Source organism: Corynebacterium sp. AOP12-C2-36 (assembly GCF_052379185.1).
In the GTDB taxonomy this organism is placed as follows: Bacteria; Actinomycetota; Actinomycetes; order Mycobacteriales; family Mycobacteriaceae; genus Corynebacterium.
On sequence record NZ_JBQSYJ010000003.1, the window covers coordinates 172,520 to 281,476 of the forward strand.

Sequence of the window (108,957 nt, forward strand, 5' to 3'; positions counted from 1 at the left end):
GCTGTGCGGAGCCTACGTGGCGGGTTTCCGGTGGGGCCTGGAACGTGACTACCAGGTGCTGTGCGAGATGGACGCCGACGGCTCTCACGCCCCCGAGCAGCTCGACCGTCTGCTGACGCAGGTCGATAAGGGCTCGGACCTGGTGATCGGGTCGCGGTACGTGCCCGGCGGCAAGGTGGTGAACTGGCCGTGGAACCGGTGGTTCCTGTCGAAGGCCGGGAACATCTACATCTCCGTCGCGCTGGGCTGCGGGCTCTCCGACATGACCGCCGGCTACCGTGCGTACCGGCGCGCGCTGGTGGAGTCGCTGGACCTCGACGAACTGTCGAACGCGGGCTACATCTTCCAGGTGGACCTCGCTTTCCGTGCGGTCGAGGGCGGTTTCGCCGTCGACGAGGTGCCGATCACCTTCACCGAGAGGGAGATCGGGGAGTCGAAGTTGGCCGGCAGTTTCGTGAAGGACAGTCTGCTGGCGGTGACGATGTGGGGTCTGCGCCACCGTGCGTCCCAGGCCGCGAAGTTGGGTTCAGCCTTCCTGCGGTTGGGCCGGGAGTCGGTGTCCCAGAAACTGGGGCGCTGAACAGCTAGAACGGCACCTCCTCGGTCGCTTCGGCCCGGGCCGCCTCGAGGGCGGCCTTCACCTCGGCGAGTTCGGCGATACGGCGTTCATTGTGTTCCCGCACGGTGGTGAACCTGCGGGAGGCACGTTCAGCGAAGGACGTCCGGGCGAACGCCGCCAGGGGGCCGGACGGTTCGACGACGTGGACGTGCCCGTCATCCACGCTGGACCACAGCAGCGCGCCGTCGCGGCCCTTGGTGACGTCGACCCAGCCCATCGTCTTGAGCAGGTGGTGCGCCCGGCACAGGGGGTGGAGGTTACGGGTGTCGGTGGGGCCGCCCTGTTCGGCGCTTTTATGGTCGAAGCGGTGCACGTGGTCGATGTCGCAGCGGGCGGCGGTCACCTCGCAGCCCGGGTAGGTGCAGCAGGTGTGCACCCCGGTGACGAACTCGACCATGCGCCGGGTGGGGACGTAGGACTCCGTGGCCTCGTGGCCGGGGATCCTGAGGTGGGTCACCCGGTCCATGAAGGTCGCGGTGGCCATCGCGTCGAGCCAGTGTCCGCCGGCGGTGGCGGCGATGGGGCTGTTGATCTCGCGGTACACGTTGAGCGTGACCGTGACGTCGGCGGTGCCGCGGGAGAGGTGCATGAGCCCGGCGGCCCGGGAGCAGTCCATCTTGCGGCACACGGCGTCCAGGACGGCCATGAACTCCTCCGCCTCCTCGGGAGGCAGGGTGGCGGTGATGACCGTCGCGCAGGGGTCGTAGGTGTCGACGCTGACCCTGCGGGTCATGGTGCCGCAGTCGCTGGCGTCCACCCCGGCCGGGGCCTCGACGGCAGAGTGGTTCAGCGCGTCGTCGATCATGCCCATACTCCCTCGTTTGGGATCCTCGGGGTCGGTGGGGTCGATCGGGCGGGCGAGCGCGTCGACCTCGTGGAGTGCCTTGAGGATCTTCTTCACCATAGCCCGGGGACCGGGGACGAGCTGGCCGTGGCGGCGGGGAGAGAAGACCTCGAGCAGTGCGTCCTGCGCGGCGGCGGTGTCCTCGTGCCGGATGCCGTCGGCGCTGCGGGCGAGGAGCCGCAGGTGGTCGAAGCTCAGGAATCCCCGCTCGAGTCGCTCACGTAGCCGCGGCATGCGCTGGCACAGCAGGCCGATGTCGGTGTAGGTCTCGGCACGGGTGTGCGTGACCCCGAGGCGTGCCTGCACCCGGGAATGGTGCGCGGTGACGTCCGAGCCAGGCAGGGGAGTGCACAGGACAGCGAGCTCGATCATCCCCCGGTTGATGGTGCGCACCGCCACGCTCGCCGGATCGTGGGAGGTCTCGACGGACCAGAACTTGCCGCCGGGACCGAGGGCGGGGAAGTCCCTCCCGTCGATGGCGACCCGACGGACCGGGGCGAAGTCCGCCGTAGAGGGGAGCCGGCCGGGTGGCGTCGGGCCTAGGTACGGTGGTGTCGGTGGTGGTGGAGCCGTGGTGTCAGCCATGTCGAACACGGTATCAAGTGGCACGGACATGGAAATGCGCAAGGACGTTCCCATCGAACATACATTCGATATCATGAAGGAAGATGCCGAGGCATGAAAAAACCGCCCACCGGCGACGGGCACCGGCGGACGGTCAGCGACCTCAGGAGTTCGCGGCCTGCTCCTTCATCAGCTTCATCGCCGTACGGCGACGCTTGCGCAGCAGCTCGATGCGCTCGTCGAGCAGCACGTCCAGCTCCTCCAGGGAGCGACGCTCGCGCAGCATGTCCCAGTGCGTACGGGCCGGCTTCTGCGGCTTGGCGTCCTGGCCGATACCCTCGATGAGCTGGCCGAGCTGACCGTTCTTGCACATCCACTCGCTGGGGATCTCCGCGTCGTTGGCGAAGGCGACCTCGAAGATCTCACCGGAGTCGGTCTGGTACTTGGTCATCTGGCGCGGAGCCAGGTCGTGGTCCCGGTCGGTCTCGTAGGACACCGCTCCCATACGACTGCCGCGCAGTACACGATCTGCCATCGGTGCATCACCCTTCTCATCATGCGGACGTGGTGGACTATTCCTCCCGTACAACGGACGAGGCGCCCGAATAATTCCCGGGCGACACCACAAAGCTCAACCACACAACCCTACCCCAGAAGTGCAATGATGGACGACATGACCGACGACCTGACCATCCAGCACCGGTCCGCACCGCACCGGTGTGAGTGGTGCAGCCGGGAGATCGCCCAGGAGGGCCCCGGCCGACGCCGCCGCTACTGCAGCCAGTCCTGCAGGCAGCGCGCCTACGAACAACGCCAGTCGCTCAAGGACACGGCGATCCCGGCCGACTCCGTCATCCTTCCGCGCGCCGCCGCCGACGAACTCACCGACCGTCTCTTCGAGGTCCGGTGCGCCGCCGAGGACATCCGTGAGGCGGTCACCGACGGGGAGCCGTCCGACAGCATTGCCGCACTGTGCCAGGAACTTGTCGAACTGGCCCGCGCCGCCGAGGGAGTGCGGGGGAGAAGCGAATAGGGGTTCACCCCCGGTGACGACTAGCATGGTCAGTCATGCGGAAAGGTATCGTCACGCTGGTCGTCGTCGCAGTCGTCGCCCTCGCCATCGCCATCGTCGGCCCCCCTGTCTACAAACTCATCACCAGTGAGGGTCTGCAGACGGCGTCGATCGCCGACGGAAGCGGCGAACCTCCGACCGTGGGCATCGACGGCCACTGGGACGTCGTCCCGGGCGTCGGCGCGAACTCCTCGGAGGCGGGGTACACCTTTGACGAGGTGCTTCCCGGCCAGGAGAAGTCGACCTCCGGGCGGACGTCCTCGGTGGACGGCTCCCTCGTCGTCGACGACGGCGTCCTGCAGGAGGGACGGGTCACCGTCGACGTCGCCAGCATCGCGTCCGACATCGAGAAGCGCGACATCCACGTGCGCGACAACATCCTGCACACCGACGACTACCCCGAGGCGACGTTCAGCATCACCAGCCCCGTCGACCTGTCCTCGCTGCCGGAGGACGGTAGTGTCGACACGGTGACCGTCCGCGGCGACCTCACCATGCACGGTGAGACCAACGAGGTGTCCGCGGATCTGAAGGTGCTGCGCTCCGGCGAGAACGTCATCGTTGAAGGCCAGGTGCCGGTGAACCGCGAGGACTTCGGCATCGTCTCCCCGGAGTTCGTCGCCTCGCAGATCGCCGAAGAGGGGACCGTGGACCTCCTCCTGGTCTTCGGACTGAAGAACTAACAGACAGAACTGACGGACGGAGAGGACGGCACCATGGACAGAGACGTCATGGTCTTCACCCGGTGGATCCGGCTCGTGGCCCTGGTCGCGGCGGCCGCCTTCATGCTCTACACCGGCGGCACGGTGGCCTACATCTTCGCCGTTGTGTGCCTGTTCTTCCTCGCCATGACCATATGGCAGTTACTGAAGCTCTACCGAGACGAGCGATACCGCAGCTAGACACGACACTTCAGGAGGCCCCATGGGACACGAGATCACCGACCTTCTGGAGCGGCAGGACGTCGCCGCCCTGCAGGCGCAACTCAAGGACATGACGACGGTCGCGATCGCCGACGAGATGTCGCGTCGCGACACCGACGAACAGGCGGTCATCTTCCGTCTGTTGGACAAGGACCGCGCGATCCAGGTCTTCGAGTACCTGGACGTCGTCCACCAGGCCGACCTGTTGTCCGGCCTGCGCGAGGCGCGGTTCGCCGACCTGCTGCTCAGCCTGCCCGACGACGACCGTGCGCAACTCTTCGGGGAGATGCCGGCGGCCGTCGCCACCCGGATGATGGCCGACCTTCCCACCGACCGTCGCAAGGTCACCGCCCAGCTGCTCGGCTACCCGGACGAGTCCGCCGGCCGTGTGATGACCCCGGTTCCCACGGTCATCGACGTCGACAACACCAGGGAGCAGGCGCTCAAGAAGCTCCGGGGCCGCCAGCTGCGTAACCGGGACATCGCCGTGCTGGCCGTCACGGACTCGACACGGCACCTGGTCGGCGTGGTCAACCTCGCGGCGTTGGTGTCCGCGGCGGACGGGACGCCGGTCTCCGAGCTGATGAACGTGGAGACCCACGCCGTCAACGCCACCGAGGACCAGGAGGTCGCCGCACGTCTCGTGCAGGAGGCCGACCTGCTGGCCCTGCCCGTCGTGGACGGTGAAGGACGTTTCCTCGGCGTGATCACGGTGGACGACGCCATGGAGATCCTCGAGCAGGAGGTCACCGAGGACGTCTACCGTGCCGGCGGTTCCGAGCCCCTCAAGCAGCCGTACCTCTCGGCGACGGTCTTCGACCTGGCGCGCAAGCGTGGCGTCTGGCTGCTGGTGCTGATCCTCACGGCCGTGCTGACGGTCAACGTGATGTCGCATTTCGAGGACACGCTGGCCAAGGTCGTGGTCCTGGCGACGTTCGTGCCGATGGTCACCGGTACCGGCGGCAACGCCGGTTCGCAGGCGGCGTCCTCGGTGGTCCGCGCCCTGGCGGTCGACGAGGTGCGCCCAAAGGACATCTGGAAGGTCATCTGGCGTGAGACCCGCGTGGGCTTCATGCTCGGCGTGTTCCTCGGCGCCTTGATCTTCCCGTTCATCACGTTGTTCTACGAGTGGCGTATCGGCGCGGTGATGGGCCTGACGATCGTGGCGATCTGCACGTGGGCGTGCATCGTCGGCGGTGTGCTGCCGCTGATCGCCCGCAAGATCGGCGTGGACCCGGCGGTGTTCTCCACGCCGGTGGTCTCGACGCTGGTGGACGCCACCGGCCTGGTGATCTACTTCAGCATCGCCCAGGTGGTCCTGTCGAGCATGTTGTGACCCTGGATCACCAGGGCAGAGTGCCCCCTAATAACGTCACAGTGACGTAATTAGGGGGCACTCCTGAACGAGGGGACCGGAGGCACTTCATCGGATTCCGAGCCCCGCTAGGACGCTGCGGCGGCATCGCCGTGTCGCCGTCGGCGTCCGCGTCGGCGTCCAGGATGCCGGAAAGGACGTCGGACGTCGCACAGGACACTGGAACGGCGCACCGGACGCTGCGGGTGCGCGAGGCGAAACTCGACGCCAGCGACGACGCCGACCCGACGTCAAACGAGACGACGAGGCGCCGGCCGCGCCGAACGCAGGCCACACGGAAGCAGGACAGGCGGAAGTAGAACGCACGCGATGCAGACGTCCGGACGCAGCCAACACAGCGACGTCTCCCGCCCCTCCCACCACCCCGTCCTTGTTCGCCGATAATATACATTATGACACTTCGTCGGATTAGAGCTCCCCTCATGACCGCCGACGCTGCTCTCTAGCAGGCATCGGAACGCGGCCGGGACCCACGACGACTTGCCAATCAACTTGTTCCCAATGCCAGTTCACTCGTCGAGCGCCCAGCCTCTACAGCTGCCGCTAGCTTCCGTGCCGCTCCGGGCCACTCCAGGCCTGGCCGCATGCTGACGGACTGTTCCGGCCCACCGAACTGCGGGAGCCACCGGACGAATACTGATGCATCTCGTTGCCATCCAGCCTCGACACACTCGACAACACCATCCGACGAAGAACGTGAGCTCTACATGGACCTGCGAGCCTTTGAGAACTTCCCTACCGCTTCCTACGCGCCCGTATGGAGAACTCTCTCGCGTAAGAACCCGACAAGTCCGGGACAAGCATTTCGAAGACCTCAGCAACGCGGAGTGGCGTGAACTCAACGACAGAACTCTCGATGTGATCGCCGTCGGAATTCTCGGCAGCGAACCTGATCGGCGGAGAGTTATGCCCGTTAACTTCCAGCGGAACACCGCAAGAGGAACGATCTTCAGATTGCGCTGCCGGCGGACCGCATGATTTTTCGAGATACGCCGGGGAGCTGACTGACTTTTTAACCTCTCCTACGCCGAGGCAGTCCATCTCGATTCGAGCAATATCGCCCCGTAACTGCGGAGATATTACAATCGACCATACGGCAAATAGATAACGCAGAGGTATCCTGCCGTTCACCATTCTCACCGAGAACTGAAACGAAGAATGATGTCCATTTTCATCACTCCAGCACCAATAGTCATGCGTCTCCCACAACGCTGCAGACGAGACGGTCATCCCCGTCTCATCGTCACCTGTATTTGCAAAACCGATAAATCTTTCGATATTAGTGAAGTCGAGCAGCGGATCGAATGATTCCGGAACGACGAAGGGCTCGTCAGAGCTCGCTCGAACCACCACCTGCGCCAGCTTAGTACTCATATTCAGATCCTTCCATCGGAATTATGACGTAGCAACACAATTAACATCCCACACGCCGCATTTCAGGCCCATCACGGCTCCTCTTTTCATTTATCGCATAACGGCGAAAAACACCGCATAGTGAAGCTATCAGACTGCAACGGATTCGGCAATGCCATGGGCCCCATGCGCAACTCCTTCGACTACGCCATGGCCGAATCCTCAAACTCACTGCACAAGCTCCGATACGCGGAGTGCAGCACCGCAACTCTGGAAAATATCAGAATTACTGAGAGTGAGAAATGACATCAGAACGGGGTGGGTATGTTGCCTCAGCCCGTATACGTCAGGATCGCTGTGAAAAGTGTCAAATCAGTTCAGAACGGGTTTCGACGACCAGCCACTGGGCACCGCCATCGACCCACCAGACAGCCGACGTCGCATCACTCGGATCCCGCCCCTCCTCGAGCAATGACCCGGGATTGTCCAACGCCGCCCGGTACACGACCTCGGCATCATCACCGGAGAGCTCGCCACTCTCGCCCGACGGAGAATGCGGCGCCAGGAAGTCATCCGGATCCGGCCCGGGCCACAGCGGCACATCGTCCTGTGTGAGATCGTTGTCCAGCATTCCCGGACGATAGACCACGATGTCCTGCGGGAGGTTCGTACTCTCCTCCCCCTCGGCATCGTCCTGCCCACCGCACGCCGCCGTCGAGATCGCCACACCGGCAACGACCGCCAGGATCATCGGACGGGCCTTGATTCCCCTCACGGTCGACACCCCTCGAAGATGCAGTGAATCACAAAGTTAGTCAATGGAACTATGTACATGACCGTACAGCCCGCTCGCCCAGGTGTCCAGCGTTAACCGGCTCTTCGCGATTCACAGTGCGTTGATCCGGTCGCGGAGCTGCCCGGAATGGATCAGCGACCTCAAGATGTAGTGGTCCAGATTTCGGAACCCCAGCGCAATACCGCGCAGGTGGTCCAATCTCCCGTTGACGGCTCCGACGTCGAAATACGCCAAAATATCGGCCCGACGCCGCCACAACATGCGCCCGAACTGCGCCAACTCCTCCAAGCCCTTCGGCAGCGCCCTGCGCAGCGTGTCGTTCAACCCGGCCATCAACTTCTTGCCCCGTGACTTGTCCGGGGCCCCGAACGCGGCGATGACGTCCTGGTCTCACGTTGCAGACGCTGCCGACACGCGGTGAGCTTCTCGGCGGCCAGGTGCACCACATGGAATGGGTCCATCACCTTCGTCGCCGCGGGCAGGGCGTGGTCCACGGCGGTGGCGTAGCCGGCGAAGCCGTCCATCGTCACCACCTGAACCGATTCGCGGAATGCTTCGCTGCGTTGCTGCAACCAGCTTCGTAGCACCTCCGCACTTTCGCCCGGGTCGCATATCGATCAACCGCGCCGGCCCGCGCCCATCGACCAGCGGGGTCAGATCCACCAGCACCGTGACCATCGAGGAGGGCTCGCCCGGCCGGCGGGCGTGTTTCCACACATGCCCATCGACACTGAGTATCCGCACCTCAGCCAGGTGATCGCCGGAGTCGTAGACGAGGTTGCGGACCGCCTGAACCGCGATCTTGTTGACCAGCTGCCACCCGACGCCCAAGGCTTTCGCAGTGGCTGAGACACTCATGCGGTCGATCGCGAGGCGTTGCAGGATCCAGCGAGTCACCCGGTGGGTCAGTTTTCGACCCATCGTCCGCACAACCCAGTGAAGCCTGGAAGATCTTCCGGCTGCAGGCATCGTTGGGGCAGGTGAACCGCGGGACACGGACGTGAAGTCGCGTCGGGAAGCCGACGACCGGCAGGTCCACCAGCTGCCGGGTGACGTGATCTCGCAGCACACCTGCATGTTTGCAGCCAGGACACTGATCGTCGACGGTCACCGGGGCGACGTCCGCGGCGCCAGTGATGGTCAATCCGATTTCAGCGGTGCGGCAGATGGTGTCAGCTACGAGGTTGCCAGTAGTGTGCATTGTAGGGTCCTGGTTCGGTCAGATGAAGGTGTGGTAACTCTCATCTTGTACCGGCCAGGACCTCTATATGTTGTGCCACACCGCATCGGCCCCACCGTCAGCCATGCACTCCGTATCGCGAAGAGCCCGTTAACCCTCGGGAAATCCCGTCGGGACCGCGAGGAAACTCCCCTCTCGTAGATTCACATTTGTCCTACATAACGGACACCGATCAACGAGAAGGAGTGCTCATGCCTGCTGCAGACGTAGCGTGGATCCTCGCCGCATTCTCCCTGGTGCTGCTCATGTTCCCGGGACTGGCGATGCTGTACGGAGGGATGCTCAACGGCCGCAGCGTCCTGAACATGATGATGATGGTGATGTCCTCGCTGGCGGTCACCACGGTGGTCTACATCATCGTCGGTCACGGGCTCGTCGTCGGCGACAGCGTCGCCGGCCTACGACTGATCGGCGACCCCCTCGAGTTCGCCTTCTTCAACGACCTCATGACCGACGACGGAAACGGCACCACCCTGAACACGGCGTTCTTCACCCTCTTCGCCGCCATCAGTGTCGCCCTGGTCTCCTCCGGCGCCGCCGGCCGTATGAAGTTCGATGCCTGGATGATCTTCGCCGCCGTCTGGGTTCTGCTCGTCTACGCCCCCATGGCCCACTGGGTCTTCGCCGCCGACGACGAGGAGGCCGGCACCACCGGCGGATGGATGATCAACGTCCTCGGCCTGCACGACTTCGCCGGTGGCACCGCCGTGCACATGAACGCCGGCGCAGCGGGCCTCGCCCTGGCCGTCTTCCTCGGACGACGCGCCACCAAGGACCACCGGCCCCACAACCTCCCGCTGATGCTCATCGGCGCGGGCATGATCGCCATGGGCTGGATGGGCTTCAACGGCGGCACAGCCGGCGGAGCGAACTTCCTCGCCCAGTACGTGATCCTCACCTCCCTGCTCTCCCTGGCGGGAGGAATGCTGGGCTTCATCATCATGCAGCGGGTCGTCAACGGCCACTACACGCTGATGGGCCTGGGGACCGGCATGATCGCCGGTCTCGTCGGCATCACCCCGGTGGCGGACGCCGTCCACCCCGTCGGAGCGGTGTTCGTGGGCATGGCCGCCTCCGCAGCCGCTTTCGGCGCGATCAAGCTGGCACGACGCTACGGCGTCGACGACTCGGCGGACGTCTTCGCCGTCCACGGCGTCGGCGGGATGGCGGGTGCCATGTTCGTCGTGTTCTTCGGCGCGGCCGCCGCTCCGGCAGGACGTGCCGGGATCTTCTTCGGCGGCTCCCCCGACCTGGTCTGGCGGGAGATCGTGGCGATCGTGGTGACCGTCTCGTTCTCCTTCCTGATGACCTACGCGATCGCCTGGGTGATGGACAAGATCCACCCCATCCGCATCACCGAGGAGGACGAGGGCCGCGGGATCGACGCAGCGATCCACGACGAACAGGCCTACGACAGGACGATGGAGCCGGCCGGCACCGCCGACCGCACCATCAGCTGAGCTGGCATGTTCAGGCCAGTTCCGGCTTCTCCCACAGGTTCAGTACCGTGCCGAGGTTCTTCTCCTCGGCGGTGGCGTAGAGGTCGGTGGCCCAGGCCACGTCCTCGACGGGCATGCCGCCCACGGAGTACACGGTGACGGTCTCCGGGTCCCAGCCCGGGGCCTTGCCCTCGGCGACGTCGGCGATGACCTCGATCTTCGACTTGTCGAGACTTCCCTCACGCACCAGGTCGTACCACTTCGTCCCCGGGATGCCGAGCAGCACGAAGGCCTGGTCGCCGTACTCCTCCTCCCACGCCTCGTAGAGACCGTAGGCGTCGAGGACGAGGCGGGCGTCGCCGGCGAGGAAGTCGTCGTCGAACCGGGCGGCGGCCGGGGCCGCGACGAGACAGCCCGGCTTCAGCCACTCCTCCTTGAAGTACGGGAAGGCCGACGGGCCGGCGAAGTCGGTGGTGGTCGAGGCCATCACGATGTCGGCGTCGGTCACCGCCTCCTCGATCGAGTCACAGCCCACGACCTCGACCCGGGGGTACTCCCCCTGGATGTAGTCGCGGAAGGAGTCCACACCACGCTGGCTGCGGCCCTTCACCTTGATCGTCGTGATGCCCGGGCGCAGCGCGAGGATCGCGTCGGTGTTGGTGCGCGCCATCACGCCTGGGCCGACGACAGCCAGGGTCGTCGAGTCCGGGTTGGAGAGGTACTTCACGCCCACCCCCGGCACCGCACCGGTGCGGACCGCGGAGAGGATGTTCGCGCTCATGATCGCCTTCGGCGCGCCGGTCACCGTGTCATTGAGCACGAAGACGTGGATCGAGCGCGGCAGTCCCTCCTTGCGGTTCTCCGCATTGGACCCGTACCACTTCACGCCGGTGTTGTTGAAGCGTCCTCCCAGGTAGGCGGGCATCGCCATGAACCGACGGTCGGGACCGTCGGCCGGCATGCCGTCGAACTCGGGCTTCTCCGGGAACGAGATCATCGCCCCGTGGGAGTTGTGGTTGAGTCCGGCCATCATGTAGTCGCCCCTGTTCAGGAGGATGAGGGTCTCCTCCATCACGTCCACGCAGCGGGCGATGTCGCGGACCCCTGCCTCGATCATGTCGGGTTCGCTGAGGTAGCGGAAGTTGATGCTCGTGTCGGGTGTGGTGGTGTCGGGCTGCTCGGCCATGTCGGCACTCTCCTTGGTGGTTACCAGTGTTGAACAGAAGTAAATTTTATGGCGGGGGATTTTCCCGTCGGTCTCGCCCTGATTTCGGGCGCATTAAGGTTGCCGCATCAGGAACGCCAGGGACCTGACCAGGGCGCGCAGTCCTGCCAGGACGTCGGCGTCCGCGGCGTCCTCCCGCGGGGAGTGCGAGATCCCGTGCGGTGAGCGGACGAACAACATCGAGGTCGGTACGCGTGTGGCCAGGATCCCGGAGTCGTGACCTGCCTGGGTGGGAAGTTCCGGCAGGTACTCCCCCGCGTCGGCGGCGAGCTTGGCGTGCACGTCGCGCAGGTCGGCGTCGAATTCCACGACGGGCGCGTAGGACACCCGCGTCACCGTGCAGGTCACGCCATGGTCCCCGGACGCCTGCCGGGCGGCCTGCGCCACCCGGTCGACGAGGGACGCCAGGGTGCCGTCGTCGGCGGCGCGCGCGTCGAGCAAGGCGACGACCCGGGCGGGAACCACGTTCGGGCCGGCAGGTTCGACGTGGAAGCGCCCGAAGGTGGCCCGGGCGTCCAGCGCTCCGGCGGCCGCGCGCGCCGCCAGCACCGTCTCGGCGAACGGCAACGCGGCGTCCTTCCTGTCCTCCAGACGCGCGGTCCCCGCATGGTCGGCGACGCCGTCGAAGACGAACTCCCACCGCCCGTGCGGCCAGATCGCCGAGGCCACGCCCACGGCCGCGTCGAGACGTCCGGCGAGGTTCTTCCCCTGTTCAACGTGCACCTCGACCTGTGCACCGATGCGCGCGAGCTCCTGCGGGTCCTCCCCCACGTCCTGCGGGTCGGCGCCCGCGGCGGTCATCGCCTCGGCGAGGCTCACCCCGTCGGCGTCGACGAGTGCGCGGGCGGTGGCGGGGTCGATCGCCCCGCTCATCAGCTTGGACCCCAGGCAGGCGACGCCGAAGCGTGCACCCTCCTCGTCCATGTAGTCCACGACCGCCAGGGACCGCGGTGCGGCGAAGGAGCCCGCCTGTTCCGCGGCCTGCAGTTCATCGACGGCGAGGAAGCCGAGGACCACGCCGAGGGGGCCGTCCCACAGTCCCCCGTCCGGCACGGAATCCAGGTGCGAGCCGGTGACCACGAAGCCCTCGCGCGGCTCGCCCCACCAGGCACGCAGGTTGCCGTTGGCGTCGGTGGCCACGTGCATGCCGCGCTCCCGGGCCTGCGCGGTGAATCACGCCCGCAGCGCCCGGTCCTCTGCGGTCCAGGAGAAACGTCGTACACCGGATTCGGTGACGCCGATCTCGGCGAGCTGCGCCCACATCCGGTGGAAGCGCCCGAGGGCGGCGTCGGGGTCCCGGAGTTCGTTGATCCCGTTCATGCCGGTGGTCCTCTCCTCAGGGTCGCAACGCACTCGTCACGTCCCCGTCACATGTGTAGTGTTTCATGTCAGTATCGTTTGATTCACAAGAAGAATCACCCCCACGATAACCCAGCCACCCGGCCACCACAACAGGGAGCATCCGAAGATGGGCACCACGACCAGCACGAAGAGCAGGGAAAACACCGCGAACTACGACTACGTCATCGTCGGCGGCGGTCTCGAAGGCCTCGCCATCGCCTGGGGGCTGACCTCCCGCGGGGAGAAGAGCGTGCTCGTGCTCGAACGCGGGCAACTCTGCGGCGGCATGACCGGCAAGTCCTCCGGCGTGGTTCGTTCGCATTACGGCACCCCGTCGGTGGCGAAGATGGGGTGGAACGGAACAAAATTCCTCCACCGGGCCGAGGAGATCCTCGGCGACGACTGCGGCTTCCGCAACTGCGGGTACATGGTCGGCGTCGGCGCCGAGAACTCCGACGCGCTGAAGGCCAATGTCGCCATGCAGCAGGGTCTCGGCATCGACGTCTCCTTCATCACCGGTGACGACGCCCGCGAACTGTGGCCCGGCCTGCGTGTCGACGACTTCGACGCCATCGCCTACGAACCGCTCGGTGGACGCGGCGACGCCCCGATGCTCGGCATGGCCTTCTCCGTCGCCGCCCGCCGGCAGGGCGCGACGGTACGCAGCGGCGTGAACGTCACCGGCTTCACCTGCGGCGCGGACGACAGGGTCACCGGTGTGGCCCTCGCCGACGGCTCCACCGTCGGTGCCGGTCAGGTCATCCTCGCCACCGGCGCCTGGGCCCGGCAGCTGGGCTCCACCGTGGGCCTCGACCTGCCGGTGCACGCCCAACGCGCCCAGTTGATGCTCGTCTCCCCCGGCGCCGACCTGGGACGCGTCCCCGTACTTTCCGACCTGGTCAGCCTGCAGTACCTGTGCGGTGAACCCAACGGCGAAATCCTCTGCGGCAATTCCGACCACCGCGATCCCCACTGGGCGGACCCGGACAACTACCGCAACAGGGCCGACGACGACTTCGTCGAGTGAACCATCGGCAAGCTCATGCACCGTCTGCCCGACATGCCGAACCCGGCGCTCAGCTCGTCCTACGCCGGCTGCTACGACACGACCCCCGACTACAACCCGATCATCGGGCCGTCCGGGGTCGACGGACTGTTCCTCGCCGTCGGCTTCGCCGGACACGGCTACAAGATCGCCCCGGCCGTCGCCGACCTCGTCGCCGACCTGCTGCTGGACGGAGCATCGTCGGACGCGGACGTCCCGGCGTCCGACTTCCGACTGGGGCGCTTCGCCGAGAATGACCTGACCCGCAGCCTGCACCCCTACGTAGGTGCCGGCGAGATGCGGTGAGGATAGGATCTGACCCCATGCCGAACCCTGAACAGGACACAGCACAGGACACCGCACAGGACACCGCACAGGACCATGAGATCGACCCGGCGTCCGCCGCGAAATCCCGCGCCGACGACCGGGCGATCGAGGTCAGCCTGGGACGTCGCGTGCGCGCGCTGCGCACCTCGCGCGGTATGTCGCTGACCGGCCTGGCCGAACGTTCGGGACTGTCGCGCGCGATGCTGTCGAAGATCGAGAACGCCCAGACCTCCTGTTCACTGACCTCGGTGGCGCACCTCGCCGAGGCACTCGACGTCCCGGTGCCGACCCTGTTCCGTGACGCACAGGTCGAACGCCCCGCCGCCCACACCCCCGCCGGCACCGGCACCCGCATCAGCGGTCGCGGAACCCGTCACAACCACGTCTACGAACTGCTCGGATCCTTCCGCGGCCACGGTGACACCTCCTCGGGGCCGCACCTTGAGCCGGTGCTCGTGACCCTGCACGACCGTTCGGAGACGCACCCTCGTTTCCAGCACCCGGGCACCGAACTGATCTACATGCTCGACGGCGACATGACCTACCGCCACCAGGACACCGACTACCGGATGCGCCCCGGAGACGCCCTGCTCCTGGACGGTGAGGGAGTCCACGGTCCCGTCGAGCTGACCGAACTGCCCATCAGGTTCCTGGCCGTGACCGCCTACCCGGAGGAACGCACGTGACCCCACCCACCGTGGCCGTCCACCACCCGAGCGACCACCGTCCCCACGACCCCGCCTTTCAGTCGCTGCTCGACCTGCTGAACGACCGCATCGCCGCGGCCGTGCGGAACCTGGGGTGGCGGGTGGAGTTCATCGCAGGTGACAGTACCGACAGCGCCGAGAGTGCTGAGAGTGCTGAGAGTGCCGACATGATAGTCCTGGCAGGTGGGGAGGACGTGGACCCGGCGCTCTACGGTGCCGGGGCGTCCTGCGCCGGTGCCGGACGTCACCTCACCACCGCCGACCAAACCCACATCCGGGTCGTGACCCGGGCGGTGGCCGAGGGAGTGCCGGTGTTGGGCATCTGCCGCGGTATGCAGCTGGTCAACGTCGCGCTCGGCGGCACGTTGGTGCAGGACATGTCCAGCAGCCTGCCCACCTGTGCAGGCGCGCACGGTGCCAACCACCGACGCGAGGACGGCCCGGACCCCGGAGTGTTCACGCGCCTCGCCGGCGGCCCGGCGGGGATCGTCCCCGACGGCCCTGCCGTCTGCATCCACCACCAGGCGGTGGACCGGCTGGCACCGGGGCTGCGGGTCGTCGCCCGGGCCTCCGACGGCACGGTCGAGGCGGTGGTCCACGAGACCGCCCCGGTGACCGGGGTGCAGTGGCACCCGGAACATCCGGCCGCAGCGTCCGGAAACCTGACCGACCTGCTGCTGCGGATGCAGCGGCAGGCGGCAGTGCGTCCGGTGCGTCCGGTTGGTGTCCACATCGGGTGAGTCCCGCTCAGCGCACGGCGTCCTCCAACTCGGTCGCCTGCGCCACGCTCTCCTCCGGCACCGCACGCCAGGCCGCGAGGAGCAGGAGCAGCAGCGCCACGATACCGGCCACGCCCTGGGCGTTGGCCAGGATCCACGGTTGCCCCACCGCGTCCTGTACCCACCCCCAGTCGGCGATCCTGTAGTGCAGAAACACGTTCGCCACCACCAGCAGCGCCGCCGCCGTGGTCGTCGGCCAGTCGCGTGCACCACCCAGGAGCTGGGAGGCAAGCAGTGCCACGGCCACGATCACGCCCGACCAGTGGTGCGTCACCGCGTACGGTGCCGCCACGCTCACCGCCAGGACGAGCAGCAGCAGCGTGGTCACCGGACGTCCAGCGCGCAGCAGGCGCCGGGAGGCCCAGCCCGCGGCCACCGCGACCACGAGCAGGACGGGCAGCATCACCGTCTGCGCCAGGTCGCCGTCCATCCCCGCCCGGGTGAGCAGACCGGTCGCCGCCTGGTTGGCTTCGAAGGACGGCGGGCCGGCGCGTTCGTCGTCGAAGAACTCACTGGTCCAGAAGAACACCGCCTCGCCGGGGCGCATCAGCCAGCCGAGTGCGGCGGTCACGAGGAACGTCCCGGCGGAGCGCGCCAGGTCACCCCACCGACGTGTCACCAGGAACACCAGGGCGAACGCCGCCGGGGTGATCTTGATGCCGGCCGCCAGACCCACCCCGACACCACGCAGCCGACGGGGCGTGAACCCGAGGACGTCGGCCGTGACCAGCAGCACGAGGAAGACGTTGATCTGGCCGAACTCCATGTTCGCCCGCAGCGGCTCCATGCACAGAGCGAGACCGAGCATCGGCAGCGCCACCAGCGGCGCCCACCGCAGTCGCAGCCGGTGGGCAGCCATCGCCAGCACCGCCCAGGACGCCACCACCGAGGCCAGCGTCCAGAGCATCTCCATGGTCTGGTCGTTGAACCAGGTCAGCGGGACGAACAGGGCGGCCGCGAGCGGCGGGTAGATGAAGGGGAAGCCGGTGCGGGAGTCCAGGTCGTCGCCGTAGAGTCCCCCACCGTCGACGATCGCCTGCCCGGTGTCCCGGAACACGCCCAGATCCAGCAGGTAGCTGTCGCGCGCATATCCCAGCACCCATGCGCACTGCCAGACCAGCAACCCGACCCCGATGACGAGCGCACTCACCGCGGCGATGCGTCCAGCCCTGCTCTGCGGCTGGTCACGGGGCTGGTCACGTGGCTGACTCCCGCGAGTCTTGACGGCGGTGTCGTGCGGTGCGGAGATCGTCATGGTGGGGCGGATCACTCCATCAGGTCGGTGACGAGGGACGGTCCATCAGGCTAGGGAACCGCCCTGGCCTGCCCGTCCGTGACGACTGACAGGTTGCTGGCCAGGCCCTGTCACCAGATGAAGCGGCCGTCCTGCCCGAAAGACGCCGGACGCACCTCGGTCACCCAGTCAGGACGCACCGGACCGTAGATGTGCGGGTAGTTCTGCCCGTCACCGGCGTCCTCTTCGAGGACCTCTGTGCCGGCCGCGCGGACGCGGTCGTCGTCGATGACCAGGACGCACAGGGCGGCGTCCTCGTCGCGGTAGAACCTGCGGGCGGTCGGCCCGACCTGCTCCCGAGTCGAAGCGTGGACGAAGCCGACGCTGTCCACGGACAGCCCCACCGTGGACACCCGGTACTCCCCTGTCTCCAGGGCGGCGGTCCAGTCAGGGACCCGTGCAATGTGGAAGATCGTCATGCCACCACTGTGCCGCAGTCCGGCCCCTCCTGCTGAAACTGAGTTCACGATGTGGGAGAATATGACCATGAAGCTCCCACACGATGATATCGATCCCGACGGCCTCCTCGAGTACTCCGTCGTCTTCACCGACCGATCCCTCAACCACATGTCGGCACGGTTCACCACAGTCATGCAGGACATCCGCGACGTTCTGATCAGCGCCTACGACGCCGACACCGTCGCCGTGGTCCCCGGGGGCGGCAGCTACGCGATGGAGGCGGTCGCCCGCCAGCTCGTCACCGACAAGCGCACCCTCATCGTCCGCAACGGGCTGTTCTCCTTCCGCTGGTCGCAGATCATCGACGCCGGACGCATCACCGACGACGTCACCGTGCTCAAGGCACGTCAGACCGGCTACGAGCCGACGTCCACCTGGGTGCCCGCCCCGATCGACGAGGTCACCGCCGCGATCCGCCGTGAGCGTCCCGAGATCGTCATCGCACCGCACGTCGAGACCGCCGCCGGCATCCAGCTCACCGACGCCTACCTCACCGCCATGGCCGACGCCGCCCACGAGGTCGGCGCCCTGGTCGTCCTCGACTGCGTCGCCTCCGGAGCGTCCTGGGTCTCGATGACCGACACCGGGGTGGACGTGCTGGTCAGCGCCCCGCAGAAGGGCTGGAGCGGAACTCCCTGCGCCGGCTACGTGATGCTCAGCCCCGCCGCGCGCAAGGCCGTGAACGCCTCGACGTCCTCCAGCTTCGCCGTGGACCTGAAGAAGTGGCTGTTCATCACCGACGAGTACGGCGAGGGTCGCACCCCGTACCACGCCACCCTGCCGACCGACGGTCTCGCGCACAACGCCGCGCTGATGGTCGAGGCCCGCGAACGTGGCCTGGAGAACCTGCGCGCCGCGCAGATCGAACTGGGCACCAAGGTCCGCGCGCTGCTCGAGGAGCACGGGATCCAGGCCATCGCCACCGGCGAGTTCGCCGCCCCCAGCGTGGTCGTCGCCTACACCGACGACCCTGCCGTGAAGTCCGGCGCGAAGTTCAAGGAGGCCGGCGTGCAGGTCGCCGGCGGTGTCCCGCTGCAGTGCGGTGAGCCGGAGAGCTTCTCCACCTTCCGCCTGGGCCTGTTCGGCCTGGACAAGCTCGCCGACGTGGACGGCGCGGTCGACCGACTGCGCACCGCCCTGGACAAGCTGGGGATGTAGGGCCATGCTCTTCGCATTCTCCATCGCCCCCTCGACCACCCCGGAACCAGACGGTTCGATGGCCCACATCGTGGCCAAGGCCGTGGAGGTCGTCCGGGAGTCCGGGCTGCCCCACGAGACCACGTCGATGTTCACCACGATCGAGGGTGAATGGGACGAGGTGATGCCCGTCGTCAAGCGCGCCTGCGAGGCCGTGGGCGAGTACTCGCCGCGGGTGTCGCTGGTGCTCAAGGCCGACCTGCGGCCCGGGCACGACGGCGAGATCACCGGAAAGGTCGAGCGTCTCAACGCCGCCATCGACGGGGACGGTCAGTGACTGCTACCCGGCAGACCCCGCTCAGCTCACCGACGCGGCGGCGTTGCGCTCGGTGAAGTAGTCCGCCGCACGCACCGGCGCGTAGACCGCCCCACCACCGACGGGAGGCGCGAGGGGCTCGACGACCTGCGTCATGTCCGGCTCCATGAAGGCGATGATGCTGTACAGCTCCTCCGAGGGCGCGTCCTCGCTCGGTGCGAGCACCCTGTGCCGGGTCGAGCGCCACCGGTCCCCCGTCCACCGGGCCAGCAGGTCGGCGATGTTGATCGTCAACGCCCCCTCCACGAACGGGGCGTCCTGCCACCTGCCGTCGGCACCCTGCACCTGCAGTCCGCCGTAGCCGGGCTGACGGTCCAGGATGGTGACCAGCCCCCAGTCGGTGTGCGGGGCGATACGGTACTGCCCCTCCTTCGCCCGCCCCACCACCGACAACGCCGGGTAACGGTTGATGTTGAAGGTGTGCGGCGAATCCCCCGCCCGCTCGACGAAGTAGCCCTCGTCGAGCCCGAGGGCGGTGGCGAGCATCTCCAGCAGGTCGCGGTACAGCGCACGCGCCGCCTCGGCCCAGCGCGACACCAGCGCTTCGAGCGCCGGGACCTCCTGCGGGTACACGTTGGCGCGGAAGTACGTCTCGTCGATGTCGGCGTCCCCCGTGGCGTGCTCACGGCCGAAGGTCAGCGTCTCCTTGAGGTCGGCCTTGTCGACGTCGGGGACGTCGCCGTAGTAGGCGTTCGCCTCGTCGCCCGTGCGGATCCAACCGCGTCCACCGACCACCGTGCGGTAGCGCTCCTTGAGATCGTCCGGCAGGGCGAAGAACTCTGCGGCGGCCGCGCGTAGTTCCGACGACAGTGACGGGTCGATGCCGTGGCCGGAGACCATGAAGAACCCGGAGTCCTTCATCGCCCGGTCGAGGCGGTCCGCCAGGGCCCTACGCCGGTCCGCGGGTGCATCACGCCAGTCCGCGACGTCGAACAAGGGGATATCCAGCATCGTGCCCGTCAAAGGTTTGCCTCTCTTCAGCCAACTGTGTGTGGGTATCGTACACCCACCTCACACAGAGGCAAGGACCTCCTTCAGGACGCTGCGGACGTCCTCGCGCTGCCCCGCGGACGCCATCCCCGTCACCGTGAGCGTGACCACGACACGCCGCGCCGCGGCGTCCTTCGGCGCGACAGCGACCTCGAAGGACGTCCCGTCGTCGAGGGCGCTACGCCAGTAGGACCGTTTCGGTGTGTCGGAGACCCGCGGTTCCCCGACCGGACGCAGCGACGTCCCCTCCCCCGACACCAGCGCGCCGACCACGTCGCGAACAACGCACACACCCGCGTCACCGTCGGTGACCACGGCCGCCACCTCCAGCGTGCGCGACGCCGCGACCTGGAAATCTCCCCCGCTCGACTGGCCCGTGGCCCGTCGTCCGATCTGCTTCTCGTAGGCGACGGTGGCTCCCTGGCCCCACCACCCCGGGTTGTCCAGCCCCTGCCCCACCATCAACGGGTGCACCGCGGCAGCCAGCTCGGCGTGGGACAACCGCGCGCCCCCGGCGTCCTCGAACACCGTCACGATGCGGCGCCACCCGACCCCCGCCCCGCGCTCCACACGACGAATCTCCGCCCGGAGGTCATCCTGGGACGCTGACGGGGCCATGTCCGGTCACCTCACACGTGCCGACTCGATACGCGCCGGTGCGACGTAGGCGGTACCCGCCGTGCACAGGATCGCGCCGAGGGTGAGGAGCGTGTTCCAGTCGCCGTCCAGCAGGCCGCCGAGCAGCACGTAGACCACCCCGGCGGCGATGGCCAGGGCCAGGATCGCCGCACCGAAGAGGTTCTCGTTGCCCGTGCCCACCACCGGGATGTACAGCAGTCCGGCGAGGACGCCGACGATGCCGGCGATCAGCCCGTAGACCACCGCCGCGCCGGGGCCCTGGGCCGCCCACCCGGTGATCGCCGAGACGATGAGGTCGACGACCAGCAGGATCGCGAAGGAGATCACCGCGCACAGCACGCCGAGGATCACCAGGTTGATGACGACCTTCTTCGTGTCGAAGCGTCCGGCCAACAGGTTCTCCGGCTGCTGCCGGGGAGGCTGCTGGGGCTGGTACTGCTGATGGTAGCCCTGCCCCTGCTGCGGCTGCTGGGGCGAGTACTGCCGCGTCGGCTGGTTCTGCTGACCGTAGCCACGGTTCTGGTCAGGACGGTAGGGCTGCTGGTTACTCATGCGCCCAGTCTTCCATCAGGTCACACCCGGATCAACAACTCCCCGTGCGGCATCACGAAGACCGCCGCCTCGTCCGCCGCCCAGGAACGCCAGCCGGCGCAGATCCCCGCGGCGTCCTGCACCTGTGCTGCCTCAGCAGACTCAGCCGCCTGGGTCCGGCGGATCCAGCTGTCCGCCAGCCACGACGCCCCCGCGCCGTGGGTGTAGGTCCACGTCGAGGTGGTGAAACCCAGCTGCCCGGGGCCGAGGCCGGCCTGCCGGGCCCAGGCGGGCAGCAGGCGTCCGGCGTCCGGCTCCCCGCCGTTGGCACGGGCTCGGCGACGGTAGTCGCGCTGCCACCCGACCAGCCCCTCGGGCTGCGGGTGGAAGAACATGCCGGCGTAGTCGGCGTCGCGCACCGCGACGACCCCGCCCGGGGCGGCGACGCGCACGAGTTCGCGCAGCACGGCGACCGGATCGGCCACATGTTGCAGTACCTGGTGGGCGATGACCACGTCGAAGGAACCGTCGGCGACGGGCAACGCATGGGCGTCGCCGAGCGCGAACTGCGCGCCGATGCCGCGCTCCTCGGCCAGCCCACGGGCCGCGCGCAGGGGCTCGTCGGTGTTCTCCACACCGGTGACCTGCGACGCCGACCCGCCGAGTCCGGCGACAATGGCGGCAACGTCGAGGGTGATCGATCCGGGACCGCAGCCCACGTCCAGCACGCGGGAGTCACGGTGCAGGTGCGGCAGGACGAACGCCAACGAATCCTGCGCGGTGCGGGTCAGGTGGTTGGCCAGCACGGCCGGTCCATGTCCGTGGGTGTACTTCATCGCGCAAGCCTCCTTCTCATTCTTAACTGAACCGGATGCCGGCGAACTGGTGGGACTGGGCCACGAGATTGCCGTCGGCGTCCCACACCGTGGCGGACTCGTCGACCCGGTCCCCCTGGACCAGGTTCGCCTTGAGCAGCACGTTCACCGGGCCGGGCACCGGCGTCGCCCGCACGTAGGTGGACAGTTCGATGGTCGGCACCCAGCCGCCCGGGCGCACGTCGAACGTCGCCGGCGGCAGGATGTCCGCGGCCAGCAGCAGCGACTCCGGGGTGAAGTCCTCCCCGTCCGGCAACTCCACCCAGGCCCGCACCTCGCCGAGACCACGGGGTGCGGAGTCGGCGATGACCTCGGTGAACGCGCTCTGCCCCGGGTGCAGGTACAGCCCGGCGTGGTGGAGGATCTCCACCGGGAACTGCTCGCGCGGCGGGACGTACCGCGTGCAGTCGTCGAATCCCGCGCCCGGGTCGGGGAGGTCGTCGGTGGCCCAGTCGACCGCGGCGTCCCCCAACGCCCCGAGGGTGAACAGCGACTCCCCGGTGATCTCGCCCTGCTGGCTCATCCGCACGCGCACCTGCGTGGTCGTGCGTCCGGCGCGCAGCAGCTCGGCGGTCAGCTCCACCGCGCCGGGGCGCGGAGAGCGCAGGAAATGGGAGGACGCCGCGACGACGTGCGGGTGGGCGTCCCGCCCGGACGCCACCGCGACGGCGACGCGGGCCATGACGGTCTGCAGGTACCCGCCGTTCGGGTTGCCGAGGATCGTCCACCCCGCGTCGATGTCGGCGCTCCACTGGTTCTCGCCGGTCCGGGTGACGGCGCTGACGTCTGCGTATTCACTCACGCGGTTCACGATACCCGGCGGCTGCCTCTACCATTGGCGCTATGACGAAGCCTGCCCACCGTCCCACGTCCGTCACGGCGATCCGCACCGTCAGGGCCAGCCTGGGTGCGAGCCTCACCGCCAGCGCCCTGGTCCTGGCCGGGTGTTCGGTGCCGTGGAGCGACTCGCCGACCGACGAGTTCGTCGACCTGGTCAACGCCGGCGACTGGGCCGGCGCCGCCGAGCACACCGACGACCCCGAGGCCGCGGAGCAGTACCTCACCGAACTCGAGGGAAACATCGGCGAGACGACACTCCACCTCGAACTCGACGACAGCGCGACCACCGCGACGTGGACCGTGCCCTCCGGCGACGAGGTCACCTCGCAGGGTTCGCTGGGCACCACCGACGGCGGCAACGACCCGGTGGTGTGGGACCCGAAGATCCTCGACTCCGCGCTGACACCGCAGACCTCCGTGTCCTACTCCGACGACCGCGCCTTCGACCTGCCCGTCCTCGACGCGCGCAATGACGCGCAGATGTCGTGGACCACGGTGACCGTGTTCACTGCCGCGGCCACCGAGGAGATGGAGCCGCAGGAGCAGGCGTCCGCCATTGCCGACGCGGCGCGTCCGGCGATCGACGACCTGGACACCGACTCCGTCGCCACGCAGATCACCGAGGCCGGCGAGGAGGCGACCACGCTGTTCTCGCTGCGTCCGGAGGACGCCGGGGACGTCGCCGACGCCCTCGGCGCGGTCCCCGGGGTCGAGTCCCGGGAGGAGGGCCGGCTGCTGTCGTCCTCCGGGACGTCCTCCCCGGTCGACGGAGACCTGCGCGCCTACTGGGAGCAGCGTCTCGACGACACCGCCGGTTGGACGCTGACCACCACCGCCGACGAGGAGCAGGGGCTCGAGGGCGAGGTGCTGGGCCAGGAAGCGCCCGCGGAGTCCGAGCCGGTGCGCACCACGATGGACATGGGCATCCAGGCCGCCGCACAACGCGCCATGGACGGTGAGGACCGGGCCGCCTCGATCGTGGCGATCGACCCGTCGACCGGCGGGCTGCTGGCCTCCGCGCAGAACAGCGCCGCCGACGGGCAGGGCACCCCGGCGATGACCGGGCAGTTCCCGCCCGGGTCGACGTTCAAGACGGTGACCACCGCCGCCGCGCTGGGCCGGGGCACCGTAGGCCCCGACGACGAGGTGGAGTGCCCCGCCGAGGTCGAGGTCGACGGCCGGGTCATCCCCAACGACCAGGACTTCGACCTGGGCACGGTGCCCATGCACACCGCCTTCGCCGAGTCCTGCAACACCACCCAGGCGTTGATCTCGCGTGACCTGGAGCCCTCCGACATGAAGGACACGGCGATGCAGCTCGGCCTCGGCGTGGACTTCGACGCCCCGGGCATGACCAGCATGACCGGGTCCGTGCCGGTCACCGAGCCCGGTGCGGCACGCGTGGAGGCCGCGATCGGGCAGGGTGAGGTGCTGTCCTCGCCGTTCGGGCTGGCGCTGATGGAGGCCTCGGTCGCCAACGGCGGGTCGATGGTGACCCCCTCGGTGATCCAGGGTGAGGAGACCACCGCGACGACCGCCGACGGGGAGGACGGGGAGACGGGCGCCGAGCCGGAGCCGCTGGACTCCGGGGTCGTCGACTCCCTGCGTTCGATGATGCGCGAGGCGGTGACCTCGGGAACGGCGTCGTCGCTGAGTGACATCGACGGTCTCGGCGGCAAGACCGGCACCGCCGAGGTCGGCGAGGGTGACGCCCACGGCTGGTTCGTGGGCACCGTCGGCGACATCGCCTTCTGCGTGTTCATCGAGGGCGCGGACTCCTCCGGCCCCGCCGTGGAGATGGCCGGCGACTTCCTGCGCGACGACGCCCTCGCTGACGTCACCGGGGCCTCGGGCAGTTAACATGGCCGCCGAGCCGGACGATTGAGTCCGGTAAGAACCTGTACAACTCTGTACATCTCCCCGAGACCCACCGAGGAGTGGATCCCAATGACCCTCACGCGAAAGATCCTGACCGGCGCCATGACCGCCGCGACCACAGCTGCCCTCGTCGGCTTCGCCGGTGCCCCGGCGGCCACCGCCGAGCCGGTGCAGTCCTCTCTCCCCGACGCCCCGTTCTCCGGCACCTGGGTCGACGTCGACCCCACCGGTGCCGCGGAACTCACCTTCGACGACGGCCGGATCTCCGGCACCGACGGGTGCAACGGCGTCGCCTCGTCCTACACCGTCGACGGCAACGTCGCCGAGGTCGAGCCGTTCGCCTCCACGCTGATGGCGTGCCCCGGGCCCACGAGCGACTGGCTGCAGGGCGCCGCCAGCGTCCACCACTACGGTGCGCTGCTCGTCGTCCACGACGAGGACGGCGGGGTCCTCGGCGCCCTGCGCCCGGAGATCTGATGCACCGCCGCCGCAGTTCCGCCCTCGTCGCGACGCTCGGCGCCGCCGTCCTCGCCGTGGGCCTCTCCGCCTGCGGCGGCGACACCGACGGGGGCGGCGCGTCTTCCACCACCACACCGAGCACGGAGGCCACCACAGTGACTGCCCCAGATCCTGACTCGTCCCTGACAGGAACGTGGGTCGACCCCGACGGCAACGGCTACCTCACCTTCGACGGTGAGGGCGGGGTGACCGGCAGCGACGCCTGCAACGGCATCCGCAGCACCTACGAGAGCGATGGCGAGACCGGCGGCGAGACCGGCGGCGCGAGCGTCGCCCCCTTCCCCACCACGATGATGGCCTGCGGGGACGGCTGGTCGCAGTGGCTGCTCGGGGTCAGCACCGTGGAGCTGCACGGTGACTCGCTCACCGTGCTCGACCAGGACGGCGGCGAGCTCGGCACCCTCGTCCCCGGTGAGGCGCCTGAGTGAGCGTCCGGTGATCCGTCTGGTCGCCACCGACCTGGACCACACGCTGCTGCGCGGTGACCGGACGGTCAGCGACCGCACCGTCGCCGCGCTGCGCTCGGCGCGTCGGGCCGGGATCACGGTCGTGCCGGTGACCGCCCGCAACGTCGTCGGCGTGCGCGCGGTGAACGCGCGCACCGGTTTCGACTGGTGGGCCGTGTGCGGCAACGGCGCCTACGCCGTCCACCTGGGCACCTCCGACGACCGGAGCGCAGAACCCCTGTTCGCCACGGCGGCCACGCCGGACGCGCTGCGTCGGGTGGTGGCCACGGTGCGTGCGGGGTTCCCGCGCGCCTGCTTCGCCGCCGTGCGCGAGTGCGGAGCCCGGTTCATCGCCGAGGACGACTACGCAGCCCTCGCCTCTGCCACCGACCACAGCCGCGACCCGGCGTCGATGGAACGCGCCACCGTCGATGACCTGGTGGACGCACCGGCGGTGAAACTCGTCTTCCGCGACCCGGACGTCCCGGTGGACGTCCTGTTCGACAAGGTCAGCGCACTGCTGGCTGTGCGGGCCGAGGACACGGGGGTGGAGCTCACGATGTCCGGCGCCCCGTTCGTGGAACTCATGGCCGCCGGGGTGTCCAAGGCCACCGGCCTGGCCCGGCTGTGCTCGCACCTGGGCGTGGAACCCGGGGAGGTCCTCGCCGTCGGCGACGGCCTCAACGACATCCCCATGCTGCGGTGGGCCGGACGCGGCGTGGCCGTGGCCAACGCCGGGCCGGACGTGCGCGCCGCCGCCGACGAGGTCACCGCCGCCGCGGACGACGACGGCGTCGCCGTCCTGCTGGAAGGGCTCAGCGCGCAATTCAGCGACAGCGCGGCAGCACCTCCGCGATCGTCCTGACCGCCGGGTCGAAGCGTGCCGGGTCGGGCCCGGCGAAGTTGAGCCGCACGAACTGGCCGGCGGGTTCGGCCGGGAACAGTCCGTCACCGGAGGCGACGAGCACCCCGGCTCGTTCGCATTCCACCACGAGACGGTGCAGGTCCGTGCCGTCGGGCAGGCAAACCCACAGGTTCAGCCCACCGGCGGGCACCCGGGTGAGCACCGCCTCCGGCAGGTGGGTTCGCACCGCGTCGACCAGCAGGTCACGCCGCGAGCGCAACCGGGCGCGAAGGGAGCGCTGGTGGGTTCGCCACGCCGGCTGGCCGACCACGTCCAACGCCGCGGCCTGCAGCACCGGGCTGACGTACATGGTGGACGCCGCGACGTTGGCGCGGATACGCCCGCCCACCGGGCCGCGGGCGATCACCGCGCCGACCCGCAGCGTGGGCGAGACACTCTTGGTCAACGAGCGCAGGTAGATCACCCGTCCGGCGTCGTCGAGCGCGGCCAACGGCGGCAGTTCGGGGAGGTCGGTCATGCCGAAGTCGTGGGCCCAGTCGTCCTCGATGAGGAAGGCACCGTGGCGGGCCAGCACCTCGATGACCCCGCGCCGGGTGGCCTGTGACCAGGTCACGCCGGTGGGGTTGGCGTAGCGCGGCTGGGCGTAGAAGGCCCGCGCGCCGGTGCGGGTGAGGATGCGGTCGAGCTCGACGGGGTCCGGGCCGTCCTGCCCGCCGCCGGTGGGCACGAGCCGCACGCCGGACTCCCCGGCGGCGAGGATCGCGCCCCAGTAGGTCGGCGACTCGATGACCACCGGGTCGCCGGGGGCGGCGACGGCGCGGAAGATCGCGGCTAGGCCGCTCTGCGTGCCGGGCAGCACGGTGACGTCCGCCGCGGCGGCCGGGGCGGTGCCCGGTGGGGTGTGACGTCCCAGTTCGTGGGCGAACCAGGCGCGCAGCCCGGGCAGCCCGGAACGCGGGGCGGCGGTGACGGCGTACTCGCCACGGGCGGCGCAGACCAGCGCCTGGCGCACGAGCTTCTCGGGGAGCAGCCGGCGGTCCGGGTAGCCGTTGTGCAGGCTGACGGCGTCGTCCGGGGTGGGACGCAGCGGGCCGTCGCCGGTGGCGGTGGCCGGGTTCGCCGCGCCCAGCGCCCCGGCCTGCCAAGAGTAGTCCGCGGGGCGCAGGCGTCTGACGCCCGCCCCCTCGGTGACGAAGGTGCCGACGCCGGGGCGGGTCTCCACCGTCCCTTCGGCGGCCAGGACGCGCAGGGCGGCCTGCACGGTCCCCGGCCCCACCTCGTGGTCACGGACGAGGGTGCGGGTGGCGGGCAGTCGTGTGCCGGGCGCGCGACCGTCGATCCAGCGGCGTAGTTCCGTCACCAACTGGGCACTGCTACTCTGCGCACTGCTACTCTGGGCCATGACAGTGAATAGTAGCGCTACCGCACAGTACGCACCAGTGATACCGACCGGAACCGGGCACCCACGCCGTAGCGTCCGGCAGTCCTCGAAACTCCGCAACGTCCTCTACGAGATCCGCGGTCCCGTCGCCGCCCGCGCCGCGGAGATGGAACGCGCCGGGGTGGACGTGCTGAAACTCAACATCGGCAATCCGCAGCCCTTCGGTTTCACCGCCCCGCCGCACATCACCGAGGAGATGGCGCGCGCCCTGCCGACCTCCCACGGATACTCCGACTCCCACGGCATGCCTGCCGCGCTCGACGCCGTGACCGGTCACTACGCCGAGATCCCCGGCTTCCCGGAACTGCGCCGCGAAGACGTGTACCTCGGCAACGGGGTCAGCGAACTGATCACCATGACCTGCCAGGCGCTGGTCGACAACGGCGACGAGATCCTCATCCCCGCCCCCGACTACCCGTTGTGGACGGCCATGGTCACCCTCGCCGGCGGCACACCCGTGCACTACCGCTGCGCCGAGGACGACGGGTGGAACCCCGACCTGGCAGACATGGAGGCCCGGATCACCGCGCGCACCACCGCCATCGTGGTCATCAACCCGAACAACCCGACCGGTGCGGTGTACCCGCCGCACATCCTGGAGGGAATCGCCGAGCTCGCCCGGAAGCACTCCCTGACCCTGCTGGTCGACGAGATCTACGACGCCATCACCTACGACGGCACCGCCCACACCCACCTGGCGGCGGTCGCGCCGGACGTGCTGACGTTAAGCTACTCCGGACTGTCGAAGAGCAGCCGGCTGGCCGGGTACCGCGCCGGCTGGATGGTCGTCACCGGGCCGAAGGAGCACGCCGCCGACTTCCTGCACGGCCTGGACCTCATGGCCTCCACCAGACTGTGCGCCAACGTGCCCGGCCAGCACGCCATCGTCGCCGCCCTGACCGGCGAGGGCGACCATTCGATCGGTACGCTCACCGGGCCCGAGGGTCGACTCACCCGGCAACGCGACGTAGTCGAACACGCCCTGAACTCCATGGACGGGGTGAGCTGTGTGACACCGCGCGGTGCGCTGTACGCCTTCCCCCGCCTGGACCCCGACGTCCACGAGATCCGGGACGACGAGAAACTCGTCATGGACCTGCTGGAGCGCGAGCACATCCTGCTCGTCCACGGCACCGGCTTCAACTGGCCGACGCCGGACCACCTGCGCATCGTGCTCCTGCCCGAGGAGCAGGTGCTGGCCACGGCGATGGAACGCATGGGCAACTTCCTGGCGGACTACCGGCAGTAGTCCGGTGGGTGGTGGGTTTGACCGAAACTCTGCCGGTAGGCGGTGGGAGTGACCCCCAACTCACGCAGAATGTGCCGGCGCAGGCTCGTCGCTGTCCCCATTCCGGTCCGGTGTGCGATGGCCCCGATCGTCAGGTCACTGACCTCAAGCAGCCGACGCACCTCCGCAACCCGCTGCCGGGTGAGCCACTCGGCGGGCGGTACCCCGACCTCCGCGGTGAACCGACGCTGGAAGTGCCGCACGGACATTCCCGCGCGTGCCGCACAATCCGAGGTCGACAGTGGTTCGCCGAGGTGTGCGGTCATCCATTGCGCCACGGACGCGATACCGCCCCGCGGTTCCGGCGAGGGACGGTCGATGAATTGTGCCTGGCCGCCGATCCTCTGCGGGGCCACCACCATTCGTCGAGCGATCCGGGTGGCGACCTGCTCCCCCATGTCGCGGCGTACCAAATGCAGGCACAGGTCGATGCCTGCCGCGACCCCTGCGCTGGTGGCGACGTCTCCGTGGTCGATGTAGAGGACCCCAGGGTCTACGTGGACGTCGCTGTACCTGCGCTGGAGTTCGTCCGCCTCCTTCCAGTGGGTCGTCGCCGTGCGGCCGTCCAGGAGCCCCGCCGCAGCCAGCGCGAAAGCGCCGGTGCAGATCGAGACGACCCTCGCACCATGAGCATGTGCCTGACGCAATAGTGAAAGGGCGTTTCGGGTCGGCCGGTCAGCCGGGTTCAGAGACCTGTTGAAGCCCGGGACAACCACGGTGTCCGCATGCAGGATCTCCTCCGGTCGGCTGACCCCACCGATCGTGAACCCGGTAGAGGTAAGAACCTCCGTGGAAGTCGTCCCCACCACGAGTGCTTCGTACTCGTCCTCGCCACGGAAGCCGAATATCTGGGATGCGGTCGCCAGGTCGAAGGCGACGACCTCGGGGAACGCCAGGATCATCACTTTGTGGGGAGCCTCAGCACCTCGATGGCGTGAAATGTTCGACATGTGGCATTTATGCCACTCACGTGCCGGGAAGTCCACGCAATAGCGTCAACCACATGACGAGAGAAACCCCTGGAGCTACTCAACCAAGCCGGCCGCCGCGCCCGCCGTTCACACGACAGACGGCACTCGCGAAGGTTCAGGCGGCCGAAGATGCGTGGAACACCCGAGACCCGGAACGGGTTGCCCGGGCGTACACGACGGACACCGAATGGCGGAACCGTGAGAACCACGTCACCGGACGCGAGGAGGTCATCCGGTTCCTCACCGAGAAATGGGAGCGCGAACTCGACTACCGGCTGAGGAAAAACCTGTGGGCGTTCGACGAGGACAGAATCGCCGTTCGCTTCCAGTACGAGTGGCACGACACCCACGGTCAGTGGTGGCGGTCCTACGGCAATGAACTGTGGGAGTTCGACTCCAACGGACTGATGCGTCGGCGCGAAGCCAGCATCAACGATCTCGCCATAGCCGAATCGGAGCTGCGTGTCACTCCTGGAGTTGGGGTGATCCCGATATGGTGAGCCCGGCCGACACCGCGCAGAAGAGGACCGTGACAGTGATCCTCTACGAGGGCTTCGAGGTGCTGGACGTCTTCGGCCCAATTGAGCTTTTCAGCCACGCCCCGGGCTGGACGGTGGAGTACGCAGGGCCGCGGACCGGGCAACCGGTGGGAAGCGCCCAGGGTGCGGAAGTCACCGCCCAGACCGGGTACACCGACGTCCGGGACCGCCCGGGCGGCCCCGACATCGTCCTGGTTCCCGGTGGGAACGGCAGCCGTCGGCTGGCCGGCGACCGCGAGTTCTTGACCGTCCTCGCAGAGATTTGCCACCGCGCCACGGTCATCACCTCGGTGTGCACCGGTTCCGCCTTGCTTGCTGCTGCCGGGGTACTCGACGGCTGTCGGGCGACATCGAACAAGAAGGCGTGGGACTGGGTCACCTCCCAGAGCGATCAGGTGGCCTGGGTCCCGCAGGCACGGTGGGTCGTCGATGAGGGGAACGGGACACCGATATGGACGTCGTCCGGAGTTGCCGCGGGGATGGACATGGCCCACGCACTGATATCGGAACTGGCAGGCCATGAAGACGCAGATCGGATCGCGGAGAACATCGAGTTGGCCGTCCACCGGGATCCTGGGTGGGATCCCTTCTCCGCTATCCACGGCGTGAAGTAGTCGAGCTGCTCGAATCGCTGAGCCTTATCCATTTTATCCATGTCGGGCTTCTATCCGTTTTATCCACTCTATCCAGCCACTTCCCGTAGACTGTCCGGCATGACCTCCCCGGCGAACCCCTTCCGCCCCGGCTTCGGCGAGTCCCCCACCGTGTGGAGTGGGCGCGGGACCATCCTCGACGCCTACCGCCACGCCATCGAGACCGACGCCGGCAGCCCGGGCCGCATGCTGTTGATCAACGGCGCCCGCGGCATCGGCAAGACCGCGCTGATCAACGAGCTCGAGGACATCGCCCGCACCAACGGGTGGGTGCTGCTGCGCACCTCCAGCAACAAGAACATGCTCGGCGAACTGATCGACACCGCCATCCCCGAGGCGATCAACTCCCTGAACGGCCGCCCGGGCAGGCGCATCAGCGGCGCGTCCATCGCCGGCATCGGGTCCCTGCGCACCGAGCAGGAGGACGCCGAACCCGTCACCCCGTCCCTGGCGTCCCAGCTCCGCCGCCTCGCGGAGTTCACCGGTGCGCACCGCTCCGGGATCCTGATCACCATGGACGAGGTCCAGGCCGCCGACGCCGACGACATCGGCGTCCTCGTCACCGCCGTCCAGGACCTGGTGCGCGACGACATCGCCGTCAGTTTCATCGGAGCCGGGCTCACCGCCGGCATCCAGTCGCTGCTCAACGCCCCGGGCACCACCTTCCTTCGCCGCAGTCAGCGCTACCAGCTCGCCCCGCTGCAGCAGGACGACGCGGTCGACCTGCTGCAGCGCACCGCGGAGCCGACGGACGTCGTCTTCTCCCCCGAGTCCGCCCGCCACGCCGCCCGGTCGGCGTTCGGCTACCCCTACCTGCTGCAGCTCATCGGCTCACTGGCCTGGCGGATCTCCCTCGCCGAGGGGACGGGCACGGTCTCCACCGGCGCCGTGGAGGAGGCCGTCGGCCTGGCGATCCCGGTGCTGGGCAACCAGGTGCACCAACCCGAACTCGCCACACTCCCCCACGCCCAACTGGATTTCCTCCACGCGATGGCCACCGTCATGGACCGTGCCACCGACCCCGAGCACCCAGACCGCGTCAGGATCCACGACCTGGCCGAGGAACTGCGCAAACCGGTGACCTCACTGTCCAGGGTGCGGGCCGCCCTGATCGACAGGGACATCATCCACTCACCGGCCTGGGGCACGGTGGCTTTCCGACTGCCCTACCTCCGAGAGTTCCTCGACAGCCCCGGCGGCCCGCTGGAGGTGTCGTAGCGTTCAGGCGGCCCCCACGCCCCACCGGGATACCGAGGACTCATGCGCACGGGATCCAAACCAGCCCTTACCATTGTGTACATGAACACACCTCCCATCGCATTCGTCATCGCCGGCTCCGAGGCCACCGGCGGTGCAGGCATCCAGGTCGACCTCAAGACCTTCCAGCAGCTCGGCGTCTACGGCGTCGGCGCCCTGAGCTGCATCGTCGCCTTCGACCCGGCGAACAACTGGGGCCACCGTTTCCACCCGGTCGACCCGCAGATCATCGCCGAACAGTTCGAGGCGGCACTGGCCACCCACCCGGTGGAGTCGATGGACACCGCCAAGGTCGGCATGCTCGGCACGCCGCAGACCATCGACACCGTCGCCGGGAAGCTCTCCGAGCGCTCCTGGCGCAACCTCGTCGTCGACCCCGTGCTGATCTGCAAGGGTCAGGAACCCGGCGCGGCACTGGACACCGACAATGCGCTGCGGGAGAAGATCCTGCCGCTGGCCACCGTGGTGACCCCGAACGTCTTCGAGTCCCAGACCCTGTCCGGGATGGACAGCATCACCACCGTCGAGGAGCTCGAGGAGGCCGCCCGGCGCATCGGTGAGCACGTCCCCTACGTCCTGGCCAAGGGCGGCGTCGAGCTGCCCGGCGACGAGGCCGTGGACGTCCTGTGGGACGGCCACGAGATCACCCGGTTCTCCGCCCCGAAGATCGGTGAGCAGCGTGTCTCCGGCGCCGGTTGCACGGTCGCCGCCGCGCTGACCGCGGAGCTGGCCAAGGGCACCGAGATCGTCGAGGCCGTCCAGCGTTCCAAGGATCTCGTCACCCGCGGCATCGAGCACCGCGTCACCGCGAACACGCCCTTCGACACCGTCTGGCAGGGCGCCTGAGCGTCACCACCGGCGAGCGCCTGTCACCGGTGGACCTATGATCGAACAGTGCCTGACATAAACGCAGCTTCCGAGAAACACCGTGGCACCTCCCACCTCCGGGAGGCCGCGCGCAGCATGCTCACCGTCGCGCCGGGCAACAGGGACCTGGCTCCGGCGGTGCGTATCGCCGTGTCACTGGCGGTGCCGCTCGTGCTGCTCCTGCTGGTCGACCGGCTCGAATGGTCGCTGTTCGCCTCCTTCGGCGCGTTCACCTCGATCTACGGTCGCTACATGCCCACCCGCACCCGGGTGCGCCAGCAGTCGGGCATCGGCGCGATGCTCACGGTGTGCGTGGGACTCGGCGCGTTGATCGCCCAGGCCTCGCAGTCGTTGACGGACACCACCCACGCGGTCGTCACCGTCCTGGCGGGCACGCTGGTGGCCGCGGTGACGGCGACGGTGATCATGGTCCTCGACCTCAAACCGTCCGGCGCGGTGTTCACGGTCTTCGCCACCACGGCAGTGGCCTCGGCACCGGTGACCGCACCGGTGTGGGGCGCGCTGCTCATCGCCGGGTCCGCGGCGTCCTGGTGCGTGCTGCTCAGCGCGTTGTCCCGCTGGGCGGGCGAGGCGAATGCGGACGCGGTGGTGCACGCGCCGCCGAGTTACTCGCGCGCCGCGATGGTCCGTCAGTTCTCGAAGTACGGTCTCGCCGCACTGCTCGGCGGGTCGGTGGCCACGGCCACGGGCATCCCCTCCCCGTACTGGGCGCAGGTGGCCGCGGTGGTGCCGTTGTCGACGCCCGGACACCGTCAGCAGGTGGAGCGTGGGCTGCACCGCATCACCGGTACGGTCCTGGGTGTCGGGGTCGCGGCGTTTCTGCTGTCCTTCCCCAGCGAGCCCTGGCAGATCCTCGTGTGGGTGGTGGTGATGCAGTTCCTGGCCGAGATGTTCGTGCTGCGCAACTACTCCCTGGCCTTGGTGTTCATCACCCCGCTGGCCCTGCTGATGGTCTTCCTCGCCCACCCGCAGCCGGTGTCGACGTTGCTGGGCGCGCGGGTCGCCGAGACGGCGATCGGCGCGGTCGTCGGCATCGGTGTCGTCCTGCTGTCCGCGTGGCTGGCCAGACGCCGACCCCGTGCGGTGCGGCGGGCCGAGCAGGTAGATTGACACCCACAAGGAGGATTCCCATGCCGGAACCTGAGCTCGTCGACCTGCCCGCCCGCCATCTCGCCGTCGTCCGCGACACCGTCGCCGTCGAGGAGTTGGCCACGTTCTACGACCGCTCCTTCCCGCCGATCTTCACCGCGTTGGACGCCGCGGGCGTCGTCGTTTCGGACGCCCCGATGGCCGTCACCCACGGCGTCCCCGGGACGCTCCCCGGCGCAAGCGTCGACATCTCCGTCGCCGTCCCGCTCGACGCCGCCTTCCCCGGCGCGCGGGACGCGGCAGTGACGGCAGAGACCCTGCCCGCCACGCGCACGGTCACGTTGCTGGTCCGCGGCAACTACGACCTGCTCGCCGGCGCCTTCGACGAGGTGATCTGCTGGGCACGGTCGCAGGGGCTCACCCCCACCGGCACGTCCTGGGAGCAGTACCTCACCGAACCGACGCCGGACGGCGACCCGGACGCCAACGAGACGCTGATCGGCGTCCTCGTGCGGTGACCGTCCGGAAGAGCTGCACAATGGGCTGACGGGGGCCGATCCCGTAACATGATGCGTCGAACTGACATCTACCCCGTCCGGTAATGCTGACAGTGTCCTCCCGACACGTCCGCAGCCAGGCGGAGAACGGAATGACTCCGTGCCGGATTCCCCGGAACCTACGTCCCCCGCCTCCCCGGAGGCGGGACGCTACCCGGACGACATGCACCCCGGCCTCGTGCCGGGCATCAGCGTCGACGACCAACGTAACCGCTTCGGCCTCGACAAGACGGTCTTCTTCGTCACCGCGGCGCTCATCGTCTCCTTCATCGTCTGGGGTGTGTCGAGCCCGTCGTCGGTCTCCGACGTCTCCTCGACCATGTTCTCCTGGGCCATCAGGAACATGGGCTGGCTGCTCAACGTGGTGATGGTCTCCGCGGTGGTGCTGATGATCTACCTGGCGTTCTCGCGCTTCGGGCAGATCAAGCTCGGCACCGACGACGAGAAGCCGGAGTTCTCCCGCTTCGCCTGGGTGGCCATGATGTTCGGCGCCGGTCTCGGCGTGGGCATCTTCTTCTTCGGCCCCTCCGAGCCGCTGACCTACTACATGGACCCGCCGCCGCACACCGTCGACGCGGAGACCCCCGAGGCCATCCACCGCGGCCTGGCACAGACCCACTTCCACTGGGGCCTGGCCATCTGGGGCCTCTACGCGATGGTCGGCGGCGCGCTGGCCTACAGCTCCTACCGGCGCGGCCGGGTCTCGCTGTTCAGCTCCGCGTTCCGCTCCCTGTTCGGCGAGCGCCAGACGGCCGGCCTGGCCGGACGCCTGGTCGACATGATGGCGATCATCGCCACCCTGTTCGGCACCGCGGCCACCCTGGGCCTGTCTGCGCTGCAGATCAGCCAGGGCGTCCAGATCGTCTCCGGCGCCTCGGAGATCACCAACACGGTGCTGATCATGATCATCGCCTTCCTGACCCTGTGCTTCATCATCAGCGCGGTGTCCGGGGTGAGCCGAGGCATCCGGTACCTGTCGAACCTCAACATCTCCCTGACGCTGGGCCTGGTGCTGTTCGTGTTCCTCCTGGGACCCACGCTGTTCCTGCTGAACCTGGTGCCCTCGGGCATCATGGCCTACGCCGACAACATGCTCGACATGATGGGACGCTCGCTGTCCTGGGGTGAGGACACCCTGGAGTTCCAGTCGATGTGGACCGCCTTCTACTGGGCGTGGTGGATCGCCTGGACCCCCTTCGTCGGCCTGTTCATCGCGCGCATCTCCCGCGGCCGCACCATCCGCGAGTTCGCGCTGGTGACCACCCTGGCCCCGACCTTCATCCTGATCCTGGCCTTCACCATCTTCGGCGGCACGGCAATCACCTTCTTCCAGGAGGGACGCGAGGGCGTGGACGGCGACTCCTCGGCCGAGCAGCTCCTGTTCGCCGTCTTCGACAACCTGCCGTTGAGCTGGCTGACCCCGTTCATCATCATCTTCGTGCTCGCCGTGTTCTTCATCACCTCGGCGGACTCCGCCTCGCTGATCATGGGCACCCTGTCCGAGCGCGGCAACCCCTCGCCGAACAAGCTCGTCGTGGTGTTCTGGGGCCTGTGCATGATGGGTATCGCGGTGGTGATGCTGCTCACCGGTGGGGAGACGGCGCTGACCGGACTGCAGAACCTGACGATCCTCATCGCCATACCGTTCTCCGTGGTGCTGATCGGGCTGGCCGTCGCGTTCGTGAAGGACCTGATGACCGACCCGGCCGCCATCCGGCGCGACTACGCGAAGTCCGCCATCCAGAATGCGGTGTACAAGGGCATGCAGGAGCACGGGGACGACTTCGAATTCTCCGTCGCCCGCACCGAGGACGGCGCCGGTGCCGGCGCCCACTTCGACTCCACCTCCGCGAAGGTCACCAACTGGTACCGACGCACCGACGAGGACGGGAACGACGTCGGCTACGACTACGGTGCCGGCCAGTGGTCGGACGGGTGGACGTCCGACGGTGAGGACGGCCCCACCACCGAGACCGTCGCCGAGCCGCGTAACCGGGACTAGGCTGTCACCTCCGCGGGCTCCACACGATACGATGTGGAGCCATGAGCGACGAACGCGAGATTCTCACCTACGACCTCTTCGGCACCGCGATCAAGGACCTGGCGCAGACGGTCGTGGACGACTACAAGCCCGACCTGATCCTCTCCATCGCCCGCGGCGGGCTGCTCATCGGCGGTGCCCTGGGCTACGCGATGGGGATCAAGAACGTCTCCGTGATCAACGTGGAGTTCTACACCGGGGTCGGTGAGACCCTCGACCAGCCGGTGATGCTCCCGCCGACGCCCGAGGCCGTGGACCTGTCCGGCATGAAGGTGCTCATCGCCGACGACGTCGCCGACTCCGGCAAGACCCTGGAACTGGTCCAGGAGTTCTGTGCCGAGACCGTCGCCGAGGCCCGCACCGCGGTGATCTACGAGAAGTCGCGCTCGATCATCAAGCCGGACTACGTGTGGAAGAAGACCGACCAGTGGATCGACTTCCCCTGGTCCGACTTCCCCGTCATCACCCCGTCCGGCACCCCCACCGGCGGAGAGGCCTCCTAAGCTTCTCGAGCTTCTCGAGCTTCTCGAGCTTCTCGAGCTTCTAGGCCCCCTGGCCCAGCGCCTCACCCACGCGCTTGCCGCTGTGGATGCAGCCGCCCAGGAACGTCCCCTCCAGGGCGTTCTTGCCGTGCATGCCGCCTCCGCCGAACCCGGCGACCTCGCCGGCGGCGTACAGGCCCGGCAGCACCGAGCCGTCGGCACGCAGGCAGCGTCCCGAGAGGTCGGTCTCGATCCCGCCCAACGTCTTGCGCGTCACGATGCGCAGCCGCACCGCGATCAGCGGTCCGTTGTCCGGGTCGAGGATCCGGTGCGGCTTGGCCGCTCGCACGATCTTGTCACCGAGGAACTTCCGTGCCGTGCCGATGTAGTTGACCTGCGCGTCCTTGGAGAACTTGTTGTCGAGCTGACTGTCGCGGTCCTCGATCTGACGGCGCAGGACGTCCGCATCCACGACCGGAGCATCTGCACCGGTGAGCTCGTTCATGCCCTGCACGAGGGTCTCCAGGTCGTCGGCGATGACCCAGTCCTCACCGTGGTCCATGAAGTTGCGCACCGCCACGTGTGTGCCGGGGCCGACCTTGCCGGCCAGCTTCCGCAAGGACTTGTCCGTGAGGTCCGGGTTCTGCTCGGAGCCGGAGAAGATGAACTCCTTGTCCGCGATCGTCTGGTCCAGCACGAACCAGCTGTAGCCGTGGCCGGTGCGTCCGATGTGTTCCAGGGATGCCAGGTTGTCCGAGCCGGGGAAGATGTTGGTCGGAAGGCGCTTCCCGGTCGCGTCGAACCACAGTGAACTCGGCCCCGGGATGATGCGGATGCCGTGGCCGGGCCACACCGGGTCCCAGTTCGCCATGCCCTCGGTGTAGTGCCACATACGGTCGGTGTTCACCGTGGCCGCACCCGCCTGCGTGGAGATGCCGATCATCCGTCCGTCGACGTGCGCGGGCACACCGGTGACCATGTCCTCCGGGCACCCGCCCCACCGTTCGGTGGGCCATGAGCGGCGCACCAGGTCGAGGTTGCCGCCGATACCGCCGGAGGTCACCGCCACGGCCGCACCACGGTGCTCGAAGGTGTCGACCACCTCGCGCGGCGAGGCGACGCCGCGTCCGAGCTCGTCGCAGGGGGCCAGCACGCTGCCGCGCACCCCCACCACCGCGTCGTCCTCCACGATGAGTTCGTCGACCCGGTGACGGAAGGCGAAACGCACCCGCCCGGCGCGCTCGGCCTCCAGCAGCGGTTCGCGGAACACCCGGACGACCTCGGGTCCGGTTCCCCAGGTGAGGTGGAAGCGTGGCACGGAGTTGCCGTGCCCGGAGGCGTCGCCGCTGCCACGTTCGGCCCAGCCGACCGTGGGCAGGACGTTGAGGCCGAGGTCGCGCAGGTAGTCGCGCTTCTGGGTGGCGGCGAAGTGCACGTAGGCGCGTCCCCACTCCCGGGGCCAGCGGTCGTTTTCGGCGGGGTCGTAGTCCGCGGAGTTCTCCCAGTCCCGCCAGGCCAGCTCCTCGGAGTCGTGGACGCCCATGAGCCGTTGCTCGGGGCTGCCGACGTAGAACAGCCCGCCGAGCGACCAGTAGGCCTGCCCGCCGAGGTTCGCCCGGTTCTCCTGGTCCAGGACGAGCACGTCCCGTCCTGCCTTCTGCGCCTCGTAGGCGGCGACGAGTCCGGCGAGCCCGGCGCCGACGATGATCACGGTGTCTGTGCTGCCACGGTTATCTCCCATACGAAAGCAGTCTAGGGGCTCGCCCGTGGAATGGGACGCGGACCGACATATCTCACACAACGGACGCTTGCGTTCGCTGAGTGAGACCTGTAATTTTTCCCCTCGTCCCATAACCGCCGAAAATGACGAAGAGAGAATCGCAGCCGCCCCATGACCACCTCACTCACCGAGCACCCCGCCCCGCCGTCGGCGCGGCCGAACGGCAACAAGAAGAGCCGTGTGATCTTCGCCTCCACCATCGGGACGACGATCGAGTTCTACGACTTCTACGCCTACGCCACCGCGGCGATCATCGTCTTCCCGCACCTCTTCTTCCCGGAGAACGAGAACTCCACCATCGGGCTGCTGGCCTCCCTGGCCACCTTCGGGCTGGCCTTCGTCGCCCGCCCCGTCGGCTCGGTGCTCTTCGGCCACTTCGGTGACCGCATCGGGCGCAAGGCCACGCTCATCGGCGCCCTGCTGACCATGGGCGTCGCCACCTTCATCATCGGCCTGCTGCCCACCTACGAGCAGATCGGCCTGTGGGCCCCGGCCCTGCTGGCGCTCATGCGCTTCTGCCAGGGTCTGGGCCTGGGCGGCGAGTGGTCGGGCGCTGCCCTGCTGGCCACGGAGAACGCCGAGGACGGCAAGCGGGCCCGTGCCGCGATGTGGCCGCAGCTCGGCGCACCGTTCGGCTTCATCCTCGCCAACGGCCTGTTCCTCATCCTCGTCCTGGGCCTGGACCACACCCACGGCGAGCCCGGTGGCGCATTCATGACCTGGGGCTGGCGCGTGCCGTTCCTGCTGTCCTCGGTGATGGTGGCCATCGGCCTGTACGTGCGCTTCAAGCTCGAGGAGACCCCCGTCTTCCAGGACACCCTGGACAAGGGCGAGGACGTCAAGGTCCCCACCGTCGAGGTCTTCCGCACCGCGTGGCGTCCCCTGATCCTCGGCACCTTCGTGATGGTCTCGACCTACACGCTGTTCTACCTGGTGACCACCTGGTTCCTGTCCTTCGGCATCGGCGACCGTGAGGCCGGCGAAGGCCTCGGCATCCCCTACAACCACTTCCTGGTCATCCAGCTGATCACGGTGATGTTCTTCGTCGTCGGCATCCCGCTGGCCGGCTACCTCTCCGACACCGTGGGCCGACGCCGCTACCTCACTGTGGTCTCCGTGCTGGTGCTCTTCTACGCCTGCGCCTTCCAGGCGTTCCTCGACCCGGCGACCTCCGGCGAGGTGAAGGCCGGGATCTTCCTCGGCATCGGCATGTTCCTGATGGGCCTGATCTTCGGCTCCATGTCCGCCGTGCTGCCCGAGATGTTCCCCACCAACGTGCGCTACACCGGCTCCGGGATCGCCTACAACGTCTCCTCGATCCTCGGTGCCGCCGTCGCCCCCTTCATCGCCGTGGCGCTGGCCACCGCGTACGGCCCGTGGGCCGTCGGGATCTACCTGGCCGTGGTCGTGCTGATCAGCCTCGTGGCCATCCGCCTGATGCCAGAGACGAAGGACTCCGACCTCTACTCCGTGTAGCGGACTCAGTTACGGCGGAACACGAACTGTTCGCAGTCCAGGGCACCTGCCCGCGCGAGTGCCTCGTGCAGGGCCAGCTGGTAGTTCCAGAGCCTGCGGTACACCGCGTCGAAACCGGCGGCGGCCGCCGCACGTTCGCGGGCGGTGAACGCCGAGCGCCACAGGGCCAGCGTCGTGGCGTAGTGCGACCCCATCCGGTTGCGCGCCGTGAGACGCAGTCCCGCACGGTTGGCCTGCGCCGTCACGTGCGTGGGCGTGGGGTACTCCAACGCCGGCCACACGTAGGCGCGCATCACGTCCAGGCTCTCGGTCACGCTCGCCTCCGGCGGGCGGAGATCCTGGTCCTCCCCGTCGACGGGGTCCGTCGGACGCACCACCGACTGGACGACGGCGATCCCGTCACCGGCGAGCATGCGTTCCACGGCGCGCAGGAAGTGGATCGTGCCGTCGTTGCCGAGGGTCTCCATGCGCTCCACGCTGAAGACCGCGTCGTAGGTGCCCGACCACTGGCGCGGCGACGGGATCGGCCCACGGATCGTCTGGACGCGCACCGCACCACCCACGCCCGCCTCGTGGGCGAAGGCGCGCACACGCTCCGCGTGGTCCACGTCGGACGTCAGGACGTCGACGTGGGCGCCGCGCCGCGCGGCGGCCACCGGCAGCGCACCGCCGGACGACGGCAGCTCCAGCACCCGGTGCCCCGGGCCGACCTGCGCCTCGTCGAGCATGGCGTCGATGCGGTGCTGCTGGGCGGAATCCAGGTCGGCGCGGTCCACCGCCGCCGGGTCCGTCGGCGCGTCGAGGTAGCTCACCGTCACCGGCGGACGCTGACCGCCCTGCTCCGGGTTGTCGACCTCCGAGGTCCTCGTCCCGGAGGCGAACAACGCCGAGCCGGTGGCACGCGACTGCCCGGCGTAGATGTCGACGAGGGCGTCCGGCAGGTCGCCGGCGCGCACATGACCGGCGACCCGGCGCCGACGGCGCGACAGGCGTCGTCCGAGCCCGCCCTCCAGGGGTTGGGTCAGCAGCGCCCCCAGCACCTCCGGCAGGGGGTCGGCCGTCCACTCCCCGGCCATGTAGCCCTCCGCCAGACCCAGCCAGCCGGCGTCGACGACCCGGTCGAGAACCAGGCCGTCGTCCACCACGAAGCGGGGGGAGGAACCGGGGGTCAGCGAGATTCCGTGGTCCTGGGTCAGGTTCTCCAGCCGCTGCTGCAGGTGCACCGCCCGACGACCGAGGAACGGGGCCTCCGGCGCCCGCGCCACCCCCGGCCACCGGTCTGCGTCGACGTAGTTTTCGCGGTTCTCGCGGGCATCGCGGGGGTCACGTCGGACGCCACGGCGATGGCCGTCGTCGACAGGTCGTGTCACGTCCGCCTCCGTCCTCGCTGGTCTTAGGTATTCTAGGCAAAAGCAATCGGCCACCCCCGGCTGCACCCGAAACAGAAAGGCCCGCCGAGAGGACCCACCGCATCCAGCCCGCGTGATGATCCCGTCGAGGACAGGCACTAGTATGGGCACTCAGGTCCGACGCGACCGGGAGGTCCGTCGGCTGACGACACTACACCGGCGTCCACCGACCCCCTGTAGAACACGCAGCAGTGCTAAAGACACAACGCAGAGAGAACACGTGATGACCACCGGCGCCGACACCGTAGGAACGCCCGCGCGGTCACCGCAGAACGAGGAGTTTCGCTGATATGACAACAACCGCACCCTTCCGGCCCTCCGGCCGTCACCACGTCGTCATTGTCGGCGGAGGTTTCGGTGGACTGTTCGCCGCCAAGAAGTTCGCCGGCGCCGACGTCGACGTCACCATCATCGACCGCACCAACCACCACCTCTTCCAGCCGCTGCTGTACCAGGTGGCCACCGGCGTGCTGTCCTCCGGCGAGATCGCCCCGACGATCCGCCAGATCCTGCGCAAGCAGCGCAACGCCCGCGTCGTCAAGGCCGAGGTCCGCGACGTCAACGTCGACGAGAAGATCATCACCGCCGACCTGGGCGGCAAGGACGTCGTGCTGCAGTACGACTCCCTCATCGTCGCCGCCGGCGCCGGCCAGTCCTACTTCGGCAACGACCACTTCGCCGAGTTCGCCCCCGGCATGAAGAGCATCGACGACGCGCTCGAGCTGCGTGCCCGCATCACGGGCGCCTTCGAGCGCGCGGAGATCACCGACGACCCCGCCGAGAAGGCCCGCCAGCTGACCTTCGTCATCGTCGGCGCCGGCCCCACCGGTGTGGAGCTCGCCGGCCAGCTCGCCGAGATGGCCCACCGCACCCTGCGCAACGAGTTCCGTCGCACCGACACCGAGCAGACCCGCATCCTGCTCGTCGACGGCGGCCCCCAGGTCCTGCCCCCGTTCGGCAAGAAGCTCGGCCGCAAGGCCCAGCAGACCCTGGAGAAGCTCGGCGTCGAGGTCGTCACCGACTCCCTGGTCACCAACGTCGACCGCGACGGCGTGACCTGGAAGAACATGAAGACCGAGGAAGAGACCACGGTCGCCGCGTACTGCAAGATCTGGTCCGCCGGTGTGGCCGCCAGCCCGCTGGGCAAGCACATCGCCGAGCAGATCGACGGCATCGAGGCCGACCGTGCCGGCCGCGTCCCGGTGAACAAGGACCTCTCCGTGGGCGACCACAAGGAGATCTTCATCGTCGGCGACATGATGAGCCTCGACAAGCTCCCGGGCCTGGCCCAGGTCGCCATCCAGGGTGGCGAGCACGCCGCCTCGATCATCCGCGCCGAGGTGGAGCAGGGCGCCACCGAGCGTCCGGACTTCAAGTACTTCGACAAGGGCACGATGGCCATCGTCTCGCGCTTCAACGCCGTGGTGAAGCTGGACAAGGCCGAGATCTCCGGCCCGATCGGCTGGCTGATGTGGCTCGCCGTGCACCTGATGTTCATGGTCGGCTTCCGCAACCGCTTCGTCGCCGCCTTCAGCTGGGGCCTCAACACCCTCTCGGCCAACCGCTGGCACCTGGTGGCCACCCGCCAGCAGCTGCACGCCCGCAACGCGCTGCGCAAGCTGCGCACCCTCGAGGACGAGCAGGACATCCGCTCCATCGAGGTCCGCGACAACCTCAAGTTCGGCGACGGTCGCGACACCCGCGCCGTGGCCGACTAATAGCCGACTAGTTTTCGGCTAGTTCCGGCTAGCACCTCCGGATCAAGCCCGGGGCCGTTCCCTCTCGACGGCCCCGGGCTTTCGCGTGTGCGCACACACGGTAGGCTGGACTGCTGAGACTCGGGGTGCGCGGAACGACCCGCGCTGAGATCACACCCGTAGAACCTGCTCTAGTTCGAACTAGCGAAGGGATGGTCCGTGTCAGACACGCTCGCCACCACCGTTGACATCATCAGTTCCCTGCGTCGGGACCAGCCGTTGGTGCAGTGCATCACCAACCAGGTCGTCCCCCAGGTCACCGCCAACGTCCTCCTCGCCGCGGGTGCCGCCCCGGCGATGGTCGACACACCTGAGGAGGCCGCCGAGTTCGCGGCCCTGGCCTCGGGCCTGCTGGTCAATACCGGCAGCCCCACCGCCGCCCAGTACACCGCGATGCGCGAGGCCGTGCGCGGTGCGAACGCCGCCGGCACCCCCTGGGTCCTCGACCCGGTGGCCTGCGGCGGCCCCGCGGCGCGCACCGAGTTCGCCCGTGAGGTCGTCCTGCGTCGTCCCGCCGCCGTGCGCGGCAACGCCTCCGAGGTCATCGCCCTGGCCGGACGCTCCGGCGGAGGACGCGGCGTCGACGCCACCGACGAGGTCGACACCGCCCTGCAGGCCGCACGCTCTCTGACGGAACGTACCGGCGGGGTCGTGGCGGTCTCCGGCGCGCGCGACCTCATCGTCTCGACCGGACGGGTCACGTGGCTGACCTCCGGCGACCCCATGATGCAACGCGTCATCGGCACGGGCTGCTCCCTCGGCGCGCTCACCGCCGCCTATCTCGGCGCAGCCGCCTCAGCAGGTACTGACGCGCACGACGCCGTCCTCGCCGCCCACGCCCACGTCGGTGCCGCCGGCACGCTCGCCGCGCGGGACGACTCGGGACAGCTGCGCGGCCCGGGCGGCTTCGCCGTCGCCTGGCTCGACGCACTCGACACCGTCTCGCAGGACCCGGGCCTGGTCCCCGGGCTCGTCTCGGCGATGGAGACCGCCGAATGACCCCGGTGAGCGTCCCCGCCCCTTCCCGCGTGGACTGGGGTCTCTACCTGGTCACCGACCCGGAACTCGGCGGTGGCCGCGACGCCGTGGCCGGCGTCGTCGCCCGGGCGGTGCAGGGCGGGGTCAGTGTGGTCCAGCTCAGGGACAAGACCCTCGGCGACGAGGAGTTCACCGCGCGCGCCGCCGAGCTCGCCGAGGTGCTCGCCGGAACTGGCGTGCCCCTGTTCGTCAACGACCGGATCGACACCGCCCGCCGGCTCGGACTGCACCTGCACATCGGGCAGGACGACATCGACTACCCCACCGCCCGGGACCTGTTGCCCGACGACCTGATGATCGGACTGTCCGTCGACGACCACGCCCAGGTCGACCGGATCGCCGCGCTCATGCGTGACGGGGTGCGTCCGCCGGACGTCCTCGGACTGGGCCCGGTGGAGCTCACCGACACCAAGACCGACACCGGTCGCGCGCTCGGGGTCACCGGCCCCGGCAGCGTCGACGACCTGGCCGCCCACGCCCTGGAGCTGGGGATCCCGTCGGTGGCCATCGGCCACGTCAACGCCGCCAACGCCGCCGCGCTGGGTGCGTCCGACGTGGCGGGGATCTGCGTGGTCTCGGCGGTCATGGCCGCCGACGACCCCGCCGCGGCCGCCCGCGACCTGCGCACCCTGTACGAGAACACCGGCACCAGCCCCCAGACGAGTGAGGCCCACACATGATCCCCCGAGTACTCAGCATCGCCGGCACCGACCCCACCGGGGGCGCGGGCGCACAGGCCGACATCAAGTCCATCGGCGAGGCCGGCGGCTTCGCCATGAGCGTGGTCACCGCACTCGTCGCACAGAACACCCACGGCGTGCGGCAGGTCCACGCACCCGACACCGACTTCCTCCTCGCCCAGCTCGACGCCGTCTTCGACGACGTCACCGTGGACGCGGTGAAGATCGGCATGCTCGGCACCGCCGAGATCACCCGCACGGTGACCGGCTACCTGGCCGCACACCCGGTCCCGGTGACCGTGGTCGACCCGGTGATGGTGGCCACCAGCGGCGACCGGCTGCTCACCGAGGACGCCGAGGCAGCCCTGGTCGAGCTGTGCCGGGCCGCCGACGTGATCACCCCGAACCTCGCCGAGCTCGCCGTGCTCGGCGGCACCCAGGTCGCCGCCGACCTGGACGAGGCCCTGTCGCAGGGGCGCCGGCTCTCCGCGGACCTGGACACCACCGTCATCGTCAAGGGTGGGCACCTGTCCGGCCCCACCGCGGACAACGCGGTCGTCGCCCCGGACGGCACCGTGACCACCGTGCCCGTCGCCCGGGTCACCACCCACAACACCCACGGCACCGGCTGCTCGCTGTCCTCGGCCTTGACGACCCGGCTCGCCGCCGGGGAGGACACCGCGACGGCACTGCACTGGTCCAGCCGCTGGCTGTCCGAGGCCATCCGCCACGCCGACGACCTGCACGTCGGCACCGGTAACGGCCCGGTCGACCACACGCACCGTTCCCGGCGTCTCGCCGCGGCCTCGGACACCACCCCCTGGGAGCTCACCGCAGGTGTCCCGGAGCTGCTGGACAGCCCCGGGGAGCTCGCCGCCGTCGGCGCCGCGCACGACGAGGTCACCCCCCACATCCCCGGGGCCGGCCCGTGGACCACGGCCCTGTGGCGCGCCCAGTCCGCACTGGTGAGCCAGATCAACGCCCTGCCGTTCATCACCGACCTGGGGGCAGGCACCCTGCAGAAGGCTGACTTCGACTTCTACCTCGCCCAGGACGCCGTGTACCTGGCGCAGTACTCCCCGGCGCTGGCGGCGCTGGCGGCCTCCGCGCCGGACCAGGCGTCGTCGCTGTTCTGGGTGAAGGGTGCCGCGGAGTGCCTCGAGGAGGAGGCGTCCCTGCACCGCACGTGGCTGGGCGACGCACCCGCCGTCGCCCCCTCCCACGTCACGGCGTCCTACACGGCCCACCTCACGCGCAGCGTGCAGTCGCGCGACCACGTGGTCGGCGCGGCGGCGGTGCTGCCGTGCTACTGGCTCTACGCCGAGGTCGGGATGGATCTCGCCGCGGGGTCCACGCCGGACAACCCCTACGCCGCCTGGCTGGACAGCTACTCCGGTGAGGACTTCACCGCCGGCGTCCGGCAGGCGATCTCACTGGTGGAGGACGCCTTCGCCACCGCTGGTCCGCGTCAGCGCGCCGAGGCCGCCCGCGCCTTCCTCGACGCCTCGCGGTGGGAGCTCGAGTTCTTCGACCAGGCGCACCGCCGCTGAGCGGACGGCTGCCGGGGTCACCGGGGCTGGCCAACGCTACTTGCTGGGCACCACCACGGTCCGCAGTTCCGTGGTGGCGCACAGCTTGCCGGACGCGGCGTTGACGTGCTCGATGCGCCACAGCTGACTGGTCCGGCCGGTGTGCACGGCGCGTGCCGTCGAGCGGATCACGTCGCCGGGGGTGGAGGGGCGCAGGAAGTTCGTGGAGTTGGTGGTGCCCATCACCAGACCGCCGCCGCCGGCGATGTAACCGGCGAAGGACCCGGCCGACTCCCCCATCGTCGCGTAGATCCCGCCGTTGGTGATGCCCCAGGGCTGCACGTGGTCCTCGGTGATCGTGAGCTCCACGACGACCTCCGGGAGGAACTCGACGTAGCGCAGGCCCAGCGTCCGGTCCAGTGACGGGATCGACGTGGCGAAGATCTCCGAGAGCTCGGCGGTCTGTGCCTCGGTGAGCTCCGAGGAGCTCGCCGAGCCCATCAGCTCCAGCATCCGTTCCATGGCTGCACTCTGCCCGGTGGCCGTGTCGTTCTGCGTCACTGTCTGTCTCTCCCTCACGTACGTGTGCTCCGGCTGCTCCGGTGTGTTTCCCGGTGAGTCTAGCGACAGTCGGACCGCCGCGGGCGAAGATGGACGGGTGGGCGCTATCATGGTGCACCATGACAGATTCCTCCGCACAGATCGGTGTCGTCGGCCTCGCGGTGATGGGTTCCAACATCGCCCGGAACTTCGCCAACCACGATCACACCGTCGCCGTCTACAACCGCACCTCCGCCAAAACGGACGCGTTCATGGCCGAGTTCGGGGACACCGGCAGCTTCGTCCCCTCCTCCACCGTGGAGGACTTCGTCGCCTCCCTCGAGCGTCCCCGCCGTGCCCTGATCATGGTCCAGGCCGGTCCCGCCACCGACGCGGTGATCTCCCAGCTCGCCGACGCCATGGAGCCCGGCGACATCATCATCGACGGCGGGAACGCCCTCTACACCGACACCATCCGCCGCGAGGCGGAGATGTCCGAGCGTGGCCTGCACTTCGTCGGCGCCGGGATCTCTGGCGGCGAGGAGGGCGCACTCAACGGCCCGGCGATCATGCCGGGCGGCCCGGTCGAGTCCTACGAGTCCCTCGGCCCGCTGCTGGAGGACATCTCCGCCAAGGTCGACGGCACCCCCTGCTGCACCCACATCGGCCCGGACGGCGCAGGCCACTTCGTCAAGATGGTCCACAACGGCATCGAGTACGCCGACATGCAGGTCATCGGCGAGGCCTACCACCTGCTCCGCTACGCCGTGGGCATCGAGCCGTCCGAGATCGCCGACATCTTCCGCACCTGGAACGACGGCGACCTGGACTCCTACCTCATCGAGATCACCGCCGAGGTGCTCTCCCAGACCGACGAGGCCACCGGCAAGCCGCTGATCGACGTCATCGTCGACGCCGCCGGCCAGAAGGGCACCGGCCGCTGGACGGTCAAGGCCGCCCTGGACCTGGGTATCCCCACCACCGGCATCGGCGAGGCCGTCTTCGCCCGTGCGCTGTCCGGCGCCCGCGACCAGCGCGCCGCGACCACCGGCAACCTGCCCTCCGGCGAGGTCACCACGCTGGACGCCCTGGGCGTCTCGAAGGACGACTTCGTCGAGGACGTCCGGCGTGCGCTCTACGCCTCGAAGCTGGTGGCCTACGCCCAGGGCTTCGACGAGATCAAGGCCGGCTCCGACGAGCACGGCTGGGACGTCGACCCCCGCGACCTCGCCACCATCTGGCGTGGCGGCTGCATCATCCGCGCGAAGTTCCTCAACCGCATCGTGGACGCCTACAACACCGACCCCGGTGTGCAGTCCCTGCTGCTGGACCCGTACTTCAACACCGAGGTCGGCGGTCTGATCGACTCCTGGCGTCGGGTCGTCGTGGCGTCCACGCAGCTCGGCCTGCCGATCCCGGTCTTCGCCTCCTCGCTGTCCTACTACGACTCCCTGCGTTCCGAGCGGCTGCCCGCCGCCCTGATCCAGGGTCAGCGCGACTTCTTCGGTGCCCACACCTACGAGCGCACCGACCGCGACGGTCACTTCCACACCCTCTGGTCCGCCGACCGCAGCGAGGTGGAAGCGTAACCCGTGTCAGGTCAATCAGAAGGACGACGAAGCGCCAGTGCCGGTGGACAGAACCGGCAGAACCGGCGCCGTAAGGTCGTCCGGGGCAGTCGTGCGGGTGCCTCAGGCACCGCCGGCGGCTCCGAGAATCCCGGCAGACGTTCCGGCAACCGGAGCCAGCAGGGTAACAAGCAGCAGGGCAACAAGCAGCAGGGCGCCAAGCGTGGCGGCCAGCAGGGCAACAAGCAGCGCCCCGCCCAGAAGAACCAGCAGAAGAACCAGCAGCCGAAGGTGCAGCAGCAGGTCCGCCAGCCCAAGGTCGCCGCACCGGTTCCGACCGGCCCGGCCGCAGGCGTGGACACCTCGGTACTCTTCGCCGACATGGGTCTTCCGGACCCGGTGGTCAAGGAGCTGACGGCGCAGGGGCTCAAGCACCCCTTCCCGATCCAGGCCGCCGCCATCCCCGACGGGCTGGCGGGCAAGGACGTCCTGGGACGCGGTCCGACAGGTTCCGGTAAGACGTTCACCTTCGGTCTGCCGCTGATCACCCGTCTCACCGGCGGTGCCTCGCGCCCGGGCAAGCCCCGCGCACTGGTGCTGGTGCCGACCCGCGAGCTCGCACAGCAGGTCGCCGGACGGCTGCGCCCGTTGGCGGAGTCCGTCGGCCAGCGTGTGATCGAGGTCGTCGGTGGCGTGAACATCAAGCGCAACCTCACCGCCCTGGCCCGTCCGGTCGACCTCCTGGTCGCCACCCCGGGGCGTGCCGAGGACCTCATCCGGCAGAAGGCCCTCGACCTGTCCCAGGTCGAGATCGTCGCGCTGGACGAGGCCGACCAGATGGCGGACATGGGGTTCCTCCCGCAGGTTCGCCGCCTCGTCGACCACATCCCGGCGGATGCGCAGCACCTGTTCTTCTCCGCCACCCTCGACGGGGACATCAAGGTCCTCGTCCAGCGGTACATGAACGACCCGATCACGCACTCCACCGGTGAGGTCCGGGCGAAGGTGGACACCATGTCCCACTTCCTCGGTGTGGTGGACGACAAGACCGCCCGCAACGACGTGGTCCTGCAGCTCGGGCGTGCCTCGACCCGCACGATCATGTTCATGCGGACGAAGCACACCGTCGATCGTCAAGTCAAGAAGCTTGTCCGTGACGGCATCCCCGCTGTCGGCATCCACGGCAACAAGGGTCAGGGCGCCCGCACCCGGGCGATCGAGGAGTTCTCCGACGGCCGTGCCACGGTGCTGGTCGCCACCGACATCGCAGCCCGCGGCATCGACATCAAGGGTGTCGACCTGGTGGTGCACATCGACCCGCCGGCCGAGCACAAGGCCTACGTGCACCGCGCAGGACGCACCGCCCGTGCCGGCGAGTCCGGCACCGTGCTGACGCTCACCACCGCGGATACCCGGCGTGAGACCGAGCAGATGATGCGCAAGGCCGGGGTGAGCCCCACCGTGTGGGTGCTCGACCGTCACGGCCTCACCGCCTACCTCGGCGAGCTGGGGCTGGACAGGTAGGACTGGGATGGACATCCTGCTCAGCATCCTGGGGCTGGTCGGCTTCGTCCTGTTGACCGCCGGCACCGGGATCTTCGTGGCCGTGGAGTTCTCCACGACCAGCCTGGAGCGCTCGACGATCGAGGACGACATCGCCGAACGCGGCGACGCCGCCTCGCACATGGTCAAGAAGGCCCACAGCGGCCTGAGCTTCATGCTGTCCGGCACCCAGCTGGGCATCACGGTGACCACCCTGGCCACCGGCTACCTCGCCGAACCGATCCTGGCGAAGTTCTTCACCCCGGTGCTCGAACTCGTCGGGCTCGGCGCCTCCGCGTCGACCTCGGTGGCGCTGGTGCTGAGCCTGGTCATCGCCACGATCCTGTCGATGGTCTTCGGCGAGCTCGTGCCGAAGAACCTGGCGATCGCCAACCCGTTGCAGACCGCACGGCTGCTGACGCGGCCGGTGTGGATCTTCAACACCGTCTTCCACCGGTTCATCCAGCTGATGAACAACGCGGCGAACATGATCGTGCGACGTTTCGGCATCGAGCCCGCAGACGAGCTAGCCTCGGCCCGCTCCCCGCAGGAGCTCTCCGCCCTCGTGCGGCACTCCACCGGTGCGGAGGGCTTCGACCAGTCGAAGGTGCGCATCCTCGACCGTTCGCTGAAGTTCGGCGACACCAGCGCGGAGGACTTCATGACCCCGCGATCCACCGTGGACACCCTGGAGACCACCGACACCGCACTCGACCTCATCCGTGAGGCCCACGAGTCCGGTCACTCGCGCTTCCCGGTGGTCAACGGCGACCTGGACGAGACCATCGGTGTCGTCCACGTCAAGGACGCCCTGACCGTGCCGGCGGACGAACGGGCCACCACCACGGTGCGTGACCTGGCCCGCCGAGTTCCCACCGTGCCCACCAGCCTCGGCGGCGACGCCGTGCTCAACCTGGTGCGCTCGGCGGGCTCGCAACTCGTGCTCGTCGTCGACGAGTACGGCGGCACCGCCGGCATCGTGTCGATCGAGGACGTCGTCGAGGAGATCCTCGGCGAGGTCTGGGACGAGCACGACAACCGTGAGGACTCCGAGGTCCAGCGCAGCGGGCAGTTCTGGGACGTGTCCGGGCTGCTGCGTTGCGACGAGCTGGAGGACGCCTGCGGCTACATCGCCCCGGACGGCCCCTACGAGACCCTCGGCGGACTCATCATGACCACGCTGGGCCGCATCCCGGTCGAAGGCGACCGCGTCCTGCTGCCCCGGGGCGAACGCGACCTGATGGAACGCATGACCGACGGTAACCCGGTGCGCTGGGAGGCGACGGTGGAGTCCATGGACATCCGACGTGTCGACCGGGTGCAGCTGCGCCCGGTGCCTGACAGCGGCGCAGATACCGGCACAGACACCGACAACACGGAATCCGCACAGGGAGGTGGTCAGGATGGGTGACCTCTGGGCCATCGCCTTCGCCGTGCTGTTGCTCGGCCTCAACGCCTTCTTCGTGGGCGTGGAGTTCTCGTTGATCTCCTCACGCCGCGACAGGCTGGAGAACATGATCGCCGCCGGCAACCGTCGGGCGGACAAGGTCCTCTACGCCACCGAGCACCTCACGATCATGCTCGCCGGTGCCCAGTTCGGCATCACCGTGGCCTCGGTGCTGCTCGGCAAGGTCGGCGAGCCCGCCATCGCGCACCTCATCGAGGCACCGTTCCACGCCGTGGGGCTGCCGGACAACCTGCTCCACCCGGTGGCGTTCGCGATCTCGCTGCTCATCGTCACGGTGCTGCACATCATCCTCGGTGAGATGGTGCCGAAGAACATCGCGCTGGCCGGCCCAGAGACGGTTGCCACGGTTCTGGTCTCCCCTCACCTGCTGTTCTGCCGTCTGGTGCACCCGGTGATGGTCTTCCTCAACTGGATCGCCCGGGTGACGTTGAAGATGGTCGGCGTGGAGCAGAAGGACGAGCTGGACGCCACGGTCTCGCCCTCGGAGCTCTCGCAGATGATCGCCGAGTCCCGCTCCGAGGGGCTCATCGGCCCGTCCGAGGCGACGCGCCTGTCCAAGGCGCTGAACTCCTCGAAGCGCACGCTCAGCGAGGTGATGATCCCGCTGTCGGACGTCGACACCATCGCCGTCGACGAGACCACCGGACGCATCACCGTCGGCCAGGTCGAAGAGGCGGTGTCGCGTACCGGCTACTCCCGCTTCCCCGTGACCGGGACGGACGACGGTTACCTCGGCTACATCCACGTCAAGGACGTTCTCGACAACCTGCTGGACGCCTCGACGGGCCCCGACCAGCTCGTCGACGAGCACGACATCCGCCCGCTGATCACGGTGGAGGGTGGCGTGAACTTCGACCACGCGATGAAGGAGCTGCGCCGCACGAGCTCGCACATGGCGCAGATCTCCGACGGCGGGGTCGTCGTCGGGGTGATCACCCTGGAGGACGTGATCGAGGAACTCGTGGGAACGGTGAGAGACTGGACCCATGACGACTGACACGCGAGACCTGACCGCCACGGTGCTCACCCCGCAGCAGTGGCGCGCACGCCAGGAACACCACCGCGCGACCGTCGACAAACTCACCGCCGGGCGTCGGGAACGCCGCTCCCGCGGTGAACGTCACCCGGTCTGGGACTTCATGTACACCTACTACCCGGTCACGCCGGGCAAGCTGGGCCGCTGGAACCCGGGCTTCGGCGTGTCACTGGTCGCCGACGGCGACGAGCGTCCCGGCACCGCCGGGACGCTGCGGGAGACGACCGCGCCGGACGGAACGGCGCTGTGGGAGCTGGACGCCGACGCCCTGATGGCCAAGCGCGGCACCAGCTTCACCTACATGCGCCGCCTGCTGGCATCCACGCTGGGGCGTCCGGCGCGGTTCAGCTGCTTCGGCATGCACGAGTGGGCGATGGTCTACCGGGACGCACCCCGTCACCCCGAGCCGCTGCGGCTCGGACGCGAGGCCACCGACGGGGTCGTGGAGGCCAATACGTTGCGGTGCACCCACATCGACGCCTTCCGCTTCTTCACCGAGGACGCCGTGCCGCGCAACACGCTGAACCCCACCCGTGAGACGCAGGCCGACATGGAGCAGCCGGGCTGTCTTCACGCCACGATGGACCTCTACAAGTGGGCCACGAAACTCGGGCCGCTTGTGCCCGGGGAGCTGTGGCTGGACACCTTCCGCCTGGCGTGCGACGTGCGCCGCACCGACATGGAGGCCAGCCCCTACGACCTTTCCGCCTGGGGTTTCACCCCGGTCGCGGTGGAGACGCCGGACGGACGGGCGGAGTACGTGCGCCGCCAGCGTGACTTCGCCGAGCGCGGCCAGGTACTGCGCCGGGCGTTGGTGGATATCATCGACGACTTCTTCCGCTCCACGCAGCGGGCATCCCGAGAAAACGGAGACTGACCATGGCACGACACAGCGCAGCGCAGAGCCCGGTCCGGGTGGCCGGGTGGGTGTGGTTCGCCCTCGTGGCGGTGATCCTGGTCGTCGCGCTGGTCGTGGGATGGTTCGTGTTGGCCTCCCGGCAGTCCTCCGACGAGGCCGAGGGCGCCTGCATCGACGGCGATCAGGAGCTCACCGTGTGGGCGGACCCGGCGGCCGAGGACGTGGCCCGGCAGCTGGTCGCCGACTACAACGACACCGAACCCGTGGTCCGGGACCGGTGTGTGACCGCGTCGGTGGAGGTACGCTCCACCGCCGAAGCCACGCTGGCCTACCGGGGTGGGCAGCCGGGTGTCGCCCCGGTGTGGATCCCCGCCGGCACCGGTTTCATCTCGGGGCTCTCCGGCGCGCCGAACGAGGTGCCTGTGGTGGGGTCGGACGACCTGGTGCACCGGGTCCCCGAGGGGGCCGACGCCGACGTGGCACGCGCCGTGCTGCCCACGGGTGCGGCGTCGATGGTCACCGCCCTCGCCGCGGAAGCGGCCGGCGTCCCCCTGGACATGGAGTCGGACGCCACGCTGGAGGCACTGCGGGCGGCGCCGGACGTTCAGGCCGCCGTGGACGAGAACCTGCCGGTGCTCTCCTCGGCGTCATTGCTCGGCGAGCAGGCTGGCGGAAACGATGCCACCGTCGGCGAGGTGCAGTTCCCGCTGGTGGCCTTCGGGTCCTCCCCTGCGGTGGACGAGAACCAGGCCCGGGCTGCGGCTGACTTCGCGGAGAAGGCCGATGCAGAAGGCACAGGGGAATCAGTTACAGCTGAGCCCGCGTCCCCCTGGCTGAGCAGGGTCGCGGGCGTGTTGGCGGATGTGCCTCTGGGCTGAGAGATCTGGCTAGGAGGACTTCTTCAGACGGCGGGCGGCCAGCTCGTCGGCGGGGTCGAAGGCGCCGTCGGGCTGAACGACGGGTTCGGCCGGCTCGGAGGGGAAGGCGGTGATCGTGCCGCTGAGTTCCTTCATCAGGCCCGGCACGGCGATGCCGAAGACTCCCTGTCCACCGGCCAGGAGGTCGATGACCTCCTCGGCGGAGCGGCACTCGTAGACGGTCTTGCCGTCGGAGACCAGGGTGATGCCGGCGAGGTCGTCCACGCCGAGGTTGCCGAGCTTGTCCACGGCACGGCGGATGTTCTGCAGGGAGATGCCGGTGTCGAGCAGGCCCTTGACGATCTTCAGCACGAGGATGTCGCGGAAGGAGTACAGGCGCTGGGAGCCGGAGCCGTGTGCGGTGCGGATCGACGGCTGCACCAGCTTGGTGCGTGCCCAGTAGTCGAGCTGGCGGTAGGTGATGCCGGCGACCTGGCAGGCGATGGTCACCCGGTAGCCGACCTCCTGGTCGGGACCCTCGACGTCGAACAGGGTGTCCTGCTGCGGTGCCGGGACAGCCTCGCCGGCGGGCGTCGTGCCCTGCTCGTGTCCGGACTCGCCCCGGGCGTCACTGCGCTCCATGCTGATTCTCCTCTGTTCGGCGTGTCTGCTTGCACACCTGTGATTCACTGCTCTCAAGATTAGACGGGATGGCCGTGGAGTCAACAGGTGAGCACGAAAACCTCACCCGGGGGATCCGCATCCCTGACCCTCAACCTGAGGTCGAGGGTAATGCTAACACGAGAATTCACCCGACACCCGTGTAACAACACGCGTGTCATGCACGGAAAAAACAGAGAACCCCCGGCCACGGTCCGTGGCCGGGGGCGTGGAGGAACCGGCGTCAGTGAGGCAGCTTCCCCTTGATCAGCGCCGCGTGCAGTGAGACGACCAGGGCGCTGACCTCCCGGCTGACCTCGGCGGAACGCTCCCGGGCGTTCTCGTCACGACCGTGCGCGACCGGCCCGGCGACCTGGTTGACCAGGTCCGCCTGCCGTTGCGCCTGGGTGACCAGTGTCTTGAGGTGCCGGTGGTCGATCCCGTACTCCCCCATCTTCGCCGCGATGCGCACCACGTCGACGTCGTCGACGGAGAAGAACCCCGCCGCGTCCGGCGTCAGCAGGGAGATCTTCACCAGCGAGGCGACGACCGAGTCCTCCACCCCCGCCCGCGAGGCGACGTCCGCCCGGGTCAGTCGTCGGACGGTCGCCTGACGGAACTGCTCGGGGGTGACCGTGCCGGCCACGGAACGACGCGAGTCCACCGGGGTGACCTTGCCCGAGTCCATCGCCTCGAGCTGCTCCTTGATGACCTTCAGCGGCAGGAAGCTGTCGCGCTGGTTGGCCAGGATGTAGCGCAGCCGCGAGATGTCCTCCGGGGAGAACCGCCGGTAACCAGACTTGCTGCGCTGCGGGGTCACCAGCCCCTCAGACTCCAGGAAACGGATCTTGGAGACCGTGACGTCCGGGAAGTCCGGCTGGAGCTGCTTGAGGACGTCCCCGATCGACGACGTGGGCAGAACCCGCCCGGCGGTGGGCCGGGACTCAGGCTGCGGCTGCCCGGCGGCTGCGGCGTTCGCTGACACAGTGCTCCTCACATCAGGTGCGGGTCCGGTGACGTGGTGTCGACAGGGGTGATACTACCGAAGAGGGTGGACCTCAGGCGTCCTTCGTGCCGTTGAGGATGACCAGACGGAACTTGCCGATCTGGATCTCGTCGCCGTTGCTCAGCACGGCGGAGTTCTTCGGCTCGCGGTTGACGTAGGTGCCGTTGAGGCTTCCCACGTCGACCACCTCGTACTCCTCACCGTTGCGGCGGAACTCCGCGTGGCGACGGGAGACGGTCACGTCGTCGAGGAAGATGTCGCTGTCGGGGTGGCGGCCGGCCGCGGTCGTGTCCTGGTCGAGCAGGAACCGTGAACCGGCGTTCGGCCCACGCTTGACCACGAGGAGCGCAGAACCCGACGGGAGACCCTCCACACCTGCCGGTGCGGACTCGGACTGCGCACCGGTCTCCATCTCCTTGAGGAGGTCAGCACGGAAGACCGAGGTCGTCTCGACCGATGCTTCCGGGATCCCGGTGTTGTCGCTCATGTTTCAGTTCCTCCTGGAATCTGTTGCAGTGTGACCATGGCTCCGGCCGCAGGTCGCGGCTGGAGCCGATGAGAAGAGCAGACGGTACGCCTGCAAGCCTTTCCCACCATACTACCCGGCGGCCCCGCGAGACTACGGAAAGCCTCGCCGAAACCGGGTACCCCCACCGTGCGGCGGGGTCGTGCGGCTATCCGGAACCCTACCGGAAACCTGCCGGACCCTACCGGAACATCGCCGCGATCGAGCCGACCACGCTGCCTCCGGTGCTGGACAACGGGTTGTCGTTGACCATGTAGGTCCACGTCGCACTCGGCTTGTGCAGTCCCTGGCCGGCCAGGTCCACCCCCTCGGAGGTGATCTCGACCTCGCTGAAGGTCTCCCTCGCCTTGGCGACCGCGCGCTCGGCGAGTTCGCCGAAGGCGGCGATCGACATCCGGTGGAACTCGTCGATCGGGCTCTCGCGGGCGATGGCACGCAGGTGGATCGACTCACGGATGTCGTCCAGGTAGGCCAGGTGGTCGCTCCACTCCACGTCGAGGTGGTAAAGCATGATCTCCCGGGCCGCCTGTTCCAGCACCTCCTCGGGGATGCCCTCGGCCTGCAGGCGTCCGGCCTTCTCCACGTCGTGGTAGCTGAGGTCCTGCCAGGCGGTGTCGGTGTCGAGCACCTTGGCACGCCGGTCGTCGACGATCTCACGCTGGTCGTTGATCAGCTTGTTGTACTTCCACGTCGTGGCGTGGATGTCGAGCATCTGGCCCTCCGCCACGCGCTGGCAGTGGTCGATGAACTGCAGCACCTTGCGCTGTTCCAGGCGTCCGTCCTCGCCGGGCTCGGCGCGCAGCTCCTCACCGGCACCGCCGGTGTTGACCACGTCGTCCTCCAGGGAGACGAAGAACACCGAGGAGCCCGGGTCACCCTGACGCCCGGAACGCCCACGCAACTGGTTGTCCAGACGCTGGGAACGGAACCGCCCGATGCCGACGACGTGCAGGCCGCCGAGCTCCACGACGTGCTCGTGGTCGTCCTCGTCGCGTCCGCCGAGGCGGATGTCGGTGCCTCGGCCGGCCATCTGCGTGGACACGGTGACGTGCCCGGCGCGTCCGGCCTCGGCGACGATGCCGGCCTCCGCCTCGTGGTTCTTGGCGTTGAGCACGCGGCACTGCACGCCGCGTTCGGCCAGAGCCTCGGCCACGCTCTCGGACTCGGCGATGTCCTGGGTACCGACGAGGACGGGCTGACCGGTGCCCTGGACCTCCACGATGTGGTCCACGGCGGCGGCGTCGCGCTGCTCCTCGGTGGTGTAGACACGGTCGGCCTCGTCGAATCGACGGTTCGGCAGGTTGGGGTCGATGACGCTGACGGACAGCTCGTAGAACTGGCGCAGCTGGTCGCTGGCGGCCACCGCGGTACCGGTCATGCCGCACTTACGGGGGTAGAGCCCGAGCAGCGCCTGCACGGTGATCTGGTCGAGGATGCGCCCGCCGTCGGTGACCTGCAGGCCCTCCTTGGCCTCCACGGCGGCCTGCAGGCCGTCCGGCCACCGCTGCAGTTCGGCGACGCGGCCACGCGAGCCGTCGATGAGGGCGACCTTGCCGTCGCGCACGATGTAGTGCACGTCGCGGGTCAGCAGGTGCTGGGCGTGCAGCGCGACGTTGACCTGCGACAGCAGGGCACCCGCGTCCGCACCGTCCACCGCCTCCACAGCGTCCACAGCGTCTGCACCATCCGCGCCGTCCTCTGTATCCGCACCGTCCCCGGCATCCCCGGCGTCCCTGGCAGCACGGGCATCGTCACCGGCACCGTAGAGGGACTCGATCCCGAGGCCCTTCTCCACGAACCGCGCACCGGAGTCGCTGAGGAACACGTTGCGGCGGTCGCCGGAGACCGTGAAGTGCCGGTTCTCCTCCATACGGCGCACCAGGTCGGTGATCTGGCCGGTCGGGGCGGGCCCCGGCTCAGATCCGGCGAGCACGAGGGGCACCAGCGCCTCGTCGACCATCACCGAGTCCGCCTCGTCGATGACCGCCACGTCGGCCGGGGTACGCACCGCGTCCTCCCGGCGGGTGATCAGCTGGTCGCGCAGCACGTCGAAGCCCATCTCGTTGACCGCACCGAAGACCACGTCACGGGAGTAGACGTCGCGGCGCTCGTCGGCCCCGTACTCCTCGGCGATGGCGCCGTGGGTCAGGCCGAAGAAATCGAGCAGCGGGCCCATCCACTGCTCGTCGCGGCCGGCGAGGAAGGAGTTCACGGTGATCAGGTGCACCTTGCGCCCCTGCAGGCCGTAGCCCACCGCGGTCATCGCACCGGTGAGGGTCTTGCCCTCACCGGTGGCCATCTCCACCACGTCACCGACGAGCATGCGCAGGGTGCCCTGCAGCTGGACGTCGAACGGCCGCATGCCGATCGTGCGCTCGGCACCCTCCCGCATCGCCGCGAGCAGCAGCGGTGCGTCGTCCACCGAGGGGGTGTCTCCGGCGGTCACGCAGGACCGGGCGATCTCCACGACCTCGGCGTCGGTGGCGCCGGACAGTCGCTCCACGGCCTTCGCCGACTCGGACACGATCGTCTTCGACTTCTTCTGGTTCGCCGTCGCCGACGAACCCATGGCCTTCCAGAACCAGCCGAATCCGGCCATCCTCGCCTCCGCTTGCTGCATGTCTCAGGGGTCGTGCTTCGCACGCTGTCGGTTGCAAGGATAGTCGGCACGCGCCCGTGCGGCACACCACTGGGGCACTACTGCGGCATTACCGCGGGGCACTACTGTGGGCCGGGTGACTTCGAGAAGCGTGACCTCCGTCGACGTCGAGTTCCGCGGTGCCGACGTGGCAGGACGCCCCGTGCCCGTGATCACCGGCACCGTGGACCTGCCCGGCGACGCGCGCGGGCTGTCCCCGCAGGAGTTCCGTGAGGCCGGCGTCCCGGTCGCCCTGTTCGCCCACTGCTTCACCTGCAACGACTGGTCAGGATTGTCCACCAGTGGTTTTATCATCGATGCAGGTCAGAACGTTCCCGCCAGTCTCGCCAGTCGCGTCGAAATGGGGGTCTCGCGGGTCTCCTATGGGATGGATGCGGGATGAGCCCCTCCCCTCGCGCCGGGCACGGGCCGACCTGCGCGGGCCCCCGGACGCAAGTAAGACCCCCACCGTCGGGGGAGACGGTGGGGGCCGGCAGGGTCAAGTGTTCACCTATCTCCCGCACTCTTGAGGCTAGCCGCCAAACGTCTGTCGCCAACCAAGAACGGTAAAAGTTGTCCCAACACAATGAGGAGTCCCCACCGTCGCGAAGTCGATGGGGGGCTGTCGGGGAGCTGCACATGGGAACTGTGAGGGGGTGCCCACGGCGCTCGACCCTGGCGGGGCGGCCCCGGTGGTCCCCGCCCCCACTGAGCGTACCGGGGGCCGGCGGAGGTGTCCCCGGATCGCAAAAAGCCCCCGCACAGAAGTGCGGGGGCTTTTGTCGCCAGAGGCGACGGGCTCTTAGTTGATGGAGCCGCGGACGAGCTCGATGGCCTGAGTGAAGAAACCGGAGATGGCGTCGACGATGTTTCCGATGATTTCCAGCATGGGGATACCTTTCGATAGAAGTACATGGTTGCAACGATGCTCATGCTCCGTTGCTTCACCGGCCCTACCGATAAGGACTCTGAACTCGTTACGCCGCCGATAATATACACCCCCGAAAAGGGGTGACGATGCGTCATCGTCGCAGGACAAAAGGCGTAAACGAAAACCGCGCACCACCCCACGGCGCGGAGTCGGTGCGCGGGATCTCGAAAGGTCGATGCATACTGGAGCACCTGCTGCGGGTGATCGATCCGTCCCCGAACACGCACAACGGAACGCAATCCCAGCAAACTACTCCGCACGGGCGCTAGTTCGGGGGATGGCCCAGGTTCTCGTGAGAATTCACCAGCAACGGCGGTCATGACGCGTGACTCGATACCCCCTCACGGCAGAGACCAATCGATCGCGAGGGGGCACCCAAGGAGCCAGGACAACACAATCCCGACGGGGCCGACGGTGGCGCCGACCCGTAACCGAGGATACAGGCCGAAAACTCACGGAACACAAAAAGACCCCCTCCAGGCCGAAGCCCGGAGGGGGTCAGAAACCGCCGAAGCGGTTGAGGCTACTCGGCCCCGGTCTCGCCGCCACCGATGGAACCGGTCACGACGCCGATGGCCTCGTTGAAGAAAGCAGCGATGGCGTCAACGATGTTGCCGATGATCTCGAGCATGTTAAACCTCTTTCAAAGGGTTGAGAACGACTGTACAGCCGAGGCTGTTTGCCCCGTGCCCGAGCCACACTACCGACAGAAGCTCCTGTAGTGTTACTTACGGAAACGAAACCACCCCCGTGGGTATCCCCCGCTCGCACGACGACAACGCGCCGCCCCCGGGGGACTGAAAACCCGAGGACGACGCGTTACTCGAAAGGGTACCCCATGCTGATAGGGCAATCGCGGAGGATCATCACTCCTCCACCAGACAGACAGTATCGTGCAGTGAACCAAAGCGCCAGGTAGCTACCCCCCTAAGGGGTGACTAAAGGTCAGCGCAGGTTCTCCTGGTCCAGGTCCTCATGCAGCTCCGCCGGCAACGGCGGCCACGACGTGTGGTCCGGGAACACACTGCGCCACGCACGAATGTGACGCACCGCGGCAATCAGCTTCGGCTTCACCGTCCCCAACTCAGAGCGCAGCGTCCCAACCTCGGTACGAAGACTCTTCAGCTCACCGCGCACCTCCTTCATATCCTTGTTCACCGTGTCCAGGTCCGCCGCCTGACGCTCGGCGTAGGCCTGCCAGTTCGGCCCCTTATCCGACGACAGCTTGATCTTCGCCACCAGAATCAGCACCAGGCCGCTAATGAACCCCCCGATGATCGTCACGTCCATCAATTTGCACCTCCCGGACACGAATCTCGGTGCGCACACCTCGCCACACCGCCCAGGTCACCAACGCGACGATCATCAGATACCCGATCGACGACACCCACCCACGGGTCATCTCCCCGGTGTACGTCGCCCAGATGAACGACAACGCCCACAACAGGTGGATCGACACCCCGCAGGCCACGGAAATCGCCGCCAGCCATGAACGATGCCATGGTGTGGTGAGCAAACACAGCCCTCCGACGGCGATCCACACGAGCGACCAGGCGGTCATGCTCACCCACTTCTCCGCCGGATGACTGCCGCCATTGGAGTAGTCGATGTAGCTGATGCCCCGGGCGATGCACCCCAACCCGAGGATCACCAGGGCTGTGGCGTCGGTCAACAGCCCGTCACGGATGCGCTCCACCGGTCGGCGAATCACGCGGGGCAGGTGGTCTATGGGCATGACTATCCCCGCCGCCGGTCGGCGTTGAATCGGTCGACCCAGTCGGTGAGGTCGCGGGCGGCGTCGTTGACGGTGTCGCGCAGACGGTGCTGACCGACATAGGCCGGCTCCTGGTCGTCGCTGTCGTCGGTGTCGTCGTCCTGGTCTTCGTGGGTGTGCCGGGCGTCGATGTACTCCGCCTGCCAGTCGGCGAGCTTGCGCTTCTGCGACTCGGAGAAGCCGTTCTTCGTCTGCTTCACGCCGAGGGCGGTGCCCAGGGTCGTGACCGTCACGATGATCAGATACGCCCAGTCGGGCAGGTCGATCGGCATGGACAGGGCGACGGCGGCGATCGACACGACGGCGCCGATGATGGCGGAGATCGTGTTGGCGACCGTGCGCCCCTTGGGCTGCTCGTTGAGCTTGTCGTTGATGATGTGGCCGATGAACTCCAGGTCCGTCGGCGTGGTTCCGGGGGTGGTTGCCATGTCACTTACCTCCGTTGATCAGGGTGTCCAGCTTGGTCTCGACGCGATCCAGGGTTTCGGTGTTGTCGCGCAGGGCGGCGATGATCTCGACGGTGTTGGCGCGGGCGACGAAGCTGTTGGCGTCGGCCATGTACAGCGCGTCGACGGGGCGCAGCTTCACGTCGGAGCCCTCCACACGAGACGGGTAGGTGCGGGTGAGCTTGTCGAAGTCGGACATGATGTTCTCCTCTGCCAGGAATGGCGGGTTGTCGATGTAGTGCTGCACGCGGGCGCGGAAGGCAGGCATGTCGATGCCGCCCGGATCCCACTTGCCGTCGCTCGAGTACTCCTTGTGCCCGGGCACAGCCCACTGGGCAGGCTTGTCGAGCACCCAGCACACCGCAGCGCAGATGCGGTAGTAGGTGTCGATCATGTCGGCCGGCCACGCGCTCGTGCCGGAACTGTTCGCCTCTACGCCGATGGTTTCGTAGTTGGCGTCGTTGGTCGTCAGCCCCTTGTAGGAGCCGCGGCCGGCGTGCCAGGCGACACCTACCCCTGTGAGGTGGGCGACCGAGTCGCGGGGGAGGTGGATCTGCGACAGCAGGCCACGGAGGTCTGACCGCCCATCACGGATGAGAGACGTCGGGGTGTTGTCGCCTCCGGTGTGGTGAGCCATGATCCCGCGAATGTCACGGAAGTCTCCGTTGCCGCGGTTGCGCCACCCGGGCTCCTCGATGACCTTCACACCGAATGCACGGAGCGCGTCGGCGAGCCATGTTGGGTCACCGCGCCATCCTGGGCGCTTGGTCACCGAGGGGAGCTGCGGGGTCTCCGGGGTCGTGTCGGTGAGCGGCTGGTGGCCCCAGGACTGGTGGTAGGTGTCGTTGATGTCGATCTGCACACCGTCGGGGCCGGGCACGTTGTGCTGCCGCTGGTACAGCACGGCGTAGTCGCTGCCGGTCGCGCCGTTGGACCAGGAGCGGGTGACCCAGCCGAGCACGCGGCCGGGGGCGACGGTGGCGACGACGTCGTCTTCCATCGCCCAGTGCACGACGCGGGAGTGGCCGTAGATGCCGACACGGTGCTTGCCGAGAACACCGGCGGCCGCCTTGAAGTACTCGACAGCGGTGGCGTTCCACTGGTTCAACGTGATGTCGAAGTCGCAGGCGAAGAACACCGGATGCCCGGCCAGGCCGACGGCGTTGAGCTGCTTCTGCGCGGCCTCGGCATCAGCCCGACCTCCGGCAGCGCCGCGCATGACGTCGGAGGTTTGTGCGGTGCCTGCGGCGTACTGCCACACCACCGCTATCTTCAGCCCCGCGGCGCGGTACTCGTCGACGCGGGCCTTCGTCAGCGGCTTGGCCTGCATCCAGTTCTCGCGGGCCGGGCTGATGTACGCCACGACCCCCTCGTGCCCCGCTCGTTTTATGGCGGCGCCGCTGGGAAACGACGCCGAGAAGTCAATGACAGTCATGTGCCCTCCTTCGGGCATAAGAAAAGCCCCTGCGAGGGACTATGGGGTCGGATCGGGGAAGGCGGTGACGGAATTCACGGCGGCATGACTTGTCGAGAAGCTCAACCTGCCGGAGTACTTCCGCATCGGATACTGAGCCCAGCGTTCGACGCTCCTCGTTGTTGACGGAGTGACGGTTACGCCGTTCACCACGACGTAACCGGTCGTCACTGATGTTCCCTCCCAGTCGAGGAAGATCGCCCACTCCCCGTCGGGGAGATCGACCGAGAAGTTCGCGCTCGGCGAATCGGGTACGAACACGAATGGTTCAGCCGCCCCGCCGATCTTGCCGACCACGGGTCCGAGCGTGAGATCACTCATCACCGGTCACCTCCTCCACACTGTGCACGTCGCCGCCATCGGTATCCCAGACGTTGTCGACCGGCAGCGCGGCCTCCGGTGGTGCCCACGGCACTACACCGTCCCACGGCCACAGCGCAGGACGCGCCCGCACCAAAGACTCCAGGGCAGTCAGCCGGTCGACGACAGCGCGTAGACCACGGACCTGGTTGATCTCGTGCTCATGCTCCGTCGGATACCGCGGATCAGACAGACGCTCATCATTGCCCCGCACGTAGCCGGACATGACCTCATCCCACCACGGCAGGTCCTCCCTGGCGTGCTGATGGGAGGGCATAACCTGCACCACCAGGCTCGCGGTACACACCGCGTCGAGGTCCTCCTGCGTCCACGTCGCAGCCACCGCCACGGCCTCATGCCGCGACAAGTCCACGATGACCGTGGCAGACCGGTGAGTCTCCGGAGCGCCCTCCGGCAAGGTGACGATCGTCGACGCCGTGCCGTCCGACCGACGACCCCGCAAAGCCAGAGACGATCCACCACACCAGTCGACAGTCACCGTCACCCGATCCAGCCACAGTGGTGGGGTCAGCCACTCACCGTCGAAATCCCACCCGGTGGGTGTCGTCGCCGGGTCAGCGACCGCATTACCCCACCCCGGGCCCGGTGGCACAACCTGCACCGACGCGCCCGGCGAAGCAAGGGACAAGGCAGGCACACGCGGATCATCACCCGACCCAGCCAGGTCACCCGTCATCTGGATCAGACCCCGCGTCGACTCCGACGCGGCCGGCAGATCACCAGTGGCGATGTCCTCCGCCTGGGCCGCCGCCTCACGCGCAGCATCCCGGTACCCACGCCCCTCCGTCGCCGCCGACCGGGCAATGCCCGCAGCCGCCTCCGCCGCGACCTTGTGACCCTCGGTGATGCCCGTGGCCTCCGAGACAGCATCACGCACCGTCTGCCCCGCGGTGTCAGCGTGCTGCCCGGCGCGGGTCTCGTGCCCCGCGGCGTTGTCCTCCGACGTCTTCGCGTTCTCCTCGGAGGTCGCCGCGGCCTGCCGGTGACCGTCCGCTGTCGTCGAGTGCTCGCCCGCGGTGTCAGCGTGCTGCCCGGCGCGAGTCTCGTGCCCAGCCGAGTTCGTCTCGGAGGTCTTGGCGTTCCCCTCGGACATGGCCGCGTTGGCCTCGGATGTAGCGGACGCGCCCGCACTACTCGCCGAGTCGCTAGCCTCACCCGCCGACCGGTCCGCCTCCTTCTCAGAACGAGTTGCCTGCCGGGTGGCCTCCTCCTGATGCGCCAACGCATCTGCCTCGGCCTGCACCGCTGTGGCTTCCGCCTCAAGCACACGCTCGGCGGACCCCACCCGATCGGCAGCACGCTCGGACCGATCCGCTTCCCCCTCGGACCGGTCAGCCTGCGCCCGGGACTCCCGTGCGGCAGCCTCCGCACGAGACACCACAATCGGCTCCCACTCGACCTGCTCACCGATAAGGTCCGCCAGATTCCAGCGCTCCCCATCATCAGGGATGCCGATCTCCCACTGCTGACCGTGGGACACCCCGCCCTCCAGCATCACGATCACCGGGCCCGGGTCCAGCTCCTCGGTCTCGAAATGCCCACCGGAGTCCTCCATCGGGATCCGCGCCAGCTCCACCAGCGTCAGCGCGTCGGAGTGCATTGCTGGGCGAGCCTGCGTCGCCGAGATCACCACCGCCGTGCCCTGCTGGTCAAAAGGCTGACCAGTCACGTCCTGGAGATTGCCGTACAGTACCGTCATCCCTGATTCGCCTCATCTCTTGTCTCGTCACGCACCGTCTCATCGCCCCGGTTCTCCACGTCCGTGGAGTGCCGAATCGCGGCCATCATGCTGTAGCGGTAGCCGCCGTCCCACCAGCGCCATGCACCGGTCCACGTCTCCACGTCGACGGTGCAGCCTGGCTCATCAATCACGACCGGGAAGATCGACAGCAGAGTCGACGCTCCCTTCGGGTTGATGACTCCGGTGTCCGACATGGTGGAGGCATCATCGGTAACCGTGTGATACACCGTGCCGTCCGGCCGACGGATACGCACCGTCTGCTGGATCATCGCGTTGCCGCCGTAGCCGGTACCCCTCGCCCGGTTCTTCACCATCACGAGCCACGCACCCACGCCATCGAGCACCAGTCGCCCCTGCGAATCGATGCGCGTATTCTTCGCCGGTCCGAGCTGCTTGTCGAACGGCATACGGCGAACATTTCCGCCGAAAATCCCCCACTCAGCGTTGATGTTGCGGGACATGTAGGAGAATCCATACCCGGGCAGGCCGAACAGCAAGTTGATTGAGTTCTCCAGCCCCTCCTGGCCGTTGCGGATCTCGACGGCGGCCTCCTCGACCGGGGCGAACGGGCCACCGGTGACAATCCCCGACAGGGCATTCATGATCGCCCCGCCGATGCCGCCGACGGTCTCCTGCAGTGATCCAGCAAGACCGTTTCCCAGCTCGTCACCTGCACGCCCCAATGCGCTGATGTCCTGAGGCGACCCGTCCCAGCCAGGTTCCATACGATCAGGTGAGATCCCCATGTCAGTCCTCCTCGTCCAGCGCGGCGCGCAAAGCGGCCCGCTGCTCCGGCGTCAGCGCTTTCACGTCGACTGCCTGGACGGCGACCGGCTCCCGGTCCTCCAGCGCCCCGATCCACCGGCCGTCCTGATGTGGTGACCCCTGACCACCGAGGCTGTCGTATTGCACTTGCGGTCCGAGTCGGACGGTCCAGCGGTACTGGCCGGCAGGCAGCGTCCCGACCATCCGACCGGTACGCGGGCACAGGCTGAGTCCGGGTGGAAGCTGCTCGGACCACGCCGCAGTGTGCTCCGCCCCGGGCACGATCTCGTCGACCTCGCGGTCGTCTTTCCAGTCGCGGAAGTACTCGACCGTCGACGGGGCGACGTCGGGGAGTTTCGCGCCGCACATGTCGAAGATGTGCGTCGCCAGCTCGTTCATCATCTCCGGGGTGAGCTTTGCTCCCAGCGGGTGGAGGAACAGCTGGGCGTACGGGTGGACGTCCTCGGGAGGTTCATGCTCGAACATGAACCGCATCTGCTGATTCGTCACAGTGATGTTCCTCCTTGAGGTTACGGGATAGCTGTCTTCACCCGATCGATGGCGGAAGACAGGGTCTTGACGCTTCGTTCGAGCGACCGGGCCGGGGATTCGCGGAGGCGGGGGTCACCGAGACCGAGCGAGACGTCGTCACCGTCCGGGGTGACGGACACGTCCCACTCGGCGACGTAGGTGGCGAAGACGATGCCGTGACTGATGACGCCCGCCTGGTCTCCGGCGAGATAGTCACGTCCGAGGACGTATGGCTGACCATCCCCCACGGTGAACTCCGTACCGACGCTCCCCTGGGTCGACTGCAGGCCGGTGAATCCCGCCTGCAAACTCGACAGGCTGAAGCCGTCGCCCGGAGTCACTATCCCGCGGTAGCGGTACGGTCCATGCGCCACCGCCCGGGCCGAACTGCTGTACTGCGCCCAGGCGAACAGCTTGTCCTTGAGAAGCTCGCCCTGCACGTGACCGATGAAGGCTCCGGCCGCGACGGCCAACGGCGCCAGCGGCGGGAAGAGCATGCCGACACCGGCACCGATCCCCTGCCACAGCGCATTACTACCTGCGGCGATCAAGGAGTTCACGATCTGCGGCGACCGCCCGCCGACGATCACGTGGGAGTCGGTGGACTTCCGGACGATAAGCCGGTGCTCCGTGCCATGCATGTGGTCCGCCGACCACACACACCACGCGTGCGGATTCTCACCGTCGAACCAAGTATCGTCCAGGACCAGCGCTTTCGTCGTCTGATCCCCGGCGATCGTCGCACGGATACCGCGGATGATGTCCGTGGGCTTACCCGTCGACGACGAGTCGAAAGCACGGGGCTTGACGTCGATCCAGATAGTCGGCTTCGTCAGCGTGACATGCGACGGGGCCGGCTGATCGTCACCGGGCAGCCACAGGTCAAGGGTGACCAGCAGCCCCGCGGCATCTAAGGTGCTCTCGAAGGTTTCGCCGGCCATGTTGAACCGCGAATCGAGGACCGTCCACTCGGTGGTCAGGGACTCGTGGATCGGATTGACCATGATCGGCCAGTCCTCCTCGCGGATCCTCGACCACGTCGACGGTGACCACATGTCCCACAGCGCCAGTAGCGACGACTGGAATTCGCGGGCGAGATTCGCCTGCATGAATTCCTTGACGACCCGGAGGCTGTCACCGAAGCGAATATCGGCATACTTCAGCTGCGCGAGCAACGAAGACCCCGGAGAAGCCCAGAGAGGCAGGTGATTCAGATGCTCGAAAAGCCCCTCGCCGAGAACAGTCACCGACGAGACAGTGTCGGTCTGGATCAGCTCCAGCTCCGCCAGACGGTACGTCACCCGGTAGTACGGAGTCTCCACGATGATCCAGAACCACTGCGTCAGCAGCGCGTTCGGATCGGTGGCACCGTCGCCGTCAGCCATGAGCAGCGTCGGCACCGACGGATGATCCCCCGGCAGGGTCAAGTCCACTGCTCCGGCCGCATTGGCCTTATCACCGTACGACCCCTGCAGGAATCCCGACAGAGAGCACACCGGCACCATGTGATTGTCCGCCAGCCAGATCGTCCGGGCACCGAGTGCATGCTCGGCCCGGCGCGCAGCCTGCCACGACTCCCAGTCAAAATCGGCAGCCTGCAGAATCTCCGTGTCGGACAGGACGTCCACCATGTCACCACCTCCACATGTGCGAATGCCGCGAGGTCAGCCGACCCACACAGCCGTCGAATCTCCACCGCGCTGTCGAGTGAGCATCCACCGGCGCGGGAAAAAGCCGTCCCCGCATCCCTCGCCACAGGTCGGGGGCATCCACCCCGTCGACCGTCACGCGAGACGCGAAAGCCGGGTCTGTATCCAGCACCGCCGTGCGCCCACCGGTGTCCGGCAGCGGCACCTCACCGATACCCGGCGCGGTGACCGAGGCATTTGCCCCGGCCCACTGCACGACGGGCCAGGCCGGAATGTCGCCGGCATTGGCGAGGGTGGAGCCACCGTGGTGAGACACCGTCTCCCCGTGCCAGCAGCCCTGATACGACGTCACATCGAAATCGACATCCAGCCACGGCAGACGAATAGAATCCGGCGACTGCTCCAGATCAGGCTCCACCGACGTCCGAACAATCGGACACGTCAACGTCCCCCGACCCCGATGCGTCACCCTAAGAATCGACTCCGCCAGCGGGGTCACCCCGCGCATCAGCAGGGAGAATGTCTCCATCAGGTCGTCGGTCTCCTCACGGTGCAGACGCAGCGACCATGAGGCCTCCATCTGCTCCGTCTTCCACGACACCGGCGACACTCCGACCTGCGAGGTGGTCTGCCGGGCGGTCACCTGGATTGGTGACGCCAGGCCCACCGGGCCCATCAGCACAGCGCCCTTACGTCCCGGTGCGGTGTCAGACAGTGCCCACTGGATCCCCCACCTGTCGGTCAGGGATATCTGCATCGGCTCCGCCACCAGTCACCACCTCCTAGGTCAGCAAGCGCACGCCCGCATCTACTGCGCGACGTGCGGTTTTCATCTTCCGGATGTCCTTCTCGTTGACCTCCACGCGGCCCTCGACAGTGTCGACCCGCTTCTCGAGGATTTGCTGCCCGTCGAGGTTGATCACCAGCGTGATCTCGCCCGCACCGGGCTGACCGTCCTCGGGTGACGGGGCGTCGACCTCGGGGGCGGCGATCACCGGAGCGGACACGTCCGGGGTGGACATGTCGGCCACGTGGGACAGCTCGTCGGCGGCGTCCTTCATGGAGTCCGAGGAGTCCACGAAGTTTTCCATCGCGTCGTCTGTGAAGACGTGCTCCGGGGAATCGGTGAGGTTCACCGCGAGGGCTCCGGGCGGCAGGGTGCCGCCGGAGTCGTACAAGCCGGCGTCCGCGACGAGTGTCTCGGCGCGGCCCATCTTCGTGGCGTACCGATCCGGGAAAGCACTGACCTGCACGCCCTGAGCAACTGCCCCGGGGTCCATCGACTGCCAGTTCGGGAACTTCCGAAGCATCTCGTCGAAGAACATCCCCGCACTGTCGTAGGGGTCCATGCGCTGGGCGACGGTGCCCCACGCCCCGTTGTCACGCTGCTGGAACAGGCCAACACTGTCGTGGTCAGACCCGACGGCGTCGTGCGGGAAGTTCAGCGACTCCGGCACAGCGTGGTTGGCCCACATCTGCAGCGGATCGCCAGCCTCCACCAGAGCGGTAGCGACACCGATCTTCGCACCGGACGCGGGCAGTCCGTGGTCCTGGGCCGACTGCACGATGCCGTAGACATACCCCTCGGGGCCGCCCTCTGGCTTCTTGTGCCGGTCAGGATCGATGGTGTCCAGGTCCTCGACGAGGGGCTTCGACTGGCCTGTCACTGCAGCAGCCGGATTCGCCATGAAATCGTCCGGCATCTCAGCGGTGACCGAGACATCGTCCGAGGTCGGGGTGGACACGTCCTCCATGACCACACCAGCGCCCGAGACCTCGGCCGCCGTCGTGTCCGTGGCCTCCGTATCCGTCGCCGGGGATCCCGTGTCGCCGTCCTGGTCCTTGCTGTACCAGTCCGGCAGCGGCGCCAACTCATTCGCCGGGGTGGTCAGCAGCTTCTTCGTCAGGCTATCGCCCATCCCGAAGAAATCGAAGACCGCGTCCACGCCGTGCTCGAGTGCGGACTTGTCGCCCATCTCCTCAGCGAAGACGTGCTGGGCGACTTGGGTGCCGCCCCGCACAGCCTGCTGCGGGGTGGACCCGCCCTCGGTCGGGTTCCGCAGGATCTTCTCCGCCTCCGCGACGGGTGAGTACCCGACACCGAAGTTGTCGATCATGGCCTTGATGGCCTCGACCTGCTCCCAGTTGAGCACAGCTTCCGGACGCCCGGTCTCATTCCTGACGACCGACAGGCCATTCGGGATCCAACCACCCTGGTCACGGAACAGACCGCTGACCTTGTCACCGACCCATCCGGCCCCGCTCTTACCCCACTCGAAGACCATCGAGCCCATCTCCTTGGCAGCGTCGTAGGTCTTCCCCACGAGATTGCCCAGATCCTCGATCCTGTCGAAGACGAAGTCGACGATCTTGTCCTTAGACGAGGACATCGCCTTCGGCGGTATCCCCAGCCACTCCGGCGGAGGCTCACCAATCGCAGAAGCGAACATGTCCTTGATCGGGTTCAACATCTCCTCGAAGATGCCCTTGACCTTGTCCCGGAGGAATCCCTTCTTCTGCTCCGGAGAGGGGCCACCCGCAGCCTCGAAATCGCCATCAGCGCCGATCGCGAGATGGTACTGCGAGTTGAACTGCCCGTCATCCGCGCCAGCAGCGTCAGACGCGCCGTACTTGACGCGGCTGTTCGCGCCACCGGATTCAACATTGACCGCGCCGTACTTCCCAGCCGCAGACAGGGTGCCTGCTGTATGTCCGTTCTGCCCGCCAGAGGCAGGACCACCGGACATACCGATCGACATGCCCTGCCCCAGGCCAGCGACCCACGGCTGTCCCGCGGCGTCGACCGTCTGCCCCTGCCCTGCGGGGAATGCGACAGTGGTCCAGTGTGCGCCAGAGTCGCCGTTCAGGATCACCCCGGCGAGAGCCGACATGTAGCCGGAGCAGTCCGCGCCTGCGGGGAACTGGTTACCCGCGAGGTACGGCTTGCCATCCTGCTGCTTTGCCCACTCGTGACCACGTGCGACCTTGTCCTCCCACGCGGGACGGACCTCACCGCCGTCCTTGTAGGCCGGCAGCAGGGGCCCGTTGTCCGAGGGGTTCCGCTCATCGCGGTACACCTGGCCGTCCTTCATGGTGAAGTTCTCGCCGGACGCCAGGAGGTCACGCATGGCATAGACCGCCCCGTGCCCACCTGCGCGGCGGACCTCATCGGCGGTGAGCATATGCTCCCCATTGGAGCCCCACATCAGCACATCATCCGACGTGCCGGTGCCGGGGCCGGAGATCCGACCACCAGTCGCATGCTCCGGAATCTTCGAGAGTGGGTCCGCCTCATTCAGCCCCGGAATGAATCCAGCGATGGTATTCCACGCCTTCAAAATTCCGTCGTTGTAGACGGTGTCGATCATGAAGTTGATCGGCTTAGCGAGGATGCCGCGCATCTTCTCCCACACGCCCTTGATGCCGTCAACGACGGTGCCGAAGAAATCCCGGACCTTCTGCAGCCCCGTCTTCAGCGCGTCGAACGCGGGAGAAATGACATTGTCGTAGATAGCCCGGATGCCACTACCCATGTCATCCCACCGGTCCTGGATGAAGCCAATGACCGGGGAGACGACGTTGTCCCACAATGCCTGCAGCGCATTACCGACAGCATCCCACGCAGGCTTGATGATGTTGTTCCACGCCGCCTGGATCGCGTTCGAGAGGTTATCCCAACCCTGCTTGATGAAATCGAAGACGGGCTTCAGCACCGTATTCCACAGCCAATTCGCGGCAGCAGATACGGCATCCCACGCGGGCTTGATGATCGAATTCCACGCCCACTGGATAGCCGTGGACAGTGCCTCCCATGCGGTACTGATAAATCCGAATATGGGCTGCAGCACTGAGTTCCACAACCACGATATAACCGTGCTAATGGTGTCCCATGCACGCTTGATGACATTCTCCCAGTACCACTGTATCCCCGTGGAAAGAACCTCCCACGCAGTACCGATAAAACCGAAGATCGGCTGCAAGACAGTCTCCCACAGCCAAGACGCGCCGGTCTTAATTCCTTCCCAGACGGACGAGATGATGTCACCCATCCACTGGAAAACCGGGGTGAACGTGTCTTTCAGCCAGGTCCACACGGTCGACAGGACGTCCATGAATCCCTGCCAGATTTTCTGCCCCGTCTCCGTCTTCGTGAAGAACCACGTCAGGCCAGCGACCAGGCCCGCGATCGCAGTAACGATAAGGCCAATGACATTCGCCTTCATCGCCGCATTCATCGCCTTGATGCCGCCCGTTGACAGGGCCGTCGCAGTAGCAAACGCCTTCTGCCCGAGCGTGATTGCCGCGACAGCGCCACGCCACGTGACGAACGCCGCGGCAGCAATTCCAACCGCAGTCGCCAGCCCCTTGACCAGGCCCTGATTATCCTCAACCCAGCCGATGAAATCCTCGAGCTTCTGCGCCCCAGTCTCAAGAGCCGGGATCAGCGCATCGACCAGCTTCGTCGCAATCGGCTGTAGAGCCGTCTCGCCCTTCTGCTTGAGCAGCTGAAAATTCTCGCCCATCGTCCGGGTCTCCTCAGAGACTCCGAGGATCGTGTCGGTGGTGGCACCTGTCGCGGCCATGAAATCGTCGACCGACAGGGCCCCGGATTTCACCGCGTCCACGAACTGTGCGGCACCACGGGTACCGAACAGATCCGTCGCCAGATTCATCGCAGCAGCATCATCGCCGGACTCAATGAAGCTGTCGATCTCGGTGATGGTCTCCTTCAAGGCCTCCGGGGCGTCCCGGCCCTCATCGGCGAAGGTAGACATCGCCCGAGACAGCCGATTGAGCGTGCCATCGGCGTCGAGACCGGCCTTGTCCATCTGGCCGACCAGGGCCGCGGAGTCCTGCATCGTGAAGCCGAAACCACGCAACTGCGGTCCCGCCTTCGCCGCACTGTTCGCCAGGTCAGTGACCGTCAGCCCGGTGGCCTGCGACACCTGGAAGAGTTCATCCAGCGCGGCCGGCATGTCCTTGGCTTCAATCCCGAAGCCGTTCATCGCCTGCGACACTGCGTTGATGTCGGCGTCGACGCCCATGTTCGATAGGGCGACCATCTGCCCGGTCATCGTCTCCAGCGGCTCATCGGTCAAGCCGAGGCGGGTGTTCAGGTCCGCGAGGGTCTCGGAGATCTGCGACATTCCGCCATCCATCGCCGGCACCGTGTCCATCACGCTCAGGGCAGAGTCCTTCAGCCCCTCGAAAGCCTCACCCGTAGCGCCCGTACCAGTACGAATCGTGCGAAACGCCTCGTCGAAATCCGTGCCCAACTTCACCAGCGCGCCAGTAGCGCCCAGCGCCATACCGCCGATCGCCAACGCCGCACCATCCAGCGCCTTGCTGAATTTCTTCGACCGGTCCTCGGCCTCCTCCATCGCCCGGGCCTGCTCAGCAATCCCCGATGAGGCGTCCGCCGTAGCGGTCTCCAGCTCCCCCTGCGCCTTCTCCAGGTCAGCGGTCGCCTTCTCCGCAGCACCATCAGCACGAGCCTGGTCGCGACGAGCCTTCTCCAGGTCATTGGCAGCCTTGATACCCTTCGCTGACCCAGCCTCGTGCTTCTCCAGCACCTCGGCAAGCCGCTGCTCCATCAGGGTGGTCTTCTCGGCCGCATCAGTCGCCTTGTCACGGGCCGCGACCTGTGCCTTCGACGCGGACTCGACAGTCTTCGACGCCTTCTTGACGCCGTCCTCCATCGACTTGGCGATAGCCCCCGACGACTTCTTCGCCGCCTTCTCAGACGGGCCCACCAGAGCCTTGTTCAGCTGGCCGGTCACGCCCTTCAGCGAGACCGTGACCGGCAGGACAGCATATCCAGACGCCTCAGCCATCGGGCACCTCCTACGTCTTCTTCCGCAGCCCCATCAGGTAGTTCACCGCGGCCTGTTCATCACCGGCATCGACCCGGCCTGTGCGTTTCGTCTTGCCGTCCTCGTCCCACGGGGTTGCCTGCTTCTTCGGCATCGTGGGCTTCTTCTTCACCCCCTGGGCGCCGAGCACGGTCTCCACGCGCTGCAACAGGTAGGCGACGTGCCACATCAGGGAGTGGTCCATCGTCCACACATGCCCGTCGTTCATCTCCCGATGCAGAGCAGACCCCTCCGGCAGCCCCCGGATCAGGGCCATCAGGCGACGGGTCGTGACCTCGCCACTCCAGTACTGGGCGACGATGTCGCGCCCGTAGTGGGCGTCGAGGGAGGCTTCTACCGCCTCCGGGTGTTCCGCGAGGACCGCTGGGTAGGGTTCCGGCGGACCTCCTTGTTGTGCTCACTCAGCGCCATGTTCAGCGCCTCGAACGGGTCGACATTCGCTTCATCGCACATGGTGCGGAAGTCATCGGACTGATCGCCGAGGTACTGCTCGATGACGGCGTCCTCGCCCTCGAACGGGGTCAACACCTCGTCCTCGACGTCTGCCTGGATCTCGGCGAGACGCTCCCGGTGGGAACGGGGCGCGAGCTCCTGGGCGACGATCCAGAATTCGGTGTCGTCGAACTTGGCGAGGAACTTGTCGTCCTTGCCGAGCACCTCGCGGCGCTTTTCGAGCATTTTTGTCAGGTCAACGGCCATGGCAGGTCTCCTTAAGAAAGTTGGTGTGGCAGGTCTGCTTACGGGGGAGGGAAGTTGAAGGGGTGAGGGAGAGACCTGCCGAGGATCCCCCACCCCACCCGTGGGGCTATTCGCCGCTGTCGCCTGACTCGTCGGGCTCCAGGGCCGCGATGCGCGACTCCAGGGCTTCCAGGGCAGACTGTGATGCCAGTCCCGAGACGTCGGGCAGCTCGGAGCGGTCAGCCTTGTCCGAGATATCGGGGATATCGGACGAATCAGCCTTGCTCTCAAGGGCTGTATTCAGGGCCGACTCAGTGACGTAGCTGGACAGGTCCGGCGCATCGGGAATGTCGGAGTGGTCCGGCTTCCGATCGAGACGATCATGCGCATCAGCGATGCCCCGGTCCATCGTGTTGAAATTGTCGGCAGAGGTCGGCGTGCCGCCCTCTTCGCCATTTGCCCAGTTCACGCGGTTGTATGCCACGGGTTCCTCCTACTGGTCAGGTGCGGTCGGGTAGGTGTCAGGGCCGGGGAAAGACTGCTCCCCCGGCCACGTCATTCCCCCTCGGCCCCACCGTTGTCGTTGTCGTCCCCGCCACCATCGGACGTGCCCTCATCAGCAGGGGTAGACCAGTCGCCCAGGTCCTTCAGGCCACCACCCTCGAGGATCGTGCCCGAGGTGCCCGGCTTCCAGCCCTCCTTGAACTCCCGGGCGATGGCGAAGCCAGCGTCGCGGTCGAAGTTCGTCTTGAAGGTCAGCTCGTAGCCCACCAGATCGGTCTTCGTGTAGGTGACGTCGCCACGCTCCACGACCGACGCGGCAGGAAGCAGGAACCGTCGAGCCTTCTGTCCGTCGATGAGGTCGAAGCCGAGGCAGAACCGGAAGTCCTCCGGCAGCTCCGCGCCCTGCTCGAACCGGGTGACACCCGAATCGGTGTCGAACGACATGTCCTCCTCTGCCACGCCGTAGTACAGCGCAGTCGCCAGCCCACCCAGCGACCACAGAGTCGCCGTGAACTGCACCTCCTCCGAGGTGATCTGGCCACGCTGCGGACCAACCGCCTGCCACGGCGTCCAGTCCTCACGCTCCTGGTTCAGGGACTCTCCCACACCGCCGTCGCCGATCCAGCCGAGATCCACCCACGGAACCTCGTAGTCGGCCATGTTCTCCGGCAGTGCCGTGCCGTGCGGGGCGTAGGACAGTGCGCCAGTCACACCGAGGGTGATCAGTGCGGTCTCATAGTTCGGCGCCGTGATATCGAGTTCACGCTCAGCCATGATTTCCTCCTTGGAAATGGGTGAACCCCGCTGCCAGGGAGGCTCACGGGGTTCGGAAGTTTGTTTTGGGGGTTTATCTGCGCGGGGTCGCGACCTGCACCGTCGTGGCGCCGAGGAAGCATCCGAGGCCTCGGTCTCGGACGATATCCGGGCCGGAAGCTGGGGTGATCAGTAGGCCGTGGGGGCGAGTGAGGTCGATCAGGTACGCCTCGACCTCGGAGACCAGCCGCCGAGCGGTCGGCTCATCCTCGGCATACACAGTGACAAGCACCTGCTCCCGCGACCACGGCACCGACGACCTCGGGGTGCCGGCCGAGATCACCGTCACCACCGGACCGTCAGAGACAGTCCAGGAGTCCGGGAGCTCGGCGACGAAACGGTGATCCGGGAACGCCTGCCGCAGAGCCGAGCGCACCATCAGTGGCGCGTCCTGCTGCACAAGCATCAGCCACCCCCGTACGGGTTCATGTCCAGCCCCTGCTGCGCGGCCGACCGTTTCAGGTCGCCGTGCTTCGCCTCGATCGCTGCACCATTCGGCTCGGTGATCGCGACGAGAAGCACGGGCCGCCCCGATCGGTTCCTCTCCACTCGGATGCCCGTCGAGTACTGCCGCGGCACGCCCGCCTGGATACGCTTACCGAGCTTCGGAAGCTGCTTCTCCGCATTGTTAAAAGCGGTCTCTGCGAACCCCGGCGGCAGCCGACCGATACGAAGGCTGTTCTTCTTCGCCATCAGCCCTCACCCCTCACAGCGTCGAATACCGCCGATGGGCGGTGCCTGGACAGTGCGGGGCGACGGTGAGCCGACGGGTCCCACGACGAGACACGTACCTGGTAGCGCAGACCGCGGATCGTGACATCATCACCATCCAACGGGCCATCCACCGGCGAACACCAGATGCGAAGAACCCGGACGCTACCGTCCTTGTCGTCGTCGGAGAGCTCCTCGGCGGACACCTTCTGCACCGACTTCACCCGAACCTTGCGGTCAGGTGGTACCGGCACTGGCCGCCCGTCATCATCCCGGCCACGCGATTGCGGGTGGATCGTGATCTGCTCACTCACGGCAGCCTCCGCTCCGGCCACCGCGGCGGTCGGGGGAACCATCCTCTGGGGAGGGCCCCGGCCGGCAGCCCGAGATCGGCGCGCTGCTGATCGGTCAAGGTCACCCCGCCCCACGACACGGACTCAACATCCGCGAACGTGACACTGTCGGACTCCTGCATCGTCGTCGACGACGCCGACCGCATGCCCGCATTGATTCCCACCAGGATCGGGGCGGCGACCATCTCCCGGACCACGCGCTCATAGGTCGCCCGGAACCACGGCCTCGACAGTGATGTGTCGAGGTCCATTCCCGCCCGGCCGAACTCCTCATCGATCCGGGCTTTGGCATCCTCGATCAGATAGCCGGCCCTGGTCTTCTCTGCGGGGTCGAGGTCACGGGGTAGCCGCTTCTCGACGTCATCGACGGTGACCATTGGAGCCTCCTACGCAGTAGCGGCGATGATGTCCTGCTTGCTCATGCCCTTGGTCTGGATGCCCTGCTTCTCGGCGAAGGCCTTCCAGGTGTCGAGGGAAGCGGTCCGGGCCGGGCGCTTGTCCTCGTCGCCGTCGTCCTCGGAAGACGACTCGGCGGCCGGGGCCTCCGCGGCGCTTTCGTCCCCGGCGGCTGGGGCCGCCTTGCGCTTTCGGGTAGGTCGGGCCACTGCTCCGGTACGGGTCAGCCACGCGGCGACATCATCGTCCACATCGACCTCATCGCCCGGCACGTAGCGCTCCTCGCCCGGATTCCATGCCCGGGCCAACGTGACCCGCGGCATCAGGAGATCCCGGTGATCTTCAGAACGGACTTCGGGCTGTCCACGGCGATGGCACGCTTACGGACCAGGTCCGAGCGCCACGACATCGTCGGGCCACCGATCTGAGACTCACCACCCTCCGAGTACATCGGGGTGGCGGTCAGCGGCATGGTGTCGGACTTGAAACCGGCAGCGCCGGCCTCGAAGACGTACGCGGCGTCCTTCGCGATCAGGCGAGACGTGGCGACCTGCAGCTGCCCGAAAAGCTGTGTGGTCGTCAGGCCCTTGAACACGGGGTTCTCGTTGGCCATGTTGCCGATGTAGTACTTCTGCACCTGCTCGTTACGCAGCAGCTTCGTCAGCGACTGCGGGTGCAGCAAGATGGTGTTCGGGTCGTAGTCGAAGACGCGGGTCTCATCACCGTCCTCGTGAGCGCCCTGCACCAGTTCGATGGCGTCAAGGACGTCCTTGTCCGGGGCGCCACCAGTCCACGGCGCGGACGCCTGCAGTTCCGGGACACCAGCAGACTCGAAGACTCCGGTGACGGCCTTGATGCCGTGGCGGATCATCGTCTTCTGCAGGGCCGTGATCGACTTGTTGACCACGTCGACCTTGTTCTCGTTGCGCTGCTCCCAGGAGACGCGGATGGCCTCACCGGTCTTGATGCCGAACGCGGCCTTCAGCTCACCGTACTCCGGGGTGGAGACCGGGATCTCGCCGTACTCGGCGATCTCCTCAGCATCGTCGGCGAGGTACTCGCCGGCGGCCTCACGGAACGCGACGGTGCCCTTGTTCGACTCGGCCTGGCGGAAGAACAGGTCTTCCATGAATGCGCCATCGAGGTTGTCCACGATGCGCTGCGGGATGAAGAGGGGGTCACTCATCATCTCGTCGACGGTGACTTCAACCCCGTCATATGCGCTGGTAATCAGCTGCGACATTGTCCCTCCTAAAGGGGGTTAAGTGGGCATGAGAAAACCCCCATCCCCTCACGAGGAGGAGTGGGGGTCATGCCAGAGTTGTTGCCTTGTCAGGCGGGGTAGAGATCATCCCCGGGGTAGGTGTTCACCCCGGGGAATCTCATTCCCCCTCGGCCCCGCCACCGGTTGCGGCGGCAGGGGTGATGAGGGTGGTCTTCACTCGACCGGAATCACCGTCGCGGGCGGCCATGCCGACCAGGAGGGTGCCGGAGGTGGAGACCTTGCCGTCAGCGGCGGCGTAGAGCGGGGTGCCCTGCGCGATGTTGTCAGCGTCTCCGTCGACCTCGATCGGGACGGTCGCCGGGCCGATGAAAACGCCGACGGTCGGTGGGTTGCCGATGTACAGGCTGTTCGGCTGCGGCTCCGACGGCACGTGCGCGTCAGAGACGACAGCGCCGAAAACGGGGCCAGATGCACTGGCGTGGGCAGCGCCGTCACCATCGACAGTGACGAGACGGAACTTGCTGACATTCTCCTTCACCCGAAAAGTGATCGGGCCGGAGCGGAAAGTAGGGGTTGCCATTGGGGCCTCCTAGTAGACGTTCGGGGCAGACAGGAGACGGGCCTTGTCCAGTTTCGCAGCGAGATCGCCGGAGCTGTTGCTCGTCGAGTCCTCGTTGTCCTGGCCGTGGCCCACCTCCCCGCGGGGAATAGTGTTCTTCGGAATCGACCCGTACAGATCACGGGCCGACACGGGGTCCTTCTCCATCGCGGCAATGACCTTCGACCGGCGAGCGACGTTCACACGGCCCTCTGCGATCCACTGGTCAACCTCCGCAACACGGGCAGCGGCGTCGGCCTGGTTCTTGGCTTCCCAGCCGAGCTTCGCCGCAGCCTGCAGGTCGTTGTAGGTATCGCGGTCGAGGACCACACGACCAGGATCACCCGCAGGCTCCTGCGGGGCAGGGTCTTCCTCCTCGTCACCGGCAGCGGCCTTCACCGTGACGACGACGGGAATGTCCACCGGGGCATCATTACCGGCCACAGTGACGGTCAACTCCACCTCATCGTCGGGCTCAGCACCAGCAGGTGCCGTGACACTCAGAGATCCGGTCACCTCGTCGACCTCCGCGGTCCAGCCATCCGGGGCGTCACCAACAGTGAAGGTCAGCCCCTGCGGAACCTCCTCCACCGGGGCGAGTGTCGCCTTACCGGTCGGCACCACCGTGGTGCCCTCCGGATACGTGACGTCGACGGTACTAGTGACCGTGACCTCTTCATTCAGGACCACGCGGGCGAAAGCAGCCTTCACCTGATCCTCGGACAGACCCATCTCCTGGGCCAGATCAGCAAGAGCGGACATGCCGCCCTCCTTCCTGTCGTGCCCCTCAGGGCGATTGACTGTAGGCGTCGGAGCAGCCCGACGACCCTGGTAACGGAACTGCGCAGTGACCACAGGACGACCATGGCGAGCTTCAACCGTCCTGCCGTCCTCGACCGCATCAGCCAGCCCGGCATCGACCGCCTCCTCAGCGGAAAACCACGTCTCTGCCTTCATGCGCTCCCGCCACTCGCCGGGGTCTCCCCCGGCCTTGTCGGCATAGATACCAGCGAGGTTCGCCGAGATCCGATCGAGGTCAGCGATCGCCTTGGTCATGTCCTCGGCATTGCCTCCGACGAAGCTCATGGCCTCATGGACCATGACCTCCGCCGTGGGACGCATGACCACCCGGTCAGCACCACCGACAGCGATGAACGACGCTGCAGACGCAGCCAAGCCCTCGACGACCGCGGTGACCGTCCCCTTGTGGGCCCGCAGCGCGTTCATGATTGCCAGACCCTCGTAGACGTCACCGCCAGGGCTATTCACCCGCAGGGTGAGGTCGGCACCACCCAGGTCGTGAATCTCGCGCACGACGGACGATGCCTGAACATCCCACCCGATCTCACCGTAGATCAGCAGATCAGCCATCACCGATCACCTCCTCCCCCGGCGGCTCGCCGGGTGTTTGCTCAATGAGCCTGTCCAGTCCGGTCGCTACCAGCGCCTGATCCCTCGACATGCCCAGTTCGATCAAAGACTTCGCGGCCTCCACGAGCTGGGCCAGCTCCGCAGGCTCGGCGTGCTTCGCCTTGTCCTCCGGCGCTGCGGTCGACCCATCGGCCTCCGCATCCCGACGCGAGCGCTTGCCTGGCAAGCTGTAGCGTCGGCGGACCTCCTCCTCGAGGTCCTTATCCGGGAGGATCACCCCGTCACGAACCAGTGTCGACAGGGCCTCCGCTGCCAACTCCTTCTTGCTGGCGATCGGATCGAAGACGATGCGAGGGCACAGACCGTCGTAGTCTGGGAACGCGATGTCCACCAGATCCTCGACGATGTGCTGGGTCGCGGTGTCCGCGATCCACTCCGCGATGGTCTGCAGCGACTGGATGAACAGATCCGACTGCGTCTCCGCCAGCGCGTAACTGCCGCCCTTTCCCTCAAGGTTGAGGAAGTGCGCCAGCACCGCCCTCGCCATCATGCTGTCGTGGTACGCGATCGCCTCACGCGGCGACACCAGCTGACCGGACACGCCCACCAGCGTCAGCTTCGCCTTCGCCGGCACCGCCGCACCAGCCGCAGCGCCAGCACGAACCTTCTGCGCCAGCTCCTGCCCGTACTGCAGATCTTTCTGCGGGTCCTGGGCCAACTCACTGCCCTCATACACGGGCACGCCCATGCCGTTGCGATCCAGCACGTCAGCCTCGAGCATCAGGAACCGGTCGCGCAGCTTCCAATGCTTGAACGCCGGGCGTAACACACTCGACCCCGTCCACGTCGAATCCTTAGGATCATGGACGTACGCCACCAGACGAGACACCGGGATCGTCGACGCATGTGCAGACTTTCCACCAGGCGTGGTCACTGCGGACTGCTCAATCGACTCGAGTCCTCCGTCGGCCGCCACGTTGATCCGCCTGATCGACCCCGGGCGCCGCGGGGCGAGCTTCACCAGATGCTCACGACCATCCGACCCCGGCGCGTACACCTGCTCGAAAAACGCATACCCGAACTGCAGGGCCAACAGTGCGGTGTGCAGGTGCTCATGCCATGCCACGCGGCCACGACGCCGCGCCACCGGCGCATCTTGGTCCTCACCCAACACAGGCAGTCGAAGATCCTCCGACACATGCCGGACAACCTCCTTATCCGCCCCGTTCGGGTCCAAACGCCACGATGCCCGCTTGATCGGCAGAGACACCGCATTCAGCACCGACGTGACCTGGGAATCCTCCCGGCCCATCTTCGCGAACACTCGTGCCGAGTGTGGGAACCGCAGTTCCCAGTTATCCTCCGACGTGCCACCAACCGGGACGGTCAACGCATGACCAATCTCCCTCGGCTTCCCCGTGATCTCAGCCATCGGACCACCTCCTTAAAACGACATCGTCGCCATCGCCGGGACCGCCGGAACGATCTCCGGTCTGCCCACGAACTTCGTCTTCCGTTTCACATCCGGTGCCTGCTCCGGGATCGCGTACTCAACCAGCCCCCACACTGCGAACGTTGCCGCGACAAGCTCACACACAACCCCGCCCTTACGGGTCAGTGCCCGGCCGCCCTCGCCACCACCGCGGAACGCGGCGACCTCCAGAGCCTCCACCCACCGCGGGGAATCGTCGTGGCTGATCTTCCCCTCATGCACCAGTCGCATGAACAGCTCTGTCGCTGCCGACACCTGCGGCCACGACAACTCCTCCGGCTCCACGCCCAGCTTCGTCAGCGGGTCTATCAGCGTTGACGCCGGGCCTTTCGGGTCCAGGACCACCGCCACCGGATCATTCATCTCCACCGTCTTCACGACAGAGGAAACGACATCAACACGGTCGAACTCCCGGGCCGGATTCAACGACAGGTGAACACCACCGTCCGCCCTGGACAGGGCAGCGACCACGCCGACACGCAACCCATCCGGGGTAACATCCGCTGCCAGGCACGAATCACCCGACAGGGCCGGAGTCGCATCAGCCAGTGCCTCCCACCGCTCAAGATCAATGATCGTCTCCGCGGCACTGTCGCCGATGGAGAACCAATCCCCCCACCCCAGCACCTCGACATGGAATCCCTTCGGGGTGAGCTTCGTCTTCAACGACCGGATCTTCTTCTCCGTCGCCACCACCCCATACGACGGGTTCCCCAGCTTCCACGTCTCCGGATCATCAGGATCCAGACCATCCGGTGCACGGAACTCGGAGTACAGCATCCCGTCAGTCTCGCCCTCCAAAGCGCGCTTCCGCACCCTCGACAACTCCACGCCCTTCACCTGCTTCTCAGCGTTCACCGCCGAGGAGGTGTAGTACGTCTGCGGATCTTGCGCCGCCAGCTGGATCGGCGTGATCGCGTCGAGCTCGCCGGCCTCGAGGTTGTACGCCTCGTCCAGCAGCAGCAGGTCGATCTCGTCGAAGCCACGACCGGCATCCGCCGAGCGGGTCGTGAACTGAATCTTCCCACCGTCGCCGGTCTCCATCTCGGCCTCGCCGGCAGACGCGGTATTCCGGCCGCCGTTCTTCGCCTCCAGTTTCCGCGCCGCCCACGCCCGATTCTTGATCCGCTTCCACAACCGGTTCCGAATCGACTTCGCCGTCTTCCACTGGTGCGCCGTGAAGATAATCTTGTTGTTCAGGATGAAGAACCGGTACAGGATGATGACCTCAAGGATCAGACTCTTGCCGTTCTGCCGCGGGCAGATCAGCACCACATCCTGATGCAGCCACCGACCATCCTCATCCGTCGACAGCGCCAGGTGCACCTGCTCCCGCTGCCACGGCATCAGCTTCAACCCGAACCTGCGGGCCAGCTCGATTGCCTTATCCCCATGCGTGCGATCACCCGGACCCGCGGAGAACATAACCTCCGGCGACTGCCTGCCCTCCAGCGTCGGAAACTCACGCTCGATGATCTCCCGGAACGCCTCATCATCAGAGACCGGCGAAACCGTCCTCTCCACCACCTGAGACATCGCCCTGCCTCCTCTGAATCTCCGTCAACAAATGCCGGAATGTCGTCGCCAACTGCCGAACCTCAGACACCGCCGTATCCAGCTTCAGGACATACTCCCCGCCATCCTCAGTGAAGATCCGGGTCCACGAGTCCACGTCCCCTCTCACGACCTTGTGGAGCCGATCCAGCCTGTCCTTCGCCCTACACGCCTCGACGATCAAGTCCGTCGTCGCCACATCATCCGAATCCCGATGCAGGTCGGAGTACAGAGCGCGACCACCTGCATTGAAGTCGTCGCCGTCTTCCCAGCTCATAGGCGAATCACCTCCCAGGTGGATGCATAAAATTCATGACCCTGAATAAAATCCTGACTGAGTGGGGTGCCGGGGTGAGTCATGAAGGGCACCCCGCCAAGATTATGCGGGGTCTATTCATTCATCCGGTTTTATTCATCCCCATGCGAATGGCGTCGCGGTGGGCGTGGGGTCGGGTGTCGGAGCGGCCCCGGGGCGTCGGTGTTCCTGTCCGTCCTTGCGTTGTCTGTTGCATCGTCGGTGGAGGAGTCTGTCTGCGTCTCCGGGGCCGTGGTGTTTGAGGTCCGCAGAGTGATCGGCTTCGAGGGGTGCGTGGTCGAAGTTCTGGGCGGGTGTTTTGTACATGGGTTGTCCGCACCAGTCGCAGGGGGCGCCGTCGGTGTGGTTGTGGAGCAGTCGGCGGCGGATGGTTTGGTGTCGGTGTCCGTAGCCACGTTCGGTGGTGTTCTTGGGCTTGGCTTGTTGGTCGTACCACTTGGCTGCGACGGGTAGGAGTCGTGGTGGGCGTTGGGTCTTTACCCTGTGCATCACTGTCTCCTTGCCGGGGTCGATGACGATCACCTCGGCTCCGTCGTCCTGGTATTGGTCGATGGTGGACTGTGCGGGTGTGGAGTTGATGACCAGAACGTCTACTTCCTGGGCGTGCTTCTGGGCCTCGCGTATCGCCGCGTCGCGTGCCGCCTTGGTCACCTTCTTCACGATGGCTGTGTGCTCGTGGTTTGCGGGGTCGAGGCCAGTGAGAGCATTGGCAAGTTGATCGAAGTCCACGAGGATGTCGCCAGGTTTCATGTTCTCCCGGCACCAGGTGCTCTTGCCAGCTGCAGGCTAAGGTGGGCCGATCACGATCTTCAATGTCATCGGCCCACCCACCTCCTCCTATGCCGCAAGCGGCGGCCTCTGCATGATCGTTCGATACTTCTCATCGGACAGTGTCTGCCGGTCTGAGAGCGGGTACCCTTTCCGCTTCTCGTAGCTGATCCTCGCTGCTGCCTGAGAGCAGGCACGACATGATCGACCATGCTGTTTGGGGTTGAGGTTCGGCATAATCAGTTCGTGCCCTTGAGGGCAGTGGGTCTTCACCGTCTGGTGGTGAGTCCCATGTGTGACACGGTCGTCCATGTTCTCTGACCGCGTTCCGTACTGAAGGTTCCCGACTCGGTTGTTCGTCGGATCACCATCTATGTGCCGGACCTCCATACCCTCCGGGCAGGGGCCGACGAACGCGGCCATGACGAGGCGATGGACGCGGTCTGAGTCCTTACTCCCGTCTCTGCATAGGTGGACCCACAGGTGGCCGGTAGGCATCGGGAGTTGGGCGATTGTTCTCCCTTTGCTCTTTCTGGTCCGCCCTGATCCCGCATAGACGATGCGGTCGAGGCTCCGCACGTTACCGTGGTCGCTGACCTCGTAGAGTCCCTCCCACCCCACAACGGGCTTCCATGTCTCTGCGGTCGTGCTAGTGTCTGCCATGTCGTGCGCTCCAATCGCATGACTGGACCCCCGGCCTGTTAGCGCAGTCCGGGGGTCATCTGTTTGAAGTTAAGCGCGTCAGCGGGATTCGAACCCGCCTGGCCGCTGTTGCGGCGGGCCCTCCGGCATGGGGCTGACGCTGCCCCTGCGTCCAGGGGCGAATAAGCCCGACCATTCCGCGAGGAAGGACGGGAGCAATGTCTCCACTCTGCGACCGTTCGCTACGCGTCGGGTCTCGTGGGAATTGGACCTTGCCGCGTGTTTCAGCGGGAGGTTCCGTGATCGGCCCAGGTATCGAACCTGGATCGTCCGCAGCTGTGCGTGTGACGAGGACGCGTGAAGGAGCCGGATGGGCTGCTGCGGGTGCCACCGACTGGCACCGACCGTGGGGTGTGCGCCTGCACCGGGCGGCGGAGCCAATGGCTCAACACTCGCCCGGTGCCCACAACACCACTCGAGGAGCACCACACTCCCCCGCGCATGACGAAGCCCCGCCAACCATCCGTGCGGGTGATTGCGGGGCCACGTTGCGCTGTCTCAATCATAGTTCACGAGTGGCGAATCTGTCTAGGGCGTGTCTCCTATATGTGAGGTGAGGGTCGCGAGATACTGGCGGGGTGAATGAGAAGTCTCGGTTTGAGGCGATGACGGATGAGCAGTGGGAGCGTGTGGAGCCCCTGTTGCCAACGAACTGTGGGCGTCGGGGTCGCCCGTTCTCGAATAGTCGGATGATCGTCAACGGGATCATCTACCGCTACAGGACGGGGATTCCTTGGAGAGACCTGCCTCGTGAGAGGTATGGGCCGTGGCAGACGGTGTGGAAGCGTCACCGCTCCTACGCGAGGCGGGGCGTGTGGGATTGTGTCCTTTCTCAGGTGGTGGCCCAAGCGGATTCGGCTGGGAAAGTGGATTGGACGGTCAGCATTGACGCCACGATCAACCGTGCCCACCAACACGCCACGAACACGACGCGCCCCGACCAGGACACGGGGGGCTTCATCGAACTACAAGAATTCTCCGCTGGGCGAGGATGAGCCTGCAGGTCACGGCATTGGACGCTCGCGCGGGGGGTTGACCACGAAGATCCACCAGGTCGTGGACGGCAACGGGCGTCCCTTGGCCATGGTCGTCACTGGAGGCCAGCGCAACGACGGCGCGATGATGCAGGACACCTTGAAGGACATCTACGTCCCCAGGCCCACCGGCAGGCCCCGCACCACACCCGACACGGTCATGGCGGACCGGGGCTACACGTCGGGCGTGAACCGTGAATACCTTCGAGATCACCACGTCAAGGCAGTGATCCCCCAGAAGAAGAACGAGATCGCCTCCCGGAAGAAGAAGGGCTCCAAGGGAGGCCGTCCACCCGCCTTTGACGCAGAGGCATACAAGGGACGAAACGTCGTGGAACGCTCCTTCAACAGCGTCAAACAGTGGCGTGGTCTGGCCACCAGGTACGACAAGCTTGCCGTCACCTACAGGTCAGCCACAGTCCTACACGCCATCCTCCAATGGCTCCAAATATAGGAGACACGCCCTAGGCAGTTCGCTGGTCCTGGTACTCGGCGGCGACGGCCTGCGCTTCGACGAGGCTGTAGACGGTCTCCCCATCCTCGAGGTAACCCGTCAGCCGGCCACTAGTTTCCCAGTAGGACACCTGCTTCCGGTCGACGGAGAACCCCATCTTCCGCAGCAGGTTGGCGGTGCGGGAAGCGGTGGCGAAGTGGTCGCGCTCCCCCACCGGCTTTTGCGCCAGGGGTGCGGGATCCGTGGGGTGGAGCATGTGCCGCAGCTCCGACTCCTTCTCCTGCATCCATGCGGGCAGGTCCCAGTCCTTGGCGAGGATGAGCGGCCGGTGGCGCGGGTGGTTGAGCCATTGGACCCAGGCGACGCTGTCGGTGCCGCGGCTGGGGTCCATGCGTGGTGTGGGCCAGCAGTCTTCCGGGTAGTCGGAGTGCAGTTCCTCAGCTGGCTCGCTGAGTTCGAAGTGGAGTTCCGCCTCCCAGTTCAGCAGGTCTGCACTGCACGGCAGCTTCGGCTTGCCGCCCTTCGGCGCCTTGCCGCCGTTGCCGGACCCGGACGGGGCGTTGAGCCCGGAGCCGTGGCGGTCGTCGCGCATAGCCTTGAGGTGGGTGGTCAGGTCAGTGAGGATACGGTGCAGGTCTTCATCAGTCATGGGGCCTCCGGTTCATCTTGTCGGCGAGCATCTTGTTGATGCGGTCCTGCCTGTCAATCGTCTTGACCATGGCTCGGGCGAGCCTCCCGGTGGTGTGCATGTTGTGCAGGCTCCAAACGGTGAGGAAGGCGCAGAGTGCGATTGCTACCAGGTCGGTCACTGTTCCTCCTTATGAGAAGAACCCCGCTCGGTGGCGGGGTTCGGGGTGATGAGGTTGATGGCGTCGTGCCATGTGGGCACTCGGGTTTGCAGTACCCACCGGCCCTCGATGGGGTATCTGATGCCGTACCCGTAGTAGTAGGCGTGTTCCGGTAGCCACTTGTAGACGGCCCAGCATCCGAGGTGTGGCCGGTACCGGATGCGGTGCTCAGGATGGGGACCATAGGGTGGTGCGGGATCTGGATGGGCTGCTGCTGTGAGACTTGATGTTGCTTTCCGGACGTCTTCGGGTGTGATGACCCAGGCGTCGGGGTTTCTCAGGCCAGTGTCCAGTTCGCCCTGCTCTGGTTGGTCTCGGCTGGGGTCCATTGCCCGTCGGATGATCAGGACGAGCAGCGCACCGACGATGATGCCGATGACACCACCGATGACGTCACTCATCCCTCCCCCTCCCAGCGGGCGGCGTGTTCGATCCTCTGTCTGCTACCCAGAACCACAGAGTCAGCGCCAGCCACACCAGGCCGAGCCCAGCAACACCGGCACCCGAACCGATCAGAAATGACGCAATGATCATTCCTCCACCACCTCCACGGGGCCGACGAGGCGGCGGACCAGGCGGGCGACGAGGGTGACTCGACCGTCAGAGAGGTCGTCGCACCCGTTCCCGTCCTTGTGGACGACAGACCACGGGAGGTCTTCGTGGCCGTCGCGGTACCCGATTGCAGGTCCATTCGGGCCGACGACTTCCCACGGCTCATTCGTCGGCACGTCGGCGGGGTCGGGCAGGGCGTCACTCGATACAGTGAGACCGTCAGTGTTGTGCACTGAGGGCGTCACTGTGGTGCACTGACGATTCAGTGAGACCGTCAGCCGCTCCACCTCAGCTCGGGCCTCGTCGCGCTCTTTCGCCACGCGGGCATAGTCCTGTTCCCACAGTCCCATTACCCGCACATGATCCCTGTCCGTCTGTGCTGCGTGCTCCCATGCGTCCACGGCATCCTGCTGAGCCTTGTCACGCGCCTTCTCGACGGTTTCCACACGATCAGCGAGGGCGTTTACCCTCTTAACAGCCCCCGGCGGCCTGCCTGCACCCTCCTCCCGAATCTCGTCGGCGAGGGTCGCAGGCGGGGCGGGGACGGTAGCGAGGATCACGCGGGCGGCGGCGCGTTCGCGGTCGGTCCAGCACCGCATATCGGGGTCGAGGGACGCGGCCCACTCGTAGGCGGTGCGCCGGTCGTCGTCGGTCACGGGGGTCTGGTCAGGCATGATGTCTCCTAGCGGTTGGTGTGGAAGTCCGGCGGCACGGGCCGGTGGGTGGTGAGCTGGTCGGGCTCGTCCACCGAGGGGACGTCGAGGGGTGCGGTGCGGCTGCGCCATTCCAGCAGACCGTCGATACGGCCCTCGGTCAGCGTGGCGGCGCTGGTGAGGTAGTCCACCGCACCGTCCAGCCGGTCCACGTCGGCGCCCAGACCGCGCACGTCGCGGCGCAGGGCGACCAGGTCGATCGCAGACCACGCGCACCACGGCACCACGATGAGCAGGGTCAGGGTCAGCAGGGTTTCGAGGGCGGTCACTGGTCTGCCTCCCACGAGGTGCCTGCGTCGGGGTCGAGCACGGCGGCCGCCGTGGCTACGGCGTTCTCCAGCTTGGCGATGTACTCCGCATGGGCGATGACGGTGCGGGCGAGATCCGGGGCGGAGAGGATCATGGCGGCGTCGACGTCGGTCTGGACGTCGTCTGCGATAGGCGTTCTGGCGATCAGGTCCCCCTCCTTGCGGATCGACAGGATGCGGAACGCGTCGTCCGGATCATCCCGGTCAGTTGTCCAGATGCCGTCCGTGGCGGTGTCGAGCAGGGTCTGGGCTTGGGCTGCGGTGATGGTCATGATCTGGCCTTTCGGGGTAGTGTGTCGAACATGGATTCGAAGAATGATCGGTGGGTGTGGGTTGAGACCCACCCCGACCAGTGCCCCAACGGGCACCCTTGGACAGTGCGGGGCGCGTTCCGCCCCGGCTGGGTCGGCGGCACCGGTGAAGGCGCCCACCGCATGTGGGAATGCCAGGCCTGCGACGGCATCGTCCACGACGACGGCTGTTCCTGGGGCAGCGTGTCCGTCCGCCAGGCCGACCTCGCACGCACGAACCTGGCCAGGGCCCAGAGGTGAAACCGCTGGCGCGGGCGGCGGATGGGTTGCGGGCGGAAACGGGTCATGCGGGGTGTCCTTCGAGTTGGCGGACGCGGGCATCGACATCGCCGAGGATGTGCACGGCGATCTGGCAGCACGCCCGGCACATTGGGTGCACGGCAAGCTGATCGGCCAGGGGATCGCCACAGTCAATGCAGCGGGTCATGGAGTTTCCACCCATTCGCCGTCGTCGGTGAGGGTGAGGTCGTAGAATTCGGCCGCTTCGTCCCAGTCCGCGCCGTGCTCCTCGGCCCATTCCCGGCAGGCGGGGCAGTGCGGGTGCGGCATGCGCATCTCCCCTTCCCGGTACGGGTCGCGGGGGTCGGGACGGCCGGACGGGACAACGTCGCACACGGTGTGGGTCATGGTGGGGCTCCGATCGTGATGGTGAGCCAGAGGGCGGGACCGTCTGGCGATGGTGGGTGGATCTTCGGCATGAGCTTGGTCATGTATTCGCTGGTGTCGTCTGGGACGATGCCGGCGTCGACCAGCCCGTCCCACAGGGGTTTTGCTGTGGCGATGAGGTTGTCCTCGTCGCGGCGTCGGCGGTCCGGCGCCCGGTAGTGCAGGCGGGTGGTGATGTGCCCCACGCCGGTGGGGATGCCGATCTTCCGTGCGGCGTCGCATGACCAGACGCGTAGGGACTTGCGGTGCGCGTCGGTCTTCGCCCAGTGCCCGCGCTGGTTCAGCGTCAGCGGCGGCTTGTCGTACGACAGGGGCATGGTCCACGTCGTCATGCGGCGACCCCCGGGATGGCGAGCTGGGTCATGGGCGGCGCGGTGTCCTGCGCGAGCTCGTCGCTGATGGTGCGCAGGAGCCAGGCGAGGTGCTGGCCGTGGGCGGTGAGGACATGCCGGCCGTAGCCGGGGCAACCGTGACCACAGTCGTGGGGACCGCGGCCGTGGCAGGCGCGGAGGGCGAGACCGTCGGCGACGAAGTCACGGGCGTGCCATCTCTGGCAGGCGCCCGTGGCGGCGACGGCGAGGAGGGCGCGACGATCGGTGCGGAACATCCTCATGCTGCGTCCTGCTTCGCCTTGCGCTCGGCCCGGCGCCGATCCGACGTACGGTGCGCAGCCGTGCGCCACGTACGCCTGGTCCCGGCCGGATCATCCGTCGCCGCCATCGCCGCCAGAGCAGAACGCTCCATCTTCCGCCACGCAAGATCCGCGTTCGCCACGATCGGCACACCAGCACGAACGATCGCGATGTCACCGTGGGCGATGGCGTCGCGGGCGCACAGCGCGAGGACGGGGCAGGACTCACAGATCTTGCCCTGGTCCCACATCGCGTCGATGCGGGCGGCCGGTGGCGCGGATCCGGATACGTTCAGGCCCACGTCGAACTCGTCGGGGTCAACATCGCGGCACCCCGCACGCGGCAGCCACGACGTGCGCGGCTCAACCTCGTGCCAGGGGCCGTTGTCGGTTGCCCTTCTGGCCGCTCGCAGGGCCGAGGCGCGGTTGGTGCGGTCCCGGTCGCAGCCCCGGCAAGCCAGGTCACCGCGGCCCCTGCGGTAGCGATCATCGGACGGGTGCCCATGCCTGCAGCCGGTCATGCCGCCACCGCCTTGCGGTGCAGCGCGGACTGTGCCCGCAGAATCGCCAGGGCCGACCGCTTGAGCATGAACTGCCGCTCCCCTGCGAGGGGTTTGCGGATCGTCTCCCGTGACACGCCGACGACGTCCGCAGCGGGCTCCATGCCGTACTCGCCGACGAGCTCCAGCATCGCGGCCATGACGGGCCCCGCGGCCTGTACTGCGCCTGGCGGTGGGGTGTGGTCCTCGTCCGGGTCGTCGATGTCCTGCCAGGCCATCGGCGGGGCCCACTGGCGGGCGAGGGTGCGGGGATTGATGGGGCGCACCGGCCACGCTGACATGGACTCGTAGCCCGCCCGCACGGTCTCGGCGGTGACGTCGCGCAGGCGGTCGTACTTGCCGTCACTGAGGTCGATGATGGTGCAGACCGACAGGCCGATGTGGGCAGTGATGGCGTTGATCGTGTGCCCGGCGGCGCGCAGGGCGCGGACGCGGCGGGTGTACGGCCAGGCCGGTACGAACCTGCTCATGTCCGTCGTGGCGCGCATGAGCTTCGCGGCAACATCGGCACCGACGCGGTGCTGGTCGCGGTGCTCGTAGCGGCCCATGAGCTGCATGATCGTGACGGTGGCGACGCCGGTGGCGGCTGCGATGCCGCCGTAGGTTGCTCCGCCGTCGATGCAGGTGGCGAGGTGGTCGCGGACGGGCTGGACGGAGACGCGGGGCTTGAACTGGCCGGTCGCATACAGGTGCGTTTGGCACAGGTCGTGACCGCGTCTGGCGGCGCGGTCGCACCGTGGGCGGGTGCAGGTGGTCATGGTGGGGTGGTCCTTTCGGGCGTGAGGTACGCGAAACCCCGCCTGGCTGTCGCTGTGCGGGCCTAAGCGGGGTTGGTGGCGTGTGGGTGAGGGTGCGGGGGTTCCGGTCGATCAGAAGGGCGGCGGGGTACCGTCGTCGAACCCGTTCGACTGCGGCGCGGAGTTCCACGGGTCTCCCACGCCCTGCTGCTGACCACCCTGCGGCCAACCACCACCGCCCATGCCGCCCTTCGGGTTCTTCTGCACCTGCACCGACGCGAACGTCAGATCCGGCGACACGCTGTCGGCGACCAGCGCAAGCACCGTCTGCTCACCCTGCTGCGACGACCACGCCTCCGGCTTGATCCGGCCCACCACGTTCACCCGGTCGCCCTTGTGCAGCGACGCCACGAGGTTCTGCGCCACCCGCCCGAAGCACGTGACCTGGATCCACTGCGTGGGCCCGTCCTGCCAGTTGCCCTGCTGGTCCTTGCTCGACTCCGACCACGCCAGCGAGAACCGGGCGAACGGCTTGCCCGCGTTGCTGGTCTTGCCCTCCGGGTCCTTGCCGAGGGTGCCGGTGATGCTGATCTGTGCCATGTCTAACTTCCGTTCTCCGGGGCGTCCCCGGGTTGCTTGTTCATGTCCGCGAACAGGTCACCTCGACCCGCCGCGACTTGCTCCGAAACACGCCGATCCTGGGCGCGCCTACCGATCTCCGCCCGCAACTCACGCCACGACCTTGGAGACCCAGACGACTCCAACTCGCCCCGCTCCCCCGCCGGCAACGACTCCCGAGCCCCATAGCCTGCGCCGAACTTCGCCTCCAGACGCTGCGCACGGAACTCCTCGAGCTGCCGCTTGCGCTCCGGGTCCAGCTGCCACTGATCGACAACCTGCCCCGCCGCCGTGATCACGTCATGCGGCGACGGCGGATCACTGTTCGACACCGCCCATACCGTCACCGCCTCACGCCACACCATCGCCGGATACACCCGACGGGCACGCTCAAACGCCGCCGCCCAGGACCGGGTGATGTCCTCATCCGGCTTCCGACCGTTCGAATACGTGTTGCGAACCTCCTGCAGGACCACCGACGCGATGTCGTGGTACGTCAATGCGCTCATGCTCCAAGCTCCCTCACGATCTCGGCGTCGACGACTTCACCGTCGACGGTGGCGGACGTTGGCGGGGCATCCCAGTCGATGCCGAGCTCCTCGGCCGCCGCCCGTGAACCACCCCAGGCGGCGAAGGTGTTATCCGTCCGGGAGTCCACGGTCGACAGGCGTGCCGGCAGCGGGTCGTCGGTCCAGCACCCCTTACGCAGCCAGGTCGCCGGCAGCTTGATGAACTGCTTCTCGGCCGGGAGGTTCGGATCGTTGGCGTACCGCTCCATCCCGTCGATGAGAACCTGCTCATCCTTCACCCGCTTCACCGCCGCGGCGTACGCGGTGCGGGCGTCGTCCTTGCCCGACTTCCGGCCCTTCGGCACCCGATCCCAGAACTCATCGAACCGGTTCCCCCGCTTCGGGCGATCTGCACCATTCTTGTTCTCGTTAGAGAACAAGAGGTCGGGTCGGGTCGGGTCGGGTCGGGTAGAACGGACATTCTGCGGACTCCGCTCGGACTCCGCTTGGACTCCGCTACCTGTCCGCTCGGCGTCCGCGTGGACATTTTTGTCACCGTGCTGGTCACGGCTCTTTTCCTGCTCTGCGGCTTTCTTCTCGCGGGCCTCCCGCTTGCGCTCGGCGTCACGTGCGCGCTTCTCCCTGACATCGTCCGAACTCGGTTGGAACTCGCTCCAGGAGTTGAACAGGAACCCTCCGGGAACCTCGCGCCACAGTCCGGACGCCACCAGACGGGCCGCAACGGCCTTCGTGGCACCGAGCTCGTCGAGCATGTGCCCGGGGATGAACCCGTCCGTCAGCTCGCCGGCCGACCACGTTCCGGCGAGGATCCAGAGCCCCATCGCCTGCATCCGATACCGTCGCGGGATCTGAAGAACCTTCTTCGACCGGGACAACTGATCGTCTGCCTTGAACCATGTCATCGCCTACCCTCCTGGCATGCCGGAACGGGACTTGTCGGGGTTGTGGGTCGTGTTGTACGGCGGCCTGACAAGGGCGATGAGATGGGCCTCGGCAGCTTCAACCGCTGACCTGGTGGGGTACCAAATCCGCTCAAAGGTGGCGGCTTGGACGAACCAGGGCTTGTCCGCCTGGTGCTGGGTCCACCGGGTGGGCGCGTTGACGCTGATGCCGATGTAGATGATCCGCTGCTGCGAGTTGCGGATGACGTAGAGCCACTGCCCCTGTTCGGGGAGAACATTCCCGACTCGCAAGGGTGCGGTGTTCCGGCGGAATCGCCACGTGGTCACCGGGGAAAGGATCTCCGGCCGGCAGATGAGGTGGCGGTCGAGGGCGATCCCGCCCTCCCCCATGACGACCACGACTCGTTCAGTCCCATCCCCGTCGGTGGTGAACCCGCAGACGGACAGGATGAAGCTCTCGTAGGCGACGCTAGATCCTTCTTCGAGCCCCATTCGGGCGCTGTGGCCAGACGGGTCGAAGGGGCGGTCGGTCAGGTGCGCCACCTCATCGCCTTCTTCGGTGATGGTCGCGTACTCGGTGAACCCCCAGTCGCCGCCGGGCAGCTGAGCGTCCAGCGAGATGGGGGGCGGTAGTGCGGTGATGTTCGTCATCATTCCTCCTCTGGTGGGGTGTAGATCCCCCGGTAGTAGCGGGGTGGCCACTCGACGGGCTGCCACGAGTGGATGAGCAGCCGGGACTTATAGCCGAACGTGGGGTTGGCGTGCAGGTATCGGTGACAGGTGGAGCAGACGCCCACCAGGTTCTCGACCGTGTGCCGGCCGCCCTGGGAGCGCATCATCCGGTGGTGCAGGTGCTCTGCCCCGCCGGTGCACACTCCGCGGATCATTGCTTCGCACGCGCCGTCCGCCCGGTCGATGACGGTGTCGGCGACGTGCTGGGGCATGCGCTGCTTGGTCATCAGGCGCCCTCCCCGCGTCCGGCGACGGAGTACATCGACCGGACGGACGCGCCGATGCTGCGGATCGCGTCCAGCTCCCGCTCGAACGCCTTCACCCTGCGGTTCACATGCGAATACGCGACCTCGGCAACGTCCTTGGCGTCACGCTCGGCGACCGTCGCCAGCTCCACCTCCGCCTCCCGGTCCGCCACGGTCTTGCCCTCGGCGGCGAGCTGCGCGTGGGCCTTGGCCCGGTCGTAGGTGGCGTCGGCCTGGCGGTAGGCGCGGAGGTGGTCGGTGACCTGCTTCACGCCCTGGGCGATGAGGTTCGACAGCTCGAGGATCCGACGCTCGACGGCGACGGGGTTCAGCGGTTCAGTCGGTGACGTCTCCATCGGTCACCACCTCCGGATTCACGGTCTCAATACCGTCGTCGGGCGGGGTGTCTTCCTCTCCGCCGTCCAGACGTCCGGCGCGCTCCGCGAGGTTCTCCACCGCCACCGCACGCCACGCCAACTCACTGACCATGTCCAGGGCCTGCGCATCACGCCACAGCCCCCGCAGGGCCTGCACATCAGTCATGCCCTCGATCTGCTCAGCGAAGACCCGCTGATCCTCCGTCAGCTGACGGTCCGGATCCGGCTTCGGCGGCATCTTCGCCTTCGACGGGGCGGGCGGCTGATGATCGATCACCGTCGCCTGCTGCATCTCGTCCGAGGTATACAAGCCCGACAAGTCCTGCGGGAACGCCTTGCGCAGCGCGAGGGCCTCCGCGCACTTCTCGAGCATCAGTGCCGGCCTCGTCGACCACATCTGGTTCAGCTGCCCGTCGCGCTTGCGGCCGGCGTACTCCATGAACCGGGCGATCGACGGGAACCGGGCGCCGTCGCGCACGACGGTGACGCGGGCGGCGGCCGGCGGCTCGTTCCACAGCCACACGTCGTGCCACTGCCCGTTCGGGTCAGCCCACTGCGTGTCCTCGTAGCCGAGGGTGCCCGTGGACCGGTCGGTGGCGCGGCGAGCGATGAGGCGGAACCCGTCGATGCCGGTCTGGATGGTCTGCTTGCCCTGGCGGGCGATCATGTAGATCTGGCGGGCGAACGGGTCCAGGCCGGTGCGCTTGCACTGATGGAAGAACACGGCGAGGTCGCCGGGGTGGGCGCCGCCCATGCCGATGTGCTGCAGGGCGGCGACCTGGCGCTCGTCGAACTCGTCTTGGTCGTCGCGGATCGCGAGTTCCTTCGTCACAGTGGGGCCTCCTCTTCTTCGGTGATGGCTTTGACGACCTTGGTGTAGCCGTCGAGGTCGTACTGCAGGACCTGCACCGCCCACACGATCGCGGGATAGGCGGCGTAGAGCCGGTCGCGGTTACGCTCGTCGGCCTTACACACCGCCCGGATCAGGCAGTGCACGAAACTGCTATCCCCAGTGGGGAGGGCGAACGGGTGGTCGGGGTCGAAGAAGTGGACGACCTGCCGCATTGCCCTGGTGTTGTCACTCATCGCCAGCCTCCAGCTCCTGCTGCACGGCCAGGGCTAGGCTCCCCGCGACCAGAGCGGCCGCAGCATCTTTGCCTGCCTGCGACGCACGCACCGACATCACCGGCGACCCCGTCGACACCTCCACGCCCGGCACCTGCTCCCCGCCGAGCGCGTCACGCAGGCACTGCGCCTCCACGTGCTGCTCCAGCGCGGGCTCCAGCACCTCCGGCGCGTGCTCCTCGAGGACGGCGAGGGCGGCGGGCATGTTCGTGATCCGCAGGCCGATCGCGTCCGGCTGGGTTTCGGCGACGTGGCCGAGGAGGGCGGCGCGGTCCGTCACCGTCGCCTTGGGCTTCGGGTCGGAGTAGCTCACCGTGCCGAGCGACGCATCATCAGCGCGGGCCGTCAGCTTCTCGCCACGGGACATGTCCTCCTGCAGCCGGGCCCGGTCCTCATCGTGGCGAGCCTTGAGCTCCTTGAGGACCGCGGACTGCAACACCACGCGGTCAGCGTTCGCCTGGCGCAGTGCCAGGGCTTCTTGAATAGCGCTCATCGGTTCATCTCCTTGATGTGGGTGCGGGTGGCGGCCACAGCATCCTTGGCGTGGCCCTGGGTCGAGCGGACGAGGCCCTGCCCCGCCGCGATGTCCGTGCGCGCCCAGACACGGCCCGTGCCGTCGTCCGCGATGTCACGGCGCACCAGCTCCAGGCGGCGCGCAGCTCGGCGCTCCAGACGGGTCTGCGCTTCCCGGTCGTGTGGGATCATGCGGGCTCGGTCGATCATGCGGGCGACGGCGACGTAGTCACGCCCCGTCATCACCGCGCAGTAGGTTCGGTCGTCGATCACCACGGGCCGATCACCGCCCGGAACACGGTGACGGCGGCGACGAGGACGAGCAGCACCACGCCCAGGGCGCCGATGCCGAACATGATCCCCTGGGCGACCTGCCACGCACGGTTGTGCTCCAGCACATCCGCCGGAGTGGTGTACGGGTCGGTCTCGTCGGGCTTGCGGTGCCTGCCCGGCGCGGGACGATCCGGGACCGCGGTGCCAGCAGGGTGATCTACCATCGACCGCATCACGTGCTCGGCGTCTGTCATGTCTCTCCTCATGCTGCACCTCGGATCTTCGTGCGGGGCTCCCCCGCTGCTTCGCCCAGCCAGTCGATGTACTCGCTGAGGGTCATGCCGGCGACGGCGAGGACGGACTTGAGCGACACGCGGAGGGTCTTGCCGCCCCGGCGGACGATGAGCCCGGAGGTGCCGCGGGAGATCTGCCCGTAGAGGGCCTTAGGGGTCATCGACATCAGGCTGGCGGCCTCGTCGACGGTGATCATCAGGGGTGGTCTGTAAGGTGAGGTCATGGCCTTCTCCTATTCAGGGGGTTGGTCGGTGTCGTCGTCGGCGCGCATGGTCCTGGCAGACTGCGCCGACGGCGACGTGGGTGGTTCAAGGGGCGGGGCGCAGCTGGACGCCTCATCAGCGGAGGTTTGGCCGCCGGTCATGAGCGCGCTTTCCGGGGAGGACTTCCGACCCCGGGATTCACGCCCCGCCCTGGTGCCCTGCTCGTCCATGACGACGGTGGCGGACCACGTCCGCGGCAGGGCTGTCTAGCGTTTAACGTCGCCCTCGTTTCCCTCCCCCACGCCGTAACGTCGGGGGTTCCTCCCCTCGTTGAGGGGTTGCCCATCACCCCGACCGGACAGGTCACGATCGGGGGTTGCACCGGGGACATGTCCACCCGGCTGGGCCAGTATCTTCTGGCGACTTCCACTGTTCAGTTTTCAAATACTCATGACCACGAGGGTCTAGTGCTCCCACTCCCCCACGACGGGGACGGCCAGCAGACTGGCAGTGGAGCGAGTCACCCGCACTTCCCCATGCAGGTGACCAGGGGCTACAGCAGGTCGTCGGCAGACTTCACGACACCGGCGCGGACAAGCGTTCGGATCGCATCCACCACAGCGGCAGACTCCGACACCTCGACCTTCGACGCATGACCCCGCGGCCACACCACCGGCGCAGACCGCTGCACGATTGCCCGATACCCCATCGAGCCCAGGAGCTTCACACGATCCGCCGCCGAGGAGCGGGACTTGTACCACCGCTCCGTCCGAGGCTCGAAGAACTTGTTCGTCCCGTAGTGCTCGATGTAGTCGGCAGATGCCCTCCACCCGACCGGCCGCGACCACTCCTCATGGCGCCTCTGGTTGTTCTCGCCGTACCTTCCGCGGTCATCGAACGCGATGTATTCCTCAAACTCCGGGTACTCGGTGATCCTCGCCCGGTACATGTAGTCCTTGCTCATTGCTTATGCCGCCTTCCGCGGGTTGAGTGCTGCGCCGTAGGTCTCGAAGTCGTTCTGGACCCACTTCCAGGCGATGTCCTGGCCCTTCTTCTTGATCAGCGGCTTCGTGAACTCGTAACCGGTCTTCTCGCTCACCCCGGTCTCGTTCCACCCCCAGCCGTTGCGCCGGGCCTGGGCGGTGATGTGCCCGTTGTCCTGCCGGTCGCCGCGGACGGTCATGCCATGCCTGCCGAGGAGCTCGTAAACGTCGTTCTGCTTGATGTCGGCGCCGCGGGTATCACCGAACTGCTGGACCTGGCGGGCGAACTGCTGCCGGCCGATCGCCTTGTCCACACCGGAGTGCGCGGCAGCCTTGGCGACCATCGGCGCCTGAATGTCGAGCGCCTGCTGGTGCCGAGCCGACTTCTTCTCCGCGGCATCCGCGCGGGCAGCTTCCAGCTCGGCACGATCCGAGGCGTCCGCAGCGGCACGGAGCGCATCGGAGTACGTCTGCGGGATGGCGGGCGCCGCAGTCTCAGCGACGTGGGTCTGCACCGCGAAGTACCCCTGTGCGGCGGCGACCTCCGGCTTATTCGGGTCACCGTTCATAGCGACGAGGTACGCGGCGAAACGGGACAGTTCATAATCCTCGCGGGGGCGCCCTCCGGTCTTTTCAGCCGATCCCCTGAAAAGGTCATCGACGTCGTGCCCCTGTGCCCCAGCCGAGATCATCGCCCGATCGAGGGGGACCTTGAACTCGTTCCACCGCGGGTAGCCCATCAGGGGCATGAGGTCGCGGGCTGTCCAGTACTCGCTTCCGTCCTCACGGCCGCGTTTGAAGCTGTCGAATGGGGACGCGCCCGGAGCGAACTTGATGACGTTGCTCATGCTTCTTCCTCCATCTTCTTGGCCTTGGCTTCGGTCTCTGCGGCGAAGGTGCGCATCGCGGCAGCGGCCGGCAGGTTGCCCTCGCGGTGGAGTTCGTTCGCCATGAGGCGGGCGTCCGAGGCGGCGATCTTCATGCCGGCAGCGGCCATGATCTTCGACTCCCGCGACGGGGTGTACGTGTCGTCTGATACGGTGTGGGTGTTGGCCTGGGACTGCATCTCCCGGGCCTCCTTTCTGTATGTGGGGGTTACGCGGCGGCTGGAGTCGCCACGGGGAGGAACATCTGGTCCAGCGGACGGCCGGTGAGCTTCCGAAGGACCATCAGCACGCCGATCGGCGGAGTGGTCTTCCCCGTCCGGTAGTTCCGAACTGTGCTGCCGGTCTTACCGAGGTGCTTCTGTCCCAGCTCCTCATCGCCGCCGACGCCAGTGACTTCCTTGGCGAGATCGAGGACCTGGGGGTCGAGTCGGTAGTCCATGTTGTGTGTTGTCACCTCCTGTGACGTGAATGCTTCTGTGGCCTATGTCGAACCTCTCCGGTTCGTGGTGAACCATCATGGCACGAGTTGAACCGACTTGGCAAGGCGTGAGGCAAACTTTTTTGTTCGTGCAGGTCACGGCGTGAACCAAAGTTGCACACCCTGACATCATGAACTAGAATGGTTCACATGGAACACATGAAATGGCTCGAAGCCATCACCGCCGGCGACAGTGCCCGCGAGATCGGCCGACATGCCGATGTCTCATTCCGCACGGTCGCCAACCAGATCAACCGGCACCAGTTCTCTGCCGAGGTCGTTATCAAGATCGCCGAGGGATACAGCAAGTCCCCCGTCCGGGCACTGGTCGATACCGGGTACCTCGACGAGGAGTGGGCAAAGACCGTCGATCCCGAAACAGCCATCTGGTCGCTCAGTGAGGAGGCGATCGCCAACCACGTCCTCGAACGCATGAAACTCCCCGGCACCCACAAGGTGTTCCAGACCCCCGTCGACGAGCTTGCAGAACGTCGAAACACCCCCGGTGGCACTGCGAATGACCAGTCAGAACAGTCTGAGACTCCCCCAAGTGTCCATGGTGACGACGATGATGATGGAACTGTCCGCCCATTCGACTGGGAACCCGGGACGTATGCGGCGGACAGCAGCCCAGACGAAGACGCCGGACGAGAGGAAGAAGGTGCAGACCCCTTCCCTTAACCACCTCCACCACCTAGTGCGCCAGCGCGCCGGGCGGCCAGTCCGCTGGCACATCGGCGGACCAAAAGGGGCATGGAAGAACGGCAGGGTCAGCATCCGCCACGGCATGAGCGACGCACAGACGAAGAGCACCATCGCTCATGAGCTGTCCCATGTCGCCCACGATGACCTCTGCGACGGCGATGATGCCGTGGAGGCACGAGCCGACCGGGAAGCTTCACATCTGCTAATACCCCCCATGGCATACGCTAAAGCGGAGCTGGTCTACGGCCCAGACATCCACAAGATCGCCGAGGAGCTCGGCGTCACCACCCACCTCGCTATGACGTGGCGAGAGACATTCGAGAGGACCCTACTATGACTATCCGACGGACAGCATTCGCCATTGCGGCCGCCGGAGCGCTCGTGCTCACCGCGTGCAGCAACGACGATGACCAAGACTCCGACGCCACAACCGCAACCACCAGCGAGACAGCTTCCGAAGGTGCCTCGAGCGGCGCCGGATTCACGAAGTTACAGCTCGGCGACACCTTCACCTACACCGGCGACGACGAGAACCCCGCAGAAGTAGACATCACCGTCGACGACATCAACGTCAGCAATTCTTGCCACAACGGAATCGCCTCCTACATGGAGGGCCACCAGGAGGACCCCGAATCCACCTTCGTGCAAGTCTCCGGCGAGATGGACGTAAAGGCGAACACCTGGTCAGATTCCTTCTTGCTCAATGTCAACGAATGGGTTGCTGTCGACGCCGAGGGTTACACCATCGAGGTCGCGCCCGCTAGTATCTGCGAGACCGACCAGATCAATACGTGGTCCAACCCTCTCGGAGTCGGACAGAAGCGGCGCATCGTCGAAGAATTCGAGGTCAAGGGCACACCCGTCGAATGGGGTGTAAAGCCAGTTCGCTCCGCAGAAGGGTGGGGATGGTCCCTCGATGCACCTACCGAGGGCAAGGACACTGATGGTCCCGCGCCGACCCCGGCAGCAGATCCTGCGCCCGCCCCTGCGGAGACGCCCTCCGACAACGGCTTCGAGTCCGGCGGAACCTACGACGGACCCGTCGTACCGAACCCCAACATCCCTGGCGCGAACCAGCCACTGCCCGGCGAACCGGGGTACTCCGGCCCCCTCACTGCAGAGGAGTTCGACTCCATGAGCAACGCCGAGCGGTCGAACCACGGCTTCAGCGCGGCGACACCGAACGACTGTGACGGGTACCTCGGCGCCCACGAGGACCCAGACGACTCGCACTGCTAGACACGAAAACGGCCCCCACCGCCGGCCAGGGCGATGAGGGCCAGAACGTCCACCAATCAGCAGCAGACACCAGGAGTGTAGCAATGGTCCAGAGACGACCACGTACAGGCAAGCCGAAGAACGGGAAGCCCGTGGCATGGGTCGCCCGGTGGTACGGCCCCGACGGAGAGACAAAATCGCTGTCCTTCCACTCTAGGAAAGACGCCAAGCTCCACGAAGACAAGATGAAGGCGGACGTCGCAAAAGGCGTCTACGTCAACCCCCAAGACCTCGAGACGACGATCAAGGAACTCGCGGAACAGTGGATGGAGCAGGCTGTAGCACGGGGAACCAGGTCGAACAGGAAGTCGCTCATCGACAACCTCGGCGCCCTCGCGAACGTCCCGATCGGGGGGCTCCGAAAATCGCACGTCACCTCATGGATAGCGACGCTCCGTCGAGGACGCCCATGGGCGGACAATCAGCCGTACGCGGACTCGACAATCAGCCTGCGGGTTGGCCAGCTCTCCACCGTGGTACAGCAGGCCGTAGACGATGACCTGATCGTGAAGAACCCCGTGAAGCTCGCGAGGAAGGGGATGGCGAACAAGCTCAAGTCGGTCCAGGAGCGCCAGGTTCCAACGCCTGTACAGATCAACATGCTGATCGATGCTGCACGTCGTGGCGGGGTGGCGACGTACACGGTCAAGGGCGTGGAGAAGGAGGATCGCCTGCCGCCGTCCGAATGGCTCGCCAGGTGCATCATCCTCGCCTCCGAGACAGGCTTGCGTATCGGGGAGGTCGCCGGCCTCGAGGGGCACGACATCGACTTCGACCGGATGCGGATACACGTGGCCCGGCAGTGCCCCCACAAGGTCGGGGTGGACGGCCCTTTGAAGAACGCATCATCCGACCGCTACGTGCCGATCAGTCGGGAGCTTGCCCGTGATCTGAAGCGGTGGATGCGCGAGCCGCAGGATCGTGTGATCGCGGGCGCTCGGGGCGACGGTGTCTCCTCTCCGGTGATCAGTGCGTCGATGACCGCGGCGCGGCGCGTGGCGGGGATCGAGGCCCCGATCAGCATGCATGGGATGCGGCATGCCTATGCGACGGCGTTGCTGGGTGGCGGTCAGCCGTTGCACGCAGTGTCGGCGTTGCTGGGGCATGACGAGATCGCGACGACGGACCGGATCTACTCGCACTTCCTGCCGGGTCATCTTGAGGGATCGCGGGCAGCTATCGGTGCTCTTGCGGGATCGTTGAGGGATGGGAGGGGTGGTTTGCGGGTGGTGTAGTGCGTCTACCTGCTGCGTTAGATTTTTCCCTTTGCTTCACCTGCAACCGTCAGGTCCCGGCGGCCTTCCGGGTGTCCAAGACACTCGCGCGCGCCGGGATCGCCTGCCTGCGCTTCGACTTCCCGGACATCATGTTCAGCTCGAACGTCGCCGACCTGCAGGCCGCCGCGGCCTGGCTGGACGCCCGCCTCGCCGCACCGTCGTTGCTGGTCGGCCACTCCCTCGGCGGGGCCGCCGCCCTGCACGCCGCCGGGAGCATCCCGTCGCTGTCCGCGGTCGCGACGATCGGCGCGCCGTTGCGTCCGGCGTCCGCCGCACGCTCCCTGCAGGACGCCTGCGCCGCGATGCGTCCCGGCGAGGTGCGCACCGTCCACCTCGCCGGGCGCGACGTCGCCGTCTCCCACGACTTCCTCTCCGACCTGGCGGACGCCTCCGCGCAGGACGCCGCGGTCGCCGCGGTGGCCGGCGTCGGCGCGCCGCTGCTCGTCCTGCACTCCCCGACCGACCAGACCGTGCCGGTGTCCGAGGCGTCCCGCATCCTCGACGCCGCCCGATGGCCGAAGTCGATGATCAGCCTGCAGGACACCGACCACCTGCTCACCGTGCGCGGCTCGGCCCAACGCGCCGGGGAGACGATCGCCACATGGGCGGCCCCGCACATCGGGCGTGCGTGACGGCGTCACACGATAGGCTGAGCCACCATGAACAACATCACCTTCATCCCCACCGCCGACCTCGTCGACGTCATCGGCGCCGACGTGCGCAGCTGCGACACCCAGTTCCGTGACCTCGGCGGACACACCGACTTCTGCGGGCCGGTCACCACCGTGCGCTGCTTCCAGGACAACGGCCTGGTCAAGAAGATCCTGCAGGAGGACAACCCCGGCGGCGTGCTCGTCGTCGACGGCGACGCCTCGGTGCACACCGCGCTGATGGGCGACATGATCGCCGAGTTCGGCGTGGAGCACGGCTGGGCCGGGGTGATCATCAACGGCGCGATCCGCGACTCCGCCGCGGTCGGCGGCATGGAGTTCGGCTGCAAGGCCCTGGGCACCAACCCCCGCAAGTCCGCCAAGGACGGCGCCGGCGAGCGCGACGTGGTCGTCAGCTTCGGCGGGGTGGACTTCACCCCGGGCCACATCGCCTACGCCGACGCCGACGGTGTGGTCGTCACCGACGCCCCGGTCGATCCGCCGGCCTAGGGCGAGCCCGGCCGGTCCCCTCGCGCTCCCGCCGACCCCCGCCGAGCAGGCGATTGGCGAAGTCGAATCCCGGTGTTGTAACCTATGCGAGGTCCAGAGATGGACCGGCGGACTGTGGCGCAGTTTGGTAGCGCACTACACTGGGGGTGTAGGGGTCGCAGGTTCAAATCCTGTCAGTCCGACCATTTTCCCACCCTTCACGGGGTGGGATTTTTTCATGTCCGGGGTGCCTACGGGGAGTAGCCTGGCGGCATGGCGAAACTCCAGCGTTCACGTAACCACCGGGTCGTAGCAGGGGTCTGCGGCGGGATCGCGGACTGGCTCGGCTGGTCGCCGAACACCGTGCGTCTCCTGTTCGTGCTGTCCTTCATCTTCCCCGGACCGCAGGCGATCTTCTACTTCGTCGCCTGGATCTTCATGCCTGCACAACGCTGAAGGACTTCTGACAGCTCAGGAGAGTGCCGGTAAAGTTGTGTGGCAGAACGTTCCTTCCGAATCCACCACACCGAGAGGACGCCATGTTCACCCGCACCACCTACTCCACGGCCCGGACCACCCCCGCCCTCCCGCCTGAGCGCCGGCACCGCAGACTGTGCCTCGCGGCGGTCGGCGTCACCGGGCTCCTGGCCCTGTCCGCCTGCAGCACGGACGAGACCACACAGGACACCACGGAGAACACCACGGAGAACACCGCCGATGCTGCAGACTCGACCGGTTCGGAGAGCACCACCGACACCGGGTCGTCGGACGTACTCGCCACGGCGTCGGTCGCCAACGCCGACGGCGAGGAGGTCGGCACCGCCGAGATCTCCGGGGCCGACGGTGCCTCCGAGCTCTCCGTCGACGTCTCCGGGCTGGAGCCGGGCATGTACGGCATGCACCTGCACGCCGTCGGCGCCTGCGAGCCCGACAGCACCGCCCCCGACGCCGATGCAGACGATCCGGAGACCGGTGACTTCCTCTCCGCCGGCGGGCACCTGGGCGCCGACGGCCACGACCACCCCGACCACGGCGGCGACCTGCCCGCCCTGCTGGTCAACGAGGACGGTTCGGGGTCGATGACGGTGACCACCGACCGGATCGATGAGGCGGAGCTGCTCGACGACGACGGTTCGGCGATCATCATCCACGAAGACGCCGACAACTACGGCAATGTGCCGGAGCGCTACGCCCCGGACGGCCCCGACGAGGACACGTTGTCGACCGGGGACGCCGGCGGCCGCCAGGCCTGCGGCGTCTTCGAGGCTGTGTGACGCCTCGTGACGCCTCACCGCCCACTGTTGACAGCTCAGCGCGCTGACCGTGAAGGTGAGGCATTGCTAATCTTCCGGGCATGACCACCACGAGAACCACCGACCCCAGCCGCCGCGTCACGACCCGCCTGCTCGCCACCCTGTTCACCGCCGGACTCGCCGGGGCCGTCCTCAGCGCCTGCGGCAGCGACGGCGGCAGCGACAGTGACGCAGACGGCTCCGCGACGTCCGGCGAGACCCGCACCGTCGACACGCTGCGCGGCGAGGTGGAGGTTCCGTCCGACCCGCAGAACGTCGTCGCCGTCGACTGGCAGCTTCCCCCGGTGCTGGTCGACCTGGGGATCACCCCCACCGGCATCTACGAGGGCTACTACGAGCAGGACGCCGCGGCGGCGCGTGCGGTGCCCGAACGCTACGTCGACGCCCTCGCCGACTCGACCCGCATCGGCAACTGGGACGCGATCGACGTGGAGACCGTCAGCTCCCTGGAACCCGACCTCATCGTCACCACCGGTGTCGGGCTGGACGACGCGCAGATTGACCGCCTCGCCGACATCGCCCCCGTCGCCCACTTCAGCAGCGAGGACGACGTGGAGTCCCAGCGCCAGCTCGCCGACATCGTCAACCGCTCCGAGGAGTTCGACGAGTTGGAGCAGGCCTTCGACGACAAGGCCGCGGCCGTCGCCGAGGAGCACGCCGACGTGCTGGCAGACTCCGCGTGGGCGTCGGTCAGCGGCAGCCAGGACAACACCTGGTTCGCCGAGGGTGGGCAGACGGCCACGGGCAGCCTGCTGCGCGCGGTCGGTGCCAAGTTCAGCGACGTCGTCGACCCCGACGGCTGGTGGGGTGACCCGCTGTCGTTGGAGAACCTCGACCAGCTCGACGACGCCACCGTTATCCTCTACCCCGCCGAACCGTCCGGCGAGGCCGCCGAGAACTCCCGCCCTCTGCTGGAGAACTCCCGTTTCCGGGCGCTGCCGGCGGTGGAGGCGGACAACCTGTTCGGCTTCACCCAGGGCGGGGCGTCCAACATCGGCTGGGCGACCGACGCCCTCGACGAGATCGACGACATCCTCTCCCAGGTCAGCGCCACGTGAGCGGACGCCACCACCGCTCCCGGGTCCTGGACAAGCAGTGGGTGACCCCGCGCATGGTGCGGCTCACCCTGGACTGCGGTGCGGACTTCGTGCC

The 108,957-nt window shown here is 67.3% G+C and carries 123 protein-coding genes, 1 tRNA gene, 4 pseudogenes and 1 riboswitch (2 of these 129 only partly in view); of the genes and pseudogenes, 49 read left to right on the forward strand and 79 right to left on the reverse strand.

All coding sequences use genetic code 11. The features are described 5' to 3' along the window. Positions 1–580, forward strand: partial view of a polyprenol monophosphomannose synthase gene (locus ACT3UN_RS03610; RefSeq protein ID WP_301442330.1) — the 3' portion only. The gene continues 233 nt to the left of window position 1, outside the view; 580 of the gene's 813 nt are visible here — the last part of the coding sequence; the start codon falls outside the window, past its left edge; its stop codon occupies positions 578–580. Between the two features lie 4 nt (positions 581–584). Here ACT3UN_RS03610 and ACT3UN_RS03615 read toward each other — a convergent pair whose 3' ends face one another. Both ACT3UN_RS03615 and ACT3UN_RS03620 read right to left on the reverse strand, forming a co-directional pair. Further along, the gene (locus ACT3UN_RS03615) at positions 585–2,048 is read right to left on the reverse strand and encodes an HNH endonuclease signature motif containing protein (RefSeq protein WP_441579187.1); all 1,464 of its coding nucleotides are present in this window, start codon (positions 2,046–2,048) and stop codon (positions 585–587) included. A 142-nt stretch (positions 2,049–2,190) separates the two neighbouring features. After that, complete coding sequence (locus ACT3UN_RS03620) at positions 2,191–2,562, reverse strand: RNA polymerase-binding protein RbpA (RefSeq protein WP_301444015.1); 372 nt, start codon at positions 2,560–2,562, stop codon at positions 2,191–2,193. Between the two features lie 138 nt (positions 2,563–2,700). Between ACT3UN_RS03620 and ACT3UN_RS03625 the strand changes: the two genes are divergently transcribed. Genes ACT3UN_RS03625 through mgtE form a run of 4 tightly spaced genes read left to right on the forward strand, consistent with a single transcriptional unit; the run spans position 2,701 to position 5,358 of the window. Then, complete coding sequence (locus tag ACT3UN_RS03625; protein ID WP_301444014.1) at positions 2,701–3,060, forward strand: hypothetical protein; 360 nt, start codon at positions 2,701–2,703, stop codon at positions 3,058–3,060. A 35-nt stretch (positions 3,061–3,095) separates the two neighbouring features. Further along, the gene (locus ACT3UN_RS03630) at positions 3,096–3,782 is read left to right on the forward strand and encodes a YceI family protein (RefSeq protein WP_301444013.1); all 687 of its coding nucleotides are present in this window, start codon (positions 3,096–3,098) and stop codon (positions 3,780–3,782) included. A 33-nt stretch (positions 3,783–3,815) separates the two neighbouring features. Further along, positions 3,816–4,001, forward strand: a complete 186-nt coding sequence (locus ACT3UN_RS03635) for a hypothetical protein (RefSeq protein WP_301444012.1) — start codon at positions 3,816–3,818, stop codon at positions 3,999–4,001. 22 nt (positions 4,002–4,023) lie between these two features. Further along, entirely contained in the window at positions 4,024–5,358 is a 1,335-nt protein-coding gene (gene mgtE, locus ACT3UN_RS03640) for a magnesium transporter (RefSeq protein ID WP_444656335.1), read from the forward strand. A gap of 774 nt (positions 5,359–6,132) precedes the next feature. Here the strand turns inward: mgtE and ACT3UN_RS03645 are convergent. The 3 genes and pseudogenes from ACT3UN_RS03645 to ACT3UN_RS03655 form a co-directional block, all read right to left on the reverse strand. Continuing rightward, on the reverse strand, positions 6,133–6,771 hold the full coding sequence (locus ACT3UN_RS03645) for a hypothetical protein (RefSeq protein WP_441579186.1): 639 nt from the start codon (positions 6,769–6,771) through the stop codon (positions 6,133–6,135). 346 nt (positions 6,772–7,117) lie between these two features. Continuing rightward, a complete protein-coding gene (locus ACT3UN_RS03650; RefSeq protein ID WP_444656337.1) occupies positions 7,118–7,525 on the reverse strand; it encodes a hypothetical protein in 408 nt (135 codons plus the stop codon). A gap of 111 nt (positions 7,526–7,636) precedes the next feature. Beyond that, a pseudogene (locus tag ACT3UN_RS03655) lies at positions 7,637–8,747 on the reverse strand (ISL3 family transposase). 230 nt (positions 8,748–8,977) lie between these two features. Between ACT3UN_RS03655 and ACT3UN_RS03660 the strand changes: the two are divergent. Further along, positions 8,978–10,246: an ammonium transporter gene (locus tag ACT3UN_RS03660; protein WP_301442883.1), complete on the forward strand. Its 1,269-nt coding sequence runs from the start codon at positions 8,978–8,980 to the stop codon at positions 10,244–10,246. A gap of 10 nt (positions 10,247–10,256) precedes the next feature. On the opposite strand, the gene ACT3UN_RS03665 is transcribed toward ACT3UN_RS03660, so the two are convergent. The 3 genes and pseudogenes from ACT3UN_RS03665 to ACT3UN_RS03675 all read right to left on the reverse strand — a co-directional run bounded on the left by ACT3UN_RS03665 (position 10,257) and on the right by ACT3UN_RS03675 (position 12,770). Further along, positions 10,257–11,411 carry a tyramine oxidase subunit B gene (locus tag ACT3UN_RS03665; RefSeq protein ID WP_301442884.1) on the reverse strand — a complete coding sequence of 385 codons (1,155 nt, stop codon included), beginning with the start codon at positions 11,409–11,411 and terminating at the stop codon, positions 10,257–10,259. Between the two features lie 93 nt (positions 11,412–11,504). Next, positions 11,505–12,611 (reverse strand): annotated as a pseudogene (locus ACT3UN_RS03670) (allantoate amidohydrolase); the annotation flags it as partial. Positions 12,612–12,623: 12 nt separating this feature from the next. Next, positions 12,624–12,770 (reverse strand): hypothetical protein, encoded by a 147-nt coding sequence (locus ACT3UN_RS03675; RefSeq protein WP_301442885.1) that lies wholly within the window; start codon positions 12,768–12,770, stop codon positions 12,624–12,626. Between the two features lie 148 nt (positions 12,771–12,918). Between ACT3UN_RS03675 and ACT3UN_RS03680 the strand changes: the two are divergent. From ACT3UN_RS03680 to ACT3UN_RS03690, 3 genes and pseudogenes are all read left to right on the forward strand, one after another. Continuing rightward, a pseudogene (locus tag ACT3UN_RS03680) lies at positions 12,919–14,142 on the forward strand (NAD(P)/FAD-dependent oxidoreductase). A 17-nt stretch (positions 14,143–14,159) separates the two neighbouring features. Next, on the forward strand, positions 14,160–14,849 hold the full coding sequence (locus tag ACT3UN_RS03685; RefSeq protein ID WP_301442887.1) for a helix-turn-helix domain-containing protein: 690 nt from the start codon (positions 14,160–14,162) through the stop codon (positions 14,847–14,849). Further along, on the forward strand, positions 14,846–15,610 hold the full coding sequence (locus tag ACT3UN_RS03690) for a gamma-glutamyl-gamma-aminobutyrate hydrolase family protein (RefSeq protein ID WP_301442888.1): 765 nt from the start codon (positions 14,846–14,848) through the stop codon (positions 15,608–15,610). Before ACT3UN_RS03685 ends, ACT3UN_RS03690 begins: the two co-directional genes overlap by 4 nt. A gap of 7 nt (positions 15,611–15,617) precedes the next feature. Here ACT3UN_RS03690 and ACT3UN_RS03695 read toward each other — a convergent pair whose 3' ends face one another. After that, positions 15,618–16,904, reverse strand: coding sequence for a glycosyltransferase 87 family protein (locus ACT3UN_RS03695; RefSeq protein ID WP_301442889.1), 1,287 nt, complete (start codon positions 16,902–16,904; stop codon positions 15,618–15,620). Positions 16,905–17,014: 110 nt separating this feature from the next. Next, positions 17,015–17,362, reverse strand: coding sequence for a DUF952 domain-containing protein (locus tag ACT3UN_RS03700; RefSeq protein WP_301442890.1), 348 nt, complete (start codon positions 17,360–17,362; stop codon positions 17,015–17,017). Positions 17,363–17,429: 67 nt separating this feature from the next. On the opposite strand from ACT3UN_RS03700, the gene ACT3UN_RS03705 reads away from it, so the two are divergent. Both ACT3UN_RS03705 and ACT3UN_RS03710 read left to right on the forward strand, forming a co-directional pair. After that, the gene (locus ACT3UN_RS03705; protein WP_301442891.1) at positions 17,430–18,560 is read left to right on the forward strand and encodes an aminotransferase class V-fold PLP-dependent enzyme; all 1,131 of its coding nucleotides are present in this window, start codon (positions 17,430–17,432) and stop codon (positions 18,558–18,560) included. Positions 18,561–18,564: 4 nt separating this feature from the next. Further along, entirely contained in the window at positions 18,565–18,876 is a 312-nt protein-coding gene (locus ACT3UN_RS03710; protein WP_441579182.1) for a thiamine-binding protein, read from the forward strand. A gap of 21 nt (positions 18,877–18,897) precedes the next feature. Here the strand turns inward: ACT3UN_RS03710 and ACT3UN_RS03715 are convergent, their stop codons facing one another. The 5 genes from ACT3UN_RS03715 to ACT3UN_RS03735 are packed head-to-tail and all read right to left on the reverse strand — an operon-like array spanning position 18,898 to position 22,752. Next, a complete protein-coding gene (locus ACT3UN_RS03715; RefSeq protein ID WP_301442893.1) occupies positions 18,898–19,866 on the reverse strand; it encodes an isopenicillin N synthase family dioxygenase in 969 nt (322 codons plus the stop codon). Between the two features lie 60 nt (positions 19,867–19,926). Beyond that, positions 19,927–20,523: a hypothetical protein gene (locus tag ACT3UN_RS03720; RefSeq protein WP_441579181.1), complete on the reverse strand. Its 597-nt coding sequence runs from the start codon at positions 20,521–20,523 to the stop codon at positions 19,927–19,929. Positions 20,524–20,529: 6 nt separating this feature from the next. Next, positions 20,530–21,096: a hypothetical protein gene (locus ACT3UN_RS03725; protein ID WP_444656339.1), complete on the reverse strand. Its 567-nt coding sequence runs from the start codon at positions 21,094–21,096 to the stop codon at positions 20,530–20,532. A gap of 20 nt (positions 21,097–21,116) precedes the next feature. Beyond that, positions 21,117–21,911 (reverse strand): class I SAM-dependent methyltransferase, encoded by a 795-nt coding sequence (locus ACT3UN_RS03730; protein ID WP_301442237.1) that lies wholly within the window; start codon positions 21,909–21,911, stop codon positions 21,117–21,119. A 22-nt stretch (positions 21,912–21,933) separates the two neighbouring features. After that, positions 21,934–22,752 carry a thioesterase family protein gene (locus ACT3UN_RS03735; RefSeq protein ID WP_301442238.1) on the reverse strand — a complete coding sequence of 273 codons (819 nt, stop codon included), beginning with the start codon at positions 22,750–22,752 and terminating at the stop codon, positions 21,934–21,936. A 41-nt stretch (positions 22,753–22,793) separates the two neighbouring features. On the opposite strand from ACT3UN_RS03735, the gene ACT3UN_RS03740 reads away from it, so the two are divergent. The 4 genes from ACT3UN_RS03740 (at position 22,794) to ACT3UN_RS03755 (ending at position 26,498) form a co-directional block, all read left to right on the forward strand. After that, a complete protein-coding gene (locus tag ACT3UN_RS03740) occupies positions 22,794–24,650 on the forward strand; it encodes a penicillin-binding transpeptidase domain-containing protein (protein ID WP_301442239.1) in 1,857 nt (618 codons plus the stop codon). Positions 24,651–24,737: 87 nt separating this feature from the next. Beyond that, complete coding sequence (locus ACT3UN_RS03745; RefSeq protein ID WP_301442240.1) at positions 24,738–25,145, forward strand: META domain-containing protein; 408 nt, start codon at positions 24,738–24,740, stop codon at positions 25,143–25,145. Continuing rightward, the gene (locus ACT3UN_RS03750; protein ID WP_441579180.1) at positions 25,145–25,615 is read left to right on the forward strand and encodes an META domain-containing protein; all 471 of its coding nucleotides are present in this window, start codon (positions 25,145–25,147) and stop codon (positions 25,613–25,615) included. The genes ACT3UN_RS03745 and ACT3UN_RS03750 overlap by 1 nt, the downstream gene beginning before the upstream one ends. Further along, positions 25,599–26,498: an HAD family hydrolase gene (locus ACT3UN_RS03755; protein WP_301442242.1), complete on the forward strand. Its 900-nt coding sequence runs from the start codon at positions 25,599–25,601 to the stop codon at positions 26,496–26,498. The genes ACT3UN_RS03750 and ACT3UN_RS03755 overlap by 17 nt, the downstream gene beginning before the upstream one ends. Here ACT3UN_RS03755 and ACT3UN_RS03760 read toward each other — a convergent pair. Then, positions 26,461–27,900 (reverse strand): aminotransferase-like domain-containing protein, encoded by a 1,440-nt coding sequence (locus ACT3UN_RS03760; protein WP_444656341.1) that lies wholly within the window; start codon positions 27,898–27,900, stop codon positions 26,461–26,463. The two genes, ACT3UN_RS03755 and ACT3UN_RS03760, sit on opposite strands and share 38 nt — an antisense overlap. 37 nt (positions 27,901–27,937) lie before the next feature. Between ACT3UN_RS03760 and ACT3UN_RS03765 the strand changes: the two genes are divergently transcribed. Then, entirely contained in the window at positions 27,938–29,188 is a 1,251-nt protein-coding gene (locus ACT3UN_RS03765) for a pyridoxal phosphate-dependent aminotransferase (protein WP_301442244.1), read from the forward strand. Here the strand turns inward: ACT3UN_RS03765 and ACT3UN_RS03770 are convergent. Next, a complete protein-coding gene (locus ACT3UN_RS03770; protein ID WP_301442245.1) occupies positions 29,176–30,177 on the reverse strand; it encodes a GlxA family transcriptional regulator in 1,002 nt (333 codons plus the stop codon). The two genes, ACT3UN_RS03765 and ACT3UN_RS03770, sit on opposite strands and share 13 nt — an antisense overlap. A gap of 53 nt (positions 30,178–30,230) precedes the next feature. Between ACT3UN_RS03770 and ACT3UN_RS03775 the strand changes: the two genes are divergently transcribed. The 8 genes from ACT3UN_RS03775 to ACT3UN_RS03810 all read left to right on the forward strand — a co-directional run bounded on the left by ACT3UN_RS03775 (position 30,231) and on the right by ACT3UN_RS03810 (position 37,725). Continuing rightward, positions 30,231–30,698 (forward strand): nuclear transport factor 2 family protein, encoded by a 468-nt coding sequence (locus ACT3UN_RS03775; protein WP_301442246.1) that lies wholly within the window; start codon positions 30,231–30,233, stop codon positions 30,696–30,698. After that, positions 30,695–31,351 (forward strand): DJ-1/PfpI family protein, encoded by a 657-nt coding sequence (locus ACT3UN_RS03780; protein WP_444656343.1) that lies wholly within the window; start codon positions 30,695–30,697, stop codon positions 31,349–31,351. Before ACT3UN_RS03775 ends, ACT3UN_RS03780 begins: the two co-directional genes overlap by 4 nt. 99 nt (positions 31,352–31,450) lie before the next feature. Then, positions 31,451–32,608 (forward strand): AAA family ATPase, encoded by a 1,158-nt coding sequence (locus ACT3UN_RS03785; protein ID WP_444656345.1) that lies wholly within the window; start codon positions 31,451–31,453, stop codon positions 32,606–32,608. 81 nt (positions 32,609–32,689) lie between these two features. Further along, a complete protein-coding gene (locus ACT3UN_RS03790; protein ID WP_301442249.1) occupies positions 32,690–33,493 on the forward strand; it encodes a hydroxymethylpyrimidine/phosphomethylpyrimidine kinase in 804 nt (267 codons plus the stop codon). Between the two features lie 48 nt (positions 33,494–33,541). Then, positions 33,542–34,645, forward strand: coding sequence for an FUSC family protein (locus ACT3UN_RS03795; protein WP_444656347.1), 1,104 nt, complete (start codon positions 33,542–33,544; stop codon positions 34,643–34,645). Positions 34,646–34,665: 20 nt separating this feature from the next. Further along, entirely contained in the window at positions 34,666–35,142 is a 477-nt protein-coding gene (locus tag ACT3UN_RS03800; protein ID WP_301442251.1) for a GyrI-like domain-containing protein, read from the forward strand. Positions 35,143–35,344: 202 nt separating this feature from the next. Beyond that, positions 35,345–37,183 (forward strand): BCCT family transporter, encoded by a 1,839-nt coding sequence (locus ACT3UN_RS03805; RefSeq protein ID WP_444656425.1) that lies wholly within the window; start codon positions 35,345–35,347, stop codon positions 37,181–37,183. Positions 37,184–37,224: 41 nt separating this feature from the next. Continuing rightward, positions 37,225–37,725 (forward strand): phosphoribosyltransferase, encoded by a 501-nt coding sequence (locus ACT3UN_RS03810; RefSeq protein WP_301442252.1) that lies wholly within the window; start codon positions 37,225–37,227, stop codon positions 37,723–37,725. 40 nt (positions 37,726–37,765) lie between these two features. Here ACT3UN_RS03810 and ACT3UN_RS03815 read toward each other — a convergent pair whose 3' ends face one another. Continuing rightward, entirely contained in the window at positions 37,766–39,445 is a 1,680-nt protein-coding gene (locus tag ACT3UN_RS03815; protein ID WP_301442253.1) for an FAD-binding dehydrogenase, read from the reverse strand. A 150-nt stretch (positions 39,446–39,595) separates the two neighbouring features. On the opposite strand from ACT3UN_RS03815, the gene ACT3UN_RS03820 reads away from it, so the two are divergent. After that, positions 39,596–40,960 carry an MFS transporter gene (locus ACT3UN_RS03820; protein WP_441582029.1) on the forward strand — a complete coding sequence of 455 codons (1,365 nt, stop codon included), beginning with the start codon at positions 39,596–39,598 and terminating at the stop codon, positions 40,958–40,960. Between the two features lie 5 nt (positions 40,961–40,965). Here the strand turns inward: ACT3UN_RS03820 and ACT3UN_RS03825 are convergent, their stop codons facing one another. Further along, positions 40,966–42,330 (reverse strand): class I SAM-dependent methyltransferase, encoded by a 1,365-nt coding sequence (locus ACT3UN_RS03825; protein ID WP_441579176.1) that lies wholly within the window; start codon positions 42,328–42,330, stop codon positions 40,966–40,968. A 329-nt stretch (positions 42,331–42,659) separates the two neighbouring features. On the opposite strand from ACT3UN_RS03825, the gene ACT3UN_RS03830 reads away from it, so the two are divergent. The 3 genes and pseudogenes from ACT3UN_RS03830 to ACT3UN_RS03840 all read left to right on the forward strand — a co-directional run bounded on the left by ACT3UN_RS03830 (position 42,660) and on the right by ACT3UN_RS03840 (position 47,394). Beyond that, the gene (locus ACT3UN_RS03830) at positions 42,660–44,087 is read left to right on the forward strand and encodes an NAD(P)/FAD-dependent oxidoreductase (RefSeq protein ID WP_441582028.1); all 1,428 of its coding nucleotides are present in this window, start codon (positions 42,660–42,662) and stop codon (positions 44,085–44,087) included. Positions 44,088–44,198: 111 nt separating this feature from the next. Further along, positions 44,199–44,297: riboswitch (TPP riboswitch) on the forward strand. Next, a complete protein-coding gene (thiM, locus tag ACT3UN_RS03835; RefSeq protein WP_301443948.1) occupies positions 44,286–45,125 on the forward strand; it encodes a hydroxyethylthiazole kinase in 840 nt (279 codons plus the stop codon). It overlaps the preceding riboswitch by 12 nt. Then, positions 45,122–47,394, forward strand: a pseudogene (locus ACT3UN_RS03840) (bifunctional hydroxymethylpyrimidine kinase/phosphomethylpyrimidine kinase). Before thiM ends, ACT3UN_RS03840 begins: the two are co-directional and overlap by 4 nt. 36 nt (positions 47,395–47,430) lie before the next feature. On the opposite strand, the gene ACT3UN_RS03845 reads toward ACT3UN_RS03840, so the two are convergent. Further along, a complete protein-coding gene (locus ACT3UN_RS03845; protein WP_367620299.1) occupies positions 47,431–47,934 on the reverse strand; it encodes a PaaI family thioesterase in 504 nt (167 codons plus the stop codon). A 119-nt stretch (positions 47,935–48,053) separates the two neighbouring features. Between ACT3UN_RS03845 and gndA the strand changes: the two genes are divergently transcribed. The 6 genes from gndA to ACT3UN_RS03875 all read left to right on the forward strand — a co-directional run bounded on the left by gndA (position 48,054) and on the right by ACT3UN_RS03875 (position 55,264). Further along, positions 48,054–49,502: an NADP-dependent phosphogluconate dehydrogenase gene (gndA, locus tag ACT3UN_RS03850; protein ID WP_444656349.1), complete on the forward strand. Its 1,449-nt coding sequence runs from the start codon at positions 48,054–48,056 to the stop codon at positions 49,500–49,502. Positions 49,503–49,862: 360 nt separating this feature from the next. Continuing rightward, positions 49,863–51,005 (forward strand): DEAD/DEAH box helicase, encoded by a 1,143-nt coding sequence (locus ACT3UN_RS03855; RefSeq protein ID WP_301442624.1) that lies wholly within the window; start codon positions 49,863–49,865, stop codon positions 51,003–51,005. 7 nt (positions 51,006–51,012) lie between these two features. Then, positions 51,013–52,434, forward strand: coding sequence for a hemolysin family protein (locus tag ACT3UN_RS03860; protein ID WP_301442619.1), 1,422 nt, complete (start codon positions 51,013–51,015; stop codon positions 52,432–52,434). After that, the gene (locus tag ACT3UN_RS03865) at positions 52,427–53,488 is read left to right on the forward strand and encodes a hemolysin family protein (RefSeq protein WP_301442618.1); all 1,062 of its coding nucleotides are present in this window, start codon (positions 52,427–52,429) and stop codon (positions 53,486–53,488) included. Before ACT3UN_RS03860 ends, ACT3UN_RS03865 begins: the two co-directional genes overlap by 8 nt. Next, positions 53,478–54,404 carry a 3-methyladenine DNA glycosylase gene (locus ACT3UN_RS03870; protein ID WP_444656351.1) on the forward strand — a complete coding sequence of 309 codons (927 nt, stop codon included), beginning with the start codon at positions 53,478–53,480 and terminating at the stop codon, positions 54,402–54,404. The genes ACT3UN_RS03865 and ACT3UN_RS03870 overlap by 11 nt, the downstream gene beginning before the upstream one ends. Positions 54,405–54,406: 2 nt before the next feature. Beyond that, positions 54,407–55,264, forward strand: a complete 858-nt coding sequence (locus ACT3UN_RS03875; RefSeq protein WP_301442616.1) for a hypothetical protein — start codon at positions 54,407–54,409, stop codon at positions 55,262–55,264. A gap of 9 nt (positions 55,265–55,273) precedes the next feature. On the opposite strand, the gene ACT3UN_RS03880 is transcribed toward ACT3UN_RS03875, so the two are convergent. The 4 genes from ACT3UN_RS03880 to secA2 all read right to left on the reverse strand — a co-directional run bounded on the left by ACT3UN_RS03880 (position 55,274) and on the right by secA2 (position 60,034). Continuing rightward, entirely contained in the window at positions 55,274–55,885 is a 612-nt protein-coding gene (locus ACT3UN_RS03880; protein WP_301442615.1) for a MerR family transcriptional regulator, read from the reverse strand. A 262-nt stretch (positions 55,886–56,147) separates the two neighbouring features. Continuing rightward, positions 56,148–56,888 carry a transcriptional regulator FtsR gene (gene ftsR, locus ACT3UN_RS03885; RefSeq protein WP_301442614.1) on the reverse strand — a complete coding sequence of 247 codons (741 nt, stop codon included), beginning with the start codon at positions 56,886–56,888 and terminating at the stop codon, positions 56,148–56,150. 73 nt (positions 56,889–56,961) lie between these two features. Beyond that, positions 56,962–57,396: an oxoglutarate dehydrogenase inhibitor Odhl gene (gene odhI, locus ACT3UN_RS03890; RefSeq protein ID WP_444656353.1), complete on the reverse strand. Its 435-nt coding sequence runs from the start codon at positions 57,394–57,396 to the stop codon at positions 56,962–56,964. 220 nt (positions 57,397–57,616) lie between these two features. Next, positions 57,617–60,034: an accessory Sec system translocase SecA2 gene (gene secA2 / locus ACT3UN_RS03895; protein WP_301442623.1), complete on the reverse strand. Its 2,418-nt coding sequence runs from the start codon at positions 60,032–60,034 to the stop codon at positions 57,617–57,619. A gap of 136 nt (positions 60,035–60,170) precedes the next feature. On the opposite strand from secA2, the gene ACT3UN_RS03900 reads away from it, so the two are divergent. Then, on the forward strand, positions 60,171–60,476 hold the full coding sequence (locus tag ACT3UN_RS03900; protein ID WP_441579486.1) for a hypothetical protein: 306 nt from the start codon (positions 60,171–60,173) through the stop codon (positions 60,474–60,476). A gap of 1,473 nt (positions 60,477–61,949) precedes the next feature. Here the strand turns inward: ACT3UN_RS03900 and ACT3UN_RS03905 are convergent. The 28 genes from ACT3UN_RS03905 to ACT3UN_RS04040 form a co-directional block, all read right to left on the reverse strand. Next, complete coding sequence (locus tag ACT3UN_RS03905) at positions 61,950–62,294, reverse strand: hypothetical protein (protein WP_444656355.1); 345 nt, start codon at positions 62,292–62,294, stop codon at positions 61,950–61,952. After that, positions 62,263–62,739, reverse strand: coding sequence for a hypothetical protein (locus tag ACT3UN_RS03910; RefSeq protein ID WP_444656357.1), 477 nt, complete (start codon positions 62,737–62,739; stop codon positions 62,263–62,265). Before ACT3UN_RS03910 ends, ACT3UN_RS03905 begins: the two co-directional genes overlap by 32 nt. A 2-nt stretch (positions 62,740–62,741) precedes the next feature. After that, positions 62,742–63,206, reverse strand: a complete 465-nt coding sequence (locus ACT3UN_RS03915) for a hypothetical protein (RefSeq protein ID WP_444656359.1) — start codon at positions 63,204–63,206, stop codon at positions 62,742–62,744. 1 nt (position 63,207) lies between these two features. After that, entirely contained in the window at positions 63,208–64,659 is a 1,452-nt protein-coding gene (locus tag ACT3UN_RS03920; protein WP_444656361.1) for a glycoside hydrolase domain-containing protein, read from the reverse strand. A 39-nt stretch (positions 64,660–64,698) separates the two neighbouring features. Next, complete coding sequence (locus ACT3UN_RS03925) at positions 64,699–65,019, reverse strand: hypothetical protein (protein WP_444656363.1); 321 nt, start codon at positions 65,017–65,019, stop codon at positions 64,699–64,701. Continuing rightward, positions 65,012–66,778 (reverse strand): hypothetical protein, encoded by a 1,767-nt coding sequence (locus ACT3UN_RS03930; protein WP_444656365.1) that lies wholly within the window; start codon positions 66,776–66,778, stop codon positions 65,012–65,014. The genes ACT3UN_RS03925 and ACT3UN_RS03930 overlap by 8 nt, the downstream gene beginning before the upstream one ends. After that, positions 66,775–67,566, reverse strand: a complete 792-nt coding sequence (locus tag ACT3UN_RS03935; RefSeq protein WP_444614849.1) for a hypothetical protein — start codon at positions 67,564–67,566, stop codon at positions 66,775–66,777. Before ACT3UN_RS03935 ends, ACT3UN_RS03930 begins: the two co-directional genes overlap by 4 nt. Position 67,567: 1 nt before the next feature. Continuing rightward, on the reverse strand, positions 67,568–68,095 hold the full coding sequence (locus ACT3UN_RS03940) for a hypothetical protein (RefSeq protein ID WP_444614850.1): 528 nt from the start codon (positions 68,093–68,095) through the stop codon (positions 67,568–67,570). Positions 68,096–68,115: 20 nt separating this feature from the next. Then, positions 68,116–69,747, reverse strand: coding sequence for a Gp37-like protein (locus tag ACT3UN_RS03945; RefSeq protein ID WP_444656367.1), 1,632 nt, complete (start codon positions 69,745–69,747; stop codon positions 68,116–68,118). A gap of 1 nt (position 69,748) precedes the next feature. After that, a complete protein-coding gene (locus ACT3UN_RS03950; RefSeq protein WP_444656369.1) occupies positions 69,749–70,534 on the reverse strand; it encodes a hypothetical protein in 786 nt (261 codons plus the stop codon). A 13-nt stretch (positions 70,535–70,547) separates the two neighbouring features. After that, positions 70,548–75,599 carry a phage tail tape measure protein gene (locus tag ACT3UN_RS03955; RefSeq protein ID WP_444656371.1) on the reverse strand — a complete coding sequence of 1,684 codons (5,052 nt, stop codon included), beginning with the start codon at positions 75,597–75,599 and terminating at the stop codon, positions 70,548–70,550. 10 nt (positions 75,600–75,609) lie between these two features. Further along, positions 75,610–75,846, reverse strand: a complete 237-nt coding sequence (locus ACT3UN_RS03960; RefSeq protein WP_444637949.1) for a hypothetical protein — start codon at positions 75,844–75,846, stop codon at positions 75,610–75,612. 125 nt (positions 75,847–75,971) lie between these two features. Beyond that, positions 75,972–76,337: a hypothetical protein gene (locus ACT3UN_RS03965; RefSeq protein WP_444637950.1), complete on the reverse strand. Its 366-nt coding sequence runs from the start codon at positions 76,335–76,337 to the stop codon at positions 75,972–75,974. Between the two features lie 106 nt (positions 76,338–76,443). Continuing rightward, complete coding sequence (locus ACT3UN_RS03970; RefSeq protein ID WP_444647317.1) at positions 76,444–76,800, reverse strand: hypothetical protein; 357 nt, start codon at positions 76,798–76,800, stop codon at positions 76,444–76,446. Positions 76,801–76,871: 71 nt separating this feature from the next. Then, positions 76,872–77,594: a phage tail tube protein gene (locus tag ACT3UN_RS03975; RefSeq protein ID WP_444647318.1), complete on the reverse strand. Its 723-nt coding sequence runs from the start codon at positions 77,592–77,594 to the stop codon at positions 76,872–76,874. Between the two features lie 73 nt (positions 77,595–77,667). Further along, the gene (locus ACT3UN_RS03980; protein ID WP_444647319.1) at positions 77,668–78,039 is read right to left on the reverse strand and encodes a hypothetical protein; all 372 of its coding nucleotides are present in this window, start codon (positions 78,037–78,039) and stop codon (positions 77,668–77,670) included. Further along, positions 78,039–78,326: a hypothetical protein gene (locus ACT3UN_RS03985; RefSeq protein ID WP_444647320.1), complete on the reverse strand. Its 288-nt coding sequence runs from the start codon at positions 78,324–78,326 to the stop codon at positions 78,039–78,041. The genes ACT3UN_RS03980 and ACT3UN_RS03985 overlap by 1 nt, the downstream gene beginning before the upstream one ends. Then, on the reverse strand, positions 78,326–78,658 hold the full coding sequence (locus ACT3UN_RS03990; RefSeq protein WP_444647321.1) for a hypothetical protein: 333 nt from the start codon (positions 78,656–78,658) through the stop codon (positions 78,326–78,328). The genes ACT3UN_RS03985 and ACT3UN_RS03990 overlap by 1 nt, the downstream gene beginning before the upstream one ends. Further along, entirely contained in the window at positions 78,655–79,074 is a 420-nt protein-coding gene (locus ACT3UN_RS03995) for a Gp19/Gp15/Gp42 family protein (protein WP_444656373.1), read from the reverse strand. Before ACT3UN_RS03995 ends, ACT3UN_RS03990 begins: the two co-directional genes overlap by 4 nt. A gap of 9 nt (positions 79,075–79,083) precedes the next feature. Next, complete coding sequence (locus ACT3UN_RS04000; RefSeq protein WP_444626632.1) at positions 79,084–79,365, reverse strand: hypothetical protein; 282 nt, start codon at positions 79,363–79,365, stop codon at positions 79,084–79,086. Positions 79,366–79,415: 50 nt separating this feature from the next. After that, complete coding sequence (locus tag ACT3UN_RS04005) at positions 79,416–80,336, reverse strand: hypothetical protein (RefSeq protein WP_444626631.1); 921 nt, start codon at positions 80,334–80,336, stop codon at positions 79,416–79,418. A 139-nt stretch (positions 80,337–80,475) separates the two neighbouring features. Continuing rightward, positions 80,476–80,898, reverse strand: a complete 423-nt coding sequence (locus ACT3UN_RS04010) for a hypothetical protein (protein ID WP_444626629.1) — start codon at positions 80,896–80,898, stop codon at positions 80,476–80,478. A gap of 9 nt (positions 80,899–80,907) precedes the next feature. Next, positions 80,908–82,287, reverse strand: a complete 1,380-nt coding sequence (locus tag ACT3UN_RS04015; protein WP_444656375.1) for a head maturation protease, ClpP-related — start codon at positions 82,285–82,287, stop codon at positions 80,908–80,910. Next, positions 82,280–83,719 carry a phage portal protein family protein gene (locus ACT3UN_RS04020; protein WP_444656377.1) on the reverse strand — a complete coding sequence of 480 codons (1,440 nt, stop codon included), beginning with the start codon at positions 83,717–83,719 and terminating at the stop codon, positions 82,280–82,282. Before ACT3UN_RS04020 ends, ACT3UN_RS04015 begins: the two co-directional genes overlap by 8 nt. A 12-nt stretch (positions 83,720–83,731) precedes the next feature. Next, positions 83,732–85,315 carry a hypothetical protein gene (locus ACT3UN_RS04025; protein ID WP_444656379.1) on the reverse strand — a complete coding sequence of 528 codons (1,584 nt, stop codon included), beginning with the start codon at positions 85,313–85,315 and terminating at the stop codon, positions 83,732–83,734. Then, entirely contained in the window at positions 85,275–85,610 is a 336-nt protein-coding gene (locus tag ACT3UN_RS04030) for a hypothetical protein (protein WP_444656381.1), read from the reverse strand. Before ACT3UN_RS04030 ends, ACT3UN_RS04025 begins: the two co-directional genes overlap by 41 nt. Positions 85,611–85,745: 135 nt before the next feature. Continuing rightward, positions 85,746–86,399: a hypothetical protein gene (locus ACT3UN_RS04035; protein ID WP_444647328.1), complete on the reverse strand. Its 654-nt coding sequence runs from the start codon at positions 86,397–86,399 to the stop codon at positions 85,746–85,748. An 87-nt stretch (positions 86,400–86,486) separates the two neighbouring features. Continuing rightward, on the reverse strand, positions 86,487–87,080 hold the full coding sequence (locus ACT3UN_RS04040; protein ID WP_444647329.1) for an NUMOD4 motif-containing HNH endonuclease: 594 nt from the start codon (positions 87,078–87,080) through the stop codon (positions 86,487–86,489). 644 nt (positions 87,081–87,724) lie between these two features. On the opposite strand from ACT3UN_RS04040, the gene ACT3UN_RS04045 reads away from it, so the two are divergent. Then, positions 87,725–88,114 carry an IS5 family transposase gene (locus ACT3UN_RS04045; protein ID WP_041446267.1) on the forward strand — a complete coding sequence of 130 codons (390 nt, stop codon included), beginning with the start codon at positions 87,725–87,727 and terminating at the stop codon, positions 88,112–88,114. Beyond that, complete coding sequence (locus ACT3UN_RS04050; protein WP_369685183.1) at positions 88,023–88,607, forward strand: IS5 family transposase; 585 nt, start codon at positions 88,023–88,025, stop codon at positions 88,605–88,607. The genes ACT3UN_RS04045 and ACT3UN_RS04050 overlap by 92 nt, the downstream gene beginning before the upstream one ends. A gap of 10 nt (positions 88,608–88,617) precedes the next feature. On the opposite strand, the gene ACT3UN_RS04055 is transcribed toward ACT3UN_RS04050, so the two are convergent. The 6 genes from ACT3UN_RS04055 to ACT3UN_RS04080 all read right to left on the reverse strand — a co-directional run bounded on the left by ACT3UN_RS04055 (position 88,618) and on the right by ACT3UN_RS04080 (position 91,300). Further along, entirely contained in the window at positions 88,618–89,256 is a 639-nt protein-coding gene (locus tag ACT3UN_RS04055; protein ID WP_444656383.1) for a hypothetical protein, read from the reverse strand. Continuing rightward, on the reverse strand, positions 89,249–89,416 hold the full coding sequence (locus ACT3UN_RS04060; RefSeq protein ID WP_444656385.1) for a hypothetical protein: 168 nt from the start codon (positions 89,414–89,416) through the stop codon (positions 89,249–89,251). Before ACT3UN_RS04060 ends, ACT3UN_RS04055 begins: the two co-directional genes overlap by 8 nt. Continuing rightward, entirely contained in the window at positions 89,413–89,856 is a 444-nt protein-coding gene (locus tag ACT3UN_RS04065; RefSeq protein WP_444656387.1) for a hypothetical protein, read from the reverse strand. Before ACT3UN_RS04065 ends, ACT3UN_RS04060 begins: the two co-directional genes overlap by 4 nt. A 129-nt stretch (positions 89,857–89,985) precedes the next feature. After that, entirely contained in the window at positions 89,986–90,681 is a 696-nt protein-coding gene (locus ACT3UN_RS04070) for a hypothetical protein (protein ID WP_444656389.1), read from the reverse strand. Positions 90,682–90,689: 8 nt separating this feature from the next. Continuing rightward, positions 90,690–90,989 (reverse strand): hypothetical protein, encoded by a 300-nt coding sequence (locus ACT3UN_RS04075; RefSeq protein ID WP_444656391.1) that lies wholly within the window; start codon positions 90,987–90,989, stop codon positions 90,690–90,692. Continuing rightward, the gene (locus ACT3UN_RS04080) at positions 90,986–91,300 is read right to left on the reverse strand and encodes a hypothetical protein (protein ID WP_444647338.1); all 315 of its coding nucleotides are present in this window, start codon (positions 91,298–91,300) and stop codon (positions 90,986–90,988) included. The genes ACT3UN_RS04075 and ACT3UN_RS04080 overlap by 4 nt, the downstream gene beginning before the upstream one ends. Before the next feature lie 30 nt (positions 91,301–91,330). On the opposite strand from ACT3UN_RS04080, the gene ACT3UN_RS04085 reads away from it, so the two are divergent. Beyond that, a complete protein-coding gene (locus ACT3UN_RS04085) occupies positions 91,331–91,579 on the forward strand; it encodes a hypothetical protein (protein ID WP_444656393.1) in 249 nt (82 codons plus the stop codon). A gap of 183 nt (positions 91,580–91,762) precedes the next feature. Here the strand turns inward: ACT3UN_RS04085 and ACT3UN_RS04090 are convergent, their stop codons facing one another. The 21 genes from ACT3UN_RS04090 to ACT3UN_RS04190 all read right to left on the reverse strand — a co-directional run bounded on the left by ACT3UN_RS04090 (position 91,763) and on the right by ACT3UN_RS04190 (position 102,054). Then, a complete protein-coding gene (locus tag ACT3UN_RS04090; protein ID WP_444656395.1) occupies positions 91,763–91,966 on the reverse strand; it encodes a hypothetical protein in 204 nt (67 codons plus the stop codon). Further along, complete coding sequence (locus ACT3UN_RS04095) at positions 91,963–92,337, reverse strand: hypothetical protein (protein WP_444656397.1); 375 nt, start codon at positions 92,335–92,337, stop codon at positions 91,963–91,965. Before ACT3UN_RS04095 ends, ACT3UN_RS04090 begins: the two co-directional genes overlap by 4 nt. Then, entirely contained in the window at positions 92,334–92,612 is a 279-nt protein-coding gene (locus ACT3UN_RS04100; RefSeq protein ID WP_441582805.1) for a hypothetical protein, read from the reverse strand. The genes ACT3UN_RS04095 and ACT3UN_RS04100 overlap by 4 nt, the downstream gene beginning before the upstream one ends. 2 nt (positions 92,613–92,614) lie before the next feature. After that, on the reverse strand, positions 92,615–92,938 hold the full coding sequence (locus ACT3UN_RS04105; RefSeq protein ID WP_444626596.1) for a hypothetical protein: 324 nt from the start codon (positions 92,936–92,938) through the stop codon (positions 92,615–92,617). A gap of 215 nt (positions 92,939–93,153) precedes the next feature. Beyond that, complete coding sequence (locus ACT3UN_RS04110; RefSeq protein ID WP_444656399.1) at positions 93,154–93,954, reverse strand: hypothetical protein; 801 nt, start codon at positions 93,952–93,954, stop codon at positions 93,154–93,156. A gap of 111 nt (positions 93,955–94,065) precedes the next feature. Continuing rightward, complete coding sequence (locus ACT3UN_RS04115; protein ID WP_444656401.1) at positions 94,066–94,533, reverse strand: single-stranded DNA-binding protein; 468 nt, start codon at positions 94,531–94,533, stop codon at positions 94,066–94,068. A 2-nt stretch (positions 94,534–94,535) separates the two neighbouring features. Next, positions 94,536–95,060, reverse strand: coding sequence for a hypothetical protein (locus ACT3UN_RS04120; protein WP_444656403.1), 525 nt, complete (start codon positions 95,058–95,060; stop codon positions 94,536–94,538). Then, positions 95,057–95,983: a hypothetical protein gene (locus ACT3UN_RS04125; protein ID WP_444626590.1), complete on the reverse strand. Its 927-nt coding sequence runs from the start codon at positions 95,981–95,983 to the stop codon at positions 95,057–95,059. The genes ACT3UN_RS04120 and ACT3UN_RS04125 overlap by 4 nt, the downstream gene beginning before the upstream one ends. Before the next feature lie 3 nt (positions 95,984–95,986). Beyond that, the gene (locus ACT3UN_RS04130) at positions 95,987–96,634 is read right to left on the reverse strand and encodes a GIY-YIG nuclease family protein (RefSeq protein ID WP_444626588.1); all 648 of its coding nucleotides are present in this window, start codon (positions 96,632–96,634) and stop codon (positions 95,987–95,989) included. Further along, positions 96,634–96,942: an HNH endonuclease gene (locus ACT3UN_RS04135; RefSeq protein WP_444626586.1), complete on the reverse strand. Its 309-nt coding sequence runs from the start codon at positions 96,940–96,942 to the stop codon at positions 96,634–96,636. The genes ACT3UN_RS04130 and ACT3UN_RS04135 overlap by 1 nt, the downstream gene beginning before the upstream one ends. Next, positions 96,942–97,316, reverse strand: coding sequence for a hypothetical protein (locus ACT3UN_RS04140; RefSeq protein ID WP_444626585.1), 375 nt, complete (start codon positions 97,314–97,316; stop codon positions 96,942–96,944). Before ACT3UN_RS04140 ends, ACT3UN_RS04135 begins: the two co-directional genes overlap by 1 nt. After that, positions 97,297–98,169 (reverse strand): phage recombination protein Bet, encoded by an 873-nt coding sequence (gene bet, locus ACT3UN_RS04145; protein WP_444626583.1) that lies wholly within the window; start codon positions 98,167–98,169, stop codon positions 97,297–97,299. Before bet ends, ACT3UN_RS04140 begins: the two co-directional genes overlap by 20 nt. Continuing rightward, positions 98,166–98,423 (reverse strand): hypothetical protein, encoded by a 258-nt coding sequence (locus tag ACT3UN_RS04150; RefSeq protein WP_444626581.1) that lies wholly within the window; start codon positions 98,421–98,423, stop codon positions 98,166–98,168. The genes bet and ACT3UN_RS04150 overlap by 4 nt, the downstream gene beginning before the upstream one ends. After that, positions 98,416–98,955 (reverse strand): hypothetical protein, encoded by a 540-nt coding sequence (locus ACT3UN_RS04155; RefSeq protein WP_444626580.1) that lies wholly within the window; start codon positions 98,953–98,955, stop codon positions 98,416–98,418. The genes ACT3UN_RS04150 and ACT3UN_RS04155 overlap by 8 nt, the downstream gene beginning before the upstream one ends. Beyond that, a complete protein-coding gene (locus ACT3UN_RS04160; RefSeq protein WP_444656405.1) occupies positions 98,952–99,248 on the reverse strand; it encodes a hypothetical protein in 297 nt (98 codons plus the stop codon). Before ACT3UN_RS04160 ends, ACT3UN_RS04155 begins: the two co-directional genes overlap by 4 nt. Beyond that, positions 99,245–99,502 (reverse strand): hypothetical protein, encoded by a 258-nt coding sequence (locus ACT3UN_RS04165; RefSeq protein WP_444656407.1) that lies wholly within the window; start codon positions 99,500–99,502, stop codon positions 99,245–99,247. The genes ACT3UN_RS04160 and ACT3UN_RS04165 overlap by 4 nt, the downstream gene beginning before the upstream one ends. An 8-nt stretch (positions 99,503–99,510) precedes the next feature. Beyond that, the gene (locus tag ACT3UN_RS04170) at positions 99,511–99,765 is read right to left on the reverse strand and encodes a hypothetical protein (RefSeq protein ID WP_444656409.1); all 255 of its coding nucleotides are present in this window, start codon (positions 99,763–99,765) and stop codon (positions 99,511–99,513) included. 533 nt (positions 99,766–100,298) lie between these two features. Beyond that, positions 100,299–100,709: a hypothetical protein gene (locus tag ACT3UN_RS04175; RefSeq protein ID WP_444626574.1), complete on the reverse strand. Its 411-nt coding sequence runs from the start codon at positions 100,707–100,709 to the stop codon at positions 100,299–100,301. A gap of 3 nt (positions 100,710–100,712) precedes the next feature. Continuing rightward, positions 100,713–101,576, reverse strand: a complete 864-nt coding sequence (locus tag ACT3UN_RS04180; protein WP_304043185.1) for a hypothetical protein — start codon at positions 101,574–101,576, stop codon at positions 100,713–100,715. After that, a complete protein-coding gene (locus tag ACT3UN_RS04185; protein ID WP_304043188.1) occupies positions 101,573–101,794 on the reverse strand; it encodes a hypothetical protein in 222 nt (73 codons plus the stop codon). The genes ACT3UN_RS04180 and ACT3UN_RS04185 overlap by 4 nt, the downstream gene beginning before the upstream one ends. 29 nt (positions 101,795–101,823) lie before the next feature. After that, the gene (locus ACT3UN_RS04190; protein ID WP_444626571.1) at positions 101,824–102,054 is read right to left on the reverse strand and encodes a transcriptional regulator; all 231 of its coding nucleotides are present in this window, start codon (positions 102,052–102,054) and stop codon (positions 101,824–101,826) included. Between the two features lie 189 nt (positions 102,055–102,243). Between ACT3UN_RS04190 and ACT3UN_RS04195 the strand changes: the two genes are divergently transcribed. The 11 genes from ACT3UN_RS04195 to ACT3UN_RS04245 form a co-directional block, all read left to right on the forward strand. Further along, positions 102,244–102,774, forward strand: coding sequence for a hypothetical protein (locus ACT3UN_RS04195; protein WP_444656411.1), 531 nt, complete (start codon positions 102,244–102,246; stop codon positions 102,772–102,774). After that, positions 102,707–103,135, forward strand: a complete 429-nt coding sequence (locus ACT3UN_RS04200; protein WP_444656412.1) for an ImmA/IrrE family metallo-endopeptidase — start codon at positions 102,707–102,709, stop codon at positions 103,133–103,135. Before ACT3UN_RS04195 ends, ACT3UN_RS04200 begins: the two co-directional genes overlap by 68 nt. Then, on the forward strand, positions 103,132–104,037 hold the full coding sequence (locus ACT3UN_RS04205; RefSeq protein WP_444656414.1) for a hypothetical protein: 906 nt from the start codon (positions 103,132–103,134) through the stop codon (positions 104,035–104,037). Before ACT3UN_RS04200 ends, ACT3UN_RS04205 begins: the two co-directional genes overlap by 4 nt. Before the next feature lie 83 nt (positions 104,038–104,120). Continuing rightward, entirely contained in the window at positions 104,121–105,311 is a 1,191-nt protein-coding gene (locus ACT3UN_RS04210; protein ID WP_444656416.1) for a tyrosine-type recombinase/integrase, read from the forward strand. A 71-nt stretch (positions 105,312–105,382) separates the two neighbouring features. Further along, complete coding sequence (locus ACT3UN_RS04215) at positions 105,383–105,985, forward strand: alpha/beta hydrolase family protein (RefSeq protein WP_444626568.1); 603 nt, start codon at positions 105,383–105,385, stop codon at positions 105,983–105,985. A gap of 27 nt (positions 105,986–106,012) precedes the next feature. Further along, positions 106,013–106,513 (forward strand): ribonuclease E activity regulator RraA, encoded by a 501-nt coding sequence (gene rraA / locus ACT3UN_RS04220; RefSeq protein ID WP_441582779.1) that lies wholly within the window; start codon positions 106,013–106,015, stop codon positions 106,511–106,513. A gap of 108 nt (positions 106,514–106,621) precedes the next feature. Then, positions 106,622–106,698, forward strand: a tRNA-Pro gene (locus ACT3UN_RS04225). 67 nt (positions 106,699–106,765) lie between these two features. Next, entirely contained in the window at positions 106,766–106,948 is a 183-nt protein-coding gene (locus tag ACT3UN_RS04230; RefSeq protein WP_301443601.1) for a PspC domain-containing protein, read from the forward strand. 83 nt (positions 106,949–107,031) lie between these two features. Next, positions 107,032–107,766 (forward strand): superoxide dismutase family protein, encoded by a 735-nt coding sequence (locus ACT3UN_RS04235; protein ID WP_443341673.1) that lies wholly within the window; start codon positions 107,032–107,034, stop codon positions 107,764–107,766. 80 nt (positions 107,767–107,846) lie between these two features. Next, positions 107,847–108,863 (forward strand): ABC transporter substrate-binding protein, encoded by a 1,017-nt coding sequence (locus ACT3UN_RS04240; RefSeq protein WP_301443600.1) that lies wholly within the window; start codon positions 107,847–107,849, stop codon positions 108,861–108,863. After that, positions 108,860–108,957, forward strand: the 5' end (the start) of a protein-coding gene (locus tag ACT3UN_RS04245; RefSeq protein WP_301443599.1) for a siderophore-interacting protein. The gene runs 787 nt beyond the window's last position; only the first 98 of its 885 coding nucleotides appear in the window; it begins with the start codon at positions 108,860–108,862; its stop codon lies off the right edge, out of view. The genes ACT3UN_RS04240 and ACT3UN_RS04245 overlap by 4 nt, the downstream gene beginning before the upstream one ends.

Bases quoted from the DNA above. Each gene is read 5' to 3' on its own strand.
- ACT3UN_RS03615 (WP_441579187.1), bottom strand. From the start codon at position 2,048: ATGGCTGACACCACGGCTCCACCACCACCGACACCACCGTACCTAGGC.
- ACT3UN_RS03620 (WP_301444015.1), bottom strand. From the start codon at position 2,562: ATGGCAGATCGTGTACTGCGCGGCAGTCGTATGGGAGCGGTGTCCTAC.
- ACT3UN_RS03625 (WP_301444014.1), top strand. From the start codon at position 2,701: ATGACCGACGACCTGACCATCCAGCACCGGTCCGCACCGCACCGGTGT.
- ACT3UN_RS03630 (WP_301444013.1), top strand. From the start codon at position 3,096: ATGCGGAAAGGTATCGTCACGCTGGTCGTCGTCGCAGTCGTCGCCCTC.
- ACT3UN_RS03635 (WP_301444012.1), top strand. From the start codon at position 3,816: ATGGACAGAGACGTCATGGTCTTCACCCGGTGGATCCGGCTCGTGGCC.
- mgtE (WP_444656335.1), top strand. From the start codon at position 4,024: ATGGGACACGAGATCACCGACCTTCTGGAGCGGCAGGACGTCGCCGCC.
- ACT3UN_RS03645 (WP_441579186.1), bottom strand. From the start codon at position 6,771: ATGAGTACTAAGCTGGCGCAGGTGGTGGTTCGAGCGAGCTCTGACGAG.
- ACT3UN_RS03660 (WP_301442883.1), top strand. From the start codon at position 8,978: ATGCCTGCTGCAGACGTAGCGTGGATCCTCGCCGCATTCTCCCTGGTG.
- ACT3UN_RS03665 (WP_301442884.1), bottom strand. From the start codon at position 11,411: ATGGCCGAGCAGCCCGACACCACCACACCCGACACGAGCATCAACTTC.
- ACT3UN_RS03675 (WP_301442885.1), bottom strand. From the start codon at position 12,770: ATGAACGGGATCAACGAACTCCGGGACCCCGACGCCGCCCTCGGGCGC.
- ACT3UN_RS03685 (WP_301442887.1), top strand. From the start codon at position 14,160: ATGCCGAACCCTGAACAGGACACAGCACAGGACACCGCACAGGACACC.
- ACT3UN_RS03695 (WP_301442889.1), bottom strand. From the start codon at position 16,904: ATGACGATCTCCGCACCGCACGACACCGCCGTCAAGACTCGCGGGAGT.
- ACT3UN_RS03700 (WP_301442890.1), bottom strand. From the start codon at position 17,362: ATGACGATCTTCCACATTGCACGGGTCCCTGACTGGACCGCCGCCCTG.
- ACT3UN_RS03705 (WP_301442891.1), top strand. From the start codon at position 17,430: ATGAAGCTCCCACACGATGATATCGATCCCGACGGCCTCCTCGAGTAC.
- ACT3UN_RS03710 (WP_441579182.1), top strand. From the start codon at position 18,565: ATGCTCTTCGCATTCTCCATCGCCCCCTCGACCACCCCGGAACCAGAC.
- ACT3UN_RS03715 (WP_301442893.1), bottom strand. From the start codon at position 19,866: ATGCTGGATATCCCCTTGTTCGACGTCGCGGACTGGCGTGATGCACCC.
- ACT3UN_RS03720 (WP_441579181.1), bottom strand. From the start codon at position 20,523: ATGGCCCCGTCAGCGTCCCAGGATGACCTCCGGGCGGAGATTCGTCGT.
- ACT3UN_RS03725 (WP_444656339.1), bottom strand. From the start codon at position 21,096: ATGAGTAACCAGCAGCCCTACCGTCCTGACCAGAACCGTGGCTACGGT.
- ACT3UN_RS03730 (WP_301442237.1), bottom strand. From the start codon at position 21,911: ATGAAGTACACCCACGGACATGGACCGGCCGTGCTGGCCAACCACCTG.
- ACT3UN_RS03740 (WP_301442239.1), top strand. From the start codon at position 22,794: ATGACGAAGCCTGCCCACCGTCCCACGTCCGTCACGGCGATCCGCACC.
- ACT3UN_RS03745 (WP_301442240.1), top strand. From the start codon at position 24,738: ATGACCCTCACGCGAAAGATCCTGACCGGCGCCATGACCGCCGCGACC.
- ACT3UN_RS03750 (WP_441579180.1), top strand. From the start codon at position 25,145: ATGCACCGCCGCCGCAGTTCCGCCCTCGTCGCGACGCTCGGCGCCGCC.
- ACT3UN_RS03760 (WP_444656341.1), bottom strand. From the start codon at position 27,900: ATGGCCCAGAGTAGCAGTGCGCAGAGTAGCAGTGCCCAGTTGGTGACG.
- ACT3UN_RS03770 (WP_301442245.1), bottom strand. From the start codon at position 30,177: ATGTCGAACATTTCACGCCATCGAGGTGCTGAGGCTCCCCACAAAGTG.
- ACT3UN_RS03775 (WP_301442246.1), top strand. From the start codon at position 30,231: ATGACGAGAGAAACCCCTGGAGCTACTCAACCAAGCCGGCCGCCGCGC.
- ACT3UN_RS03785 (WP_444656345.1), top strand. From the start codon at position 31,451: ATGACCTCCCCGGCGAACCCCTTCCGCCCCGGCTTCGGCGAGTCCCCC.
- ACT3UN_RS03790 (WP_301442249.1), top strand. From the start codon at position 32,690: ATGAACACACCTCCCATCGCATTCGTCATCGCCGGCTCCGAGGCCACC.
- ACT3UN_RS03800 (WP_301442251.1), top strand. From the start codon at position 34,666: ATGCCGGAACCTGAGCTCGTCGACCTGCCCGCCCGCCATCTCGCCGTC.
- ACT3UN_RS03805 (WP_444656425.1), top strand. From the start codon at position 35,345: ATGCACCCCGGCCTCGTGCCGGGCATCAGCGTCGACGACCAACGTAAC.
- ACT3UN_RS03810 (WP_301442252.1), top strand. From the start codon at position 37,225: ATGAGCGACGAACGCGAGATTCTCACCTACGACCTCTTCGGCACCGCG.
- ACT3UN_RS03815 (WP_301442253.1), bottom strand. From the start codon at position 39,445: ATGGGAGATAACCGTGGCAGCACAGACACCGTGATCATCGTCGGCGCC.
- ACT3UN_RS03820 (WP_441582029.1), top strand. From the start codon at position 39,596: ATGACCACCTCACTCACCGAGCACCCCGCCCCGCCGTCGGCGCGGCCG.
- ACT3UN_RS03830 (WP_441582028.1), top strand. From the start codon at position 42,660: ATGACAACAACCGCACCCTTCCGGCCCTCCGGCCGTCACCACGTCGTC.
- gndA (WP_444656349.1), top strand. From the start codon at position 48,054: ATGACAGATTCCTCCGCACAGATCGGTGTCGTCGGCCTCGCGGTGATG.
- ACT3UN_RS03855 (WP_301442624.1), top strand. From the start codon at position 49,863: ATGGGTCTTCCGGACCCGGTGGTCAAGGAGCTGACGGCGCAGGGGCTC.
- ACT3UN_RS03860 (WP_301442619.1), top strand. From the start codon at position 51,013: ATGGACATCCTGCTCAGCATCCTGGGGCTGGTCGGCTTCGTCCTGTTG.
- ACT3UN_RS03865 (WP_301442618.1), top strand. From the start codon at position 52,427: ATGGGTGACCTCTGGGCCATCGCCTTCGCCGTGCTGTTGCTCGGCCTC.
- ACT3UN_RS03870 (WP_444656351.1), top strand. From the start codon at position 53,478: ATGACGACTGACACGCGAGACCTGACCGCCACGGTGCTCACCCCGCAG.
- ACT3UN_RS03875 (WP_301442616.1), top strand. From the start codon at position 54,407: ATGGCACGACACAGCGCAGCGCAGAGCCCGGTCCGGGTGGCCGGGTGG.
- ACT3UN_RS03880 (WP_301442615.1), bottom strand. From the start codon at position 55,885: ATGGAGCGCAGTGACGCCCGGGGCGAGTCCGGACACGAGCAGGGCACG.
- odhI (WP_444656353.1), bottom strand. From the start codon at position 57,396: ATGAGCGACAACACCGGGATCCCGGAAGCATCGGTCGAGACGACCTCG.
- secA2 (WP_301442623.1), bottom strand. From the start codon at position 60,034: ATGGCCGGATTCGGCTGGTTCTGGAAGGCCATGGGTTCGTCGGCGACG.
- ACT3UN_RS03905 (WP_444656355.1), bottom strand. From the start codon at position 62,294: ATGGACGTGACGATCATCGGGGGGTTCATTAGCGGCCTGGTGCTGATT.
- ACT3UN_RS03910 (WP_444656357.1), bottom strand. From the start codon at position 62,739: ATGCCCATAGACCACCTGCCCCGCGTGATTCGCCGACCGGTGGAGCGC.
- ACT3UN_RS03915 (WP_444656359.1), bottom strand. From the start codon at position 63,206: ATGGCAACCACCCCCGGAACCACGCCGACGGACCTGGAGTTCATCGGC.
- ACT3UN_RS03920 (WP_444656361.1), bottom strand. From the start codon at position 64,659: ATGACTGTCATTGACTTCTCGGCGTCGTTTCCCAGCGGCGCCGCCATA.
- ACT3UN_RS03925 (WP_444656363.1), bottom strand. From the start codon at position 65,019: ATGAGTGATCTCACGCTCGGACCCGTGGTCGGCAAGATCGGCGGGGCG.
- ACT3UN_RS03930 (WP_444656365.1), bottom strand. From the start codon at position 66,778: ATGACGGTACTGTACGGCAATCTCCAGGACGTGACTGGTCAGCCTTTT.
- ACT3UN_RS03935 (WP_444614849.1), bottom strand. From the start codon at position 67,566: ATGGGGATCTCACCTGATCGTATGGAACCTGGCTGGGACGGGTCGCCT.
- ACT3UN_RS03945 (WP_444656367.1), bottom strand. From the start codon at position 69,747: ATGGTGGACGTCCTGTCCGACACGGAGATTCTGCAGGCTGCCGATTTT.
- ACT3UN_RS03955 (WP_444656371.1), bottom strand. From the start codon at position 75,599: ATGGCTGAGGCGTCTGGATATGCTGTCCTGCCGGTCACGGTCTCGCTG.
- ACT3UN_RS03960 (WP_444637949.1), bottom strand. From the start codon at position 75,846: ATGAACGACGGGCATGTGTGGACGATGGACCACTCCCTGATGTGGCAC.
- ACT3UN_RS03965 (WP_444637950.1), bottom strand. From the start codon at position 76,337: ATGGCCGTTGACCTGACAAAAATGCTCGAAAAGCGCCGCGAGGTGCTC.
- ACT3UN_RS03975 (WP_444647318.1), bottom strand. From the start codon at position 77,594: ATGGCTGAGCGTGAACTCGATATCACGGCGCCGAACTATGAGACCGCA.
- ACT3UN_RS03980 (WP_444647319.1), bottom strand. From the start codon at position 78,039: ATGCTTGTGCAGCAGGACGCGCCACTGATGGTGCGCTCGGCTCTGCGG.
- ACT3UN_RS03985 (WP_444647320.1), bottom strand. From the start codon at position 78,326: ATGGCGAAGAAGAACAGCCTTCGTATCGGTCGGCTGCCGCCGGGGTTC.
- ACT3UN_RS03995 (WP_444656373.1), bottom strand. From the start codon at position 79,074: ATGGTCACCGTCGATGACGTCGAGAAGCGGCTACCCCGTGACCTCGAC.
- ACT3UN_RS04005 (WP_444626631.1), bottom strand. From the start codon at position 80,336: ATGTCGCAGCTGATTACCAGCGCATATGACGGGGTTGAAGTCACCGTC.
- ACT3UN_RS04010 (WP_444626629.1), bottom strand. From the start codon at position 80,898: ATGGCAACCCCTACTTTCCGCTCCGGCCCGATCACTTTTCGGGTGAAG.
- ACT3UN_RS04015 (WP_444656375.1), bottom strand. From the start codon at position 82,287: ATGGCTGATCTGCTGATCTACGGTGAGATCGGGTGGGATGTTCAGGCA.
- ACT3UN_RS04020 (WP_444656377.1), bottom strand. From the start codon at position 83,719: ATGGCTGAGATCACGGGGAAGCCGAGGGAGATTGGTCATGCGTTGACC.
- ACT3UN_RS04025 (WP_444656379.1), bottom strand. From the start codon at position 85,315: ATGTCTCAGGTGGTGGAGAGGACGGTTTCGCCGGTCTCTGATGATGAG.
- ACT3UN_RS04030 (WP_444656381.1), bottom strand. From the start codon at position 85,610: ATGAGCTGGGAAGACGGCGACGACTTCAATGCAGGTGGTCGCGCTCTG.
- ACT3UN_RS04035 (WP_444647328.1), bottom strand. From the start codon at position 86,399: ATGAAACCTGGCGACATCCTCGTGGACTTCGATCAACTTGCCAATGCT.
- ACT3UN_RS04040 (WP_444647329.1), bottom strand. From the start codon at position 87,080: ATGGCAGACACTAGCACGACCGCAGAGACATGGAAGCCCGTTGTGGGG.
- ACT3UN_RS04045 (WP_041446267.1), top strand. From the start codon at position 87,725: ATGACGGATGAGCAGTGGGAGCGTGTGGAGCCCCTGTTGCCAACGAAC.
- ACT3UN_RS04055 (WP_444656383.1), bottom strand. From the start codon at position 89,256: ATGACTGATGAAGACCTGCACCGTATCCTCACTGACCTGACCACCCAC.
- ACT3UN_RS04065 (WP_444656387.1), bottom strand. From the start codon at position 89,856: ATGAGTGACGTCATCGGTGGTGTCATCGGCATCATCGTCGGTGCGCTG.
- ACT3UN_RS04070 (WP_444656389.1), bottom strand. From the start codon at position 90,681: ATGCCTGACCAGACCCCCGTGACCGACGACGACCGGCGCACCGCCTAC.
- ACT3UN_RS04080 (WP_444647338.1), bottom strand. From the start codon at position 91,300: ATGACCATCACCGCAGCCCAAGCCCAGACCCTGCTCGACACCGCCACG.
- ACT3UN_RS04085 (WP_444656393.1), top strand. From the start codon at position 91,331: ATGGATTCGAAGAATGATCGGTGGGTGTGGGTTGAGACCCACCCCGAC.
- ACT3UN_RS04090 (WP_444656395.1), bottom strand. From the start codon at position 91,966: ATGACCCACACCGTGTGCGACGTTGTCCCGTCCGGCCGTCCCGACCCC.
- ACT3UN_RS04095 (WP_444656397.1), bottom strand. From the start codon at position 92,337: ATGACGACGTGGACCATGCCCCTGTCGTACGACAAGCCGCCGCTGACG.
- ACT3UN_RS04100 (WP_441582805.1), bottom strand. From the start codon at position 92,612: ATGTTCCGCACCGATCGTCGCGCCCTCCTCGCCGTCGCCGCCACGGGC.
- ACT3UN_RS04110 (WP_444656399.1), bottom strand. From the start codon at position 93,954: ATGACCACCTGCACCCGCCCACGGTGCGACCGCGCCGCCAGACGCGGT.
- ACT3UN_RS04115 (WP_444656401.1), bottom strand. From the start codon at position 94,533: ATGGCACAGATCAGCATCACCGGCACCCTCGGCAAGGACCCGGAGGGC.
- ACT3UN_RS04120 (WP_444656403.1), bottom strand. From the start codon at position 95,060: ATGAGCGCATTGACGTACCACGACATCGCGTCGGTGGTCCTGCAGGAG.
- ACT3UN_RS04125 (WP_444626590.1), bottom strand. From the start codon at position 95,983: ATGACATGGTTCAAGGCAGACGATCAGTTGTCCCGGTCGAAGAAGGTT.
- ACT3UN_RS04130 (WP_444626588.1), bottom strand. From the start codon at position 96,634: ATGACGAACATCACCGCACTACCGCCCCCCATCTCGCTGGACGCTCAG.
- ACT3UN_RS04135 (WP_444626586.1), bottom strand. From the start codon at position 96,942: ATGACCAAGCAGCGCATGCCCCAGCACGTCGCCGACACCGTCATCGAC.
- ACT3UN_RS04140 (WP_444626585.1), bottom strand. From the start codon at position 97,316: ATGGAGACGTCACCGACTGAACCGCTGAACCCCGTCGCCGTCGAGCGT.
- ACT3UN_RS04150 (WP_444626581.1), bottom strand. From the start codon at position 98,423: ATGAGTGACAACACCAGGGCAATGCGGCAGGTCGTCCACTTCTTCGAC.
- ACT3UN_RS04155 (WP_444626580.1), bottom strand. From the start codon at position 98,955: ATGAGCGCTATTCAAGAAGCCCTGGCACTGCGCCAGGCGAACGCTGAC.
- ACT3UN_RS04165 (WP_444656407.1), bottom strand. From the start codon at position 99,502: ATGACAGACGCCGAGCACGTGATGCGGTCGATGGTAGATCACCCTGCT.
- ACT3UN_RS04170 (WP_444656409.1), bottom strand. From the start codon at position 99,765: ATGACCTCACCTTACAGACCACCCCTGATGATCACCGTCGACGAGGCC.
- ACT3UN_RS04175 (WP_444626574.1), bottom strand. From the start codon at position 100,709: ATGAGCAAGGACTACATGTACCGGGCGAGGATCACCGAGTACCCGGAG.
- ACT3UN_RS04180 (WP_304043185.1), bottom strand. From the start codon at position 101,576: ATGAGCAACGTCATCAAGTTCGCTCCGGGCGCGTCCCCATTCGACAGC.
- ACT3UN_RS04185 (WP_304043188.1), bottom strand. From the start codon at position 101,794: ATGCAGTCCCAGGCCAACACCCACACCGTATCAGACGACACGTACACC.
- ACT3UN_RS04190 (WP_444626571.1), bottom strand. From the start codon at position 102,054: ATGGACTACCGACTCGACCCCCAGGTCCTCGATCTCGCCAAGGAAGTC.
- ACT3UN_RS04195 (WP_444656411.1), top strand. From the start codon at position 102,244: ATGGAACACATGAAATGGCTCGAAGCCATCACCGCCGGCGACAGTGCC.
- ACT3UN_RS04200 (WP_444656412.1), top strand. From the start codon at position 102,707: ATGCGGCGGACAGCAGCCCAGACGAAGACGCCGGACGAGAGGAAGAAG.
- ACT3UN_RS04205 (WP_444656414.1), top strand. From the start codon at position 103,132: ATGACTATCCGACGGACAGCATTCGCCATTGCGGCCGCCGGAGCGCTC.
- ACT3UN_RS04210 (WP_444656416.1), top strand. From the start codon at position 104,121: ATGGTCCAGAGACGACCACGTACAGGCAAGCCGAAGAACGGGAAGCCC.
- rraA (WP_441582779.1), top strand. From the start codon at position 106,013: ATGAACAACATCACCTTCATCCCCACCGCCGACCTCGTCGACGTCATC.
- ACT3UN_RS04230 (WP_301443601.1), top strand. From the start codon at position 106,766: ATGGCGAAACTCCAGCGTTCACGTAACCACCGGGTCGTAGCAGGGGTC.
- ACT3UN_RS04235 (WP_443341673.1), top strand. From the start codon at position 107,032: ATGTTCACCCGCACCACCTACTCCACGGCCCGGACCACCCCCGCCCTC.
- ACT3UN_RS04240 (WP_301443600.1), top strand. From the start codon at position 107,847: ATGACCACCACGAGAACCACCGACCCCAGCCGCCGCGTCACGACCCGC.